The 111361-nt window shown below is 55.3% G+C and carries 122 protein-coding genes, 1 tRNA gene, 5 pseudogenes and 1 riboswitch (1 of these 129 cut by a window edge); of the genes and pseudogenes, 87 read left to right on the top strand and 41 right to left on the bottom strand.

Annotation, left to right across the window (positions count from 1 at the left end; all coding sequences use genetic code 11):
• A protein-coding gene (gene ftsI, locus ABLU96_RS27275; protein WP_014229820.1) for a peptidoglycan glycosyltransferase FtsI crosses the window boundary here: on the top strand, window positions 1-825 show its final stretch. Its footprint begins 921 nt before the window's first position; the window shows 825 of its 1746 coding nt (coding positions 922-1746); its start codon lies off the left edge, out of view; it ends in the stop codon at window positions 823-825.
• 60 nt (window positions 826-885) lie between these two features.
• Window positions 886-1680, top strand: coding sequence for a 23S rRNA (guanine(745)-N(1))-methyltransferase (gene rlmA, locus ABLU96_RS27270; protein ID WP_032750363.1), 795 nt, complete (start codon window positions 886-888; stop codon window positions 1678-1680).
• Between the two features lie 3 nt (window positions 1681-1683).
• Here the strand turns inward: rlmA and mntP are convergent, their stop codons facing one another.
• The 5 genes from mntP to manX all read right to left on the bottom strand — a co-directional run bounded on the left by mntP (window position 1684) and on the right by manX (window position 5880).
• Window positions 1684-2250: a manganese efflux pump MntP gene (gene mntP, locus ABLU96_RS27265; RefSeq protein WP_014229818.1), complete on the bottom strand. Its 567-nt coding sequence runs from the start codon at window positions 2248-2250 to the stop codon at window positions 1684-1686.
• 71 nt (window positions 2251-2321) lie between these two features.
• A riboswitch (yybP-ykoY riboswitch) is annotated at window positions 2322-2476 on the bottom strand.
• A 198-nt stretch (window positions 2477-2674) separates the two neighbouring features.
• Window positions 2675-3133, bottom strand: coding sequence for a DUF986 family protein (locus tag ABLU96_RS27260; RefSeq protein ID WP_004852044.1), 459 nt, complete (start codon window positions 3131-3133; stop codon window positions 2675-2677).
• A 53-nt stretch (window positions 3134-3186) separates the two neighbouring features.
• Entirely contained in the window at window positions 3187-4038 is an 852-nt protein-coding gene (locus ABLU96_RS27255; RefSeq protein WP_004103307.1) for a PTS mannose transporter subunit IID, read from the bottom strand.
• A 12-nt stretch (window positions 4039-4050) separates the two neighbouring features.
• The gene (gene manY, locus ABLU96_RS27250) at window positions 4051-4851 is read right to left on the bottom strand and encodes a PTS mannose transporter subunit IIC (protein ID WP_004103305.1); all 801 of its coding nucleotides are present in this window, start codon (window positions 4849-4851) and stop codon (window positions 4051-4053) included.
• A gap of 60 nt (window positions 4852-4911) precedes the next feature.
• Window positions 4912-5880, bottom strand: a complete 969-nt coding sequence (gene manX, locus ABLU96_RS27245; RefSeq protein WP_004103303.1) for a PTS mannose transporter subunit IIAB — start codon at window positions 5878-5880, stop codon at window positions 4912-4914.
• Window positions 5881-6326: 446 nt separating this feature from the next.
• Between manX and yoaE the strand changes: the two genes are divergently transcribed.
• Window positions 6327-7886 carry a CNNM family cation transport protein YoaE gene (yoaE, locus tag ABLU96_RS27240; RefSeq protein WP_004852040.1) on the top strand — a complete coding sequence of 520 codons (1560 nt, stop codon included), beginning with the start codon at window positions 6327-6329 and terminating at the stop codon, window positions 7884-7886.
• Window positions 7887-7924: 38 nt separating this feature from the next.
• Here yoaE and ABLU96_RS27235 read toward each other — a convergent pair whose 3' ends face one another.
• The 4 genes from ABLU96_RS27235 to pabB form a co-directional block, all read right to left on the bottom strand.
• Window positions 7925-9490, bottom strand: a complete 1566-nt coding sequence (locus ABLU96_RS27235) for an EAL domain-containing protein (RefSeq protein ID WP_064405631.1) — start codon at window positions 9488-9490, stop codon at window positions 7925-7927.
• Between the two features lie 131 nt (window positions 9491-9621).
• Complete coding sequence (gene sdaA, locus ABLU96_RS27230; protein ID WP_048261016.1) at window positions 9622-10986, bottom strand: L-serine ammonia-lyase; 1365 nt, start codon at window positions 10984-10986, stop codon at window positions 9622-9624.
• 162 nt (window positions 10987-11148) lie between these two features.
• Window positions 11149-11727, bottom strand: a complete 579-nt coding sequence (locus ABLU96_RS27225; protein ID WP_004852034.1) for a CoA pyrophosphatase — start codon at window positions 11725-11727, stop codon at window positions 11149-11151.
• Between the two features lie 3 nt (window positions 11728-11730).
• Entirely contained in the window at window positions 11731-13086 is a 1356-nt protein-coding gene (gene pabB / locus ABLU96_RS27220) for an aminodeoxychorismate synthase component 1 (protein ID WP_348863041.1), read from the bottom strand.
• Between the two features lie 90 nt (window positions 13087-13176).
• On the opposite strand from pabB, the gene ABLU96_RS27215 reads away from it, so the two are divergent.
• Window positions 13177-13356 carry a YoaH family protein gene (locus ABLU96_RS27215; RefSeq protein WP_004103292.1) on the top strand — a complete coding sequence of 60 codons (180 nt, stop codon included), beginning with the start codon at window positions 13177-13179 and terminating at the stop codon, window positions 13354-13356.
• Window positions 13357-13370: 14 nt separating this feature from the next.
• Here ABLU96_RS27215 and ABLU96_RS27210 read toward each other — a convergent pair whose 3' ends face one another.
• Both ABLU96_RS27210 and ABLU96_RS27205 read right to left on the bottom strand, forming a co-directional pair.
• Complete coding sequence (locus ABLU96_RS27210; RefSeq protein ID WP_064405628.1) at window positions 13371-15383, bottom strand: heparinase II/III family protein; 2013 nt, start codon at window positions 15381-15383, stop codon at window positions 13371-13373.
• A complete protein-coding gene (locus ABLU96_RS27205) occupies window positions 15383-16621 on the bottom strand; it encodes an alginate lyase family protein (protein WP_064405626.1) in 1239 nt (412 codons plus the stop codon). Before ABLU96_RS27205 ends, ABLU96_RS27210 begins: the two co-directional genes overlap by 1 nt.
• A 525-nt stretch (window positions 16622-17146) precedes the next feature.
• Here ABLU96_RS27205 and ABLU96_RS27200 point away from each other — a divergent pair.
• The 5 genes from ABLU96_RS27200 to ABLU96_RS27180 are packed head-to-tail and all read left to right on the top strand — an operon-like array spanning window position 17147 to window position 22490.
• Window positions 17147-18436 (top strand): sugar ABC transporter substrate-binding protein, encoded by a 1290-nt coding sequence (locus ABLU96_RS27200; RefSeq protein WP_025106146.1) that lies wholly within the window; start codon window positions 17147-17149, stop codon window positions 18434-18436.
• Window positions 18437-18447: 11 nt separating this feature from the next.
• A complete protein-coding gene (locus ABLU96_RS27195) occupies window positions 18448-19389 on the top strand; it encodes a sugar ABC transporter permease (protein WP_025106147.1) in 942 nt (313 codons plus the stop codon).
• A 9-nt stretch (window positions 19390-19398) separates the two neighbouring features.
• Window positions 19399-20238, top strand: coding sequence for a carbohydrate ABC transporter permease (locus ABLU96_RS27190; protein WP_009651976.1), 840 nt, complete (start codon window positions 19399-19401; stop codon window positions 20236-20238).
• Window positions 20239-20248: 10 nt separating this feature from the next.
• Window positions 20249-21343 carry a sn-glycerol-3-phosphate ABC transporter ATP-binding protein UgpC gene (gene ugpC / locus ABLU96_RS27185; RefSeq protein ID WP_064405624.1) on the top strand — a complete coding sequence of 365 codons (1095 nt, stop codon included), beginning with the start codon at window positions 20249-20251 and terminating at the stop codon, window positions 21341-21343.
• Between the two features lie 7 nt (window positions 21344-21350).
• A complete protein-coding gene (locus tag ABLU96_RS27180; RefSeq protein ID WP_014229808.1) occupies window positions 21351-22490 on the top strand; it encodes an alginate lyase family protein in 1140 nt (379 codons plus the stop codon).
• A gap of 170 nt (window positions 22491-22660) precedes the next feature.
• Here ABLU96_RS27180 and ABLU96_RS27175 read toward each other — a convergent pair whose 3' ends face one another.
• Entirely contained in the window at window positions 22661-23005 is a 345-nt protein-coding gene (locus ABLU96_RS27175) for a RidA family protein (RefSeq protein ID WP_004113724.1), read from the bottom strand.
• A 132-nt stretch (window positions 23006-23137) separates the two neighbouring features.
• Here ABLU96_RS27175 and ABLU96_RS27170 point away from each other — a divergent pair, with 132 nt between their 5' ends.
• The 5 genes from ABLU96_RS27170 (at window position 23138) to rnd (ending at window position 29530) form a co-directional block, all read left to right on the top strand.
• The gene (locus ABLU96_RS27170) at window positions 23138-25048 is read left to right on the top strand and encodes an ATP-dependent DNA helicase (protein ID WP_014229807.1); all 1911 of its coding nucleotides are present in this window, start codon (window positions 23138-23140) and stop codon (window positions 25046-25048) included.
• Between the two features lie 67 nt (window positions 25049-25115).
• A complete protein-coding gene (gene tsaB, locus ABLU96_RS27165; RefSeq protein WP_064405622.1) occupies window positions 25116-25811 on the top strand; it encodes a tRNA (adenosine(37)-N6)-threonylcarbamoyltransferase complex dimerization subunit type 1 TsaB in 696 nt (231 codons plus the stop codon).
• A 43-nt stretch (window positions 25812-25854) separates the two neighbouring features.
• Window positions 25855-26439, top strand: coding sequence for a Slp family lipoprotein (locus ABLU96_RS27160; RefSeq protein WP_004852007.1), 585 nt, complete (start codon window positions 25855-25857; stop codon window positions 26437-26439).
• A gap of 208 nt (window positions 26440-26647) precedes the next feature.
• On the top strand, window positions 26648-28333 hold the full coding sequence (gene fadD, locus ABLU96_RS27155) for a long-chain-fatty-acid--CoA ligase FadD (RefSeq protein WP_014229806.1): 1686 nt from the start codon (window positions 26648-26650) through the stop codon (window positions 28331-28333).
• An 81-nt stretch (window positions 28334-28414) separates the two neighbouring features.
• The gene (gene rnd / locus ABLU96_RS27150) at window positions 28415-29530 is read left to right on the top strand and encodes a ribonuclease D (protein ID WP_163520642.1); all 1116 of its coding nucleotides are present in this window, start codon (window positions 28415-28417) and stop codon (window positions 29528-29530) included.
• Window positions 29531-29594: 64 nt separating this feature from the next.
• Here the strand turns inward: rnd and minE are convergent, their stop codons facing one another.
• From minE to minC, 3 genes are read right to left on the bottom strand one after another with little or no spacing between them, the layout of a single operon-like run.
• Window positions 29595-29864, bottom strand: a complete 270-nt coding sequence (gene minE, locus ABLU96_RS27145) for a cell division topological specificity factor MinE (protein ID WP_002910902.1) — start codon at window positions 29862-29864, stop codon at window positions 29595-29597.
• Between the two features lie 3 nt (window positions 29865-29867).
• Window positions 29868-30680, bottom strand: coding sequence for a septum site-determining protein MinD (gene minD, locus ABLU96_RS27140; RefSeq protein ID WP_004103267.1), 813 nt, complete (start codon window positions 30678-30680; stop codon window positions 29868-29870).
• A 23-nt stretch (window positions 30681-30703) separates the two neighbouring features.
• Window positions 30704-31402 carry a septum site-determining protein MinC gene (minC, locus tag ABLU96_RS27135; RefSeq protein ID WP_004852000.1) on the bottom strand — a complete coding sequence of 233 codons (699 nt, stop codon included), beginning with the start codon at window positions 31400-31402 and terminating at the stop codon, window positions 30704-30706.
• Window positions 31403-31528: 126 nt separating this feature from the next.
• On the opposite strand from minC, the gene ABLU96_RS27130 reads away from it, so the two are divergent.
• The 3 genes from ABLU96_RS27130 (at window position 31529) to ABLU96_RS27120 (ending at window position 33028) form a co-directional block, all read left to right on the top strand.
• Window positions 31529-31810: a YcgL domain-containing protein gene (locus ABLU96_RS27130; protein WP_004138522.1), complete on the top strand. Its 282-nt coding sequence runs from the start codon at window positions 31529-31531 to the stop codon at window positions 31808-31810.
• A 17-nt stretch (window positions 31811-31827) separates the two neighbouring features.
• A complete protein-coding gene (locus ABLU96_RS27125) occupies window positions 31828-32487 on the top strand; it encodes a fumarylacetoacetate hydrolase family protein (protein WP_064405621.1) in 660 nt (219 codons plus the stop codon).
• 94 nt (window positions 32488-32581) lie between these two features.
• Entirely contained in the window at window positions 32582-33028 is a 447-nt protein-coding gene (locus ABLU96_RS27120; protein WP_046878451.1) for a YcgN family cysteine cluster protein, read from the top strand.
• Window positions 33029-33054: 26 nt separating this feature from the next.
• Here ABLU96_RS27120 and ABLU96_RS27115 read toward each other — a convergent pair whose 3' ends face one another.
• The 16 genes and pseudogenes from ABLU96_RS27115 to ABLU96_RS27040 all read right to left on the bottom strand — a co-directional run bounded on the left by ABLU96_RS27115 (window position 33055) and on the right by ABLU96_RS27040 (window position 41072).
• Window positions 33055-34338 (bottom strand): site-specific integrase, encoded by a 1284-nt coding sequence (locus ABLU96_RS27115; protein WP_233933165.1) that lies wholly within the window; start codon window positions 34336-34338, stop codon window positions 33055-33057.
• Window positions 34339-34371: 33 nt separating this feature from the next.
• Window positions 34372-34623: an excisionase family protein gene (xisR, locus tag ABLU96_RS27110; protein ID WP_047721168.1), complete on the bottom strand. Its 252-nt coding sequence runs from the start codon at window positions 34621-34623 to the stop codon at window positions 34372-34374.
• Window positions 34624-34667: 44 nt separating this feature from the next.
• Complete coding sequence (locus tag ABLU96_RS27105; RefSeq protein ID WP_348863037.1) at window positions 34668-34889, bottom strand: TraR/DksA family transcriptional regulator; 222 nt, start codon at window positions 34887-34889, stop codon at window positions 34668-34670.
• Window positions 34886-35620: a hypothetical protein gene (locus ABLU96_RS27100; RefSeq protein ID WP_224393367.1), complete on the bottom strand. Its 735-nt coding sequence runs from the start codon at window positions 35618-35620 to the stop codon at window positions 34886-34888. The genes ABLU96_RS27105 and ABLU96_RS27100 overlap by 4 nt, the downstream gene beginning before the upstream one ends.
• Entirely contained in the window at window positions 35617-35865 is a 249-nt protein-coding gene (locus ABLU96_RS27095; RefSeq protein WP_032693597.1) for a hypothetical protein, read from the bottom strand. The genes ABLU96_RS27100 and ABLU96_RS27095 overlap by 4 nt, the downstream gene beginning before the upstream one ends.
• Entirely contained in the window at window positions 35862-36083 is a 222-nt protein-coding gene (locus tag ABLU96_RS27090; RefSeq protein WP_004135656.1) for a hypothetical protein, read from the bottom strand. Before ABLU96_RS27090 ends, ABLU96_RS27095 begins: the two co-directional genes overlap by 4 nt.
• Window positions 36080-36682: a phage N-6-adenine-methyltransferase gene (locus tag ABLU96_RS27085; RefSeq protein WP_348863103.1), complete on the bottom strand. Its 603-nt coding sequence runs from the start codon at window positions 36680-36682 to the stop codon at window positions 36080-36082. The genes ABLU96_RS27090 and ABLU96_RS27085 overlap by 4 nt, the downstream gene beginning before the upstream one ends.
• A pseudogene (dcm, locus tag ABLU96_RS27080) lies at window positions 36671-38011 on the bottom strand (DNA (cytosine-5-)-methyltransferase); the annotation flags it as partial. The pseudogene dcm and the gene ABLU96_RS27085, both read right to left, overlap by 12 nt.
• Window positions 38008-38166, bottom strand: coding sequence for a DUF1317 family protein (locus ABLU96_RS27075; RefSeq protein WP_046878446.1), 159 nt, complete (start codon window positions 38164-38166; stop codon window positions 38008-38010). The gene ABLU96_RS27075 and the pseudogene dcm, both read right to left, overlap by 4 nt.
• Complete coding sequence (locus tag ABLU96_RS27070) at window positions 38163-38786, bottom strand: lambda exonuclease family protein (RefSeq protein ID WP_348863034.1); 624 nt, start codon at window positions 38784-38786, stop codon at window positions 38163-38165. Before ABLU96_RS27070 ends, ABLU96_RS27075 begins: the two co-directional genes overlap by 4 nt.
• Complete coding sequence (locus ABLU96_RS27065; protein ID WP_074181085.1) at window positions 38783-39091, bottom strand: hypothetical protein; 309 nt, start codon at window positions 39089-39091, stop codon at window positions 38783-38785. The genes ABLU96_RS27070 and ABLU96_RS27065 overlap by 4 nt, the downstream gene beginning before the upstream one ends.
• Window positions 39088-39286, bottom strand: a pseudogene (locus ABLU96_RS27060) (hypothetical protein). The gene ABLU96_RS27065 and the pseudogene ABLU96_RS27060 overlap by 4 nt, the downstream one beginning before the upstream one ends.
• Window positions 39287-39297: 11 nt before the next feature.
• Window positions 39298-39582, bottom strand: coding sequence for a host nuclease inhibitor GamL (gene gamL, locus ABLU96_RS27055; protein WP_008807813.1), 285 nt, complete (start codon window positions 39580-39582; stop codon window positions 39298-39300).
• Between the two features lie 81 nt (window positions 39583-39663).
• Complete coding sequence (locus tag ABLU96_RS27050; protein ID WP_064353467.1) at window positions 39664-39870, bottom strand: cell division inhibitor protein; 207 nt, start codon at window positions 39868-39870, stop codon at window positions 39664-39666.
• On the bottom strand, window positions 39863-40051 hold the full coding sequence (locus tag ABLU96_RS27045; RefSeq protein WP_209574028.1) for a hypothetical protein: 189 nt from the start codon (window positions 40049-40051) through the stop codon (window positions 39863-39865). Before ABLU96_RS27045 ends, ABLU96_RS27050 begins: the two co-directional genes overlap by 8 nt.
• Before the next feature lie 268 nt (window positions 40052-40319).
• Window positions 40320-41072 (bottom strand): LexA family transcriptional regulator, encoded by a 753-nt coding sequence (locus ABLU96_RS27040; protein WP_348863031.1) that lies wholly within the window; start codon window positions 41070-41072, stop codon window positions 40320-40322.
• Between the two features lie 40 nt (window positions 41073-41112).
• Here ABLU96_RS27040 and ABLU96_RS27035 point away from each other — a divergent pair, with 40 nt between their 5' ends.
• The 43 genes and pseudogenes from ABLU96_RS27035 (at window position 41113) to ABLU96_RS26825 (ending at window position 64684) form a co-directional block, all read left to right on the top strand.
• The gene (locus ABLU96_RS27035; protein WP_348863029.1) at window positions 41113-41346 is read left to right on the top strand and encodes a transcriptional regulator; all 234 of its coding nucleotides are present in this window, start codon (window positions 41113-41115) and stop codon (window positions 41344-41346) included.
• 18 nt (window positions 41347-41364) lie between these two features.
• Window positions 41365-41685 (top strand): CII family transcriptional regulator, encoded by a 321-nt coding sequence (locus tag ABLU96_RS27030; RefSeq protein WP_004177098.1) that lies wholly within the window; start codon window positions 41365-41367, stop codon window positions 41683-41685.
• An 86-nt stretch (window positions 41686-41771) separates the two neighbouring features.
• Window positions 41772-42608, top strand: a complete 837-nt coding sequence (locus tag ABLU96_RS27025; protein WP_348863027.1) for a replication protein — start codon at window positions 41772-41774, stop codon at window positions 42606-42608.
• Window positions 42590-43384 carry a replication protein P gene (locus ABLU96_RS27020; RefSeq protein WP_348863025.1) on the top strand — a complete coding sequence of 265 codons (795 nt, stop codon included), beginning with the start codon at window positions 42590-42592 and terminating at the stop codon, window positions 43382-43384. The genes ABLU96_RS27025 and ABLU96_RS27020 overlap by 19 nt, the downstream gene beginning before the upstream one ends.
• Window positions 43381-43686, top strand: a complete 306-nt coding sequence (locus tag ABLU96_RS27015) for a helix-turn-helix domain-containing protein (RefSeq protein ID WP_233933168.1) — start codon at window positions 43381-43383, stop codon at window positions 43684-43686. The genes ABLU96_RS27020 and ABLU96_RS27015 overlap by 4 nt, the downstream gene beginning before the upstream one ends.
• Window positions 43683-43958 (top strand): annotated as a pseudogene (locus ABLU96_RS27010) (hypothetical protein); the annotation flags it as partial. The gene ABLU96_RS27015 and the pseudogene ABLU96_RS27010, both read left to right, overlap by 4 nt.
• A 245-nt stretch (window positions 43959-44203) precedes the next feature.
• The gene (locus ABLU96_RS27005; RefSeq protein WP_004177090.1) at window positions 44204-44848 is read left to right on the top strand and encodes a hypothetical protein; all 645 of its coding nucleotides are present in this window, start codon (window positions 44204-44206) and stop codon (window positions 44846-44848) included.
• A complete protein-coding gene (locus tag ABLU96_RS27000) occupies window positions 44845-45105 on the top strand; it encodes a hypothetical protein (protein WP_348863023.1) in 261 nt (86 codons plus the stop codon). Before ABLU96_RS27005 ends, ABLU96_RS27000 begins: the two co-directional genes overlap by 4 nt.
• Window positions 45102-45344, top strand: a complete 243-nt coding sequence (locus tag ABLU96_RS26995) for a hypothetical protein (RefSeq protein WP_348863021.1) — start codon at window positions 45102-45104, stop codon at window positions 45342-45344. The genes ABLU96_RS27000 and ABLU96_RS26995 overlap by 4 nt, the downstream gene beginning before the upstream one ends.
• Before the next feature lie 4 nt (window positions 45345-45348).
• Complete coding sequence (locus ABLU96_RS26990) at window positions 45349-46359, top strand: hypothetical protein (RefSeq protein WP_348863019.1); 1011 nt, start codon at window positions 45349-45351, stop codon at window positions 46357-46359.
• Window positions 46360-46566, top strand: coding sequence for a hypothetical protein (locus ABLU96_RS26985; protein WP_348863017.1), 207 nt, complete (start codon window positions 46360-46362; stop codon window positions 46564-46566).
• Window positions 46567-46570: 4 nt separating this feature from the next.
• A complete protein-coding gene (locus ABLU96_RS26980; protein ID WP_348863016.1) occupies window positions 46571-46753 on the top strand; it encodes a hypothetical protein in 183 nt (60 codons plus the stop codon).
• Window positions 46754-47044: an ASCH domain-containing protein gene (locus tag ABLU96_RS26975; protein WP_348863015.1), complete on the top strand. Its 291-nt coding sequence runs from the start codon at window positions 46754-46756 to the stop codon at window positions 47042-47044.
• Window positions 47041-47334: a hypothetical protein gene (locus ABLU96_RS26970; RefSeq protein WP_348863013.1), complete on the top strand. Its 294-nt coding sequence runs from the start codon at window positions 47041-47043 to the stop codon at window positions 47332-47334. Before ABLU96_RS26975 ends, ABLU96_RS26970 begins: the two co-directional genes overlap by 4 nt.
• Window positions 47335-47709: a hypothetical protein gene (locus ABLU96_RS26965; RefSeq protein ID WP_348863012.1), complete on the top strand. Its 375-nt coding sequence runs from the start codon at window positions 47335-47337 to the stop codon at window positions 47707-47709. It abuts the gene before it with no gap.
• A gap of 442 nt (window positions 47710-48151) precedes the next feature.
• Window positions 48152-48607, top strand: coding sequence for a YbcN family protein (locus ABLU96_RS26960; RefSeq protein WP_348863010.1), 456 nt, complete (start codon window positions 48152-48154; stop codon window positions 48605-48607).
• Complete coding sequence (locus ABLU96_RS26955; RefSeq protein ID WP_348863008.1) at window positions 48607-48777, top strand: NinE family protein; 171 nt, start codon at window positions 48607-48609, stop codon at window positions 48775-48777. Before ABLU96_RS26960 ends, ABLU96_RS26955 begins: the two co-directional genes overlap by 1 nt.
• The gene (locus ABLU96_RS26950) at window positions 48770-49351 is read left to right on the top strand and encodes a recombination protein NinG (protein ID WP_348863007.1); all 582 of its coding nucleotides are present in this window, start codon (window positions 48770-48772) and stop codon (window positions 49349-49351) included. Before ABLU96_RS26955 ends, ABLU96_RS26950 begins: the two co-directional genes overlap by 8 nt.
• Window positions 49348-49578 (top strand): hypothetical protein, encoded by a 231-nt coding sequence (locus tag ABLU96_RS26945; protein WP_348863005.1) that lies wholly within the window; start codon window positions 49348-49350, stop codon window positions 49576-49578. Before ABLU96_RS26950 ends, ABLU96_RS26945 begins: the two co-directional genes overlap by 4 nt.
• Complete coding sequence (locus ABLU96_RS26940) at window positions 49575-49715, top strand: YlcG family protein (protein ID WP_032693618.1); 141 nt, start codon at window positions 49575-49577, stop codon at window positions 49713-49715. The genes ABLU96_RS26945 and ABLU96_RS26940 overlap by 4 nt, the downstream gene beginning before the upstream one ends.
• Window positions 49715-50404 carry a bacteriophage antitermination protein Q gene (locus ABLU96_RS26935; RefSeq protein ID WP_348863101.1) on the top strand — a complete coding sequence of 230 codons (690 nt, stop codon included), beginning with the start codon at window positions 49715-49717 and terminating at the stop codon, window positions 50402-50404. The genes ABLU96_RS26940 and ABLU96_RS26935 overlap by 1 nt, the downstream gene beginning before the upstream one ends.
• Before the next feature lie 415 nt (window positions 50405-50819).
• Window positions 50820-50895, top strand: a tRNA-Thr gene (locus tag ABLU96_RS26930).
• Between the two features lie 193 nt (window positions 50896-51088).
• Complete coding sequence (locus tag ABLU96_RS26925) at window positions 51089-51403, top strand: hypothetical protein (protein WP_326007858.1); 315 nt, start codon at window positions 51089-51091, stop codon at window positions 51401-51403.
• Between the two features lie 2 nt (window positions 51404-51405).
• Window positions 51406-51948, top strand: a complete 543-nt coding sequence (locus ABLU96_RS26920) for a lysozyme (RefSeq protein ID WP_348863003.1) — start codon at window positions 51406-51408, stop codon at window positions 51946-51948.
• 26 nt (window positions 51949-51974) lie between these two features.
• Complete coding sequence (locus tag ABLU96_RS26915; RefSeq protein WP_348863099.1) at window positions 51975-52328, top strand: DUF2570 domain-containing protein; 354 nt, start codon at window positions 51975-51977, stop codon at window positions 52326-52328.
• A complete protein-coding gene (locus tag ABLU96_RS26910; protein WP_125041303.1) occupies window positions 52213-52464 on the top strand; it encodes an Rz1 lytic protein in 252 nt (83 codons plus the stop codon). Before ABLU96_RS26915 ends, ABLU96_RS26910 begins: the two co-directional genes overlap by 116 nt.
• Before the next feature lie 355 nt (window positions 52465-52819).
• Window positions 52820-53455, top strand: a complete 636-nt coding sequence (locus ABLU96_RS26905) for a putative metallopeptidase (RefSeq protein ID WP_348863000.1) — start codon at window positions 52820-52822, stop codon at window positions 53453-53455.
• Between the two features lie 31 nt (window positions 53456-53486).
• Entirely contained in the window at window positions 53487-53975 is a 489-nt protein-coding gene (locus ABLU96_RS26900; protein WP_348862998.1) for a DUF2280 domain-containing protein, read from the top strand.
• On the top strand, window positions 53972-55534 hold the full coding sequence (locus ABLU96_RS26895; RefSeq protein WP_348862997.1) for a terminase: 1563 nt from the start codon (window positions 53972-53974) through the stop codon (window positions 55532-55534). Before ABLU96_RS26900 ends, ABLU96_RS26895 begins: the two co-directional genes overlap by 4 nt.
• A 28-nt stretch (window positions 55535-55562) precedes the next feature.
• On the top strand, window positions 55563-56984 hold the full coding sequence (locus tag ABLU96_RS26890; protein ID WP_237186528.1) for a phage portal protein: 1422 nt from the start codon (window positions 55563-55565) through the stop codon (window positions 56982-56984).
• Window positions 56947-57948 carry a phage minor head protein gene (locus tag ABLU96_RS26885; protein WP_237186508.1) on the top strand — a complete coding sequence of 334 codons (1002 nt, stop codon included), beginning with the start codon at window positions 56947-56949 and terminating at the stop codon, window positions 57946-57948. Before ABLU96_RS26890 ends, ABLU96_RS26885 begins: the two co-directional genes overlap by 38 nt.
• Before the next feature lie 11 nt (window positions 57949-57959).
• A complete protein-coding gene (locus tag ABLU96_RS26880; RefSeq protein WP_113771097.1) occupies window positions 57960-58190 on the top strand; it encodes a hypothetical protein in 231 nt (76 codons plus the stop codon).
• Window positions 58191-58202: 12 nt separating this feature from the next.
• Complete coding sequence (locus ABLU96_RS26875; RefSeq protein ID WP_208384574.1) at window positions 58203-59588, top strand: DUF2213 domain-containing protein; 1386 nt, start codon at window positions 58203-58205, stop codon at window positions 59586-59588.
• Between the two features lie 3 nt (window positions 59589-59591).
• Window positions 59592-60023, top strand: coding sequence for a hypothetical protein (locus tag ABLU96_RS26870; RefSeq protein WP_348862995.1), 432 nt, complete (start codon window positions 59592-59594; stop codon window positions 60021-60023).
• A gap of 11 nt (window positions 60024-60034) precedes the next feature.
• The gene (locus ABLU96_RS26865) at window positions 60035-61132 is read left to right on the top strand and encodes a major capsid protein (RefSeq protein ID WP_348862993.1); all 1098 of its coding nucleotides are present in this window, start codon (window positions 60035-60037) and stop codon (window positions 61130-61132) included.
• A 9-nt stretch (window positions 61133-61141) separates the two neighbouring features.
• Window positions 61142-61417, top strand: coding sequence for a hypothetical protein (locus ABLU96_RS26860; protein WP_065890250.1), 276 nt, complete (start codon window positions 61142-61144; stop codon window positions 61415-61417).
• Window positions 61418-61419: 2 nt separating this feature from the next.
• Entirely contained in the window at window positions 61420-61800 is a 381-nt protein-coding gene (locus ABLU96_RS26855; protein ID WP_058842811.1) for a hypothetical protein, read from the top strand.
• Window positions 61800-61973 (top strand): 50S ribosomal protein L13, encoded by a 174-nt coding sequence (locus ABLU96_RS26850; RefSeq protein ID WP_203259111.1) that lies wholly within the window; start codon window positions 61800-61802, stop codon window positions 61971-61973. Before ABLU96_RS26855 ends, ABLU96_RS26850 begins: the two co-directional genes overlap by 1 nt.
• Window positions 61973-62335, top strand: coding sequence for a hypothetical protein (locus ABLU96_RS26845; RefSeq protein WP_023301678.1), 363 nt, complete (start codon window positions 61973-61975; stop codon window positions 62333-62335). Before ABLU96_RS26850 ends, ABLU96_RS26845 begins: the two co-directional genes overlap by 1 nt.
• A gap of 2 nt (window positions 62336-62337) precedes the next feature.
• A complete protein-coding gene (locus tag ABLU96_RS26840) occupies window positions 62338-62706 on the top strand; it encodes a hypothetical protein (RefSeq protein WP_032431569.1) in 369 nt (122 codons plus the stop codon).
• Window positions 62703-63086, top strand: a complete 384-nt coding sequence (locus ABLU96_RS26835; RefSeq protein WP_099728903.1) for a hypothetical protein — start codon at window positions 62703-62705, stop codon at window positions 63084-63086. Before ABLU96_RS26840 ends, ABLU96_RS26835 begins: the two co-directional genes overlap by 4 nt.
• A gap of 58 nt (window positions 63087-63144) precedes the next feature.
• Window positions 63145-63909 carry an immunoglobulin domain-containing protein gene (locus ABLU96_RS26830; protein ID WP_348862989.1) on the top strand — a complete coding sequence of 255 codons (765 nt, stop codon included), beginning with the start codon at window positions 63145-63147 and terminating at the stop codon, window positions 63907-63909.
• Window positions 63910-63976: 67 nt separating this feature from the next.
• Entirely contained in the window at window positions 63977-64684 is a 708-nt protein-coding gene (locus ABLU96_RS26825) for a DUF6246 family protein (RefSeq protein WP_348862988.1), read from the top strand.
• 182 nt (window positions 64685-64866) lie between these two features.
• Here ABLU96_RS26825 and ABLU96_RS26820 read toward each other — a convergent pair whose 3' ends face one another.
• Window positions 64867-65229 carry an Arc family DNA-binding protein gene (locus tag ABLU96_RS26820; RefSeq protein ID WP_348862986.1) on the bottom strand — a complete coding sequence of 121 codons (363 nt, stop codon included), beginning with the start codon at window positions 65227-65229 and terminating at the stop codon, window positions 64867-64869.
• Window positions 65230-65341: 112 nt separating this feature from the next.
• Between ABLU96_RS26820 and ABLU96_RS26815 the strand changes: the two genes are divergently transcribed.
• The 12 genes and pseudogenes from ABLU96_RS26815 (at window position 65342) to ABLU96_RS26760 (ending at window position 81710) form a co-directional block, all read left to right on the top strand.
• Window positions 65342-65515: an Arc family DNA-binding protein gene (locus tag ABLU96_RS26815; protein WP_004136225.1), complete on the top strand. Its 174-nt coding sequence runs from the start codon at window positions 65342-65344 to the stop codon at window positions 65513-65515.
• Complete coding sequence (locus tag ABLU96_RS26810) at window positions 65505-66224, top strand: P22AR C-terminal domain-containing protein (protein ID WP_348862984.1); 720 nt, start codon at window positions 65505-65507, stop codon at window positions 66222-66224. Before ABLU96_RS26815 ends, ABLU96_RS26810 begins: the two co-directional genes overlap by 11 nt.
• Before the next feature lie 67 nt (window positions 66225-66291).
• Window positions 66292-67038: a hypothetical protein gene (locus ABLU96_RS26805; RefSeq protein WP_348862982.1), complete on the top strand. Its 747-nt coding sequence runs from the start codon at window positions 66292-66294 to the stop codon at window positions 67036-67038.
• Window positions 67039-67162: 124 nt separating this feature from the next.
• Window positions 67163-67489: pseudogene (locus ABLU96_RS26800) on the top strand (hypothetical protein); the annotation flags it as partial.
• Window positions 67490-68256: 767 nt separating this feature from the next.
• A complete protein-coding gene (locus ABLU96_RS26795) occupies window positions 68257-71904 on the top strand; it encodes a tape measure protein (RefSeq protein WP_348862980.1) in 3648 nt (1215 codons plus the stop codon).
• A gap of 41 nt (window positions 71905-71945) precedes the next feature.
• On the top strand, window positions 71946-72422 hold the full coding sequence (locus ABLU96_RS26790) for a hypothetical protein (protein ID WP_049101993.1): 477 nt from the start codon (window positions 71946-71948) through the stop codon (window positions 72420-72422).
• On the top strand, window positions 72422-72892 hold the full coding sequence (locus tag ABLU96_RS26785; RefSeq protein ID WP_032419293.1) for a hypothetical protein: 471 nt from the start codon (window positions 72422-72424) through the stop codon (window positions 72890-72892). The genes ABLU96_RS26790 and ABLU96_RS26785 overlap by 1 nt, the downstream gene beginning before the upstream one ends.
• Window positions 72889-73284 carry an NlpC/P60 family protein gene (locus tag ABLU96_RS26780; protein ID WP_348862978.1) on the top strand — a complete coding sequence of 132 codons (396 nt, stop codon included), beginning with the start codon at window positions 72889-72891 and terminating at the stop codon, window positions 73282-73284. Before ABLU96_RS26785 ends, ABLU96_RS26780 begins: the two co-directional genes overlap by 4 nt.
• Entirely contained in the window at window positions 73271-75748 is a 2478-nt protein-coding gene (locus ABLU96_RS26775; RefSeq protein WP_348862976.1) for a host specificity factor TipJ family phage tail protein, read from the top strand. The genes ABLU96_RS26780 and ABLU96_RS26775 overlap by 14 nt, the downstream gene beginning before the upstream one ends.
• A gap of 167 nt (window positions 75749-75915) precedes the next feature.
• On the top strand, window positions 75916-79884 hold the full coding sequence (locus tag ABLU96_RS26770; protein ID WP_348863097.1) for a hypothetical protein: 3969 nt from the start codon (window positions 75916-75918) through the stop codon (window positions 79882-79884).
• Window positions 79885-80023: 139 nt separating this feature from the next.
• The gene (locus ABLU96_RS26765) at window positions 80024-80443 is read left to right on the top strand and encodes a translesion error-prone DNA polymerase V autoproteolytic subunit (protein WP_032734479.1); all 420 of its coding nucleotides are present in this window, start codon (window positions 80024-80026) and stop codon (window positions 80441-80443) included.
• A 1-nt stretch (window position 80444) separates the two neighbouring features.
• Window positions 80445-81710 carry a Y-family DNA polymerase gene (locus ABLU96_RS26760; protein WP_233933202.1) on the top strand — a complete coding sequence of 422 codons (1266 nt, stop codon included), beginning with the start codon at window positions 80445-80447 and terminating at the stop codon, window positions 81708-81710.
• Here ABLU96_RS26760 and ABLU96_RS26755 read toward each other — a convergent pair.
• From ABLU96_RS26755 to nhaB, 4 genes are all read right to left on the bottom strand, one after another.
• Window positions 81703-82374 (bottom strand): SOS response-associated peptidase, encoded by a 672-nt coding sequence (locus ABLU96_RS26755; protein ID WP_233933203.1) that lies wholly within the window; start codon window positions 82372-82374, stop codon window positions 81703-81705. The genes ABLU96_RS26760 and ABLU96_RS26755 overlap by 8 nt on opposite strands.
• A gap of 369 nt (window positions 82375-82743) precedes the next feature.
• Entirely contained in the window at window positions 82744-83088 is a 345-nt protein-coding gene (locus tag ABLU96_RS26750; protein WP_004103255.1) for a DUF1971 domain-containing protein, read from the bottom strand.
• A gap of 116 nt (window positions 83089-83204) precedes the next feature.
• Window positions 83205-83735, bottom strand: coding sequence for a disulfide bond formation protein DsbB (dsbB, locus tag ABLU96_RS26745; protein WP_014229804.1), 531 nt, complete (start codon window positions 83733-83735; stop codon window positions 83205-83207).
• A gap of 129 nt (window positions 83736-83864) precedes the next feature.
• Entirely contained in the window at window positions 83865-85418 is a 1554-nt protein-coding gene (gene nhaB, locus ABLU96_RS26740) for a sodium/proton antiporter NhaB (RefSeq protein ID WP_025106151.1), read from the bottom strand.
• Window positions 85419-85663: 245 nt separating this feature from the next.
• Between nhaB and fadR the strand changes: the two genes are divergently transcribed.
• The gene (fadR, locus tag ABLU96_RS26735) at window positions 85664-86383 is read left to right on the top strand and encodes a fatty acid metabolism transcriptional regulator FadR (protein WP_004851987.1); all 720 of its coding nucleotides are present in this window, start codon (window positions 85664-85666) and stop codon (window positions 86381-86383) included.
• A 59-nt stretch (window positions 86384-86442) separates the two neighbouring features.
• On the opposite strand, the gene ABLU96_RS26730 is transcribed toward fadR, so the two are convergent.
• Window positions 86443-87975 (bottom strand): SpoVR family protein, encoded by a 1533-nt coding sequence (locus ABLU96_RS26730; protein WP_004138526.1) that lies wholly within the window; start codon window positions 87973-87975, stop codon window positions 86443-86445.
• A 321-nt stretch (window positions 87976-88296) separates the two neighbouring features.
• Here ABLU96_RS26730 and ABLU96_RS26725 point away from each other — a divergent pair, with 321 nt between their 5' ends.
• Window positions 88297-89595: a D-amino acid dehydrogenase gene (locus ABLU96_RS26725; RefSeq protein ID WP_004851984.1), complete on the top strand. Its 1299-nt coding sequence runs from the start codon at window positions 88297-88299 to the stop codon at window positions 89593-89595.
• A gap of 12 nt (window positions 89596-89607) precedes the next feature.
• A complete protein-coding gene (gene dadX, locus ABLU96_RS26720) occupies window positions 89608-90678 on the top strand; it encodes a catabolic alanine racemase DadX (RefSeq protein WP_064405619.1) in 1071 nt (356 codons plus the stop codon).
• A 16-nt stretch (window positions 90679-90694) separates the two neighbouring features.
• Here dadX and ABLU96_RS26715 read toward each other — a convergent pair whose 3' ends face one another.
• Together ABLU96_RS26715 and ldcA are read right to left on the bottom strand one after the other, a co-directional pair.
• Window positions 90695-92428 carry a potassium/proton antiporter gene (locus tag ABLU96_RS26715; protein WP_004851981.1) on the bottom strand — a complete coding sequence of 578 codons (1734 nt, stop codon included), beginning with the start codon at window positions 92426-92428 and terminating at the stop codon, window positions 90695-90697.
• A 92-nt stretch (window positions 92429-92520) separates the two neighbouring features.
• Window positions 92521-93435: a muramoyltetrapeptide carboxypeptidase gene (gene ldcA / locus ABLU96_RS26710; protein ID WP_064405617.1), complete on the bottom strand. Its 915-nt coding sequence runs from the start codon at window positions 93433-93435 to the stop codon at window positions 92521-92523.
• Between the two features lie 95 nt (window positions 93436-93530).
• Between ldcA and emtA the strand changes: the two genes are divergently transcribed.
• Window positions 93531-94142, top strand: a complete 612-nt coding sequence (gene emtA / locus ABLU96_RS26705) for a membrane-bound lytic murein transglycosylase EmtA (protein WP_009651970.1) — start codon at window positions 93531-93533, stop codon at window positions 94140-94142.
• A 104-nt stretch (window positions 94143-94246) separates the two neighbouring features.
• Here emtA and ABLU96_RS26700 read toward each other — a convergent pair whose 3' ends face one another.
• Window positions 94247-95995, bottom strand: a complete 1749-nt coding sequence (locus tag ABLU96_RS26700; RefSeq protein ID WP_025106154.1) for an alpha,alpha-trehalase — start codon at window positions 95993-95995, stop codon at window positions 94247-94249.
• Window positions 95996-96509: 514 nt separating this feature from the next.
• Here ABLU96_RS26700 and ABLU96_RS26695 point away from each other — a divergent pair.
• The 8 genes and pseudogenes from ABLU96_RS26695 to ABLU96_RS26660 all read left to right on the top strand — a co-directional run bounded on the left by ABLU96_RS26695 (window position 96510) and on the right by ABLU96_RS26660 (window position 107288).
• Window positions 96510-97868: a glycoside-pentoside-hexuronide (GPH):cation symporter gene (locus ABLU96_RS26695; protein WP_025106155.1), complete on the top strand. Its 1359-nt coding sequence runs from the start codon at window positions 96510-96512 to the stop codon at window positions 97866-97868.
• 99 nt (window positions 97869-97967) lie between these two features.
• Complete coding sequence (locus tag ABLU96_RS26690; protein WP_025106156.1) at window positions 97968-99359, top strand: carbohydrate porin; 1392 nt, start codon at window positions 97968-97970, stop codon at window positions 99357-99359.
• 83 nt (window positions 99360-99442) lie between these two features.
• Window positions 99443-102223 (top strand): annotated as a pseudogene (locus ABLU96_RS26685) (glycoside hydrolase family 3 N-terminal domain-containing protein).
• Window positions 102224-102244: 21 nt separating this feature from the next.
• Window positions 102245-103135, top strand: coding sequence for an alpha/beta hydrolase (locus ABLU96_RS26680; protein ID WP_064405610.1), 891 nt, complete (start codon window positions 102245-102247; stop codon window positions 103133-103135).
• A gap of 207 nt (window positions 103136-103342) precedes the next feature.
• Window positions 103343-104782 carry a circularly permuted type 2 ATP-grasp protein gene (locus ABLU96_RS26675; protein ID WP_014229793.1) on the top strand — a complete coding sequence of 480 codons (1440 nt, stop codon included), beginning with the start codon at window positions 103343-103345 and terminating at the stop codon, window positions 104780-104782.
• Window positions 104776-105705 carry an alpha-E domain-containing protein gene (locus tag ABLU96_RS26670; RefSeq protein WP_004103215.1) on the top strand — a complete coding sequence of 310 codons (930 nt, stop codon included), beginning with the start codon at window positions 104776-104778 and terminating at the stop codon, window positions 105703-105705. The genes ABLU96_RS26675 and ABLU96_RS26670 overlap by 7 nt, the downstream gene beginning before the upstream one ends.
• Entirely contained in the window at window positions 105702-106517 is an 816-nt protein-coding gene (locus ABLU96_RS26665; RefSeq protein WP_064405606.1) for a transglutaminase family protein, read from the top strand. Before ABLU96_RS26670 ends, ABLU96_RS26665 begins: the two co-directional genes overlap by 4 nt.
• An 18-nt stretch (window positions 106518-106535) precedes the next feature.
• Window positions 106536-107288, top strand: a complete 753-nt coding sequence (locus ABLU96_RS26660) for a proteasome-type protease (protein WP_025106159.1) — start codon at window positions 106536-106538, stop codon at window positions 107286-107288.
• Here ABLU96_RS26660 and ABLU96_RS26655 read toward each other — a convergent pair.
• Window positions 107273-108040, bottom strand: a complete 768-nt coding sequence (locus tag ABLU96_RS26655) for a helix-turn-helix transcriptional regulator (RefSeq protein WP_025106160.1) — start codon at window positions 108038-108040, stop codon at window positions 107273-107275. The genes ABLU96_RS26660 and ABLU96_RS26655 overlap by 16 nt on opposite strands.
• Before the next feature lie 94 nt (window positions 108041-108134).
• Between ABLU96_RS26655 and ABLU96_RS26650 the strand changes: the two genes are divergently transcribed.
• The 3 genes from ABLU96_RS26650 (at window position 108135) to ABLU96_RS26640 (ending at window position 111155) form a co-directional block, all read left to right on the top strand.
• Entirely contained in the window at window positions 108135-109274 is a 1140-nt protein-coding gene (locus ABLU96_RS26650) for an MFS transporter (RefSeq protein ID WP_025106161.1), read from the top strand.
• Window positions 109275-109378: 104 nt separating this feature from the next.
• Window positions 109379-110362 (top strand): fatty acid desaturase, encoded by a 984-nt coding sequence (locus ABLU96_RS26645; protein ID WP_014229788.1) that lies wholly within the window; start codon window positions 109379-109381, stop codon window positions 110360-110362.
• Window positions 110355-111155, top strand: a complete 801-nt coding sequence (locus tag ABLU96_RS26640; protein WP_025106162.1) for a PhnD/SsuA/transferrin family substrate-binding protein — start codon at window positions 110355-110357, stop codon at window positions 111153-111155. The genes ABLU96_RS26645 and ABLU96_RS26640 overlap by 8 nt, the downstream gene beginning before the upstream one ends.
• Window positions 111156-111361 lie beyond the last annotated feature (206 nt).

The raw sequence follows: 111361 nt of genomic DNA, 5'->3' as shown, positions 1-111361 counted from the left end.
ATGACCGCGCTCCAGCAGGGCATTGTTCAGCCGGATAGCGTGGTGGATACCCATCCGTTTACCCTCGACGGTCATCGTATTCGCGACGTCGGTTACTACCCTGAGCTGTCCCTCACCGGCATTCTGCAAAAATCCAGCGATACCGGCGTTTCACATTTGTCGCTGGCCATGCCGATTCAACATCTTATCGATACCTATAAAGCGTTCGGTTTCGGCGACTCTACCGGTCTGGGATTAACCGGTGAAAGCGCCGGGCTGATGCCGCAGCGTCGCTACTGGGGACAGCTGGACCGGGCGACATTCGCCTTCGGCTACGGCCTGATGGTTACGCCGCTCCAGCTGGCGCACGTTTACGCAACTATTGGCAGCTACGGTATTGAGCGTCCGCTATCGATCACGCGTATCGATCCGCCGGTCATGGGCACCCGAGTGATGCCGGAGCAGATTGTGCATGAAGTCGAACATATGATGGAGAGCGTTGCCTTGCCGGGCGGCGGGGGCACAAAAGCGGCGGTGCGCGACTATCGGGTGGCGGTAAAAACCGGTACCGCCAAGAAAATTGGCCCTGACGGGAAATATATCGACAAATACGTGGCCTACACCGCAGGGGTGGCGCCCGCCAGTAACCCAAAATTTGCGCTGGTAGTGGTGATGAACGACCCCAGCAACGGTTCGTATTACGGTGGGGCAGTGTCGGCGCCGGTATTCAGCCAGATCATGGGCGATGTCCTGCGCCTGGAAAACGTGATGCCAGATGGGATGCCGCAGGGTTCTGAAAACCTGATCGTCATGCATCATGACGGCGTGCTGCCGCCTGCGCTGTAACGGTGGCCTGGAGGGGCGAATAGCGCTACACTTTCGCCCTTTCAGCACACCGGAGTTGCCATGTCTTACAGTTGCCCACTTTGCCACGCGCCGCTTGAGCGCCGCGATAATAGCTTTATCTGCCCGCAGCGGCATCAGTTCGATCTGGCGAAGGAAGGGTACGTCAATTTACTGCCGGTGCAGTTTAAGCGCTCCCGCGATCCGGGCGACAGCGCTGAAATGATGCAGGCCCGGCGGGCGTTTCTCGATGCGGGTCATTATCAGCCGCTTCGCGACGCGATCTGCGCTTATCTGCACACTTTCGCTCCGACCGATTTACTGGACATCGGCTGCGGGGAAGGCTACTACACGCACGCTTTTGCCGCCATCGCCAGCCGCAGCTGGGGTCTGGACGTGTCGAAATCCGCTATCCGCGCGGCGGCAAAACGGTACCCGCAGGTCAACTTTTGCGTCGCCTCCAGCCAGCGTTTACCGTTTGAGGATGCAAGCCTGGATGCGATAGTACGTATTTACGCCCCCTGCAATGCCGTTGAGCTGGCGCGCGTTGTCCGCCCCGGCGGCTGGGTCATCACCGCGACGCCGGGGCCTCGTCACCTGATGGAGCTGAAAGGGTTGATATACGACGAAGTGCGTTTGCACGAGCAAAACGCGGAAGAGATGGCAGGGTTTACGCTACGTCACCAGCAGCAGCTGGCCTATCCGATGCAGCTTAACGGCAGCGAGGCGGAAGCTTTACTGCAAATGACGCCGTTTGCGTGGCGGGCTAAGCCGCCGGTTCGGGAAGCGCTGCGTCAACGGGTGGGATTTGACTGCCAGACCGATTTTGCCATTCACTGCTGGCAGCGCGACGCCTGAGGATCAGCCGGCGAAATGGCTCCAGAGGATCTGGGCGCCGATGCCAATCAGCACGATACCGCCGAGGATTTCCGCCCGTTTGCCGAGCAGCGGGCCGATAAAACGTCCCACCATCATACCGAGCGTCGACATTATCAGCGTGGCGCAGCCGATAGCCAGCGCGGTGGCGATAATGTTGACCTGCAGAAACGCCAGGCCAACGCCGACGGCCATGGCGTCAAGGCTGGTAGCGAATGCGGTGGTCACCAGCAGCCAGAAACCGTGGCGTCGCGGAGTTTCGCAGTCGTCGTCGTTGCCGCCGCGAAACCCTTCGATAACCATTCGACCGCCGAGAAACACCAGCAGCACAAAGGCAATCCAGTGGTTCCACTCAAGAACAAACTGGCTGGCAAGCATCCCCATTCCCCAACCGACCAGCGGCGTGAGCGTTTCGATAGCGCCAAAGATAAGACCCGTGCGCAGGGCTTCAGAAAATTTAGGTTTATGGAGAGTGGCGCCTTTGCCAATAGAGGCCGCGAAGGCGTCCATGGACATGCCGAAGGCAAGAAGAATTGTAGCGGATACATTCATGAGAGCGTCCTGACCGGGGATAATCCATATGACACATCGCCGCCCCCAGTAAAAATACGCAGCCCATCCTGAAGATGAGGCGCCGCGTACAGCAGCGATGCGTCTATGGTCTCGCCTGATTGAAGACGTTCTTCTTCAACCCGTACGTGCCACGTTTTGCAACGAGTATGTTGACACGTACATTTTCTGGCAGGCAGAAAATTGGCTACTCCCCAACGACGGGCGCAACCTTAACATAATTTTAGAATATAAAACAATAACAGAGTCAGGTTATTTTGCTAACCAAATGATAACGATTTTCATTTAAATTCAGAAGTGAATAATTCGTTAATAAATATCAGCGAATTAAACGAATGGAATATAGCCGCGGCTATATTCCATTCGCCGGGGAATGACAAAATATAGCGCAGGCTATATTTTTAACTCATTGAGTTGAAATGAGAAGTTTGTATATTTTTTCCAGGTCGTCGATATTTTGTACGCGAATTAGCAGGCGACGCTGCTCTAATTGCATGACCAGCACGCCATCTTCCGATAAATTCATCTCTTTAATACGCTTATATTCGATCCAGATATTGGCGAAAAAAAAGCCTTCTTTTTTGAAGATGATTTTGGGTGAACGGATCCAGAAAAGATATAACCCCATCAAGGCCAGGGCAGATAATAGCCAGGTGGTGATAAGTTCGCCCTGGCTGGCAATATTGTTATAAATCAGGATAGCAATGAGGCCGACGAAGATAATGCCATCGACGCGATTGCGGCGGAGCAGGGGGATAGCCAGCAAAACGGGGCCATTGCGGCGCGGCATGATGAACTGATCGTAAATCGCAAACGCGAGCAGAACGAGAATAAACAGGATTAACACCAGGTCCGTGATTGTCATCCATCCTCCAAATAAAAAAGCCGGGGGCAAGCCCCCGGCGCACAGCGTGTAGATTACTGGCCCAGCAGGCCGACAGCGTAGCCCGCGATACCGATGACGAAGAAGCCAACGATGATCCACAGGGCGTTAACTTTCTTGCGCAGCAGCCACATACAGGCGAAGGTCAGCAGCAGCGGCACCAGGCCCGGCATCAGCTGGTCAAGGATAGTCTGCACGGTGGTCACGCGCGTCTGGCCATCCTGACCGGTGATGGTGGAAACCACCAGCGGGATGTTCACGTGCGTCCACTTGTTAACCAATGCCCCCATGACAAACAGGCCGAGAATTGACGCCCCCTCGGTCAGTTTCTGCAGGAAGCCGCCGCCCATATCTTTAACGATATCGATACCTTTACGGTAACCGTACGCTACGCCGTAATAACGGGTCAGCAGACGCACCGCGTTAAACAGGATAAAGAACAGCAGAGGCCCGAGCAGACTGCCGCTCATGGCGATACCTGCGCCCAGCGCGGCGAACACCGGACGAACGGTACCCCAGAAGATAGGGTCGCCCACGCCGGCCAGCGGGCCCATCAGACCAACTTTGATACCGTTGATAGCACCATCGTCGATCTCTGCGCCGTTAGCACGCTGCTCTTCCATCGCCAGCGTTACGCCGAGAACCGGCGCCGCAACGTAGGGATGGGTGTTAAAGAACTCAAGGTGACGTTTAATCGCCTGTTTACGCGCATCGTTGTTCTCCGGATACAGGCGACGAATAGCCGGCACCATGGAGAAGCAGAAGCCCAGCGCCTGCATACGTTCGAAGTTCCATGAACCCTGGAACAGGTTAGAACGAATGAACACGCCACGAATATCACTCTGAGTCAGTTTTTTCTCGGTGGTATTTTTAGTCATATCAACCATTTCGCTCACCTGTTAGTCCAGTTCGTTGTCGAGATCGTTATTACCAGCAGCCTGCACAGGCGCACCCGCTACGCGGTTGTATTTCGGGCTCAGCTGGATGTAGAGCACCGCCATCACGGTACCAATTACACCCAGAGCAACCAGGTTGAAATCGGTGAACGCGGCGGTCACAAAGCCCAGGTAGAAGAACGGCATCAGGTAGCCTGCGCGCATCATGTTGATGACCATCGCGTAACCGACGACCACGATCATGCCGCCCGCGATGTTCAGACCGCCGGTAACCACTTCTGGAATGGCGTTCAGCATACCCTGTACTTCGCTGGTGCCGACGGAAATCGCCACGATAACGGCAGGGATAGCGATACGCATGGCCTGCAGGAACAGCGATGAAACGTGCAGCCAGGATATGGCCGTCAGGTTTCCATTCTCCGCAGCCTTATCCGCCGCGTGCTGGAAGGCAACGGTGATGGTACGAACGATAATGGTCAGAACCTGGCCTGCCGCGGCCAGCGGGATTGCCAGCGCGATACCGGCACCGATGCTTTGATGGCCGGCGATAACCAGAACGGTAGAGATGATAGAAGCAAGGGCGGCATCCGGCGCAACGGCCGCACCGATGTTCATCCAGCCCAGGGCGATCATTTCCAGGGTACCACCGATAATAATACCGGTTTTCATATCCCCGAGAACGGCGCCAATCAGCGTACAGGCCACCAGAGGACGGTGGAACTGAAATTCATCAAGTACCGACTCCATACCCGCAATACACGCGACGATGAACACCAGCACAATCTGAAGAAAGGTAATCTCCATTGTACTTCTCCTGTTGATTAAGTCTTAAGTTGAAAATTGCGTTGCGATCCGCGGGGTGACTTATTTCACCTTGGCGATCAGATCCATCATTTTCAGTTTCTGGTCGGTGGAAACTTTGCGGGCCTCCAGTTCGATACCGCGGGCATTCAGCTTTTTGAACGCTTCGATATCTTTCTCATCGACCGAAATGGCGTTGTTCACCTGCGTTTTACCCTGGCGGAAAGCCATGCCGCCGATGTTGACGCTGGTGATTTTCACACCGCCTTCAACCACGCGTTCAACGTCCGTTGGGTTAGTGAACAGCAGCATAATGCGCTCGCCTGCGTATTTGGGATTGTTATAGACGCGGATCATTTTCGCGACGTCTACAACGTGGGCGGTAACGCCCGGAGGAGCAACCTGAGTCAGCAGCGTTTTACGTACGGTATCCGCCGCAACTTCGTCGCTGACGACGATAATGCGGGAAACGTTGGTTTCTTTAGTCCAGCGAGTGGCGACCTGGCCGTGGATTAAACGGTCATCGATACGCGCAAGCCCGATAACCATGTAGTCGTTTGGACCCATTGGTTTCAATGGCGCAGCCGCTTTCGGTGCAGCCGCCTGAACCGGAGCAGGGGCGGCCTTTTCCACCGGCTTCGCTTTCAGCGCCTTAACGCCCTCGCGACCGGTTTCTACCGCCAGGGCAACCAGCTCATCGAACGACGGGTTGTCGTCACGCGCCATCAGCGTTTCAACCAGCATCGGAATATTAACGCCCGCGATGACTTCATAGTGTTCTTTATCGACGACAATGCGGCTGGCCGCGTTAAACGGGCTGCCTCCCCATGTATCGACGAGAAATAACACGCCTTTTGCTGTATCCAGCTTTGCCAACTGAGCGTTGTACTTTTCGATTAACGTTTCTGCGTTTTCGCCAGGGACGAAATCAATCCAGCCTACGTTTTCCTGTTCGCCCAGCAGCATTTCTGCCGTTTTTAACAGCTGTTCTGCAGCCCAACCATGTGTGCCTATTACAATAGCAATCGTCACTTGCTACCTCCTTTATAATCGTGAATGCATCATCTGTTCTGATACATCCTGAATCACTCTTGCGAACAAAATCGATTCAGTAAGGGTGTAAGATATAAAGTAATTACTACAGCGAATTATTTTAGACAGTGAAAAAATAATTAATGTGATGAAGCTCCGCTAATTATGCATCTGTTGGTAATTATTTTGCAGCGCAAAAAATAGTCTTAGCTATTGCAAAGACAGGTAAATTTTTTCCAATTATGCTCTATATTTTGCTATGTTTACGTTCCGTTTAATTACTCAGGAGTATAGGGCATAGCCCGCTATATGGACCGTCACCGACGTCTTTTCACCTTCCGGCACGCGTTTGCCGCCGCCACCTGCTACGTCTTATCACCAGCAACAAGTGTCTCGTCTGTGCATGACACAGCGATGACTACGTCTGTCGTTAACTGGAGCTGCTCATGGAATTCTTAATGGATCCCTCTATTTGGGCCGGTTTGCTGACGCTTGTCGTCCTTGAAATCGTACTGGGTATCGACAACCTGGTGTTTATCGCCATCCTTGCCGACAAGCTGCCGCCAAAGCAGCGGGACAAGGCGCGCCTGATCGGCCTCTCGCTTGCGCTGTTTATGCGCCTGGGTCTGCTGTCGGTTATTTCGTGGATGGTGACCCTGACGAAACCGCTTTTCAGCGTTGCCGATTTCTCGTTTTCCGGACGCGACCTGATCATGCTGCTCGGGGGGATATTCCTGCTGTTTAAGGCGACCACCGAACTGCATGAACGGCTGGAGAACCGCCAGCATGACTCCGGTCATGGTAAAGGCTATGCCAGCTTCTGGGTGGTGGTACTACAAATCGTGGTGCTGGACGCCGTGTTCTCGCTGGACGCCGTGATTACCGCGGTCGGGATGGTTAACCACCTGCCGGTGATGATGGCGGCGGTGGTGATCGCGATGGCGGTGATGCTGCTGGCTTCGAAGCCGTTGACTAATTTTGTCAACCAGCATCCGACGGTGGTAGTGCTCTGTCTGAGCTTCCTGCTGATGATCGGCCTGAGCCTGGTGGCTGAAGGTTTTGGTTTCCATATACCGAAAGGTTACCTGTACGCCGCGATTGGCTTCTCGATAACCATCGAGTTCTTTAACCAGATTGCGCGCCGTAACTTTATTCGTCATCAATCGACCCTGCCTCTGCGCGCGCGCACTGCCGATGCGATCCTCCGTCTGATGGGCGGGCGTAAGCAAAGCGCCGCGGCGCATGATAGCGATAGCGCGTCGGTCGTGCCGATCCCCGAAGGCGCGTTTGCGGAAGAAGAGCGCTATATGATTAACGGCGTGCTGACCCTGGCCCAGCGTTCGTTGCGCAGCATTATGACCCCGCGCGGGGAAATTAGCTGGGTAAACGCCGAGCAAAGCGAAGAGGAAATTCGCCGTCAGCTGCTCTCTTCACCGCACAGCCTGTTCCCGGTCTGCCGCGGCGAGCTGGATGAAATCATCGGTATCGTGCGGGCGAAAGAGATGCTGGTGGCGCTGGAAGCGGGTGACAATGTTGCCGCTCTGGCTTCCGCCTCGCCGGCGATTGTGGTCCCGGAAACGCTGGACCCGATCAATCTGCTGGGCGTGCTGCGCCGCGCCCGCGGTAGCTTTGTCATCGTGACTAACGAGTTTGGCGTCGTACAGGGGCTGGTTACGCCGCTGGACGTACTGGAGGCGATTGCCGGCGAGTTCCCGGACGCTGACGAAACGCCGGAAATTGTCATCGACGGCGACGGCTGGCTGGTGAAAGGTTCAACCGACGTGCATGCGTTGCAGCAGGCGTTGGGGGTAGACGATCTGGTTGATGAGGACGAAGATATTGCCACGGTTGCCGGCCTGGTGATTGCCGTCAACGGCCATATTCCGCGTCCGGGCGACGTGCTTGAGCTATCACCTCTGCAGTTCACGATTGTTGAAGCCAACGACTATCGCGTCGATCTGGTACGCGTCGTCAAGCTGCGACAGTATAACGACGAAGAAGAGTAACGGCTGATGCCCGTCGGCCCTCGGGCCGACGGGCATTTTTAAGCGTTCAGCTCCCGACGCTTTTCCGCCGCCAGCCACTGCGGAAAGTCCTCTACCGGCATCGGCCGGGCGTAGTAAAATCCCTGCAATAAATCGACGCCGTTGCCGCGCAGATACTCTTCCTGATCCCGGGTCTCTACCCCTTCCGCGACCGTCACAATCTTCAGCCGATGGGCGAGAGCAATGATCATGTCGGTCACCGTTGCGTTGACGCTATCAATCCCAATTGCGCTGGTGAAGGATTTATCGATCTTCAATACATCAGGACGCAGCTTTTCCAGCCAGGAGAGGGAGCTGTTGCCGGTGCCGAAATCATCGATAGCCAGCTGCACCCCTTTGAAATGCAGATGCTCGGCCATATGGTGGTCGCCATCCTGAAGCACGTCGCGTTCGGTGAGCTCCACCACCAGCTGCTGTACCGGATGGGCGCTGAACCAGTAGTGATGCAGATCGCGCAGCAGTTCGCCGTTGGCGAAATGGCGGGCGGCGACGTTGATGCTGATGTGAAAATGTTTGTCCTGCGGAAAAAGGGCTAATTTGTGGGCCGTCTGGGAGATGACATAGCGGGTGAGGGGAACGATCAGATTATAACCTTCGGCTATGGGGATAAATACCTCCGGCGAAATAGCGCCTCTGCGTGGATTATTCCACCGCAGCAGTATCTCCACGCCGCAGCACTGACGGGTGCGCAAGTCCTGCAGGGGCTGGCACCAAAGCGTGAACTCGTGGGCGGCAATACCGAGATTAATTTCCCGGGAAAAGCTCATTCTTCCCGCGGTCGCCAGCCAGGCGATGCCGGTCATTAACAGGCTGATTATCAGCGCCAGCGGCAGTTCGGCCGGTAGCTCATTGAGGGCGACCGCTGAGGCGCCCGGCCCGCTGACGTTAATGGTGAAGGGAAACTGCGTCGACGACTGGCGGTAGATGATTTGCTCGCCCGGCAAGGATTCCTGTTTAATCAGCCCGGAACCGCTAATAAAGCTTTTATCGCCAATGCTGAGGCCAATGCCGGTAATTAATGGCGATTTTGCGTTAAAAATTAACTCGCCCAGCAGCTCGATATTGATCACCAGCAGCACGCCGTCGGCGCCGCTAAGCGAAGCGGGGTACCACTGGATAAGTACCGGCGTCCCTTTAAGCAGCGATGCGTCGTAGCTGAAGGTGAGCAGGGCGTGATTGGTGGGGAGCGCCGGCTGTAACTGGTGAACCGGAATATTTCGTTGGCCAAAAATACTCGAGCAATAGAGCAGGTCAGACTGGACCAGCGCGATAGAACGTACCGTTTGCAGCGACGCCGCCAGCTTACGTAACGTGAGGTGGACGTCCTGACAGGGATGGTTCACAAGTTGCAGCAGCGTGGCGTGCTGGGCCGCCAGGGGCCGCAGAATATTATCCATCGCGGCCACCATTTTATTGGTGCTGAGCTGGACGCGCTGCTGATTTAAGCTACGCTGCGAAATAAATCGTATCACTAATGTTGTCGTCAGGGTCAGTAGCGCGACCAGCAAGCAAACCAGGATACGTTTCCTGCGGTAGGTTGTGATAACTTTTTGTGCAGTCTGCATGCGCGACGCCCTGTCGGCTAAAAGTGTTAATGAGAGTAACAGCCGTTATAGAGCAAGTGTAGTGGGCGCAGCTAATAATATAGCGTGGAAAAAGAAGAATGCGCCCGGGGGCGCATTCTGTAGGACACGGATTAGTCGCACTGAACTTTAATTGCCAGGCCGCCGCGCGACGTTTCCCGGTATTTGGCGTTCATGTCTTTACCGGTCTCGTACATGGTCTCAATGACTTTATCGAGCGAGACGCGCGGCTCGCTGGTGCGGCGCATGGCCATCCGGCTGGCGTTGATCGCTTTGACGGAGGCAATGGCGTTACGTTCGATGCACGGCACCTGTACCTGGCCGGCCACCGGGTCGCAGGTGAGGCCAAGGTTGTGCTCCATGCCGATTTCCGCCGCCACGCAGACCTGCTCGGGGCTGGCGCCAAGGATTTCCGCCAGGCCCGCAGCGGCCATCGAGCAGGCCACGCCCACTTCGCCCTGACAGCCCACCTCCGCGCCGGAAATGGACGCGTTCATTTTATACAGCGTGCCGATAGCCCCTGACGCCAGGAAGTAACGAATATAGATATCCGGGCTGACGGGCTCGATAAAGTGGTCGTAGTAAGCCAGCACCGCCGGTACGATACCGCAGGCGCCGTTCGTCGGTGCCGTCACCACGCGGCCACCGGCGGCGTTTTCTTCGTTGACCGCCAGCGCGAACATGTTGACCCAGTCCACCACGTTCATCGGATCGTGGGAGAGTTTATCGCTGGCAACCAGCATCCGCCGCAGCGCCGAGGCGCGACGAGGCACGCGCAGCGGGCCGGGCAGAACGCCTTCGGTATTCATTCCGCGATCGATACAGGCGCGCATGGTCTGCCAGATATTGGCAAAATAGTCTTCAATCTCTTTTTTGCTGTGCAGCGCCAGCTCATTCTGCATCACCATGCCGGAGAGAGACATGCCGGTCTCTTTGCAGTAGCCCAGCATTTCCTGAGCGGATTTAAACGGATAGGGTACGGCGAGTTCGCTGGCGCTCTCTTTGCCGAAATGCTCTTCATCGACGATAAAACCGCCGCCGATGGAGTAATAGGTTTTGCTGTAGATTTCTTTCTCGCCAGCCCAGGCATGAATGGTCATACCGTTTTCATGCAGCGGCAGGTTGTCGCTGCGAAAACGCATGCCGTCATTCTGCGGGAAATCGACCTCATGCTGCCCCTGGGCCAGCAGCAGGCGACCGCGCGTTTCAACGTCGCGGATAAATGCCGGTATCGCGTCAATATCGACCGTATCGGGCTGATTGCCCGCCAGTCCCATAATAATGGCGATATCCGTATGGTGGCCTTTGCCGGTTAATGACAGTGAGCCGTAGACGTCAACCGCTACGCGCGTCACTTCATTAAGCAATCCCTTTTCGACCAGGTCATCGACGAACTGTTTACCGGCCTTCATCGGCCCTACAGTATGGGAAGATGAGGGGCCGATCCCCACCTTGAACATGTCGAATATACTAATCACGCTAACACTCCTGACAGGGTTGTCGCGGGTGCGACAACGATGTAATCACTGCGCATAGTGTAAGAGGGAACCGGGTCATCAGCTTATCTATTCACATGAATTAAACTAATGGATAACCGCGGATTTACTAATGCTGAGAACGCCGTCTCAGTTTGAGTATAGCTAAGGACGGGCGCCTATCTGTAGCGCCAGCTCGCGAATAATGCCGGCGGTCATTCCCCAGACAAAATAATGCTGGTACCAGGAGAGCCAGACGCGATGCGAATTGCCGCGGCGATGGATATCCAGCGGATGGTAGCGCCCCAGGCGCAGCGCTTCGGCCAGCGGCATTTCGAAGACCGCGGCCACTTCATCCTGGCTGGCGTGATAGTGCAAATTGGGTGGGATAATCCCTACCACCGGAGTAACCTGAAAGCCGGTCACGCTATCGACCGGCGGCAGAACGCCAATCACCTCAACCGACTCCGGCGGGATCGCCACCTCTTCCTGCGCTTCACGCAGCGCGGCGGCGATTAGCGTTGCATCGCTGTTATCTACCGCGCCGCCGGGGAAGGCCACCTGACCCGCATGCTTGCGCATCAGCGGCGAACGCTGGGTCAGCAGCAGCCCCGGCTGCGGGCGGCGAACTATCGGTACCAGCACCGCGGCCTGGCGCTGGTTGAGCGCGTGGCGCGTGGGCTGCGGACGCAGAAGCTGAAAACGTGAGAGGAAATCGTCAAGTTCGAGGGCGCTGTCCGCCATGTTCTAGCTCTCCAGTTGATGCAGGATACGATTAACTTTATCAAAAGTTTCCTGATATTCCGCTGCCTCTTCGCTATCGGCCACAATTCCGCCGCCGGCGGAGCAGTAGAGGTGTCCCTGCCAGGCCGTCAGCGTACGGATAGTGATACTGGTATCCATGTTGCCGCAGAAGCTGAGATAGCCGATGCTGCCGCACCACGCGTTGCGCCGCTGCGGTTCCAGTTCATCGATGATCTCCATCGCTCTGACCTTCGGCGCGCCGGTGATTGAGCCGCCGGGAAAGGCCGCGCGCAGCAGGTCGGCGGCGTGCAGATGAGCGGGCAGCCTGGCGGTGACGGTGCTCACCAGATGATGCACGGCGGGGAAGGGTTCCACCACAAACAGCTCAGGAACGCGAACGCTACCGGGTACCGCAACCCGGCCAATATCGTTACGCATTAAATCGACGATCATCAGATTTTCGGCGCGGTCTTTTGGTGAGTTCGCCAGCTTTTGCGCCTGCAGCGCGTCCTGCTCAGGGTCGGTCAGCCTGGGTAATGTCCCCTTAATGGGCCGGGTCTGAATTTCGCCTTGCCGGAGCTGAATAAAACGCTCGGGCGACAGGCTTAATACGGCCCCTTCATCCAGGCGAATAAAGGCGCTGAACGGCGCGCGATTGGCGCGGTTAAGCTGACGGAAGGCCTGCCACTCATCCCCGCGATAGCTCGCCGTAAACCGCTGCGCCAGGTTGACCTGATAGCAGTCGCCGCTGTGCAGATAAGCCTGAATCTGGCGGAACTTCTCGCCATACTCCTCGCGGCTCATATTAGCGCGCCACGCTGAGCTCAGGGTAAAGGTTGCAGCGACAGGCGCAGTCTGTGCTTCCAGCCACGCCAGGCGCGCCTGCGGATCGTCATAGCTGAATAACGATACCTCCCGGCGCTGATGATCGACGATTAACGCCCAGTCATAAATACCTACCGCCATATCCGGCAGTTCGATATCCGCGTCGGCCCGCGCCGGCAGATGTTCAAAACGACGACCCAAATCGTAGCCGAACAGTCCCAGCGCGCCGCCGAGAAACGGCAGATGCGGATGAGGCTGCGGCTGCAGGTTACAGTGCGCCAGCTGCTGATGCACCAGCCTAAGCGGATCGGCGGCGGAGGTTGAGACGGTTTCCCCTTCGCGTAGGGTGGTTAGTTGACCGTGAGTCACCAGCGTGGCGCGCGGCTGGGCGACAATGATGTCAAAACGGTTATGCGCATGTTCGGCAAAACCGGAATGCAGCAGCATCGCCCAGGGCTGGGAACTTAACGGGCTAAAATAGTATTCAGCGGCATCCGGACGCCAGGGCAGGGAAATCATAGCGGGGGACAACATCGTCTTCTTCAATCCTGAACGTTACCGTCCGCTGGTATACGCGCGGACGGCGTGAAATAATTACGCCCCACAATGTAGCAGGAGTCAGTCATGTTTGCAGGTTTACCTTCGCTGAGCCACGAGCAGCAGCAAAAAGCAGTGGAACGAATTCAGGAGCTGATGTCGCAGGGCATGAGCAGCGGCCAGGCGATTGCTTTAGTGGCGGATGAACTGCGCGCCTCGCATACCGGGGATCGGATTGTGGCGCGCTTTGAGGATGAAGACGAGTAAATCCCCCGTTGCGATCAGATGCCGCTTTCCGGGAGCGGAAGGATCGCATCAGGTCGTTTCCCGGGATCGTCATACAGCGTCACGTGCGTGACGCGATCGCCGCGCCAGAAGGTAATGTGCGTACCGGCTGGCGTATGGTGCACATTCACCTCCGTCAGCGGCGCGCGGTTAGCGAAATCCCACAGGCAGACGAAACGCGCCTGCGGCAGGTGATTGCGCATCACCAGATAGCTGAGATCGCGAATCGCCGGGTTATCGGGCGCCAGCCCTTGCCAGAGTTCACCATCGCCGGAAAGCCAGAGCGCAACGGTGTCTTTGTCGCGCGCAAAGTGGCGCGGCTGGCAGCCGTTCAGCGGGGTCATGGTGGCATTGGCCATATGCCGCAGCGGTCCGCTGAGCGAAAAAGGCTGCGGCGTACCGCTCTGGTCCAGCGCCCGCGCCGCCAGGTGCAGTGTCCAGTCAAGCTGCTGGCGATGCGGATTTTCCACGGTAGAGAGATCGATCAGTACCTCTTCAAGCCACAGCAGGCGACGGCGAAAGCGCACGCCTCGCCAGGCCGCCGCGTCCCACTCGACGCGGCTATGGCTGTTGAGCTCCGGCGGCGGCTTTCCCCAGTCAACCTCGCTATCCAGCCACAGAGAGTCGCTATCCATATGCCAGCCTAGCACCTGCGGATTGGCCGGAGGCTGGTTGGTCTGATTGACCGAAAGCGTATTGTGGGTGGCGCTGTTTTTATAATAGTCATAGTGCATTTTCGCACCATAGCCGGTGGTGCCCATATCCGTGAGCAGCCAGCCGTCGCGATGCCAGAGCATCAGCCCCAGCCTGTCGTAATGGTCGTGCTCGCCGCCCCAGGGGCTGTGCTTAATCAGCAGCGCCTGCTGCGGTCGCCGCCATAACGTCAGGCCGGCGCCGGGCGCAAACAGCGACTGCTGCGGGATCAGCGGCAGGGGCGTTTCCGGCAGGGGGCGTTCGCGCCACAGTAAGGTTTCACGCTCGTCGGGCGTCGTTTCGGTAAACTGCAGCACCGCGGCGTACTGCGGGTCACGCCAGATAAACCAGGCGAACTCGTAAAGATCCTGATGATTGAGCTTCTCCTGCCCGGCGAGACAGTCATTAAGCCGCGGGAAGGTGCCGTCCGGCAGCAGCAGCGACAGCGGGAACGTCAGCATCGCCTGATACCACGGGCCGTCCAGCAGGCTCCAGCGGGTGCCGCGCGCCAGCTTCTCAAAGGCCAGAAACCCCTGCAGCGCGTAGTAGTGATAGTGAATGGAGCCTTCAAACCATAGCCCCTCCGCCAGCAGGCCATTTTCCAGCTGCCAGCGCAGGCCGTACGGCTGGTTCACGGCAAACTCCAGCAGCGTCTCATCTTCTAGGATGAAACCCAGTACGCCAAGCGCCGCGCTGATTTTAACCTCATGGTTATGGATCTGCGGGCTACGATGGTCGCGCAAAAACGCTGCAGCGCAGCGCAGCAGGTTTTCACTGATGTGCCGCTGCTCGCCGGGCGCCAGGCTGTCGCGAATGAAGTCATAACCCAGCGCCATTTCCAGAATGCAGTTGGCTTCGCACAGCGTCTGGGCGTTCATCTTGCCCGGTCCGTTGTTGGGAATATCGCCGTGGATCTCATAGCCGGGATAGACATCCGCGTAGCCCATCAGCAGCGTGCGAACTTTATCGCGATACGCCGTTTCGCCGGTCAGCCGCCATAACAGGCCAAGCTGCTGACAGGCGCTGGCGTTACGGCCATTCATCTCGCGCCACCATGCGCCATCCCACGGTTCACCGCTAAATATTTCCCCATCGACCGGGCAGGCATGCTGGTGGGGCGTATCCGCCCGCCACGCCAGGCGCACGCCGTGGTGCGGACAAAAGTAGTAGAGATTCCAGCTGGCGATCCCTGACTGCGGAATGCGAACCGCTGTATCTAATATCGGCTGAGCATCCTTCACCAGCCGTTCAAGCAGTCCGCTATTCGCGGCTGCACGTCCGACAATGTCGGGCCAGAGCCCGGAGAATTGTTTCATTAGCGGTTATCCCTGACCTCTGACGATGCGGAAAGCGGGGCGATGAGCGTAGTGATATCGTCGGGGTATTTCGCCCGCAGCCACTGCGCTTTGTCACGGAACAGCGGATCTTCCGGCCAGGCGTGCGCGGCGGTGGCGATATTGCGCAGCGCTTTCTTGTCATCCATTTTATCCAGGTCCTTCCAGGGCCACGGCGTATCGCTGTTAATAAACCCGGCGATGTATTGATAGCCTTTGCGCAGGCTATGGTCGTCGAGGGTGAAGTTCCAGATATCGACGCCCGCCTTCTCGCCGAGCCTTCCCAGGCGGTTGTAGGCTTCAAGGTTAAAATTGCTGTAGTGCCACGGGCGCGTGCGCTCCAGTTCGGCCATCTGGCGGCCTTCAATATCAAATTGCCCCGCAATACGCCGCAGCTGGGTGATGTACAGGCGCTTTTTCGCCTCGTCGGTTTTCCCACTGAACAGGGCGAAGGCGGCGGCCTGCATATCGAAATAGCTGCCGTGATTGTTATGCCAGTTCTCTTCTTCAAAGCCGTTCTGGCTGGTGGTCATCCAGTGATAATAGTCACCAAACCACTGCTTCAATGCGCTAACGTCGTTTTCGCTCAGCGCATCAGAGGATTGCAGCAGGGCGATGGCGTCAACGACGTCAACCAGCGCGCGGCTATCAATAATGCCGATACCGCGTCCGGTATTGATGCCGGGAATGGCCTGGGCATGCTGCAGGTTGGGGGTCATGCGCGTTTTGGGATCGAGGAACCAGGTCTTTAACTGCGCCGCCGCCTTTTGCGCGTAGCGATCGTCGTGAGAGAAGTACCACGCCAGCGCCAGCGTTGACACGTCGTTACTCATCTTCACCAGCCGGTTCTTATCGGTGGCGTCGCTATTGGCGTCAGGGTTGGTTTGCCCATCTTTGCGAATATAAGGAAGCCCGTCTTTGGTATCGGGATTCGGCCACCAGTAAGGCGGAAAGCTGTAGTAGTCGTGCTTATTGCCGCTGGCGGCGACCAGCGTTTTGTCCATCACCGAGAACAGCGGATGATTGAGCGCCAGATCGGCTTTTTTTAGCAGCGCCGCTTGCGCCTGAACAAATAGCGGATCTTTCGCGGCGATCTGCTGCCGGCTAAAAGCTAAATCCTTTCCGTCTAGCGTGTACGGCTCGGCGGCATACGAGGCGGCGGTCAGGCCGGAACAAAACAGCGCAATGCCTAACAAACCTCGGCGAGGTATTGAGTTCATCGTGATAACCCTTCTGCAAATATGAGAAAAGATAACAACAGAATTATACCTGACGCGTATTTAAAGAACGCGTGAAACAGGCGGTGTAATTAAAAACAATATATTTAAATATTCGATGGCGAGCAGTGTAAAAGACAAAGTGATTTTTTTTGTGATGTCCTTCAAGTTTAACGTTTTGGATAAATAATGACGCTTTTAATGCAGTGTACATCACGTTTTTTGCCGTTTTTCTCTATTTTTTGAATCTTTTAACAAAATCAGTAAAAATATAACAAATTGATTTTTATGATTATTTATTTTCTGTCACTTTTTTTGTCACTTCCCTGTGTGATCTGTCTCAATTTTCTTGTTTTTGAAACGTAATTTCTTTTTTATACGGTTGTATTGGGAAATACATTTCTATCTAATGAATGGAAATAATTCTTGCGCCAGCTGTATTAACGCCTGAGCGATATTCAAATTCTTTTTCGTGTATTAATTGAGAATTTAATTACCTTTGTGCCCTACAATAAAGGATATGCCATCATGTCTGCCTGTAAATTACGTTCACTGTTACTTCTCACCGCACTCGGGCTCGGCGTTAGTCAAAGTTACGCCGCCACCACTCTCAACGTCTGGATCCGCGCCAGCAATGACTCGAAGAATATCTACAAACAGGAGGCGGAAAAATTTGAAGAAAAAACCGGTATCAAAATCGCGTATTTCAACGCCACCACCGACTTTGAACAGCGGCTGGCGCGCGCCACGGCGGGCAACGCCTTACCCGATTTGATTTTTAACGATGCGGCGTCGCTAGGGCAGTTCATCCAGCTGGGTATTGCCGAAGAAATTGACCCGCAGGCGATCGCGGGCGGCGACCAGCTATTCCAGACGGCATGGAAGAGTACCCGCTATATCGACGGTAAGTATTACGGCGTGCCGACCTCGGCGCAAACTTTCGCGCTCTTCGTGCGTAAAGACTGGCGTGAAAAACTGGGGCTGCCGCAGCCTAAGAGCTGGGATGATATCCAGACGCTGGCGAAAGCCTTCACCACTCAGGATCCCGATGGTAACGGCAAAAATGATACCTACGGCTTTATCGTTCCCGCTTCCACGACGCGCGGCTACGCCAGCTGGTTTATGAGCAGCTTTATCTGGCAGGCGGGTGGTGATTTCGTTAAAGAAGAGAACGGAAAATTCAGCGCTTCGCTCAATACGCCGGAAGTGGCTCAGGCGATGACCTTTATGCGCACCATGATGTGCGACAAAGTCACCCAGCCGGGCGCGATTAACGCCACCACCGCCGACGTTATTCCCTCCTTCCGCTCCGGGCAAAGCGGCATGTTCTTCAGCGGGCCGTACCATATCGCCCTGTTCGATAAAGACCCCGGTAAAGACAACTTCGAAGTGATCCCGGTGGCGGGGCCGAAAGGCGAAGCCACCCTCGCCGAGGGCACCACGGTCTTTATGATGAAGAGCAGCATACAGAAAGAGGCGGCGCGAAAATTTATCGAATTTATGATCTCTGCGGAAGGTCAGGAGATCGGCATGGGTAAAGGCAGCCAGCATATTCCGGTAGTGCGTCTGCCGGTGAATAAGAACGTCGACGTCAAAGCCGTGTATCAGGACGCGCGCTGGGAAACTTTCGCCAGACTTTACAACGAACAGGGACGCTACGTGCCGCAAATTCCCAACTGGACGCCGGTGCGCCAGGTGGTTGCCGACGGTTTTAACCGGATTTTTGCCGACTGCGGCAGCGATATTCCCGGCGAGCTGAAGACGCTCGACGGCAAGGTGAACGCTGAGCTGAAAAAACAAAATGTGCTGGCTAACTGAGGACATAGGTTATGACGCTGCATGAGACGAAGTCCTCGCCGATAAAGCAGGCCGCTTCGCCTGACTCGACCGGATGGCTGAGCGCAAAGCGTAAGCGGGCGCTGATCCCGTGGCTGTTTTTAGCGCCTGCGCTGATTATTTTTAGCTGGTTTAAGTTTATCCCGATGATTCAGGGTCTGGTGATGAGCTTTTACAAGGTTAACTTTAATCAGCCCAACGAGTGGGTGGGGCTCGATAACTTCACCCGCGCTTTTGCCGACGCAGAGCTGCACGCGGCGGTGGTGAATACCCTGCTTTACGTGGTGGTAACGATGTTCGCCGCGGCTATCCTGGCGTTTTTCCTCGCCATGCTGCTGGAAGGCCCGGCGCGCCATCTGCGCTTTATTCGAACCGCCATCTTTTTACCGGCGGTTACCAGCGCGGCGATCGTCGCCGAAATGTGGCGCATTTTGTTTAACCCGACGCCCAACGGCGTGGTTAACCACATCCTCAGCTGGTTTGGCGTCGCCGACCAGGGCTTTCTTGCCAGCTCCGATCAGGCGCTGGGCGTCATCATGCTGCTGCATATCTGGAAAGCGGTGCCCTACAACATGGTGATCTTTATTGCCGGCCTGGCGGGAATCAGCCGCGATTTATACGATGCGGCGAACGTCGACGGCGCCAGCTGGTGGAACCGCCTGCGCTACGTCACGCTGCCCGGCATGATCCCGGCGCTCTCGGTGGTACTGATGCTCTCCTTCATTCGTGGTTTCCGCGTGTTTGCCGAGGTGTACGCCACCACCGGAGGGGGGCCTTCTAACGCCACGGAAATGGTCATGACCCACATCTACAAGCTGGGCTTTGAGCAGTTTGACTATGGCTACGCTTCGGCGGTGTCGTTCCTGCTGTTCACCTTCACGGTTATCTTAACCCTCTGTCATCTGACGCTGAAAAAACGTATCGCCCGTTACTAAGGAGCCGCGATGTTAAGCAAACGTTGGGATACAGCAGGGCGCTGGTGCATCTACGCGCTGCTGCTGATTGTCTTTGTCGGGCCGTTCTGGGGCATCGTCGCCACGGCATTCAGCGGCGCGCCGGTGAAGCCGGGCGAGCTGCTGGCCTGGCCGCATCAGTTCTCGTTGGAAAACTTCATCTTCGCGTGGATGGATATCGGCGTCTGGCAGTATCTGCTGAACTCCATTCTGGTGGTGTTCTTCGGCACCGTTCTGCAGGTGTCGGTCAGCGCGCTGGCGGCGTACGCCCTGGCGCGGAAGAAGTTTCGCGGCGTAGCGCTGGTGAGCCTGGTGATTTTGTCCACCATGATGCTGCCGGAAGAGGTCATCGCCATTCCGCTGTACATGATTATCAACTGGCGGCTGCCGCTGATCGACGCCTCGCTCTACAACAGCTATCTCGGAATGATTTTACCGGTCGTCGGCTGGGCGTTCTCCATCTTTGTCCTGACCGAATTTATGTCAGCGATACCGAAAGAGCTGGAAGAGGCGGCGCGGATTGACGGCGCCAACGAATGGCAGATTTTCTTCCACGTCATTCTGCCGCTGGTAAAACCGGCGCTCGGCACGGTGGTGACCTTCGGCTTTATTATGATTTGGGACCAGTACCTGCTGCCGCTGATTGTGGTCAACCAGGACAGCCTGAATACCATTCCGGTGATCCTCGGCACGCTGCGTACCGATGAGAGCATCACGCCGAACATTTTTATCGCCATTACGCTGCTGGCGATGCTGCCCAGCATCATCGTCTATCTGGGTCTGCAAAAACATTTCAATCGCGGGATTATGTCCGGCGCGGTCAAAGGATAAGGGGTTAACGATGGGATCGGTTGTATTAAATAGCGTGCGCAAATCATACGGGGATGTCCACGTCATTAAAGATGTGTCGCTGACGATTCCGGACGGCGAGTTCTGCGTCCTCGTTGGCCCCAGCGGCTGCGGCAAATCCACGCTGCTGCGCATGATTGCCGGGCTGGAGGAGATCTCCGGCGGCGAAGTACATATCAACGAGCGTAACGTCACCGAGGTGGAGCCGAAGCTGCGCGACATTGCGATGGTGTTCCAGAGCTATGCGCTCTACCCGCAGATGACGGTGCGTGAAAATATGGGCTTTGCCCTGAAGATGGCTAAGCTGCCGAAAGCGGAAATCAGCCAGAAGGTGAATGAAGCGGCGGCGCTACTGGGGCTGGAGCCGCTGCTGGAGCGCCTGCCCAAAGATCTCTCCGGCGGCCAGCGCCAGCGCGTGGCGATGGGGCGGGCGATCGTGCGTAAGCCGCAGGTGTTCTTGTTCGATGAACCGCTCTCCAACCTTGACGCCAAGCTGCGAACCCAGGTACGCGGTGAGATCCGCGAACTGCATCGTCGGCTGAAAACCACCTCGGTGTACGTCACCCACGATCAGATTGAAGCCATGACCATGGGGCAGATGATTGTGGTGCTGCGCGACGGGCGAATAGAGCAGGCGGGGACCCCGCTGGAACTGTACGACCGGCCGGCGAATCTGTTTGTCGCCGGGTTTATCGGCTCGCCGGAGATTAACCAGCTGCCGGGCGTCGTGGTCTTGAACGGTAGCGCCACCAGCCTGCGTCTGAAAGATGGCTCCCTGCTGGCTTTGCCCGCCGGTTTACGGGTCACCGATGGCCAGCAGGTGGTGTACGCCATTCGCCCCGAACAGGTCAACGTGGTTCATGAAGCGCGGGACGATGCGCTGGCGGCGAAGGTGACGGCGGTGGAGAACACCGGCTCGGATATGCAGCTCTTCTGCGATACCGGCGGCGGGGCGTTTACATCGGTGTTCAAACAGCGTCTGGCCGTAAAAGAGGGCGATAAGATCTGGCTGCAGCCGAAGCTCGCCGGCGTGCACCTGTTCGATGCGCAAAGCGGCCAGCGCATAGCCTGCCGGGAGGGAAATTAAGGTGGCGATGAAGCTGTACACCCTTGACGAAACCTGCCTGGAAAACGCCCGGGCGGGCCTGAAGCAGCCCTTCTCGCCGCTGCAGCTGGCGCTAAGCAAGCTGGTATCGGAGGCGGATATCCTGCGTCGGGAAGCGCCGGAAAGCGTGGTACATAAAAAGCTGCGCCCGGCGAGCGGCGACGCGCACGATTACTACAGCCTGGGGACCTACTGGTGGCCAAACCCGCGGCGGCCCAACGGACTGCCCTATATTCGCCGCGACGGGCATATTAATCCGCAGTGTGAGAACAACGACACGGATACCTCGCGCATTATCCGCATGTGCGAACGGTGCCTGACCCTCGGGCTGGCGTGGTACTTCACCGGTCAGCGCCAGTACGCGCAGGCGGCGGCTGCGCAGATCCGCTGCTGGTTCCTTGATGCGGAAACGCGGATGAACCCGCATCTGAATTATGGCCAGGCGATCCCGGGGATTGTTTCCGGTCGCGGTACCGGGCTTATTGATACCCGCTTAATGTGGATGGTGGTGGACACCATCGGTTTGATTAACGCGGCGAGCGTGCTTGATACCGACGATATCATCGGCCTGCACCAGTGGTTCCGCGACTTTAACCACTGGATGTACTACAGCGACATCGGCCACTCTGAGTACGTCTGGCACAACAACCACGGCACCTGGTACGACGCTCAGCGGACGGTTAACGCGCTATTTTATGGCGATAAAGGGCTGGCGGCGCGGATCATCGAGCAGGGGATCACCCAGCGGATGGCGGCGCAGATTGACCAGGACGGCAGGCAGACGATGGAGCTGGAACGTACCATTCCGTTCCACTACTCGCTGTTTAATCTGGAGGCGCATCTGCTGCTCAACCGCTACGCCGAACACGTTGAGTTCGATCGCTGGAACGCCATCCGCGATGGGCGAGGCGTGAAGCAGGGGATTGATTACCTGGTGCCGTTTATCCGGGAACCGGATCTCTGGCCCTATAGCGACCTGCAGGGAATCGTGTGGGATAGCGCGCTGCGCGTGCTGCTGCAGTCAGTGCGGGGCTATGCAAAACAATCTGCCAGCTATCGTGAAGCGCTGAAATGTGTGCCGCAGGAGACGCTGCAGCTGAAGGAACAGCTGATGTGGTGTCCGGGCTGATAGAACAATACTTCTTGCCTCGCGACGGCGCTGTGCCCGATCGGCCTGGCTGCTATGTAGCCCGGATAAGGCGTTTACGCCGCTATCCGGGGAATGCGCCGGATAACGGCTTTGGCGCGGCTTCTTCCCGGGCGGCGCTACGCTTGCCCGGGCTACGGGGCCACGCTGTCTTACACGGCGGCGATGATTTTAATCTCGACTTTGTACTTCGGATTCATCAGCTTCGCCTGCACCGTACAGCGCACCGGGGCATGACCGGCGACGACCCACGCATCCCAGGCCTGGTTCATCGCCGCAAAGTCTGCGCCGTCGGCAAGAAAAATCGTCGCATCAAGAATACGCGACTTGCTGCTGCCCTGTTTCTCCAGCACGGCGTCAATCTGCGCCAGGGTATCGGCGGTTTGCGCGCAGGCATCGGCATCAAGGTTGGACGGCACGCCGGTGTAGTACAGCGTCTGGTTGTGAATCACCACATCAGACCAGCGGGCTTCGGCATCAATACGCGTAATGGTCATGTTTATTTCCTCTTTGTTCCGGTTCATTAAGCTGCGGCAAGACTGCCATAATGTTTCACCTGCGTCACTACCCGCACTGGCGAAAACGACTCCACCCTGACATAATCACTGTCCAAATAACCAGGGGGTAATGTGATCGACGATTTTGCAGCAGACGGCCAGCTGGCCAGCGCGATTGCGGGATTTAAACCACGCGAGCCGCAGCGTCAGATGGCTTTCGCCGTCGCCAGCGCGATTGAAGAAACCCGTCCGCTGGTGGTTGAGGCGGGGACCGGGACCGGGAAAACCTACGCCTACCTGGCGCCTGCGCTCCGCGCCAATAAGAAAGTCATTATCTCCACCGGCTCGAAAGCGCTACAGGATCAGCTCTACAGTCGGGATTTACCCACTGTCGCCAAAGCGCTGAAGTACACCGGTAAGCTGGCCCTGCTGAAAGGGCGTTCGAACTACCTGTGCCTGGAGCGGCTGGAACAGCAGGCGCTCGCCGGCGGCGACCTGCCGGTGCAAACCCTCAGCGATGTCATTCTGCTGCGTTCGTGGTCTAACCAGACCGTTGATGGCGATATCAGCACCTGCGTTAGCGTGGCCGAAGATTCCCAGGCCTGGCCGCTGGTCACCAGTACCAACGATAACTGCCTCGGCAGCGACTGCCCGTTATATAAAGACTGTTTTGTTGTGAAGGCGCGGAAAAAGGCGATGGATGCTGACGTGGTCGTCGTCAACCACCATCTGTTCCTCGCCGATATGGTGGTCAAAGAGAGCGGATTTGCCGAGCTGATTCCCGAAGCGGAAGTGATGATCTTCGACGAAGCGCATCAGCTACCGGACATCGCCAGCCAGTACTTCGGCCAGTCGCTCTCCAGCCGTCAGCTGCTGGACCTGGCGAAAGATATCACCATTGCTTATCGCACCGAACTCAAAGACACCCAGCAGCTGCAGAAGTGCGCCGACCGCCTGGCCCAGAGCGCGCAGGATTTTCGCCTGCAGCTGGGGGAACCCGGCTATCGCGGCAACCTGCGCGAGCTGCTGGCGGATAACAACATTCAGCGCGCGCTGCTGCTGCTTGATGATGCGCTCGAGCTCTGTTACGACGTGGCAAAGCTGTCGCTGGGCCGCTCGGCGCTGCTCGACGCCGCCTTTGAGCGGGCCACCGTCTACCGCGGCCGCCTGAAGCGGCTCAAAGAGACCAACCAGCCCGGCTTTAGCTACTGGTATGAGTGCACTTCGCGTAATTTTACTCTGGCGCTGACCCCGCTGACGGTGGCGGATAAGTTTAAAGAGGTGATGGCGCAAAAATCGGGGAGCTGGATTTTTACCTCGGCGACGCTCTCGGTCAATGACGATTTGCACCACTTTACCGATCGCCTGGGGATTGGCGAAGCGCAAACCCTGCTGCTGCCCAGCCCCTTTGATTATGCCCATCAGGCGCTGCTGTGCGTACCGCGCAATTTACCTTTGCCGAACCAGCCCGGCGCGGCGCGCCATCTGGCGGCGATGCTCAAACCGCTTATTGAGGCCAACGATGGGCGCTGCTTTATGCTCTGCACCTCGCACGCCATGATGCGCGATCTGGCGGAACAGTTCCGTGCCACCATGACGCTGCCGGTGCTCCTGCAGGGAGAAACCAGCAAAGGTCAGCTTTTGCAGCAGTTCGTCAGCGCCGGGAATGCGCTGCTGGTGGCGACCAGCAGCTTCTGGGAAGGGGTGGACGTGCGCGGCGATGCGCTTTCGTTGGTGATTATCGACAAACTGCCGTTCACCTCGCCGGACGATCCGCTACTCAAAGCGCGGATGGAAGATTGTCGCCTGCGCGGCGGCGATCCTTTTGACGAGGTCCAGCTACCGGACGCGGTGATTACCCTTAAACAGGGGGTGGGGCGCCTGATTCGCGACATCGACGATCGCGGGGTACTGGTTATCTGCGACAACCGTCTGGTGATGCGTCCCTACGGCGCGGTCTTCCTCGCGAGCCTTCCGCCTGCGCCGCGCACGCGCGATATCCGCCGGGCGGTGCGTTTTCTTGCGGTGCCGCCGGCGAGGTAATCCGGCGCAAAATGTGGTAAGCTGCGCGCCATTTTGTCAATCTGCTAGAGCGAGAGCGCGACAACCCATGCGAATTTTAGCTATCGATACCGCCACGGAGGCCTGCTCCGCGGCGCTGTGGAATGATGGCACCCTCAGTGCTCATTTTGAAATCTGCCCCCGTGAACATACCCAACGTATCCTGCCCCTGGTGCAGGATGTCCTCAATGAAAGCGGAACGCTATTGACCGAGCTTGATGCGCTGGCCTTTGGCCGCGGGCCGGGGAGCTTCACCGGCGTGCGTATCGGCATCGGTATCGCGCAGGGGCTGGCGCTGGGGGCCGGGCTGCCGATGATCGGCGTATCTACGCTGGCGACCATGGCGCAGGGCGCGTGGCGGAAAAACGGCGCCACCCGCGTGCTGGCGGCCATCGACGCCAGAATGGGCGAAGTCTACTGGGCGGAATATCAGCGCAATGAGCAGGGCGTCTGGCACGGCGAAGAGAGCGAGGCGGTGCTGAAGCCGGAAGCGGTTCGCGAGCGGCTTCAGCGGCTGGAAGGCGAGTGGGCCACCGTGGGCACCGGCTGGCAGGCGTGGCCGGATATGGCTCGCGACTGCGGTTTAACGCTCGTCGATGGCGACATTCAGCTGCCTGAGGCGCAGGATATGCTGCCGCTGGCCTGCCACCTGTTTACGGCGGGAAAAACCGTGGCCGTCGAACACGCTGAGCCAGTTTATTTACGTAATGAAGTGGCGTGGAAGAAACTTCCTGGCCGCGAGTGAATCTCAGTAACTATATGTCTGAGAAGAAGGAAGGAGTCGCGTCATGGCGGGTCAAAAAAGGGTAGTGCGTTGGTTAGTCGCGGCAGCAGTCGTTGCTGCGCTGAGCGGGTGCGCTTCGGTGCCGGATGCCATTAAGGGCACCACCCCGACGCCGCAGCAGGATTTAGTCCGCGTGATGAACGCGCCGCAGCTGTATGTCGGCCAGGAGGCGCGTTTTGGCGGTAAGGTCGTCAGCGTGCAGAATCAGCAGGGTAAAACTCGCCTGGAAATTGCCACCGTTCAGCTTGACGACGCCGCGCGTCCGGAGCTGGGCGAAGCGTCGCGCGGGCGTATTTTTGCCGACGTGAACGGCTTTATCGACCCGGTGGATTTTCGCGGACAGCTGGTTACCGTGGTTGGCCCGATCGTCGGCGTCGTCGACGGTAAAGTGGGCAATACGCCGTATAAATTCATGCTGATGAACGCCACTGGCTACAAACGCTGGAACGTAGTCCAGCAGGTGGTCATGCCGCCGCAGCCGATGATGGACCCGTGGATGTTCGGCCCGCGCCCGTGGGGCTACGGGTACGGCGGCTGGGGCTGGTATAACCCCGGTCCTGCCGAAGTCAGAAACGTTGTAACCGAATGATTTTGTAGTCTTTGTAAGCAAAAAGAAACAGCGGCTGGTCCGCTGTTTCTTCGTTTTCAGTCAAATAAGAAAAATAAATAGTGACGCGCTTCGCAACCTGTACAACGGCTAATTAATAAACTGGTACGCTGAGTTAATATAATGTTAACAAAATGTTTGTTGATCAGGGGCTGTGATGACGACGAATAACTATTTCAGAGGTGATGCAGTGAAAAAGGTTTGGCTAAACCGTTATCCCGCGGACGTTCCTGCGGAGATAAACCCTGACCGCTATCAATCCCTGGTTGAACTGTTTGAACACGCCGTCCGCCGCTATGCCGATCAGCCGGCCTTTATCAATATGGGCGAGGTGATGACCTACCGTAAGCTGGAGGAGCGCAGTCGGGCGTTCGCCGCTTATCTACAGGAAGGATTAGGCCTGCAAAAAGGCGATCGCGTCGCCCTGATGATGCCTAACCTGCTGCAGTATCCGGTAGCGCTGTTTGGTATTCTGCGCGCCGGCATGATCGTGGTGAACGTTAATCCGCTCTACACCCCGCGCGAACTGGAGCACCAGCTCAACGACAGCGGCGCCGCCGCCATTGTGATCGTTTCCAACTTCGCGCATACCCTGGAAAAGGTGGTTGATAAAACCCAGGTCAAGCACGTGATCTTAACCCGCATGGGCGATCAGCTTTCCACGGCGAAAGGGACGCTGGTTAACTTTGTGGTGAAGTACATCAAACGGCTGGTGCCAAAATATCATCTGCCGGACGCCATCTCGTTTCGCAGCGCGCTGCAGCACGGCTACCGTATGCAGTACATTAAGCCGGAAATCGTCTCCCAGGATCTCGCTTTTCTCCAGTACACCGGCGGGACCACCGGCGTGGCGAAGGGGGCGATGCTGACCCATCGTAATATGCTGGCGAACCTTGAGCAGGTTAACGGTACCTACGGGCCGCTGCTGCACCGCGGTAAAGAGCTGGTTGTTACCGCGCTACCGCTGTACCACATTTTTGCCCTGACCATGAACTGTCTGCTGTTTATAGAGCTGGGCGGGCAGAACCTGCTGATCACCAATCCGCGCGATATTCCAGGCCTGGTCAAAGAGCTGGCGAAATATCCCTTCACCGCGATGACCGGGGTCAACACCCTGTTTAACGCGCTGCTCAATAACAAAGAGTTTCAGCAGCTAGACTTCTCTTCACTGCATCTCTCCGCCGGCGGCGGAATGCCGGTACAGCAGGTGGTGGCGGAGCGCTGGGTTAAGCTGACCGGGCAGTATCTGCTGGAAGGCTATGGCCTGACGGAGTGCGCGCCGCTGGTGAGCGTCAATCCGCACGATATCGATTATCACAGCGGCAGTATCGGCCTGCCGGTGCCCTCCACCGAAGCGAAGCTGGTGGATGATGACGATAATGAAGTCGCGCCGGGAGAACCGGGAGAGCTGTGCGTGAAAGGGCCGCAGGTGATGCTGGGCTACTGGCAGCGTCCGGACGCGACCGCTGAAATTATCAAGGACGGCTGGCTGCATACCGGCGATATCGCGGTGATGGATGAAGAGGGCTTCCTGCGTATCGTCGATCGCAAAAAAGATATGATTCTTGTCTCGGGCTTCAACGTCTATCCGAATGAAATCGAAGATGTGGTGATGCAGCACGCCGGGGTTCAGGAAGTGGCCGCGGTCGGCGTGCCGTCCGGCAGCAGCGGTGAAGCGGTGAAGATTTTCGTGGTCAAGAAAGATCCGGCGCTGACGGAAGAGATGCTGATCGCTTTCTGCCGTCGCCAGCTAACCGGCTACAAGGTGCCGAAGCTGGTGGAGTTTCGCGATGAGCTGCCGAAATCCAACGTCGGGAAAATTTTACGTCGAGAACTGCGTGACGAAGCCCGTGCTAAAGTAGACAATAAAGCCTGAGCTAAGAGTGAATCGCCAGACGCCGGCTAAGCCGGCGTTTTTTATGGGCGCAAGTTAAGAGAGTATGATTTGAACTATCAGATGATCACCACCAACGATGGCCTTCGCGCCGTCTGCGACGCGGCAAGCGCGGTTTCCGCCATCGCGCTGGATACGGAATTTGTCCGTACTCGTACCTACTACCCGCAGCTCGGTCTGCTCCAGCTGTTCGACGGCAGCCAGGTTTCGCTGATTGACCCGCTGGCCATCACCGACTGGGAACCGATGCGTGAACTGCTGCTGAATAAAGATGTGACCAAATTTCTGCACGCCGGCAGTGAAGATCTGGAAGTATTCCTCAATGCTTTTCATTTGATGCCGCAGCCGCTGATCGACACGCAAATTCTCGCCGCTTTTTGCGGCCGCCCGATGTCGTGGGGCTTTGCGTCGATGGTGGAAGAGTTTACCGGCGTGGCGCTGGACAAGAGCGAGTCCCGCACCGACTGGCTGGCGCGCCCGCTGACCGAACGCCAGTGCATTTATGCCGCGGCCGACGTCTGGTACCTGCTGCCGATTGCCGGAAAGCTGATGGCTGAAACAGACAGCGCAGGCTGGCTCTCCGCCGCCCTGGATGAATGTCAGCTGATGCAGCAGCGGCGTCAGGAGATTCAGGATCCCGCAGAGGCGTGGCGCGATATCGGTAATGCCTGGCAGCTGCGTACTCGTCAGCTGGGCTGCCTGCAGCTGCTGGCGGAGTGGCGTCTGCGCAAAGCGCGCGAGCGCGACCTGGCCGTCAACTTTGTGATCCGGGAAGAGCATTTGTGGAACGTGGCGCGCTATATGCCCACCAGCCTCGGGGAGCTTGACAGCCTCGGACTTTCGGGCAGCGAAATTCGTTTCCACGGCAAGACGCTGATTGGCCTCGTCGAGAAAGCGCAGGCGCTGCCGGAAGAGGCGCTGCCAGAGCCGCTGCAGAACCTGATCGACATGCCGGGCTACCGCAAGCTGTTTAAGGATATCAAAGCGCTTGTGCAGACCGTGAGCGCCGAGAAGGGCGTCAGCGCGGAGCTGCTGGCCTCAAGAAGACAGATTAACCAGCTGCTGAACTGGCACTGGGGGCTTAAAAACGGCAACGGGCAGCCTGAACTGGTTTCCGGCTGGCGCGGAGAATTGATGGCCGATCGCCTGAATGCGCTATTGAGCGACTACCCGCGCTAGCGCCGAACGGCATAGTGAAAAACCGGCTTCGCGCAGCGTTGCCGGTTTTTTTATACCTTCAGGCTCAGGACTTCGACTCTTCAGTTTCCGGCAGGGTCACGTTCAGCTCCAGAATCGAAATATCACCGTCCCTCTGCTCCAGCTGTACGCTGACCATTTCCGGGTCGATTTGCACATACTTGCAAATCACTTCGAGAATGTCTTTGCGCAGCTGCGGAAGATAGTGCGGTTCAGCGTCGCCGCGGCGGCGCTCCGCGACGATAATTTGCAGGCGCTCTTTCGCAATGTTGGCCGTGTTCTTTTTCCGCGAGAGAAAAAAGTCGAGTAATGCCATAATTTATCCTCCGAACAGGCGTTTGAGGAAACCTTTCTTCTCTTCTTCTACGAAGCGGAAAGGGCGTTCTTCTCCGAGCAGACGTTCAACGGTATCGGCATAGGCTTTACCCGCATCCGAGGCGTCATCCAGAATAACCGGTTCGCCCTGGTTAGACGCGCGCAGCACGGACTGATCTTCCGGAATCACGCCCACCAGATTGATGCGCAGAATTTCCAGCACGTCTTCCATGCTCAGCATGTCACCTTTGTTCACGCGGCCTGGGTTATAGCGCGTCAGCAGCAGATGCTCTTTAATCGGATCTTCGCCCCTTTCCGCGCGGCGGGATTTGGAGGCCAGGATGCCAAGGATACGGTCGGAGTCGCGAACGGAGGAGACTTCCGGGTTGGTGGTGATGATGGCTTCATCAGCGAAGTACAGCGCCATCAGCGCACCGGTTTCGATGCCTGCAGGGGAGTCACAGACGATAAAATCAAAATCCATTTTTTTCAGTTCTTCGAGAACTTTGTCTACGCCTTCGCGGGTCAGGGCGTCTTTGTCACGCGTCTGGGAGGCCGGAAGGATGTAGAGGTTCTCCGTGCGCTTGTCTTTAATCAGCGCCTGGTTCAACGTGGCATCGCCCTGGATGACGTTGACGAAGTCATAAACGACCCGGCGTTCACAGCCCATGATCAGATCGAGGTTACGCAGGCCGATGTCGAAGTCGATAACGACCGTTTTCTTTCCCTTCTGGGCCAAACCAGTAGCGATGGCCGCGCTGGAGGTGGTCTTGCCAACGCCTCCTTTACCCGAAGTCACAACAATAATGCGTGCCATAGAAATTCCTTGTTAAAAAGGGATTAATTCAACGATTGAATCGTCAAAGCGCTGTCGTCTAAACGTAGACGGGCCGCTTTGCCATAAAATTCGGCCGGAATGTTATCACTCAGCCAGTATTCCCCGGCGATGGAAACCAGTTCCGCCGAGAGGTTGCTGCAAAATATTTGGGCGTCTCTGTCGCCGCCGGCGCCGGCAAGCGCACGTCCCCGCATCATGCCATATACATGGATATTACCATCGGCAATAAGTTCAGCCCCGGCACTCACATGGTTTGTAACAATTAGATCACAGTGTGGCGCATAAATACGCTGACCGGAACGTACCGGCTGATCGATCAAGCGCGTTTTTGTGATCTGATTAACAGCTGGCGGCGGGGCAACGGGTTCTGGCGCGGCCTGACGGGTAATTTTTTCTTTCCCTTCGGTTAATAAAGGGATCCCGGCGCGGTCAATTTCGGTTTTCAGCCGAGGAAGTTTACATCCGCTTACGCCCATAATACGCAGGCCGGTAGCCGCGATAGCCTCATGAAGAGGGCGCCAGTCGACGTCATCTTCAATGCTGCTGATATTCACCACCACGGGGGCATGACGTAAAAAGGCGGGAGCCTGGGCGATTTTGTCTTCTAACGCCTGACGAATAACCTCGGGATTTGCATCGTGCAAATGAATCACAGATAAGGTGAAGCTACTGCCCTTAAGTTCGATTGGCGTATTTGACATCCTGGCCTTACTCAATTTGCTGTTTATCACTCGCTGAAGTGCGGTGATATTCCGAAGACTAAAAGGCATGTTATAGTCACTCATATATAGAGGCAAGTGACCACAGGTCTAATTCCGAGTAAAACTATGTTTTGTGTGATCTATCGAAGTACTAAACGTGAGCAAACCTATTTATATGTCGAAAAAAAGGACGATTTCTCCCGCGTTCCTGACGAATTAATGTATAGCTTCGGTACGCCCAAACTGGCAATGATTTTACCGCTCGATGGGCGAAAAAAACTCATCCACGCCGATTTGGATAAAGTGAAACAGGCGCTGGCCGATCAGGGCTATTACCTTCAGCTCCCTCCTCCGTCTGAAAATTTACTCAAGAAACACCTGGCGGAACAGGGGAATAAATCTGATTAACCCACAGAGGGAAAACAATGTACCAACATCATAACTGGCAGGGTGCGCTACTGGATTATCCGGTAAGCAAAGTGGTGTGCGTGGGCAGCAACTACGCAAAACACATCAAGGAGATGGGCAGTGCGACGCCGGAAGAGCCGGTGCTGTTTATTAAACCTGAGACGGCGCTATGCGATATCCGCCAGCCGTTGGTGCTTCCTGAGGGGCTGGGGTCGGTGCACCACGAGGTTGAGCTGGCGGTGCTGATTGGCGGCACGCTGCGTCAGGCGACGGACGATCATGTGCTCAAAGCCATCGCCGGCTATGGCGTGGCGCTGGACCTCACTCTGCGCGATCTGCAGGGCAAAATGAAAAAAGCCGGGCAGCCGTGGGAAAAGGCGAAAGGCTTTGATAACTCCTGCTCGATTTCGGGGTTTATTCCCGCCGGCGAATTTCACGGCGACGCGCAGAATACGCCGCTGAGCCTGAAGGTAAACGGCGAGGTGCGCCAGCAGGGCACGACGGCCGACATGATTCATAAAATTGTGCCGCTGATCGCCTATATGTCGCGCTTCTTCACCCTGAAAGCCGGTGATGTGGTGCTGACCGGCACCCCGGAAGGCGTGGGGCCGCTCGCCAGCGGCGACGAGCTGGAAGTCGGTTTTAACGGGTTTTCGCTGACCACCCGCGTGCTGTAACGACCGCTTGCCGCCTTCTCCGGGCGGCAAAACTTGCATCGGCGTGCCAGACTGGTTATAAGGTGCACCCTGAACTGCAATGACGGACATCCCAATGAGCGAACAACCTTTCTGGCAACACAAAACACTGGATGAAATGAGCGATGCGGAGTGGGAATCACTTTGCGACGGCTGCGGACAGTGCTGCCTGCATAAGCTGATGGATGAGGATACCGACGAAATCTACTTCACCAACGTCGCCTGCCGTCAGCTTAATATCAAAACCTGCCAGTGCCGTAACTATGAGCGCCGTTTCGAATATGAACCGGACTGCATTAAGCTCACCCGCGACAACCTGCCTACGTTTGAATGGCTGCCGCCGACCTGCGCCTATCGTCTGCTGGCGGAAGGTCAACCGCTGCCGCACTGGCACCCGCTGTTAACCGGTTCGAAGGCGGCGATGCATGGCGAACGCATCTCCGTTCGCCATATTGCTGTGAAAGAATCCACGGTGGTTGACTGGCAGGATCATATCCTGAATAAACCAGACTGGGCGATTTGATATATTGATATATAAACATTTTTTCACTACATAGAAATGGCATGGGGCATGGTTGGGGCATCACTGGCGAAATTTGCGTTCAGAATACTCAACTGATCGACATTGTTATCGCTCATCCATTTACCGTAAACGTTGTATACCATCTGGGCTGAAGTGTGTCCCATCTGTGCAGCGATGAAGTTTGGGTTTGCTCCAGCGCTTAGAGCCCAGCAGGCATAAGTATGCCTTGACTCATAAGCTCGCCGATGTCTTATGCCTGCGCGCTTCAGAATATCGTTCCATGTGGCGCCAAATGAGCCGGGCGCGTACCAGTCTCCGCCTTTCCCGTTTCTGGCCGTCAGCCGCGGCACAAAAACAAACGTACAGGCATCAACACGAACGCGGCCAAACTCGCGAAGATTGACGTCTATCTCATGTTGCTTTCCCATGCGGGTATATGCCAATTGGCTTTTCAGTGCCTGGATTGCGGGTTCTGTTAGGTTAACCACCCGATTTCCGCACTCAGTTTTTGGCGGAGTAAAGTGGCCCTGCATAGCTATGTTCCGGCTAATGGTTATGGTGCCTTCTTTCAGGTCGATATCTTCCCAGGCCAGGGCGGCGATTTCTCCATGTCGCATCCCGGTGTTGATGGCCAGCACCCACAGATTTCGAATCTGCTCAGACGGGCTCGCATTGAGTAATCGCCTGTACTCGCTTTTTGTGAGCGGGTCTGGCTCAGCCTTGCTTTTTCGCAGTGGGTCTACACCGGTGAATGGTGATTTCTCTATATAGCCATTCAGTTCAGCGAATTTGAACATCTGGCCAAGGCAATTTAGGTAGACGTTAACTGTCCGTACAGTACGACCTTTTTTCGCTGCTCTGTTTTTCTGGTGTTTTCCGCAAATCTGATATCCGGTAAGCAATTCCTTGCGCACTAGCAGAACATCTTCATTGGAAACTCCGGAAATTGTCTTTTCTGGCCCGAGAATTTCCGTGCAGATTTTGATGTATGAAAGATACCGCAAATGTGAATTCCCGGTTATCTCCATTCGTTTCAGCTCCAGCCATCGAGCTGACAGATCTTTCAGTTTGATGCCCGACTGTATGAATCCAAACCTGCGCAGGTTAGGGGATTGTGGGAACTGCACAGGGTAATTGAATGTGCCTGTTTTAATCGCATAACAGATCGACGTGCGCAGTTCTCCCGCTACTCTTCTGTTTTTTGGCGTATCTGGCACACCAAGACTTTCCCTTACCCTTACACCCTGATAGATAAACCACAGGCGGAGGGTTCCGCCGTGGTTTTCCACTCCTGTTGGGTATTTGCTCATAACGATTCCTCGTTTGTTGATAGGAGTGGGTATTTAAACAGATTGCTTACGGGGTTTCGCCGGCTTCTGGCGATCAATCCACAGGTCTATTTCATCCAGGTTGTAGAAGCATGGACTGTTATCCCAGGGCTCACAATCGTATGAAACGTGCTTATATTCTTTCCCCTCAAGAAATGTATTTTCTCTGGCCTTCTTCAGTGTCCCTTTTTTGATTCCCTTAAGGGCGATCAACTGATCCTCAGCCACCCACTTTCCTGGGGAGACCATTACAACAACTTCACCCATAACCGCCTCCGTCTTACCTGTGGCCTGCTGGTTTTTCAGAATCATCATCCCCTCCGATGCTTACCGCGTAATTCCTCTTCCTCCTGACAGTCAGCGCAGCGCTGACAGCCAGCCACCGCCTCCCGGCGCTGTTCTGGTATCTCTTCCACGCAATCGCAGCAGTGAGTAGCCGAAACAGCCGCATGGTTGATCCGCATGTTCTGGATGGTCATTTCCAGCCGGCGCTCAGCCAGCTCGTTGGCCTGATCGATGATTTCTGCGCTCATGCTGCACCGCCTTCAACGAGCTTGAACTCGATAACCCAAACCCAGGGGTTCGCCTGCCAGCTTTCGTCGCCATAGATGGATTCCCACAGACGCTGGAATGCAACCTTGCCCGTTGCGAAATCACCCTTCGGAGTTAGGAATGTTCCCGGGTAATCAGTAAGCAAACTTCCTGCAGTCGGTACGCCTTCGGCAGTGGCATCTTCCCCGCTGATAGCGTTCAACCTTTCCACCCGCACGGCGGTGATTTCCAGCAGAATGCGGCTGGCTGCTCTCGGCATATGAATGGAGGGTTTCCAGCACGAACGACCATCTTCATAACCATCGTCATCACCCCAGGTAAAATCACCATCAGCTGCATAAATGGCGTGGCCAGAGTAATAGCCATTGCCAAACGGCATTTCGTGAATGGCTGTAGCGGGCCGATCTGGAGTCCATGATTGGATTCGACCATCCTCATCTAGTTCGTGGCTGACGACTCCCCACGTCTCACGCACCCAGATGCGATCGCCTACAGCACCAAGCGGGCATGAGATAGCACCCAAAACAGGATTCATTCCTGTGTGGTCTTTTTCGCCGAGAACAACGAAAATTTCTTCTCCGTTGATGTCCCATTCCTTGCAGAACTTCACGGCGCCGTCAGCCCCTTTAACAATCCGCCGGGTCTGCGTCTTCCGACCATCCAGCAGCGCCCGCACCATTTCCCCGTTAAAAATCATTCCACGTTCTTTCATGCTGCACCTGCCTTGTCTTTGAGGTCAGCGCGCAGGTGGATTTCCTTGCCGTTTGCCGCAGGGAAAATAAGCACGTCATCGCGGGCAATCATCAGATGGGCTACAGCAAACAGAACATCATCCGTAACATCGAACTTTTCCCCGGTGAATTCGCGCACGCCAGGTGCTAATTTGCTTGGCTTAGAGCGCCCAGCAAAGATACGGTTAGTTAAGCCTGATAGGCCGACAGTAATAGGGTTGCTCATGATTCCACTCCGTAGCGGCCTTGCATGCGGCCAATAACACTGACAAATTTGACTAAGCTGACGCCCATCGGCTTAACCTTCTCGTAGTGCTTGCGAAGGATGGGGGGGCATACAGCGTTCCACTTCGGTTTAGGCTTTACGCTCATCGCTTTGGTTATCTCTTCTGCGCAGCGGCGAGCCTGGGCGCGGAGAGCGTTTTCTTTTTCTTCTGGCGTCATGCTGCCTCCCGTTTAGCAATCAAACGGGCACCGAAATTCATCAGAGCATCCCGCTCGACCGTCGAGAAATGGCAGTGAGTACGAGGGTAGGGATGCCAGATAATCAGCATCGAGCCTTTGTTATTTCCGCTTACCGGCTTACCTGTCACCGGGTTGATAAATGCCAGTCGTCCCGCGGTAATAAAGCGAACCTCGCTAGCGGTCTGGATTGCCTCCTTGAACCAGCCAACCGAAGTGTCAGCAGGTACCAGCATCACCGTGCCGATCTGATTGGTGCTCTCGGTGGCTGCCTTCTTCACGAATGGCGTGATGTCGCTGTATGGCGGATTCAGCCAGACATAGCCGGGAATGCTCAGGTAGTCACCCCATGGAGTTTCCAGCGTGTTCTGCTCGGCTGTTATGAACTTGCGACACAGCGCGTTATGCGCTGCTGCGGCTGCATCAAGCTGGAAGCAGAACTCAGCATTCAGGCATGCGAAGAGGGCGGGCGGAGTGCGCCAGAGGTCGCGCTGATCCGCTGGCGTTTTGCTGCCGCCATAATCACCCGCAGATTTTTTAACTGGCAATGCGGCCGCAATACGCTCGCCGATCCAGCGCATCACCGGCACTGCCATGCTGTTACCGATGGCGCGATAGCGGGGGCCATCCGGGCATTCTGTCGCTTCTTTCCCGCGCCACGAAATCAGTGTGTGGCTATCAGGGAAGCCCTGCAGGCGTTCGCACTCGACTGGCATAAGACGTCGAACAGATACGCCATGCATGACGGCAGGTGTTAAATTTGTACCGCTACTGGCGCTTGTAAGCGTTGGTGATTGCTCTTCAGCGAATCTAATGCCTCTTGCTTTGGCGCCTGCCCCCGGTTTGAATGCATAAGCAATCGCCGGAGGCTGCCCGCCGTTTGCGTTGCTGTTATCTGAATTTCCTGCGCGCAATGTCGGAGACAGGTCTTCTGATGCGTCTGCTCCATGGTCTTTGTAACTGAACGCAATGCATGCATTCTCCTGCCCGTGGTTACGACCAATCGTATGCGCAAGCTCCAGATTTGTGTCAGGGTCTTGAGTGCCATGCACAGCAAAAGTCTCGACTTCGAAATCAATGCGCTGGCCCTTTGCTGTCAGGCAGGCGGCAACATCGATGTTTCCCCCTGTGTTTCCACCACCGAAAGCGAGGAGGTGTCCTGCTTGGGCCTGATTGTCATCTGCGCCACACGTTCCAACGCCTCTCGCAGTAAGGGCGGCAACTGCCGTTTGCGGTTCTCTGCTCGGCGGAGTATCCCGGCGCACGCCTTCGGACTCAAAAAGTACTTGGCCGGGATCGAATCCTTTTCGAGCACTTGCGACAACGAACACACGCTTGCGTCGTTGGGCCACTCCGAAATATTGGGCGTCTTTGACGATCCAAGCGATTGTCCTTTGGGGTCCATACACACAACCAGAGTGCGACCATTTACCCCCTGATGGCTCAAGTTCACAGCTTTCTCCGGCAAGTCCTGCCAGAAAGCAACCAAAAGCGTTGTCGTGGCTTGTGAGGACGCCGGGGACGTTTTCCCAGACGAAGATCGCTTCTTCTTCCCCGCGCTCGATGCGCTTGTCGTCGATTGCATTGGCTAATTCCACATATGAAAGGGTTAATTGACCGCGGGCATCTGCAAGCCCATTACGCAGACCTGCAATGCTGAATGCCTGGCAAGGTGTGCCGCCGACCATCACATCCGGCGCCTGCACTTCTCCAGCGCGAACCGCGACAGCGATTTTTGTCATATCGCCCAGGTTCACGACTTCTGGCCAGCGTTCAGCCAGTACCGCAGACGGGAACGCTTCAATTTCAGAGAACCATGCCGCCTTCCATCCGAGAGGCTCCCAGGCGACGGTCGCGGCCTCAATGCCGCTGCAAATAGATCCGTAAATCAGGGGGGTATTTCCGCTCATGCCACCACCTTCTTACTGTTCATCAGCTCAGCCAGACGCTGAGCCTTTAATGGGTTTTTGATAACGTCGCCGCTTGGGGCGATCCATCCCCGGCGATTGATGGAATAGGGAAGAGTGATACTTCCAACGGTTATTCCGTCGTGGTGAGTTTTCATCCGAGCTCCAGTATCATTCGCTTGGTCTCTGCCACAAGGGAGAGGAACTCACTCCTTCTCGCTCGAAGGCGGGATATTTCTGATTGGCACTCAGCGGCTGTCAGACGGTAAACAATGAGTTGCTTTCCGTCAGGGAAATCAGAGCAGTAGCTGATGAAGTCAACCCAATCCCGGCCAGAGCAATCAAGGTGGCCGATTAGCTGCCATCTGTATGCCGGATCGAAGGCGCCGCGGGTGAGGGTGGCGTAGTGAGTAGCGGCAATTACCGACTTAATCTCAATCAACCCATCCCGGCCTACGAGTCCGTCTGGACTATCCCCATACGTTTCGTGATCAAAGAAACCGCCGTTATCCACGTCTACAAAGTTCATCTCTTCGTACAGCATGCGGGCAATTGGCTCCTGTTCGTGTCCGCGCTCCATGTGCTCGTTTGAGAAGCCAAACTCAGACTTGCACCCTTTAATCTGCTCAAGAGCTAACTGAAGCGCATAACGCTTGGCTGGCTCACCAAACGCCTTTCCATCGTTAGCCATAATCAGGCCGAAGTTTGAAGCGGTAGCCTTCCCAAGGCGAAGAGCATCCCACTCTTCCCCGTTTTGCTCGACGTCATGCCAGATCATGCTGAGCACTCCTGTTCCAGTTGGCGGCGATGCTCTGGAGAAATGTCCATCCTCGCCAGAACTGCATCCAGGTTGCCATCGCGCTTGAAGGCGGCCTTAGCGTTATTCCATGCCTGCGTTTTTTCCGGAGAAAGCACAGGTTTGGTAACGCGCGCTGGGCTTAAGCGGAGACCTTCAACCGATTCCTTTCCGAACCGAACATTTTTATCGACGTAAACTGTGACTTTCACGCCGACCCAATCCTCAAGGAATGGTGATCCGGTAATGCTTTTCAGCATCTTGCTGTTGGTGGCATTCAGAATCATCGGCTTAAGCTTTTCACCCGGGCGCAACTCGCGCTCTTCGAAATAAGCGGTGTTAAAAACGTCTTTGGTTTTTTTGGTTTTGTCGCCTTCTAACGTTGCCCGGGCGATCGTCAGTACCGTTGGTTCAACGATGTCGGCACTGCTCAGGTATGGAGAGTCAAAAGCTTTTCGGTAGTGAGTTTTAGATTCAGACATTTCATGCATCCTTAAAACGGGCAGCCGGTGCGGTGATCCCAGTCGTATTCCGCCTGGGCGTAAGCAACTGCCGAAATGAAATCGTTATATGCCTCTCCGGCGGAATCGCTGCGGAGGCCTTCGTATGGGCTTTTGTCCATCGGCACAGAGAAGCGGAACAGGCCTGACGGCTCTTTCGGCAGCGCGTCGATAATTTCCTGCGCCCGATCGTCAACCCACTTTTGCTTCTCTTCGGTGAGCGTTTGCTCGGCCCACTTACGCTCTTCGATCACGTCGTATGCGCGGTATGCGTTCATAGCTCGCTCCTGAAATTTGGTTGTAAGAATCCCCGGCGCGATAAAAGCCGCCTGATAGCTCAGTTAAATTATTTGGTTAGATTACCGGCGGAGACCTTGCCCCAACCCGTTCAGATAAACTTCAACCAGCAAGTCGGTTGTGTAAGTCCGCTCAATCCCGCGATGCAGGTACAGGCGGCCGCGTTTATTTGCTGATGCTGTCCAGGTACTTTCCCGATGCTTAACGAGCATCCCAGGAAGAACGGCGCCGCGGTTAACGGTCTGTGTTCCGTAATGATGACTAACCATTGAACACCCCCGTAGCATGGAGAATTGAAACAACTATCACCGACCAGAAAACGCCACTCAATGCCAGCACGATAACCAGTGAACGAATGCCATGCTTGCTCATACGCCACCCCAGCACTGAACGCTTACCGATGCGACCGCAATCAAAATCAGAACAACCTTCAACTTGAATCTGTTCCACGCAGGAACCTCATGTTCTCGGATCATCTCTTCACCTTTGCCTTATCGCGGCTAACGGGACGTTTTGACTTCACCCCGGCGTTGCCGGTGTTGTTTGGATGGGTTAAATTTAGCGTGATGCTAAATAGATGGCAATAGCAAAATGCTAAATTATCGCTGTATTATATTTAGCATTTTGATTTAATTAGGATTTAATATTTGAATGAGGTGTAAGAGGAAGTTTTAGGCATAAAAAAACCCGCCGGAGCGGGTTTGATAAAGGGGTATTATCAGGGAATATTCAATATCTTAGCATCGACGACAACCCCTATAATCCTACAGTTTCCGTTAATTTCAATCATCGGGTACTGTGGGTTTAAGGGCTTCAGGAAGCGCCTTCCAGCATCAATTACTAACTTTTTGAAAGTGGCTTCATTATCGCCTTCCAGCTTGGCCACAACCAATTTCCCATTAATAGGCTCTACTTCAGGATCAACCAGGATAGCTGCACCTTCAGGAATGCTAAGGCCGACAGGAGATGTCATAGAATCGCCGTGGACATCTAACCAGAAAGAATCGTCAGAGCATTCGACGGTTGTTTCATACCAGCGGTCAATCGATCTTCGGTGATAAGGCTCCACAGCTTCCATCCACTGCCCGGCACTAACCCAGCTGATCACTGGGTAGCTCCCCTGAGGGGTATTTACTGATCTGAATGTTACGTTCGTGTGGTTCTCTTTGGCATGTAATGTATCCATCCAGCCGAAAGGCAGATTGAGTGCAGATTCAATTTTACGAGCCATTTTATCGCCGATGTTTCTATGAGGTTTATCACCTATCAGCTGACTCAGTGCTGCTGGGCTTGTATCGATAAGCTCTGCAAATTGAGCCTTGTTCAGGCCTGCATCTACACGCTGCTGTTCGACCAAGTTCTCCAGATTCGCTTTTCTAATCTCTTTACTTTCCATCTGCTCATTTTTGTCATTTTTAGCAGAATGATAAATATGCAAATTGCTAAATCTTTCTTGCTTAGTATTTAGCATAACGCTAAACTCCATTTTAAATAAGTCACGGGGAGGTCCCATGAGTAATGAACTTTTACGCTGGCGAAAAGATGCCAGCACAGGCGAGTGGGCTCAGTTGGCAAAACTGGCAAACACAACCGTTGGTTATCTGGATCAAATCGCCTATGGAAATCGTCGGGCATCGCCTGAGAAGGCAGAGGCAATAGAAGAGGCCACCAGAGGGTTTAGCCATTACCAACCCGTATCCAAAGAGAGCCTTGTTTTTTCACGTCCGCGAAGTTCCGCGGCTTAACAACAGGAAATATCACAAATGCAAAGCGCAATAGCCCGCAACTTAGAACCGCCGATCCTCAACCCGATTGAGCTGGAAGGGGTTTTACTCAATCGCCTTTCATCCATCGGGCAGAAGGCTTACGCGGAGATATTGGGTATCAGTGAATCAACAGTCAGTCGCAGAAAGGGGGAAGGGCATTTCGCTGACATAGCAAAAGAGTTGTCCGTGCTTGGTCTGCAGGTTGTACCGCCTGAAGCGGTAGTGGTTTCCCGGCATTACCTGCAGTCGGTAGAAACGCTGGCAGATATCGGATTACGTGCAGAGCGGTGCCGACCAGGACCGTTGGGATGGGACTAATGAAGGGTAGAAAAGGCGAAAGCCGCAGTGCTCGAACACTAACGGCTTTCTACGCGAATTAACTGGATCAATTCACAGGAGTAATTATGGCAAATACTGCCGAAGTAATCAATTTCCCTGTGCCTGTCGTGGCACTACAGGAGCTGCGAGTGGCAGATCTCGACGATGGGTTTACGCGCATCGCCAATGAGCTCCTTGAGGCTGTCATGCATGCAGGTTTGTCGCAGCATCAGCTTTTGGTGTTCATGGCTGTCATGCGCAAAACATACGGCTTCAATAAGAAATCTGACTGGGTCAGTAACGAGCAGATTTCAGAGCTGACCGGCATTCTCCCGCATAAGTGCTCAGCTGCAAAAAGCGCCCTGGTTAAGCGGGGGATATTAACTCAAACCGGTCGTGTTATCGGGATTAATAAAACGGTCAGCGAATGGTCATCTTTACCTGTAAAAGGTACAGAAAAAAAACCTTACCTGAAAAAGGTAAATTTACCTGAATCAGGTAAGAAATGTTTACCCGAATCAGGTAACGGCCATTACCCAAATCAGGTAAACACAAAAGACAAACATACAAAAGACAATAAAGACAATAGTAATAAAACCCCTAAATCCCCCCGGGCGGTTTCGTTCGATGCATCCAGTGTTCAGCTGCCTGACTGGCTGTCCGTAGTCACCTGGTCTTCATGGGTTGAATACCGTCGTGACCTGAAAAAGCCGATCAAGTCTCAGCAGACCGTGACGCAAGCCATCAATCTGCTCGACCGCTGCAGGCTGAACGGATACGCGCCTGAAGAAATCATTAACCGCAGTATTGCGAATGGCTGGCAGGGTCTGTTTGAGCCTGACGGACAGGCGAAGCGCAGCCGAGATGCAGGGCAGGAAGGCCTCCACTGGAACAGCCCGGATGCATGGAGGGATTTCCTGTGAAACCTGAACTCTACCGCGCAATAAACAATCGGGATGGCGAAGCGATGGCGAGCATGGCCGGTGGCAACCCTGAGCATGGCCGGGTTGTGAATTCAGACGCTGAGCGCCTTGTCGATGCGCTGTTCATGCAGCTGAAGCAGATTTTCCCGGCAGCGACGCATACCAACCTCCGGTCAGATGCTGACGAGCGAGTGGCTAAGCAGCAGTGGATAGCGGCGTTTTCGGAAAACGGCATCCGCACCCGCGATCAGTTATCCGCCGGCGTACGCCATGCGAGAGCAAGTGAATCGCCGTTCTGGCCATCGCCGGGCCAGTTCATCAAGTGGTGCAAGGACAGCGGCACAGTCCTTGGTATCAAGCTGGCTGATGTGATGGGTGAATTTCAACGATACAACCGCGAGAAGGGGCTTCACACCGGCGGCGCCGAGCGCTTCCCCTGGTCTCACCCGGTCATGTACTGGATTGTCACCGATACCCGGCGGGCAATGTATCAGCGCCAGCTCAGCGAGGCAGAAACGGAGAAATATGCTGCTAAAAAGCTGGAAGACTGGGCGCTTAAAGTGGCCGCCGGAGAGCAGATACCGTCACCGGTACTGGCGCTGGAGAACAACCAGGAAGTGATCCCCACAAACCACGCCAGCAGGCAGCGCGGTTATCACCCGGAAGGCAAAAGCTTTGGCTGCATGCCAAGTGCCGCATCACTCGGCGCGCTAACCCCGGCTCAGTGGCTGCGGGACGAATACCTGATTGGCAAAGAAAAAGGGCTGATTCAATGAAACGTATATCCGGTACTCAAATCGTCATCAATTTTATCGGCAGCAATCCTGGTTGCACTTTTTCAGAGATACGCACCGGTACAGGACTTGATTCTTCTGTCGTCAACTCAGCCATTTGGGCCACGTTCAACGACGGCCGGGCTTTGCGAGCAGGTGAGCGCAAAGTCTATCGCTACACCCTTGCTGAGCAGACAACCGTAACCGAAAGCACGTCGGCGGATTTTCTGTTTAGCAATCGCCATTGCGGCGCCAACAAGCTGACCAACCTTTTTAACCAGTGCCTGGCGGGAGTAAGAAAATGAACATCGAAACAGTAAACGAGCTCATCGCCTCCCTGGAGAGCGCAGGCGAGCTGTCGATCAGAGAGCAGAAGTTCCTGAAGCTGGCTAAAGCGTACCAGCAGCTGGCTGCGGAGAATGTGGCGCTGAAGACGTTCTGCAAAAACGCTGCATTTGATGCCGACTATGAAGCCGAACTTGGCATGGAAAGGGGCGGGTTTACTGACGCTCTCAACAATATCGAAACCCCCGCCACCGATCGCATCGTAGCCGGGATTAAGGCTGATGGGGTGGAGTGGACTGAGGGAAGTGAGCCCAGCGAGTTTGGGCGCTATTGGGTTCGGTATGAAACCGACATTGGGCCGCAGTATTGCTCGGCGCAATGGATGGAACATAACTTCTGCGCCTCCAGCGATACCAACATCCATAAAATCTGGCTGGCAGACCATTCGCGCTCAATCAACAGACTGAAGGGTGTAACTCATTACACAAAGCTCCCTGCGTCATTAGAAGTCCAGCAACTGCGCGAGGGGGCCGACAAATGAGCAACCGTTTTTACATGCTTTGCACGCGAGAAACTGTGGGGAGCAACGCCTCGTTTCATTGCCATAACGGAAACGGATACAGCTCCAATATCGACCGCGCGCATGTTTATACGCAGGAAGAGGCGCAGAGATGCTGGGACTACGGGAGAGAGATTGACCAGCCGATTTGCGCTGATGCTGTTGATGCCCTGGCTGTATGGCATGTGGATTGCCAGTACATCCCATGCGATAGCGTGGTTGAGCAAGGTTGCAGCGCATACGTTGCGTATAAAAAAGGTGACTGGAACGGGAACGATGTTTACTGGTTACAAAGCGGAGGGTTGCCAACCGATGATTTCAGCAAGGCATTCGTTTTTGTATCCGCCAACACGGATGAGCCAGGCGTTGTGTGGCTGCCCTTCCATATGGCAGATGCAGTAAAGCGCCGCACGTTCAATATCAATGATTTCAACCGCCGAACTATGGTTCAAGGTGCCGGACTGGTGATGCCTGAATGGCTAAAAAAATACAATCGCAGACAGAAGGCAAAAAGTGGAAAGGTTCGCTGGAACTGCCCACATTGTGGCCGCATTACCTGGCAATACAACCCATACGACTTTGATGGATGCAGCAATTATAGCTGCGAAGGATGGCGAGCATGACAACTGATATCACCGAACTGGCGCAGAGAGCCAGAATCAACGCTGAATGTGGTGAGCATCTTTCCCCGGCGGAGACCATGGAGCTGGTAGAGGCGCTGGAGAAGGCGCTGCAGCGCATCGCCGAGCTGGAGTCCCGCAGCGTCACCGTGAAACTGCCAGCAGCATGGTGGGTTAAGCAGGGGGCGCAGTCACTCCTGGCCTACGAAGAACAGATGCTAATCGATGCAGGAATCAAAATTGAAGGAGCCACAAAATGACCAATGCGTTAATTCACATTGAAGCGATCACCATTACTCGCGGTGAAATTATCCGGGTATTTGATGAGGAAGGCGATGAGCGTTTTTCGTTCCCTGCAACTCTTTCTGATGCTGAAGTTAAGGCGATTTTACGCCAGATGAATGCAGCTTATGCGACAGGGTTCGAACGCGGTTCGCACAATCGGGCTCGGTCGATTTGCAATGCTCTGGACCTGAAGCCAGACGCTCTGAGGGATTGATTAAATGACCAGCAAATTAACCAGAGAGTGGTTGCAGGACCGCATCGCCAACATGGAATGTTATGGGGTTGTGGGCGATGAAGCGCTGATATTGCAGGCATACAGAATGGCGCTGGCCGCAATGGACAGCAAGCAGGTGGCGATTAAGCTTCCGCCTAAAATGACGAATGACCGTAAAACTGCGCGTGAATTAAATACAGGCGTGGACGTCTGGAACCGGTGTATTGATGAAGTGGCAAAACTGAACGGCAAAAGCATCCTGTCTGTTCCCCCAGAACTTCATCCGGATACGCAGAAACTGGTGACCGACTTCTGCACTGCCTTGGCTGAAAAGCTGTATAAGGCGCAACTCAAGTACGGACATTCAGATAACTGGTCATATGCAAATTGGGAAATTGAGTGCCAGACAGCTTTCCACGAGCATATCGCTAAAGGTGACCCCCGCGACGTTGCCGCGTACTGTGCATTTATGTGGTATCACGGCTGGAGAACCGAGGTCGAGCGGCGAGAGCAGGTCGTGCCAGATGAGGTCGAGCATGTAGCCGCCGTACTAGAGCTTATCGGTGGTTTTGAGGCTGCTGATATCGATAGCGACACAGTAGATTTACGGTTTGAGATCGACGATGTGGACACTGGCTCTGACGTATCCATTACTGAATATGCCGCACGCGGTTCCGCTATTATCCGTATGCTGGCTGGCAATGCTCCGGTAAATCCAGACAGTTGCATTCTAGAGGCGCTGGAGAACATACAAACCGAGAATGAAGTGGCACGAGACCAGTTAGTCATTCTCCAGCTGACGCTATTAAAGCAGCAGAGAAAGATTGCCGAGCTGGAGTCCCGCACCGTCACCGTGAAGTTTACGCCGATTCCCGTCGAGGAGCTGGGCAATCTTAGCGATGGGAAAAAACATCCTTACATGTTTGGGGCCGGTTATAACAGCGCAGTGATTCACTGTGAAAGCGTTATTCTGCAGGAGTTAGCTGCCAAGGGCATCAAGGTTAGGGTTGAGTAGATGGCTATGACTGAAGGATTCTGCGCGGACCTCTACTGCGACTGTGATGGTTGCCAGTCAGGGAAAATCTACCCGCAGGCGCAGGCTGATTTTATTGGCCGGAATATGACAGACATTTCACAGCAGGCGCGTGAAGCTGGCTGGCGCATCAGCAAAGACCGCCAGCGCTGCTATGCACCGGGCCACAAAATTTCACGGGGAGGCTGAGTAGATGAAAATCAACGTAACTCCCGCCCAGCTTGAGGCCATCAAACAACTTACTGATGATTGTGATTCGATGATTGGCAGCGGAGATAATGAAGTTGATAAGATCTGGTCGCGCCACATAAAACTGATTGACCGAATGCTAGAAAGTAACGGTCACTCCCGTAATTTTAAAGTGGGGGATGAATAGATGGTCAACCTCCAGCTTGCTGTTAACGGTGAGTATTTCGACGCGATGAAGCGAGGCGAGAAAACTGAAGAGTTTCGCCTGGTTAATCCGTATTGGGGCCGTCGCATCTTTGGGCGCGACTATGATCGCCTGATTATTACGCGAGGATACCCCAAAAAGGACGATACCAGCCGCCGCATTGATATCCCGTATGACGGATTCGAAATCAAAACCATCACACACAAACATTTCGGCGACCAGCCTGTGAAGGTATTCGCCATCAAGGTGAATATCGAAGGAGCCAACCAATGACCACAGATGAACTACTGAAACACATTGCCCCGGGCGACTATTACGAAGCGAGCTGCCTGTTGGATGAAAAGTGCCCAACCGCTGAGCGCAGATTTAAACGCCTGACAAAAGGCCTGGCGGAGCTACTGAAGGACGTTCAAAAAGAGTTCCCTGACGCGAATTATTACACCGCCTCCGGTGGTTTTAATTTGTTGCTGGGTAGCGCAAGTGACTGCGGTAGCACCGAGGGCAATCAGCTTATTGCCATTTCTGCCAGTGAATACCTGAGTGTTGGCGACGGAGATTTTTAAATGACCAGCAAATTAACCAGAGCAGAATTGCTCAACATCATCGAGACCGATCACGTTCAATGTGGTGAGGCGTCAGCACTGGCCCGCATGGCGCTGGCCGCAATGGACAGTGAGCCGGTGTGTTTTGTTTCCGAGAGGAATCTTGCCACGTTAACGAAGTACCGAGCAGCGGTAAAGGTAAAAGCTGAGCCGGTGATGGTTAGGCCAGTTGCGCTCTATCGCCACGTGCAGCAGCCGGTAGTGCCGGATGCCGCAGCTGTTTATGCCCAATTGTCAGATCATGAAAAGTGGAGCACAAGCCTTGAGAATGTTAATCACGTTCTTAACGCCTTCCGCGCCGCCATGCTCGCAGCCGCCCCGCAGGAGGTGAAATGATGCCGTACTTCTTCCTGATTTTTCGTCATCAGCAGCCAATCATCGAATATGCAGGTGGTTCCTATGCAGAGCATGGAGCAGTGCAAAGCAGCCGTTAAGGCGATGAAAGTTGCAGATGACAGGAGGGCGTGGAGCGATATTTCACCACACGTAGATAATATTCAATGCGTAGAGGTGAAAGGTGCCTAAATCCCCCGCAGAACGCAAAGCTTCCCGTTGAAATCAAACCCCTCTCCGGAGGGGTTTTTCTCGTATATGCTCATTTTGCTTTTATCCCCATGACGGGCGATAATTACCTCGTCAGTCTGGACAGCTGACAACTTTACCCCGGCGCCAAGTGGGGACACATGGCGCACAAAACCTTACAGCAATCCCTGTCACCGATGGCGAAGGCCACCGGCGATTTTCTGCATTCAGCGTTTAGCCTCCCAGGAGGTGAAGCGTGAACATCCCTCAATGCGGCATAAAGCTGCACAGCGGCAACTTCAGCGCTATAGGCAAGATTCTTCAGGAGCAGCTCTCTGACGGGAAATGCCTGCGCCTGCAGGTCAAAGAGTGGCGCGAAAAACGCAGCCTGAGCCAGAACGCACTTAGTCACATGTGGTACGCGGAAATCAGCGAATACCTGATTAACTCCGGACGTGCCGATGCAACTCCTGAATGGGTTAAACGGAACCTAAAAAAGACCTACCTCGGCTGCGAAGAGGTGACATACACCGACTTCATCACCGGTGAGAAAACCACAACGTGGGAACCCCGGCATACCTCCGATCTTGATACCGGCGAAATGCACATCTTCCTGTGCAAGGTCGAAGCGTGGTGCGCTCAGTTTGGCCTGGCCCTGACTATCCCAAGCGGTTGCGAGTACCAGCAGCTGCGCGATAAGCAGGAGGCCTGATGTCTACTCCACTTTCCCGCATCATCACAAACGAAATATTCCGCGTGCCGGCGCATCGCAAGCGCAAGGTCGAAGTTAAACCGTCTGATATCCCGACACTGAAAGACTACACCGCCCGTCTGGTCGATAAGAAGTGGCTCTGCCTGAGAGCAAGGAGGCAACATGCTTAATCGTACTCAGCGCCGCTGCAAAATCTGTCGGACAAAATTCACCCCAGCATTCGAAAACCATCGTTGGTGCTGCCCTGAGCATGGCGCTGAATTTGCCATGCAGGAACTGGAGAAGAAACGCGAGAAACAGGCCCAGGCAAAAGCGAAGAAAGAGCGCGCAGCCTGGCGCAAACGCAAGGCCGCGGTGAAGCCTCTCCGGCACTGGGAAGATATGACCCAGCGTGTTGTTAACGACTATATCCGTGAGCGTGACCACGATCTGCCGTGCATCAGTTGCGGCACGTTCGAAACGGTTCAGTGGGAGGCCGGCCATTTCAGATCCCGCGGGAAAGCATCTCACCTGCGCTACAACGAGGACAACATTCACAAGCAGTGTCATCACTGCAACGTGCAAATGTCAGGTAACCAGCAGCAGTACCGCATCGCTCTGGTAGAGAAAATCGGCGCTGAGCGCGTCGAGGCGCTCGAAAACAACAACACCCCTCACCGATACACCATCGAAGAACTGGAAGGCATCAGGCGCCATTACAGCGCGCTACGCCGTGCGCTCATAAAACAACGGGAGGCCGCATGAAGATCACCTATAGCGACGAAGGGGCTTACGCCCGCATCTGGCTGACCGGTCCATTTTGGCAACTGGCTAAGGCCAGGCGTATTGCGGATGCAGGTCTGGACGAGTCCCTGGTCAATACCTGGGAGTCTCGCGGCATTACCTTCCAGATCACCCTGTACGGAAAGAGCACGTATATGCTCAGGGCATATAAGGCGATGGCTAAGGCCATGGCGAGGGCATCCAAATGAGCCGTGACGTTATCGAACGCATCCGCGACCGCTGGATAAAGCTTCGCCTTTTACGCAGCAGCGGCACCGTGCTGGTTGACTACCGCATTTTGAAGAATTTCGTTCGCATCTATCAGACCCTGGGAGAGACAGCATGATTAACACTCAATACCTCCAGTATGTTCGCCAGCAGCTGATAGTGGCCACCGCCGATCTGAGCGGCGCGACGAAAGGGCAACTGGTAGCATTTGCTGAGAATGCTCAATTCGCAGCGACGGCGCGCAGCCGGGGAAGGAAGAAAGTAGCCGATCCGGTCACCGGGCGCATGGTAAACCCATCAAACCCGCCAATCCCCGGACAGCAGTCCCGCGCGAAAGGTTCCGCAATCGCCCTCGTTATGCCCGTCGAGTATTCTACGGCCAGCTGGCGCCGCGCGCTGCTGTCGCTGGAAGATCATCAGAAAGCCTGGTTGCTCTGGAACTACAGCGACAATATCCGCTGGGAGCACCAGGAGACGATCACCCGGTGGGCGTGGGAGCAGTTCAGCCAGCAACTGGCCGGCGTGCGCATTGCAAAGAAAACGGTCGAGCGTCTGCGTCAGCTTATCTGGCTGGCGGCTCAGGATGCGAAAGCGGGGCTGGCAGGGCGTGAGCAGTATCAGTACGCGGACCTTGCGGCTATGGTGGGCGTAGAGGTGAAAAACTGGTCCAAGACGTTTACAGCACACTGGGAGGTCATGCTCGCGGTTTTTGGTCAGCTTGATCGTGATGCGTTGCTTTCTTTAACGAAAACACGTTCGGAACAAAAATCGACATTTTCGCAGCAGAGTATTGCAAAAGTAGATTAAATACGTCATATTTGAGTCTACTTTGATATGCTGCCTTAACTTTAAGTGGCGGCATGAAGAATAAAAAGAGCCCTGGCGGAAACGTCGGGGCTTTTGCGTTTCAGGAGGTAGGAAATGTGAATGGGAACGGGTCGACCGCGGCCTAATGGCCATGCTGCAGTAGTGATGCTGCCCCGAGTCGCGTAATGGCGAGCCTATGTGGTGATGGGTAAGGGTTCATAAATAACATAAGCCCCGGTAAAGCAGCGCGATCGCCAGACACGCACCGGTTATAAGCGGCGATGACGCGACAGGTACCCAAGGGCATGGGCGCGGACCACTGCGAGAGTGTGGTTGTGCAATCCGGTCAGGGCTCTTGGGTAGAGACGTGCTGCACGACACGTTAAAGCCCATGCGCGAGAGCCCTGAACAGATTGCTGGTTTAGCTCTGCAGGTAGAGCGCCTTCCTTGTAAGCAGGATGTCGGCGGTTCGATTCCGTCAATCAGCACCAGACCCAGCCAGGGTATCTTCGGCCCAAAGAGCCGACATTGTTCGACCCTCGTTATCTTTTGCCAGCCTTAGTGCTGGCTTTTCTATTTCAGGCTCACGGGAATCATCCTCGACGCGTGTTGTTGTTAATCCAGCCCGTGAAGCCTGACCCCTTCCATAAACACAGCACCCCGAACCCTAATCGGAGGTGAGAGATGCAACGTATGAACCCAACTGACGGTCACAACCTGCCTTACTGGTGGTCAGGGTTGCTTGGTTTATTTTCAATCCTGAGTCTGCAGGATTATGTCTTTATCATTGGTGCCCTGATATCGGCCTTCTTCACGATCAAGACGTATTACGCAAAGCGCAAGGAAGAGCGCGAGCGGCTTGATGAAGAAAAAAAACGAACTCAACTGCTGGCAAGTTACCTGGCTGATGTTTCCACAAAGCCAGGTAGTGACCGTCCGGCATCTGCTGAGGTTGTTACTGAAGCACTGAAACGCATAGCAAGCGATGCTCAGGGGTAGTAATGGCGATAACGACGAGAGCGAAACTCAGTGCGGCCATGCTGGCCCTGATTGCGGCGGGCGCATCAGCACCAACGCTGATGGATCAGTTCCTGAATGAGAAAGAGGGTAACAGCATGACGGCTTACCGTGATGGTTCTGGCGTCTGGACGATATGCCGGGGAGCAACCCGGGTTGATGGCAAGCCTGTAACGCAGGGCATGAAGTTAACGCAGGCCAAGTGCGATCAGGTTAACGCCATTGAGCGCGACAAGGCGCTGGCTTGGGTAGACCGGAATATCAAGGTTCCTCTGACGGCACCGCAAAAGGTCGGTATCGCGTCATTCTGTCCGTACAACATTGGACCTGCCAAGTGCTTCCCCTCAACGTTCTACAAACGAATTAATGCCGGTGACCGAAAAGGTGCGTGCGAAGCGATCCGTTGGTGGATTAAAGACGGTGGTCGCGATTGCCGCCTGACCAAAGGCCAGAAGAACGGTTGCTACGGACAGGTTGATCGCCGGGATCAGGAAAGTGCTTTAACGTGCTGGGGGATAGACCAGTGAAAATATCTTCCGTCGTGATTCTGGTGTTGGCCGAGCTTCTGATTTCGGCGCTGATTATCTTTCTTCTCCTTCATGAGGTGGGGAAAGAGAAACAACGCGCGGATGGTGCAGAAGAGCAGGTGAATAGCGCTCAGACCATCACTGCAAACGTCCTGACCACCATGACCATCTTCAACTCCATCGCAGAGGCCAATCAGCATGCAAAAGAGCAGATCGCACTGGACGCATCGGGAGCCTCGGCTGACATCCGGGTTGCTGTTGCGAATGATGATTGTACTAATCGCCCTGTGCCTGCTGGCGCAGTTAAGCGGCTGCAACAATTCGCGAACGGTCTACGTCAAAGTGCCGGTGGTGTCGTTACCGGCCAGCCTGACAGCTGAGACCCCTCAACCGGCGATCCCCGACAATCTGACCTGGGGCCAAAGCCTGGATTTAAACGTCAGCCTGCTATCAGCGCTCGGGCAATGCAACCGGGATAAGGCTGATATCAGGCAGGCTGACTCTAAGCGTCAATAGCAGGACTACATCCGCACGCAGTGCCAGAAGTAGGGCATTACAGAGCCACTTCCAGAGGTGGCTCGATAATGTCACAGCGAGGTAAGCCATATGCGCACCACTGGAATCCTAATGGCGGAAATTACGCTTCGCCCATACATGAAGCCGCTGCTCATCCTTTCAGTGCTTTTGCGCTGGAGCTGGCTCACTAAGAAATGCATCCGGATTAGCCCTGTAATTGGCAATCAGGTGTAATTATAAAGTTCTGCAAATGGTGTCTGAAAAGCGCCATTGACAGAGTTTTATATAAGTTTGTTGATGCATCTGTGTCGAAATTACCGAGCAAGTATCTTCGGTTGCCAGAGGATTATTCTGCATGACTGAAAATGACAATCGCAGACCATACCCTCCCGTCAACTTCACTGGCGAAAACTGGCTGCCGTATACCCGGCTGATCCCTGCTGCCGAAATCGGCGAATGGGTAAATCAGAACATCCTCTCCGAAGAGGGCCAAATCCATAACCCTGACCATGCGCACTTGGTCGACGCTGATGTGGCGTTCATGTGGGCTTCTGGCTCATTCGCCAAAAGCGGCCGCATTGTGCTTGGTCAGTGTGAGCAGGTAATGATGCGCGCTGGAGGCTGGCAGAAATCCCGCATGGAGCAGCAGATGCATGAATGGTTCGGTCGCATACCGAAGTTCATCATCACCCTGGCTGCCGACTATTGCGAGCAATGCAACGATCTGGAGTTCTGCGCACTGGTAGAGCATGAGCTTTACCACATAGCCCAGGCTACCGATGACTATGGCGCGCCGAAGTTCAACAAAGAGACCGGGATGCCGGTGCTTAAACTTCGCGGCCATGACGTCGAGGAATTCGTTGGAGTGGTCCGGCGTTACGGCGCGAGCAAAGACGTGCAGGAAATGGTTGATGCGGCGAACAGGCCGGCGGAGGTTGCTCATATTGATGTTGCCAGAGCATGCGGGACGTGCATGCTGAGGCTGGCTTAATAACTGGACTGTACTGGACGGATGGTGAAACATGGCTGCACTAAAACCAGAGGTGAAAGCCGCCATCGTTCAAATGCTTGCGTGCTATGACACCCCCTCTCAGGTGGTCGAGGCTGTCCAGAAAGATTTCGGTATCACCATCACCCGTCAGCAGGTTGAAACTCACGATCCGACAAAGGTCAGCGGTAAGACGCTGGCGAAAAAATGGGTCGACATGTTCAATGCCACGCGCGACCGCTTCCTCAATGAAATCTCCGACATCCCGATCGCCAATAAAGCTTATCGCCTGCGCGTCCTGCAGCGAATGTCGACGACTGCCGAGAACATGAAGAACTACGGCATGACCGCACAACTGCTTGAGCAAGCCGCTAAGGATGTTGGCGACGTCTACACGAACAAGCAGAAAGTAGAGCAAAGCGTGGTTGCGACTCATAACGTTATGCCGGTCCCGTCCTGCGATAACGTTGATGACTGGGAAAAGGCGGCACAAAAACAGCAGGGCGAGGTATTGGGTGGATGAATTACAAAGCAGTATGGAAGCCTCTACCTGGCTCGCAATCGCTCTCACTTAGCTGTCCATGTAATGAGATCCTCTACGAGGGAACGCGCGGCCCCGGAAAAACAGCGGCGCAGTTGGCTCGCTTTCGCCGGCTGGTAGGTCTGGGCTATGGCTCATTCTGGCGTGGGGTGATTTTCGATACCGAGTATAAAAACCTCACCGACATCATCACGCAGTCGAAGCGTATGTATCGCCTGTTCAACGACGGGGCACGCTATCTCGCGTCTGCGTCAGAGCTGCGCTGGGTATGGCCTACGGGCGAAGAGCTGCTCTTCCGCTTCGGGAAAGAAGAGAGCGACTACTGGGACTATCACGGGCAGGAATTCCCGTTCATCGGGTTCAACGAACTGACAAAGCAACAATCAGCCGAGTTCTACGAAATGATGTTCTCCTGCAGGCGCTCATCGTTCAGGCCTGAGAATTATCCGCTTGCTAACGGCTCTCTGCTTAGGCCGATCCCGCTTGAAACGTTTAGCACGACTAATCCCTTTGGCATCGGCCATACGTGGGTGAAGAAACGCTTCATTGAGCCTGCGCCGCGCGGAACCGTCATTCGCGAAACGCAAAAGGTGTTTAACCCGCAGACTGAGCGTGAAGAGGACGTGACGCTTACACGCGTTGCTATCCACGGTTCGTTCAAAGAGAACCCGTATCTTGATCCGCAGTACATCGCGACCCTGATGGCTATCAAAGACCCGAACCGGCGTAAAGCGTGGGTAGAAGGTTCATGGGACGTCACCAGCGGCGGCCGTTTCGACCATCTGTGGAATGAATCGCTGCACGTAATAAAGCCGTTTCGCATACCGGATAGCTGGACCGTTGACCGGTCCCATGACTGGGGCGAGTCAAAGCCGTTCTCCAACCTGTGGTGGGCGCAAGCAGATGGCACCGTCGCCGAGCTGCCTGATGGCCGCCAGTTCTGCCCGCCGGCCGGCTCGCTGATCTTGATTGGTGAGTGGTACGGCTGCCCGCCGGATGAGCTGAACAAGGGCCTGAATATGTCGTCCACGAACGTCGCTAAAGGCGTGGCGTGGATAGACAAGCGGTTAGTGGGCGAAGACGTCGACGAACCGGAAGAGATTCAACTCGACGGGGTTACGCAGGGCCAGTTGCACATTATGCCTGGCATCTGCAGCGAGGTTATTCCTGGGCCGGCTGACGGCTCGATATTCAACACCGGGGATAACGAGTTATCGATCGCTCAGAAGATGGAGAGTCAAGGCGTTGAATGGCTTGCAGCCGACAAAAAGCCCGGTTCTCGCATCAATGGCGCGTCGATATTCGCTGACATGCTGGAAGCTGTAATCGAAGGTAAGAGGTTGGAAGCAGGCGTGCCTGAGAAGCCAGCCTTCTACGTTTTCGACTACTGCCGAGGCTGGATTAGCCGTATCCCTGTGCTTGTCCGCGACGATAAAAACCCTGACGACGTAGACACCCAGCAGGAAGATCATGACTGGGATGGCACACGTTACCGCGTACTGCACTCACCTCGCAAAACTGGCGCAATCTTCTTCACATAAGGACAACTCAGTGAGTAACACTACAGAAATGCAAGTCCTCGCTGGGCTCATTGTGAACAGCCTTAACGAGGTTGGCCGTGCGCGCCAGCTATATGCATCAGGGATCGGTAAATCCGGTAACACGAAGCGTCACCACCTGTGGTGCGAATTCGGCTACCCAGAGCGACTCGACTTTGACCACTTCTACAACATGTATGAGCGTAACGGCGCAGCGTTCGGCGCGGTGCATAAGCTGCTCGATGCATGCTGGACAGATACCCCGGTAATCGTCGACGGCGATGAGACGAAGAAGTCCAAGAAGTCGACGCCGTGGGAAAAGAAAGTCACCAAACTCATGAAGAAGCATTGGGCGAAAGTGAAGGATGCGGATCGGCGAAATCTTGTCGGTCACTATTCAGCGCTCATTCTTCAGTTTGCGGACAGTAAGGAGTGGTGGGAGCCAGTTGATCGCAGCGTGATGCGAAATTCTCGCGAGCGTGGCCTGGTCAAGATGATCCCCGCATGGGAAGCGCAGGTTAAACCTGGTGAGCTTGAGCAGGACCAAAAGTCGCCAGACTACGGCATGCCGAAGTTCTACTATTTCCAGGAGCAGCAGGTCGGCGATAACGGAAACATTTCCGGTCCGATGCGGTCGATTAAGATCCACCCTGAGCGCATCATCATGTTTTGCGAGGGGTCAGAAGACGAGACTTCGCTGGCGGGCATTCCTTTCCTGCGAGCTGGTTACAACGACCTGCTCGATATGGCAAAGACCTCCGGTGGTAGCGCAGAGGGCTTTCTGAAGAATGCCAGCAGGCAGCTCGGCATCAACATGTCGAAGGAGACAAACCTCAAGACCATCGTCGATGAGGCGAAGAAAGCCGGATATGCAGGGCTGGCTGAGGCGCTCAATGCCGCTATCCAGAAACTTAACTCAGGCACAGACTCCGCTCTGGTTACGCAGGATGGCGAGGCTAAGGTGCTTTCTGTGGCCGCTGCTGACCCGAGTCCTACCTGGACAGTCTCGGCGAACCAATTCTCTTCATCTGTGCAGATACCGTTCACCATCACTTTTGGTCAACAGACCGGACGATTGGCCTCTGACCAGGATAAAAATGACTTTGCCAAACGCTGCAACGGTCGCCGGTCAGGATTCCAGACTGGACGTGTAACCGCTGTAATTGAACGCCTGTGGACTGTTGAGGTAATCGAGCCACCTAAGTCAGGTGAAATTACCCTGACTTGGTCTGATCTTCTTGCGCCAAGCGAGAAAGAGAAGATTGCCAACATGAAAGAAATGGCGGCAGTGGCTAGGGATACGCAGCAAGCCTATGGTACGCCAGCTGTTGATGAGAACGAGGTGCGAGAGGTCGGTGAGCTTGAACCGCGCAAAGAGGTCACTCCGCCCAACCCCGACGACAAGGTGACAACCGATGATCCTCTTTCCGATGACCCAGGAGCAAAAGAGTAAAGTCGGCACGCCGATAATCCCGCGCAGCAAAGTCGACCCAACGCAATCAGCCAGGCCAGTCAGCAAGATGTTTCAGGATATCGAAGGTCGGTATCTGGATATCAAGCGTCGTTTGAAAGTGCTGTTTGACCAGAGGCTTACTGGCCAGCAGCGGGAAGTTAACGGCGAGCGGTCATGGCTGCTGTGCAATAACGAAGGTGCTGAGCCGTCGCTGTACCAGGTTAACGCCGGCACCTACATTTACGACATGACAGCGGCGCAGTTAGCCGACCTTCTCCAGATCGTGCAAACGATTCTGGACGATGCTCTGCTGGACGGTGGCAGCCAGAACCTCTGGGCGCTGGATTATGTCGCTGCAGAGTATGAACGAGGAACGCAGCAGGCCTACACCAACTTATCGGTGCAGTCGCCGGTCTATGCCAGCCAGACTACGCTGCAGCAACTACTGTCCAGTCCGGCGTATCAGAACCAGATCGCCAGCGCCTACATCAGCACATACAGCGACTGGAAGGGGATAAGCGACACCGCTCGTGCCGATCTTGCCAACGTCATTGCCGACGCGATAGGCCGGGGCATTAACCCCCGAGAAACAGCCAGCATCGTCAGCAAGCGCCTTGATGTCTCGATGTCGCGGGCGAAAAACATCGCCCAGACTGAGCAGGTCGGCGCGCTGCGCCAGGCTCAATGGAACGAAACGGACTGGGCTGCTGACAGGCTGGGACTGAAGACCGGCCTGCTATGGCTGTCAGCGCTCAAGCCTACTACCAGGTGGTGGCATGCAGCCGAACACGGAAAGGTCAAAACGACTGAGTGGGTCAGAGAATTTTATTCTCGCGATGGCAACAAATATCACTGCTATTGCGGCCAGATTCCGGTGCTGCTCAATGACGACGGCAGCATATTCAACAAAGGGCTGGCCGAGAAGTTGGCGGCGGAACGCAAACAATGGCCCAAGGCAGCATAGAGGGAAATTGCATGATAAATAAGGCACCAGACTTAGATAACGGCTTAAGGCTGTTTGAGAAAAACGGCAGTATCGGTGTTTGCACAATGGACGGCAGGCCGATTAACGGCCTCATTTCGGTTATCGCGCACTCCGAATGTGGGGAAATTACCCGCGCCACGATTGAGGTGGAAGTCTTCAACGAAGAAAAGAGTCGCGCTATCCATACCGCCAACCGGCATAGCCACAAGAAAATTTCATAACGAGGACCCAGCATGAAACGCAACCGCGTTAACGTGCTGACCGTCGTCAACTCCGCTTCAAACATCACCACTGAAACCATCGACGGCAAGCCACATATCGTGGTTCGCGGCATCACGCCTGTCGTGGACGATATTGTGATGAACCGGAAGTTGTACCCGGCAGCAGAAATCGAAAAGGCCTACAACACGCTTGAGCGTAACCCGATGCCGCTGGGCCACCCGAAGGTTGACGGCAAGCATGTGTCTGCTCGCGATGTCCGGGCGGTGAATGAATATCACGTAGGCGCTTGGCTGCAGAACGTCAGCCACGAAGGTGGGAAGGTGACGGGTGATATGTACGTTAACCGCCAGTACGCCGAGTCAAGCGAGAAGGGCAAGCGCCTGATAAACCGCCTTGATGAGATGATCGCCGGTACCAACTCAGAACCCATCCATATATCTACCGGACTCCTGTATTCCGGCATTGCCGCTAATGGCGAGTCAAAGGGCAAGAAGTACAACGAGATCGCCACCAACATGATGTTTGACCATGTGGCGGTGCTGCTCGATGAGCCTGGCGCCGGAACTCCGGAAGAAGGCGTGGGCATCTTCGTCAACTCAGAAGGTCATGAGCAGCAGATCGAAGTTGCTCGCCTTGCTGATGGTATCGACTGCACCCGCGAAGGTCTGCTCAACAAGACCAAATTCTTCTTCACCAACGCCTCCAACTTCTCTTTTGACGACATTTCACACGCTATCAGCGACAAGCTGCGTGAGGGTGACACAGAAGATAAGTGGCTATGGCCAGAAACGGTGTGGCCAGACAGCTTCATCTACCGCGATGAAGCCAAGTATTTCAAACAGAAGTACCTCATCGATGACGACGGCAAAGCCGTGTTTGTCGGCGAACCTGTAGAAGTCGTGCGCAAACCCATTGAGTACGAGATTAAAACCAACGGAGAGAACGATCCGATGAAAGAACTGATTATCAATGCGCTGCAAGCCGCGGGTAAGCCGACTGAAGGCAAGTCCGATGCCGAACTGATGGACGCTTACAACCAGCTAGCGGCAGAGAAGGCGGCAGCCAAGAAAGATGGCGGCGACGAAATCGATCCCGCCACCGGCAAGCCTAAGAAAAAAGAGCAGGCCAGCAACAGCGAAGAAGCGCCGGCATGGTTTAAGCCATTTGCTGATGATTTGGCAGCCGTTAAGTCAGGCCTTGCCGTGAACGCTGACAAAGAGAAAGGCGAAAAACGCGCTGCCGTAAAAGCGAAATTCGGGCTGGATGACCTGGCGGTGAATGCGCTTGACGGCGCCGCCCTTGATGGCCTGTTTGCTCAGTGCCAGACCTCTACCGGCCTGAATGGTGCATTCCGTCCGGTCAACAACAACGATTCTTTCAGCGAAATGCCGGAGTAAAAAATGGCTAAAGACGGGAAACACGTAATTCACGCGGGCGGGATTTTCCCCAACCCGCAACTTAATCGTGAAGGTTCTGCGGCCGCAGCGTTTCTGCCGGGTACCGTTATCTTTTTCAGTGCAGCCAAGCCTACACCGTCTGTTGATGGCGCTGAAGACGCGATTCTTTACGTTGCTAACTACGACTATTTGCGCTGCAAAACGGTTGACGATGCCTATGCGATCGGTGACTGGGTGGTAAACATCCAGCCAACGCCGGGCGTTTTCCTCAACGTTCGCGCTGCCGCTGGTACCTACACCAAGGGCCAGCCGGTTTCTGTGGCCAATGGCCAAATTAAAGTACTGGCAGAGGGTGAAACCATCTTTGCCTATGTCGAAGAAGACAAGTCCCTGACCGCCACAGCAGGCGATCTGGTTCGCGTCGTGTTCAAGTAAGGAGAGACTGAATGTTTGTATTTTCCACCCGACGCGCGACTGAGACGGGCAACCTCGAAGCGAACCAGGCGCAGTTCAATGAGCTGCAACTGGCGCGCAATATGAGTGCTCAGGCCGTTGCTGATTTCGTATCCCGCACCCGCTGGCGTGGTGATGCGGCAAACACTCCGGCACTGGACGCGACGAACGCTGTCGACGATATCCGCCGCCTGTATCGCGCTTATGATCAGACTGTGCTGGCTGAATTCGAACCAAATACTGAATTCACTCTGCTTAACGACCTGATCCCGTTGTCCCGCTCTGTCCGTCTTGAAGAGTCCGTGTACGAGTATGCTCGCACCGGTGGCCGCGGCTGGGCGCATACCTCCATGTCCGGCCAGATTGGTGCGGCGCTTGATGCGCGCGCGTACACCTTCGACGGTACGATGGTTCCGATCCACGACTCTGGCTTCAAATTCCAGTGGCGTGACCCTATTTTCAACAAAGGATCCTCTCTGGCTTCTCTGGCCGACGCTCAGCGCGGCTCTGTTGATGATGTTCGTCGTCAGTACGTGGATTACGTCTTCAACGGTTTCCGTGACTCTGCTGGCAACTATATCGCTTTTGATGGCAAGACCTGGAAGGGGGTAAAAGCCGATGAGCGGGTGCAGATTGTCGATCTCAGTGCTTCCGGCCTAAATATCGACTTCACCAGCTCAAGCGCAACGGCTGAGCAAATCCGCAATGCATCCATTGCTCTGCGCGACGTGATGAAGCTGACCAACCTGCAGTATGCACAGCAGAACTGGTATGTTTCAGGCGAGATCACCTCAAATCTGGAACGCTACTTCAGCGACAACTACCAGTCTGACACCATCCTGCAGGAGCTGCTGAAGCTTTCTGGCATTGCAGCCATCAAAGAAGATGCGCAGTTGTCTGGTAACCAGATCCTGATTGTTCCGCTTACCGCCGGCGTTATCGCTCCGATTGTCGGCCAGGCGGTCGGCACCGTTGCTGACCCTCGCCAGTTCTATAACAGTGACTACGTCTGGCGCACCTGGGGTGCGATGGGCTTGATGGTTAAGACCGACATCAACAATCGCAAATCTGTTATTTACGCGCACAGCTAAGGGGTAACTATGGCACTGGTAAAAGTGGTTCGCGATAACCTGCTTTCCGGTGCCAATCTCCAGAAGCTGGAGGTTGGTGCTCAGGTTTCGGTAAGCGGTGATGTCGCTAAGCGTTGGGTAGCTGCTGGTCTGGTTGAAATCATTAGTGATGACGAGCAGACGCTGGAAGTGGCTACACCGGGCAATGATGCTGCAGAGCAGGCAGAGCAGGCAGAGCAGGCAGAGCAGGCAGAGCAGGCAGAGCAGCAGGAAGAATCTGCCAGCAAATCGAAGAAGGCGAAATAACCATGGCTGACCCAATCACAGCGGCAGACGTGCAGGCGTTCCTCGGTGAATTGGGTTACTCCATCCCGGCCGCTCTGCTCGATCCGATTCTCTGCGTGGTGAACAAGATTATCCCGTGCCTCGATGGTGCGGGATACGACGAATGCACGGCAAAGCTCATCCTGATGTATGCCGCTGCGCTCATGGCGACGTCATCCGGTGCCAGGCGAATAAAATCGCAGGGGGCGCCATCAGGAGCGTCGCGCTCGTTCGATTATGGAGACGATGGCATCACCTGGCTGCGCGACTCGCTGGCGAAACTGGATACCAGCGGCTGCACCGGTGAGTTGCCAATCAGCGCCGGCAACAGTGTGGGCCTGTTTATGGTGGTCGGGGGCTGCTAATGGCGTGGGTTTCAGTTCAGCAACGACTGCCGCGGACATTTACCCGGGTGTGGGTGATTACCGATACCGGTGAGCAAACGACAGCGTACGTGAAAAGCGACGGCGAGTGGTACATCAACTGCGACCGCATACGCGCCACAGGCGCTGTTGTGCTGCGATGGAGGGATGCCTGATGTCCTCAGTAGCTAATTGGTCATACACCGCGACGGCGACAATCTGGCGGCGCATACGCGATGCTGACGGTAGTGATACCGACGGCGGAGGTCAGCCGTACGGGTGGGAAGCGCCGATCGCTATCCTCTGCGACTACCAGGGTGGCCTCTCTGCAAAAATCGGTGACCTCGGCCGGGAGATCGTGGTTAAAAACACGATATGGACCGAGTACGCAACGGCGCGGGAGGGAGATTACATCCTGATTGGCGCTTCGACCGATGCTGCACCGCCGGATGAGGCAGATGAGATTCGGCAGATCGTCCAGTTTGCAGATACGTTCGAGCGACTGGCGGACGATTTCGCACTGATTACGGGAGTCTGATTATGGGCGCTAAAGTTCGCGGCATCCGCCAGGCCAAGGCCAACCTCGATCGCATCATCAAAGACGTCCAGGGGCGTAAAGTCGTGCGGGCAATCCAGTCTGCGATGCTTATCGGCAGCGCGCAGGCAGCACTTTACACCCCGATCGATACGTCGACGCTCATCAACAGCCAGTTCCGCGAAATCATGGCTAACGGCACCAGGGTAACCGGGCGCGTTGGTTACTCCGCCAACTATGCGGTGTATGTCCACGACCCGGCAGTGAAGCAGAACTTCCGGCGAGCTACTGCCCGCAAGGAGTTCTTAACGAAGGGCTTCGAAGATACCCGCAGCCAGATTGACGCGGTGGTGAAGAAGGAGCTTTCGCTATGACACCCCCCATGTATATGCGCCTCAAAGACCTCTTTGTGGCTGAGGGGCTTACCGCGGGGTTTAAGGTCCAGTGGCGGCAATGGCGCGACACCGGGAAAGATACCGATCAGTTCATCGTATTCCGGCCTTCAGGCGGCACCGATATCACCTTTGACCTTGGCGGCGACTGGTATGTGATGGTTGATGTGATCTCCTCGAAGGCCAATCCAGATGCTGCTGACGCCGCGGTAAACGCCATTGTCGAGTATATCAGCGCGCAAGCCGGCGCCGATGATTGCGTTGGCGCGCTGCGGCTTGTCGGCAATGTCCCGGCGCCGATCCCTACCGAAGAAGGCCGGTTGGTAACCCGGCTACTCGTCTCCTGCACATACGGCGAATAATCGTCAGAATCACCCATCAGGCTGCCATATGGCGGCCTTTTTTAATTGAGAGGCATACATGCAAGGCTGCGCTAATGACACCGGCAAGCTGATTGGTAAGGTGGCCGTGCTCCGCATGGCTTTTGGCTGTGCTGATACGGTCCCTGCGCTTTCCGAATGGAAGCGACTCGGCGCCATGACCACCAAGGGCTTCGACTACTCCATGAATACCGTCACCTCTGAGGCTGACGATACGAAGGGGCTGGTTGAGAATCTGGTCAACAATATGGACTTTACCATCTCAGGAGAAGGTGAGTTCCGCAAAAAAGACAAGACGACTGAAGTTGGCGCTATTGCCATCTCGAAATATATTTTCGATGAGGTACAGGCCGGCCGTCAGCCGACAGTCTGGGTCCGCTTCGACTTCACTGGTGAAGACGCTGGCACTTATATCATGGGCTACTTCAACACCACCTCCTGGTCTGGTGATTTCGGCACCTCGGATATTTCCACCTTCTCCGGAGAGTGGAAAGTAGCTGATGCAGACACCGTGGTATTTGAGGTCGCCCCGTCGGCGCTGGCGTTCACCACCAACCTGCCGACGACCAAGAGCGTGACGGCCGGATCGGCTCTGACTATGTCTGTAGTGGTTGAGGGTGGTGCAGCGCCTTACACCTACGTCTGGAAGAAAGACGGCACGGTTGTCAGCGGGCAAACAACGGCGACCTTCAACAAGGCCAGCGCTGCTTCTGGTGATGCCGGGATTTATACCTGTGAAGTCACCGACTCTTCCGCGACACCAGTCAAGATCACGTCTGCATCCTGTGCGGTCACTATCAGTTAACCGCCAGGCCATTTCGTGAATAGTACAAAGGGCGTTCTGCGCCCTTGATACTGTTTATGGAGCGACTATGACCCCGATTAAAGAATTAGGCGAATGCGTTATCGGTACCGGTGACCGGGAATTCTTTTTCCGGCCGTCGTTTCGAAACATGGCACGCATTGGAGAGCCGGAGGAAATTGTCCAGGCGTTCTATGACCTGTGCAATGACGAGGCGACGCCATTCGCGCAGCGCGCAGCCGAGGCTTATATTCGCGATGAGTACAGCCGCCTTCCTGATTGCGTCCTGCGGTTTATGCAAAGCGGGCTCCTGTCACGCAAAGCGATCATGGCGGCTCACACGGTACTGACAGCCTGCTGTGACGACGATATCGGCGATCTGGTTGGCTGGATGAAACCGGGGAAATCACGTAAGCGTGGCTTTGTCTGGCGCCCGGGCAGCATGCCGCCGGAAAGCATGGTCATCGTCGCGCAAAACCTGATGATGCACGGCATCATCGGCAAAGCGAAGGTGCGCAAGCTGCAGCGTTATGAAACGAACGAGACAACCGCAGAATTCCGCGCCGCCGACTACATCATGGCGGCCCGCAACCATTTCGGCATAAGCCGGGAAGAGGCTGAGAACCTCACGATGACAGAGTTCGCCATGATGATTAACGCCAAATACCCCAATCAGAACGGCTTCACGCGCGAAGAGTACGACACGGTCATGGACGAAGACGAGCGCCGCTGGCAGACGATGATGGAAAGACAGGCAAATAATCAAGCAAGAAATTAGCAATTCGTGCTATTGAAAAATTTTTTTTCATTCATCCAGGTTCACCATAGTTAATCACATCTCATCATATTTAATGATAGATAACTTAGCGTAAATGGATGAAATTTATGACCTATTTACATGAGCGACGGCAGGCGCTTTAATGGCTCCAGCAGCCGCTCTTTAACAATTAGTTGGGGATTTTACTTTTCTTCATCCAGGTATCCCATACGCCTACCAAGTATTGCTGCAAGTCTTCTTGCGTGCTCTTCACCTTCGCGCAGGATTTCTGCTGTGAACGGATCTTTTTTCGCAAGAGCGTTTAAGAATACTTCTTTTTCTTCAGGCGTAGAGGTTGCATTAAAAGCAGCCTGAGTTGAGTCGAAGTCAACCAGATCGCTTTCAGAAATAGCCTTATTGGTATCAAGCGCTTCTTGAAGTATCTGAACGATCTCTGAGTTCATTGACCTGCCGTTGGCCTTGGCGCGTTCAGCTATTGCTTCACGCATTCCTGAGGGCAGCCTTACGTTAAACCTGTCCATTTCTTGGCTAGGGAATCTGCTCATAAGTCCTCAAATTTGCAATTTTGACGACAAACAATAGCACCAACTTGACATCGTTTTAAATGGTGATAAATTGGTTGTAGAACCAAGTTGACACCATAGAAGGAGATAGTAGATGCAAGACGTACTCTATACCGGCCGTAAAAATGATAGCTTCCAGCTACGCCTGCCAGAGCGAATGAAGGAGGATATCCGGCGCTTAGCTGAGATGGACGGGATTTCGATTAATTCGGCGATTGTGCAGCGCTTAGCAAAAAGCCTGCGTGAGGAACGCGTGAATGGTCAGTAAAAACAGCGAAGCCCGGAAGTGCGCTAACACTAACCGGGCTTCTATCGAAAATAACCGCGAAGGAAATATCGACATGAACAGTGTACAGAACAAAGAGCTAAGTTTCCACAATGTCACATTGGTACCAGTGCCTGTTGCGAATGGTATTTGGCTGACATCTGCAGATGTCGCTAAGGCACTGGGATATGCTTCAAGCAAAAGCGTTTCGACCATTTACTCACGTAATTCCGACGAGTTCACGAGCAGCATGTCAATGGTCATCAAAATGATGACCAACGGAATAAACAATAACTTACGTGAAAAGTCGGTCCGTGTGTTCTCTCTTCGTGGTTGTCATCTAATCGCGATGTTTGCCACTACCGATAAGGCGAAAGAGTTCCGCCGCTGGGTGCTGGATATTCTGGATCGGGAAGTGGCGCATTCGCCGATTGCGAAGCAGTTTACTGACGATGAACTTTCATCACTTGCCTGGTTGTGGCGGGCGAGTGACATCATGTTGACCGCCTGTGAGAGCGTTACTCCATTACTGAAGGTAGCCGAGCATCGACAGGCCGGGCACTTTCACACTATCGGACAGGAGTTGCCACGGACAATCAACAAGGCCAGAGAGATCATTAAGCGTGAGACGGCGCATATCGAATTTCACCCATGGAAGGATGATAACTGGAGCAGGGTATTGCCTCACCTGCGTCGGGAAATGTTGCAATGATGCACAAAGAAAAGCCGATAGTTACGAGCTACCGGCTATCCATAAATCTGTCATAAGGGTCCAACCAATGACTTCATTAAATTTAGCACCAAAAAGCCGTGTTGTCACCGATAAAACCATTGACTCTCAGTCGTTATTACTGATGGTAAATGATGCTCGCAAACAGTGTGGAGAGAAAGAAGTCCGCAATAATGACTTTGTTGGCCGCATTAAGGACGAGCTGGAAGGTGAGCACTACGAAATTTTCGTAGTGCAAAAAGCGAACGGGACCACCTCTGAAAAAGTAGTAATGTCCATCAAGCAAGCACTGCGCGTCGCCGCGCGCGAGTCCAAGGCAGTTCGCCGCTCTTTGGTTGATAAGCTGGAAGACATGCAGGCTATCCAGGTGCCGACCAAAAGCACCTCAGGGCTTACTGAATATCGGCTTGCCAAAGCTGAACAACTCAAAGCTCAGGCGCTGGAGAAAAACATCGCATCGGCCCGCGAGCTGATGTCAATGTTCCCGCGGCTTGGTGAATCGGCTAACCAGGTGATCGTTGCCACCCTTGTTAACCCGCTTCTCGGTCACGAAGTTGTGCCACTGCCGGCGATTGAGGAGCATTACTCAACGGCGGGTGAAGTGGCGGAACAGCTTGGGTGCACGGCGAACAAGGTCGGTCGCGTAGCTAATAAGCACAATCTAAAAACTGAGCAGTACGGCAAATTCTTCCTGGATAAGTCGAGACACTCAGATAAGCAGGTTGAAGCCTTCCGTTACAACACGGAAGGGGTTCAGGCACTTCGTCACCTGATCCATGGCGCTGATGTTGCCTAACTATCTGATAATAAATCTAAGCACTAATTAGTGCTTTGGCCCCAAACCCGCTTAACTGCGGGTTTTGTCGTATCGCTTCCCCTCTGCTACGATTGCCGCATCATTTACTGATGGGGATAGGGATATGCGAATTTTTATTGCACTTAGCCTTTTAATGGTCTCAGGCGCAGCCGTGGCTAGTGAAAAGTTAGTATGTGAGTATGCAGTGGGGGCGTTGTCTACACCTCCAAATCTGCTCACTAAAGGTAATGCGAATGTGATATTCGATGGAAAATCCTTTACGGCATATAGGCTGGATGGTTCTTTTGTTGTAACCCCACCATTGACTGAAAAGAAGGATGGGATGATTTTTGTTGATGATAAAACAAAGGTCTTTGCTGCCAGTCTGGACAGATCTAACTTTGCAGTGTCTGACAGAATAAAAAAAACCACAGAGCAGTGGGCTAAATGTTCGGGCGGGAGTTCTTACAGCAATGAAAGAGATCAAATATCAGGCTCACCGGTAAGCACGTCTGAAATTGAAAAGATAAAAAGATTGCCCGGCATTGCTGAATTACATTGTTCTAACTTTATTGATAAAAGATACTCTCAATCCAAAAATATATTCTATAAAATAAAACCCAGTATATTCGCTAAAATGCCGTTAGTTTCTGGTGGGGATATTACCTGTGAGGTGTCAAGTAATATATGGAACTGGAATGAAACAAATGTAATGGCAGTAGAGCATGGTCTTATTGATCGCATACCTTATACATTATATCACTCAGACGGTTCAGGGAATGTTGGCGTGGCAGATCAGGCGTGGTCGTTCGGGTGCGTAAAAGATTCAATGACGGATAAAAAACAATGCGAGATAACCAATGAAAGCATTAGGATAATTAAAAAGGCAAAAGGATACTCAGCTATTGTAGGTAATGAGCATTTCCCAGGGCGAAGTGCATATATAAGAGTTGGGCAAGGTAAGCCCATTGCCTCCGGCGATAATGGCTACTTTCCGAATGTCACAGGAATTGTCGGCAGCATCAATGGCGGTACAAAGTTGCTCACAAGGTATACCAAATGGCCTTATGATTATGTTGTTGATACTGAGGTTAATACAATTGGATTTGAGCAAGCAAATTTTCTTTTAGGTAAGACATTGTCAGTATACTAAGAGCTAATATGTAATTAACTTAGAACCTCGCTCCGGCGGGGTTTTTTTATTGTCCGGAGAAAGATATGGCAGAGAACGCTGGCGGCATTTATTACGACATTGAGATGGACATACAGGGCCTTCTTGTAGCCCAGCAGCGCGTTAACCAGCGCCTTGATCTGATGGAACGGGGATTTGATAAAACATCACGCTCCATTGATACCACAGAGCGTTCGATGTCGAGCTTGTCACGTGTTGCGGTTGCACTTACCGCAGCTCTTTCTGTCCAGCAGGTGGCTGAATATGCTGACGCATGGGCCACGGTTAATAACAAGTTATCCAACTCTCTTCGCCCGTCTGAACAACTTGCTGATGTAACTGAGCGCGTATTCAACATTACTCAGCAAACTCGCAGTAGTTTAGATGCAACGGCATCCCTCTACGCAAGACTGGAAAGGGCAACCAGGCAGTATGGGACCAGCGCAGATGATCTGGCGAAGTTAACCACAATTATAAACCAAGGGTTCGTTGTATCAGGTGCCACGGCGCAAGAGGCCGAGAACGCGATTATTCAGTTGTCGCAGGGCCTTGCTTCTGGAGCTTTACGCGGTGAGGAATTCAACTCTGTAAACGAACAGGGAAACCGCCTGATTGTTGCTCTCGCTGACTCCATGGGTGTTAGCATCGGCCAGATGCGCAACATGGCGGCACAGGGCAAGTTAACAACCGACGTGGTCGTTAATGGGCTTTTATCCCAGGGAGCGGTAATCGGGAAAGAGTTCGCCAACACTACGACGACGATCAGCCAGGCACTGCAGGTTGCTGGTAACAACATAACTAAATTCTTTGGTGAAAACTCAACCGTAAAAACCAGCGCTGGAATTTTTAATGACGCAGTCGTGACAGCCAGTGAAAATATCGGCTTACTCAGCGGGGCGTTAACTGCCGTGGCTGCAATTATGGGAAGCCGCTATGTTGGCGCACTTACGATGGCAACGGCGGCAAAAGTTCAGGATACGGCTGCATCTATTGCACAAAGCAAAGCTGCGTCGGTAGCAGCAAAAGACGCCGAAATAGAAGCGGCGGCAAAATTAAGATTGGCTGAGGTTGAAAAGGCAGCGGCAATATCGGCCCTTAACCTTGCAGAAGGTCGCTTGGCTACCCTCAAAACAACGAACGCCTCAGTAGCTGCTGAGGTGCAGCTTGCGGAGGCTCAAACGGCGGAAATACGCACGCAGCTTGCGCAGATTCAATCTGAAAAAGCGCTTGAGGCGCAGCGGCTGAAGGCGCAAATCTCAGATCAGGGGAGAATTGCGACAGCGACAAGGATGGCAGAGCTTCGCCAGGCCGAGGCGGCCTTGACAACTCAGTTAGCAAGAGCCGAGTCCGCAACTCAGAACGCAAGAGCAACAGCTATTGTGCAGGCAGAGGCGCAAGTAAGTGCTTCCCGTTTAGCGACAGCTGACGCAACGGCAACCGCTACAGCCGCAAACGCACGCTACATAGCATCCCAGGAAGCCGCGACTATAGCTTCCAGATCGGCATCTGTAGCCGGGGGGGTGTTGAGAGGGGCGCTAGGGTTAATTGGTGGGCCTGCAGGTGTCGCCATGCTTGCGGCGGCGGCTATTTTCTATTTTTGGCAGAAAGCCCAGCAAGCCAGAGAAGAAGCCCTTCGTTTTGCCGATAGCTTGGATCGCGTGAACGCCTCAATGAAGGCGATGAATAATACACAATTACGTGGAACCATCGCCGATGCGAATAAATCTATACGTGCACAGAAGGATGAAATATCTGATCTCCAATCCGAAGTCGATTCCTTAAGGTCACGCTATCAAAACTTCACCCCAGCGGCCCAGGCTGCTGCAGAATCTATGGGGCAAGGCGCTGATTTTGCTCGCCAGCAGGCTGAGATTTCAGATCAGCTAGCTCAGAAATCTCGCGACCTTGCAAATGCTCAGGAAAAACTGGCAAGAACTCAGGACACCGCAGCGGAAGCTAACAGGACCCTAACAAACAACATGCTCACTTCAATGGGTGTGCATGATGGGCTGATCCAAAAGGGTTGGTCACTTGAGCAGGTGCAGAGCGCGGTTGCGAAGGCTTTCGGCAACACTGCTGATGAAATAAACCGAGCAAATCAGGCTGGACAAAACTTCAACCCCAAAGCGCTGCAGGTTTCTCCTCCTACCGCTGATGGCGACAAAGTAATTCTTAACCTCGAAGAGCAGAACGAGTTACTGAAAATTCAGGATGAACGCCAAAGAGCAGTGACAAAAGCCAGAATGCAGGCAGCTAAGGTCACTGATAACCCAAACCAGATATCAAGGGCTGGCGATCTGGCCGGAGAAAACTACGACCTTCAGAAAGCAGAAGAAGCTCGCCAGGAGGCTCAGAGAAAGGGAGAGCAGCAAGACAAGCGTTCAGCATCAGCCGCAGAATCAGTTTCCCAAAAACTTGAAAACCTTCGCCAGCAGTCTGAACTTGCAGCCAGTTCAACTCAAGAATTGAGCCGAGACAGCGCGATATTGCGTGCGCAGCAGTCACTCGGCAGCGCCGCAACTCAGGCGCAGATTCAGGAGGCTGGGCAATACGCCGCTAAAGCGTGGGATGCGGCCGCAGCAGCGAGAGGCGTAACCGAAGCGCTCAAAGCCATGCCGGAGCAGGCGGAGAATAAATCCTACGCCGAATCCATGCAGAACCTGAAAGCGGCCCTGAATGCCGGGAAGATTGACCTTCAGGAGTACAACGCCGCTACCGAGCAGATGGAGCAACAACACCAGGCTAATCTGGCTAAGATACGCGCTCAGCAAGTTGTTAACCCGACACAGCAGGCCGCCGCCGAGGTTGACCCGGTTCAGCAACTGGCTAATCAGCACGCTCAGGAACTGGCCCTCATCCAGCAGTTTGAGCAGCAGGGGGTTTTGGCCCATCAGAACGCGCTGGCCCTCAAAAACGCAGCAGACACGCAGTACGAACAGCAGAGGACCGCAGCTCAATGGGAAATACTCAGCCAGCAAAGCCTCGGCTATAACATGCTGACGAGTGCGGTTGACGCCTTTAGCGGGAATGCATCCAATGCAATTACCGGACTGCTAACCGGCACAATGTCAGCTCAGGAGGCGATGCGGTCACTTGGGAATACCATCCTGAACAGTGTGATCAACAGCATCGTGCAGGTTGGCGTCGAAGCGCTGAAAAACTACATCCTCGGCCAAACTCTCGGCGCGGCTTCTGTCGCTTCATCGGTTGGAATGGCGGCAACGACGGCTTCAGCATGGGCGCCTGCTGCTGCACTGGCATCACTCGCAACGTTGGGTACAAACGCCGCGCCGGCATCAGCAGGCATCACATCAACTGTAGGACTTGCGAGCGGTCTTGCTCTGTCTGGCGCGCGCTATAATGGCGGGCCGGTATCGGCCGGCAGCATGTATCAGGTAGGTGAGAAAGGTAAGCCGGAGATTTACCAGGCCAGCACTGGCAAGCAGTACATGATACCTGGCGATAATGGAAAGGTTATCAGCAATAAGGATATGCAGGGCAATGGCGGCAATATGCGCGTCACCCACAACGTTTACAACTATGCGAGCGGGGTACAGGTTGATACGCAGAGCAGCCAGAATAACGGTGAACTACTGGTAGAAACATTCATTACCGACCTGCAGAACGGCGGCCCAATGTCATCTCAGATGCAGCAGAGTTTTGGCCTACGCCGACAAGCGACAGGCGCTTACTAAACCAACCCGCTTCGGCGGGTTTTTTAATGCCAGGAGGACACGTGGCTACAGTTCAATACCCTCCGTTCCTGCCACTTCCCCAGCGCGCCGATCAGAATATGACGCAAGATACGGCATGGCAGACGACGCAGACTGCTGTCGGCCCTGCGATATTTACACCAATCACTACCGACCTGAAAGCGACCTGGACGCTGCAGTGGATATTCACGCTGGCGCAGGCCGAGCGGTTTAAGTCATGGCTGCGGTCACCGACCTATTGCGACCGTGGGCGCAACTGGTTCCAGATGCCGATCGACCTTGGGGATACACAAGGCGTGCAGCAACAGACGCTTCACTTCGTCAGTATGCCAGTGCAGACCAGCAAAAATGGAAGCGTTGTAACCTGGACGGCGACGGTTATCAGCAACGGTATCGAGGATATGACCGAGGACTACGACGACTGGATTGTCGAAGCGCAGCCGGGTTATGGCTACTGGCTGGATTATCTGGTGACCGAAGTTATGCCGAGGGCCGACTGATGCCGACATTGAGAGAATGGAAGGAGCGGCGGCCGGCCAGTGATATCAAGCAGACTGTGGAGTTTTACCATCCTGCGTTTGGTTATTACCGGGTGGTCAATAACCTGTTCCGCCCGGCGACGTTCGGTGGAAACTCCTTCGAGCCAGCGCGATTCAGTGTGACCGAGCCAGCGCAGGACGGAACGGCAGTTATATCAATGACCATAACGTTTGTCGCCGCGACGGAGCACGTCAGACAGACGCTTAAAAGCTGGCGTGGGGCTGCGCGCATGACGCCGATAAAATGCCTGTATCAGCAGTGGAATGCGATCGGTGACGCATCATCGCTGAAAGACTGGACGCTGTATGTGAACGACATTTCCGCCGACGCTAGCAACGTCACCGTGACCGCCGGAAAAACTAACCCGCTAACGCTGGCCAACTCCATCATTTACACCACGAAAGACTATCCCGGGCTGATCACTGTATGACACAGAGTGAATTTATCGGGCTTGTTAACGGCAAGCCCTGGGCTAACCGCGCCTGCAGTTTTGAGCAGATTGATTGCTGGGGCCTGGTGGTTCTCTATTACCGGCATGTGCTGGGGCTAGAGCTGCACCACATCGCCGGGTACGAATCTGGCGCGGAGTTCATCACCTGCTACGAAGAGGAACGCGCCCACTGGCGGCGAGTGCCGGTGGCGACCACCGGATGCATCGCCGTTTTTTACCGCGGCGAATTACCAGCGCATATCGGTGTGATGATCAGCCCGGTGAAATGCCTGCATGCCCGCGGTGAATTTGGTTTCGTACGCTGCGACAGCCCGCTGGCATTACTGAAGGTTTACAGCAAAGTGGAGTACATGGTGCATGGTTCGATATGAATTGCAGCGACTGCCCGGCGCTCCGCTGCAGCGAGGAACGGTAGAACCCGGAACCGCACTGATTAATCTCCTGGATTCTCTGCAACTGCACCGTGATGTGGTCGTTAAACTTAATGGTCGCGCGCTGTCGGACGACTACGATATCAGTCGTCCATTGAGTACCGGTGACGTCGTGGCGGTGTTCGATCAGCCGGAGGGCGGGGTCGGAAAGTTGGTCACCACAATATTGCGTCCAGTATCAAAAATCCTCTCCGGCGCGCTGAAAGTATTCGGCCTGTCAAACAAGCCCAGCGCTTCGGTATCGGTGGCGACCGGCGAATCCCCAAATAATGACTTAACCGGCCAGACGAACCGCGCGCGACTCTACAAGGGGCGCCCGAACATTTACGGCCAGTGCCGCGTCTTTCCTGACCTGATTCAGGAGGCGCTGTTCGAGTTTGTCGACAATAACAAACAGCTTACGGAATGGTTCGAGGTCGGTTACGGCCGGTACACCATCTCCTCGATCCGCTACTCCGAATCGAACCTCGGCAGCCTGGCGGGCGCCAGTTCTGCGATTTATAACCCGGGTGACGTGATCGGCACGATTGAAGTCGGCTATCAGTTCGATGACGTCGATAACGAAACTGTACCGGGCCTGAACGAAAGCGAGGATTTCCCGGCTCAGACCGCCACAACGACTGCGCCGACCTCAGTAGCTATAGAGAGTAATCAGCTCAAGGCTGTTGTGCTGTCAAACGATGACAACTTCGCCTACTTCGCGGCGCTGGCGGTACCGCACCCGGTTACGTTCGTCATCAACGCCACATGGAACGACGGCGGCACAAGCGTTACTCGAAACGTCACCGGCGCCGGGAACATCATCTCCTCAGAGAGCGCTATCGGCGACGACACGCTGTCGTACACGACGTTTTATATCGGCGAGCTCTCAGGTGAAATTACGTCGCTTCCGGGCAATGCTGTTATCAACTCGACGCTGTTCACACTGAATGATCAGACGCCGCTTGTTATCGGTCCGTCAGTGTCGCCGATTGTCTCGACGCAGGTCTGGGTGCATGTGCTGGTTCAACTTGGCGCGACCGCTGGCACAACGCAATACAGGATTAAGTTCTGGAAGGTTGATGATGACAACAATCAGGTGCCGGGGACGTCTGAACAGTATGATTATTTCTTCGATAACGACTTCCAGGTGACGACCCGGTATTTCCGCACAACGCATAAATTCACTCCGGCTGCCGGGGCGGGGCGTTATGCGGTGACAATCGAGCGACTCGACAACAGCAACGATGCCAACGTCGTAACGCTGATGGCAATCCACGCGGTGAACGTGCGCGAAAACGTCGTGTATCAGGAAGACACGATTGCCCGCATCACGATTAAGGGGGCGAACGATAGCAACAGCAATCGCGAGCAGAAGTACAACATGCTGGCGCAGCGGCATACCATCAGCTACGACAGGACCACCGGCGCGGTCGATTACACGCTGCGGCCGAGTCGTTCGTTTGCCGACGCCATCCTTCACGAATGGGTGGTTGTCGGTAAACAGGACGTTGCCAGTATTGACGTCGTCGCTCTGTATGCCATTGCTGACTCACTGCCGGATGCCCAGCTTGGATATTTCGATTACACCTTCTCGGATGAGAAACAGCCTCTTGGTGAGCGCATAGCGACGATCGCCAATGTGGCCCGCGTTGACGGCAATAACATCGGCGATGTGCTGACGTTCTGGCGTGATGAGAAAGTGACAAATCCCGATGCGGTTTTTGCGCGCTCAAACATGTTCTGGGACGAGTACAAAGTAGCCTGGCAAATGTCTCTCCCTGGTGGTTACGACGGCGTGGCGCTGGATTACGTTGACCCGCTGACGAACAAGAAGGCGTACATCTACCTGCAGATCGACAGCAGCGGCATCACTGAGGTTGAGGATGCCACTGTTAACGCGATGCAGATCAGCCTGGATGGCTGCCGCAACGCCACTCAGGCAACCGATCGGGCCTGGCTTGAGGCGAGAAAAATCCTTTACTCACGCCTGACCATGACGGTGAAAGTGCTGGAAGAAACGCAGGTCGTGCGCGGCACGGTGGTTCAGTGTCCGGACATGTACGACAACGCGCAGCAAACCGGATACATCACTGGGCGCTCCGGAGACGAGTTTGCGACCTCAGAGCGTATCGACTTCTCACTCGGCGATATGTGGGTGGTTATGACCGACAGCCTCGGAAATTACCGCGGGCGCTGGCGGGCCTATCCGGTAAGCGGCAAGCCCAAAGTATTTCAGGCTGCAGCCGACACCTTCGATCTGAACATTTATGACCGCGAAAATGTGCAAAACCCCAGCCGTTATTTCATTGCTACCGACTCGGAACTGAACTCCACAATCTGGCGCGTCGATAGCGCTAAACCCAACGGTGACGATACTCAAACCCTCTCACTCACTGAGTATTCAGACTCGATTTATCCGTAACACACAGCAGTAATTACCAACCTTCGCGCACACCATCAGGTTAATTTCTGAGGGCTTCGTGCGCCTTTTATAGGGCGACATGCACAATGGCAGAAGTACCGTTACCAGCTCCAACCGACAATCAGGTGCCAAGCACTGATATCCGGGATGCAGTTTATGCCGGCGCCATGCTGGATAAGGTTGTCACCAGTACAGAGCTGACATACACCGATCGCCTCGGCGGTGAACATTACACCGTTGACGGCATCAAGGCAGAAGGGGATAAAGTCGTTGAGGAAACGCGGCAGAACCTGATCCCTCTCAGCCGCCAGTATATGACCCTGGCTGCAGCGCAGGCGGATATAGCGAACATCCCAGTGGGGTCGACCACATATTACCGAAGCCCGGATGACAGCGCTCTTGCGGTTGAGGTAATTAATAACGCAGGAACGTTGATCGAAACCGGTCGTAAAATGCCTTCTCAGGCTGCTTTATTCCCTTTGCGCCTGTCTAATATGTTTGACGATGGTGGTTTCCGATCAGGAATTCCGCCGAAAATGAAAAATGCATCGTCAACGTACGTTACCGGAAAACTTGTATCGATAACCGATTCTTACCTTATGGGGATAGGCTGTAAATATGGAGCTCGCCTGCCTGATGGTGATACATATACCAGCGTTCTGGCCTCACCGGTAAAAATTCCTGAGCCGCAGTATGGTAAATACGTGCTGATGTCAGCACTTGTTTATGCTGCTGATGGCAACTTTGGTTCTGATTCAACGTGCTCATATCTGGCAGATGCTGGTCTGAACAACATCACCAGTCCAACTGTGCCATATGTAAATTATCGCCGTGATATTTCCTCTACGGTTCGTTGCTATGCCACTCTGGCATTTGTTCCTGCTGATGGCAGCGCGCGCTATCTCCACATAGGCAAGGGTGGGCTTGGGGCACCTTCAGATACGCGGCTCATTACCGGCCTGTGCTATGTATTCAGCGAATCGGTAATGAATCTGGACAGTATTAAATGGGACGCTCCGTACCCGGCCAGCGACTTTGCAATCAACCATCGCGAACTGGATAAAAAGTTTAATTATCACGGCAACATCATCCCGTTCGGCGATATGGATGGCGGGGCATTTAACCCGCTTATTCGTTCCGGCTCATCCGTAGTTGCTCTCACCACGCAGCAAACCCTTATTGAGCGCGGGTATAAAAACGCCGTGCAGGCACGCACTGGCGGGACTGAGTTTATCCGTAGTACAGGAAATGCCGACCTCCGTGGAAAAACTGTCTGCGGGTATTTTCTGATCTACGCAGAAAATCAGAGCGACGTCGACAATCTGGATTACGCCAACATTTTCCAGAGCAATGACGGAGCTCTTGCGCAGATCACCTACAGCAACGATATCGGTAAGAAAAAAGTCGGCGATTACCTGTGGCTGTTGTGGGCGAAAGGCACCGTTAACGCGTATACCAACCCGGTTACCGAACTTTGTCTGGGCTGGGCGACGGCGCCTGTCACCGCGAACCGGTTTGCCACCGCCTTTTATCTTTCTGTCGGAGCAACGGACTACGATATTCAGCCGCTGCTCTGGCGTCTGACAGAGCGCAACGTTGCCAAGCGTGTAGTCAACGAACTGGACACATTGAACCAGGTCCGCTTCACGAACCAGGATGTGCTGCAGTTTAATTTCGAGCGCAACCTGCTGACGTATGGTGACATGGATGGGGGAAGCCTGAATCCTCCGGTTCGTGGTGGGTCGACTGTTGTATCCCTGACCACTCAGCAGTCATTGCTGGATCGCGGATATACCAGGGCAATTAAGTGGCGCACCGACGGGTCAGCGACGGAGTTTGTTGGCTATACCAGCACTGCCGATCTGCGCGGTAAATACGTCGGTGCCTATTTCCTGATTTATGCCGAAAATCCCGCTGATGTCGCAGGTATCGCCCGGGCGCAGATTTTCCAGGTTAATGGTGCATCTCTGGTTGAGATCACCTACACCACTGAGCGCGGTATCAAAACCGTAGGGCCGAACTTGTATCTTGTGTGGCAGGCCGGCCAGGTTAGCACCTACACCTCAGCTGTTTACACTCTTTGGGTGGGGTCAGGCGTTGCACCTGCCACGTCTGAGCGCTATGCCACAGGGTTCTTCCTGATGGCTGCGGATACCGCAATAACAATGGACCCTGTGCTGCGCCGCCTGACAGAGCGTAATATGGCAAAGCTCGTTAATGAGCAATACACCAGTGCATCTGCAGAGTTCATCAGCGAGAAAATCACCGTCAAAAACAGCAGTAAAATTGTCATTCTGGGTGACAGTTACACTGAGTCAATGCACGCTCTGAAAGACAAGTCGTATGCGGCGATGATCTCCATGCTTACCGACTGGCGAATCGAGCCGTATGGCGTCTCCGGAAATGACTGTGTGATGATGAACCAGCGCATCATCAGTAACAGCCCGACATTTGGGTGGGGTATTCGCGATATGGGGGCTTCTCATGTTGTGATTATCAGTCAGACAAATGATGCGGCAAAACGCAGCATATCCTACCGGTACTGGCAGGAGGACATGCAGCGGGTTATTCAGTCAGTCAGGGCTCTTGGCGCGAAGCCCATTTTCAGCACTGAGCATCCGCAAATTGATAACTGGGCGTATGCGCAGACCCGTCAGGTTGCCGAGAAATTTGGCGCTGAATTCTGGGATATTACTACTGAAGCTCGAAACTTTGAGTTCAATAGCGATGGTCGTTTATGGGTAGGTTCTCACCCAGGGACCAGAACGAACACGCAGTTGTGGTCAGGTATGCTGAAGGGCGTTAACGGAATGCCGCGACCCAGAAGCGGGCTTAAAATCTTCCGTGTCCGTCCTGGGTATACCGTCGGTACTGTTGCCGATCTGGTCTATGACGATGTAACTGACCGCGCGCAACGATTTAAAGAAATAACGCTGGGGCATACCGCCATTCCGACGGCAGACCAGAGTTATTTCGATAATCTGAGCGTGTATAACGCGATCAACACTACCCGTACCCGCTATAACTCTGAGTATGGGCAACTTGCTCAGGGCACGGCGCTGGCATTCACAAATTATGCTCTGGTGGAAGCCATTCTTCCGTCGTCTGCTGATGGGGTGCAGTCTGTACGCCTGGTCACTGCGGGTAGCACTGTAACTGTGTACGCATTAAACCGCCTGACACAGCCAGCGTTCACCACAGCTATCTATAAGGCATTCACGGGGGTTACGGCGACACCAACTGTTGGTGATGTTTACAGTGATGGGACCACCTCATTTACTGTTGTTGGGCAGTATCAGGATAAATTGATTTGCAATCCGAATGCGGCCACAGCAAGCAGCGGGACGCTAACGAAAGTCAGTGGTTCCGGGCCATCATCAATTACCTATACAGGCGCAGAGCAGGGCTTCGACCCGGCGTATTACACGCACTACGCGGATAAAAAAGGAACCTGGGAAGCTATAACTGGTGCGATCACGTCACCAAATATAGTGAAGTACATGCAGGGGGACAAAATATCGTTCCTGATCGCCGCGTCAGGTAGTTTTAGCCTGTCAGATATTCATGTCGAATATACAGGACGTGACAGCAAAGGCCTGGATAACTGGCAGCCGGTGGAGCGTCGGGCGAGGGGAGCGGAGCTTCTTACTCAGGGCAAGTTTGGTGATGATGAAATCTCCGGATGGACCCGGATCGGAAGCGTACCTCGTTATGTTCCATCTGGCGGAAATCCGCCGGCAGGATGCACAAAGGTGGTGGTCGTTGACGACACCAATTATATCACCCAGGACTTTACGGCACCGACTGAAGCAGATGCCGTGGAGCTGGAGATAAAAGTATGGTGCCGTCGATGGGTATCGCTGTTCGATTCCTCGTCCAGTTTTTCTACTTCAACTATTACCCCTGACTCATATGACCTGTCAAAGCTTCGCGTTCTGATAGGTCAGCAAGCCACTGGTAAAGAAGTTGTTGCCACTGAATTCTCTTCATCTGCAGCTCTGGGATGGAGAGAGATAAAATTCAGATACTGGCATACCGGTAACAATGCGTCTCCGACCAAAAACCTGCGACTGACCGTAATGGGTGAGGCAGGGAAGCAGACCGAGATAGCGTGGGTTTCCATCAGGGAAGTTTAATTCTTTGCCACGGACGGCAATTCAATAACAAACAGAGCATTGCGGCTGTCATTGATATTGATAGCCGCTTCCTTTCTTGATCTTCTCGCTCAATGAAATTACTGTATATATAAACAGTATTTATATGAGCGAGTCTATTATGCAGTTCTACACGCCCGTTGAGTTACGTAAGATCATCCTGATCCCATTGTACAGCGACCTTGTGCAGTGTGGTTTTCCGAGTCCCGCGCAGGATTATGTTGAGCAGCGCATCGATCTGAACGAACTATTAGTCAATCACCCCAGCGCGACGTATTTTGTCAAAGCTGCCGGCGATAGCATGAAGGATGCTGGGATCGGGGAGGGGGATTTACTGGTTGTGGATAGCTCAAGAACCGCAGTACATGGTGATATCGTGATTGCAGCTGTGGATGGGGAATTCACTGTAAAGAAACTGCAGCTGCATCCGCGGGTTCAGCTTAACCCAATGAACCCTGCATATTCGCCGATAGTTGTGGGTAGCGAGGACACTCTCGACGTGTTCGGGGTCGTCACTTACATCATTAAATCAGCGGGCTAAGATGTTTGCGCTTTGCGATGTGAATTCATTTTACGCATCGTGCGAGACGGTGTTTCGTCCTGACCTGAAAGGGCGGCCAGTGGTCGTCCTTTCCAATAATGATGGTTGTGTGATTGCACGTAGCGCAGAAGCCAAGCCGTTTGTCAAAATGGGTGAGCCGTACTTCAAGCAAAGGGATCTGTTTCTCCGGCACGGCATTATCGCGTTTAGTAGCAACTATGAGCTCTATGCCGATATGTCCAATCGTGTGATGACCACGCTGGAAGAACTGTCTCCGCGCTGCGAAATTTACAGTATAGATGAGGCATTTTGCGACCTGACAGGGGTTCGTAACTGTCGAGATCTTACCGACTTTGGCCGGGAAATTCGTGAGACAGTTCTACGCAGGACGCATCTCACGGTCGGCGTTGGTATTGCTCAGACCAAGACGCTGGCAAAGCTTGCCAATCACGCCGCGAAACAGTGGCAGCGCCAGACCGGAGGTGTGGTTGATTTGTCGAACCTGGAGCGGCAGAGAAAGCTAATGGCGATCTTGCCAGTTGATGAAGTGTGGGGCGTTGGCCGCCGTATCAGTAAAAAACTGGAGTCTATGGGGATAGACACAGTGTTAAAACTTGCCGACACGGATATCCGTTTCATCAGGAAGCACTTTAATGTTGTGTTGGAAAGAACGGTGCGGGAGCTGCGCGGCGAGGCATGCCTTGGTCTTGAGGAATTCGCGCCGGTAAAGCAGGAAATCGTGTGCAGCCGTTCGTTCGGCGGCCGCATCACTGAATATCATGAAATGCGCCAGGCGATATGCAGCTACGCATCGCGCGCAGCCGAGAAACTTCGCGGCGAGCATCAGTATTGCCGGTTTATCTCAGCGTTCGTTAAAACCAGTCCCTTTGCGCTTAATGAGCCATATTACGGAAACAGCGCATCGGTAAAGCTGCTTACGCCAACCCAGGACAGCAGAGACATAATCACCGCGGCGGCGAAATGCCTCGATGCAATCTGGCGAGACGGACATCGTTATCAGAAAGCAGGGGTAATGCTGGGTGATTTTTACAGCCAGGGTGTGGCACAGCTGAATCTATTCGACGACAACGCACCGCGGCAGAACAGTGAGAAATTGATGGAAGTCCTCGACCACCTCAACGCGAAGGATGGCAGAGGGACGCTCTATTTTGCAGGGCAGGGAATCCAGGCCGCATGGCAGATGAAGCGAGAAATGCTATCACCCCGCTATACAACGAGATACAGCGACCTGTTGAAAGTTAAGTGATCGGCTCTATTAATTCCGGCCCCTGATTCTTAACGTTACCCACCGCGCGGGATACAGGGTGCCAGGTGAAATGGTCCGCTGACACAGCGCCATCAGCAATTATTTCCTCCGCCTCTTTCCCTCCGATATCCTGCCTCATCCATTCGCGCGCTGCTTCCGGCACTAACACTAACGGCCGGCGGTCGTGAATATCGACCAGCCCCTGGTCGGCAGCTGCAGTCACAATCAAAAATCCCTCAGCTTCATCTCCGCGTTCGAAGGGGACGCTTCCAATCGCCGCCATAAAAATCGGCTGACCATCCTTACGATGGATGAAATAGGGCTGCTTCTTGTCACCTTCACGCTTCCACTCAAACCAGCCATCCGCAAAGCAGATAGCCCGGCCATGTTGCCACAGTGGTTTAAACATTCTGCTTGTTGCCGCGGTTTCTACGCGAGCGTTAATAAGCGCTGGCTTATCCCACCACCCTGGTGCGTAACCCCAGTGAACTGGATCGAGGTGCAGCTGTTCGTTACGTTCGCTCAGCAATAGAACTTTGGTACCGGGGGCGACGTTGAAGCGTCCTATTGGCTCTGGATCAAAGGCGATATCCCGCTCGACCTCTTCAGCCAGATAAGCCAAGTATTCTTCACGGGTTTGTGATTGGGCAAAGCGTCCGCACATAGCTACCTCCAGTCGGTAAGACTAAAGTATAGACGTCACGGTTGAGTACAGATCGAGGGATAAAGCTTAGATATAGAGTGTCATCATGAAAGAGTGGTGCGCACCGAAATTTACATGATTAACGCAGAAAAGGATGCCACGGGATTGCGTTGCAGTAAACAGTCTCGTTTCCATTCTGGAAAGCCGCTTCCAGTTTGGGGCATGAGTGGGACAGAAAAGTACCGCAGATGATTCACAGAAGAACATAGAGAGTGAAATCCTCTGCGGTAACTTATTAAGATTTACCCAGATACTGCCGAAGATAACGCAGGACTAAAAAATACTCCTGCCTATCCTGAACAAACCAGACTGGGCGCAGTAGGCGCTCAGTTAGCCTTTCTTCGCGTGGAATAGCCCGCTTTCACCGTCGGCGTCATCTGCAACCCAAAAATTAATATTGAACTGCGCGTCGTCGCTAAGCTCAATGCGGTGCCAGTACTGCGGCGGGCTGGTCGCGAACTGTCCGGCGTTGATAACGACCTTTGCTTCAGGCTCTGTCGCCTGTTCGTCGGCGAAACCATAATAGGTTACCGTACCTTCCATCACGCAAAGCTGGCCGAAAACACCCGCAGCGGTGTTGTGGTGCGTCAGCAGAGCGGCAGGGACGTTCTGTTTGGTAAAGAATGGGGTGGAGCGTTTTACCTTCCAGCTAGCGGGAATACGCAAATGAGACATCATGTGCTCCTTAGTTAACATCGATAAGTTGCATTTAATATGCAACTTTATGTGACCGACGTCAACGTGCAGGCAAAAAAAACGCTCCCGGAGGAGCGCTTTATCAGCAATTGTTCTTAGCGGCCAAACAGATCGCGCTTTTTAGGTTTAAACGGCTGTGCGATAAGCACCAGCGCGCCGACAACCAGATAGGCGGCGAAGATCCCGACCAGCCACTGCGGCATTTCCAGCGTCAGGAATTCCCACTGGCGTACGGAGCAGTCACCGGTTGCGACAAATACCTGAGGCAGCCATTTATCCAGCGGCAGCCACGTGGGGAAACGAGCGGCGAAATCGCAGGTCTGGAAGGGGGAAGGGTGAAGCTGAATCATGGTGTGTTCCCATGCCAGCTGCAGCCCGCGCAGGGCGCTGTAGAGCCAGATAATAATCGCCACATAGCGCAGAGGCGATTTTGGCGCGATGGCGCCGACAATACCTGCACCCATAATGCCAAAAAGCGCGCAGCGTTCGTAAATACAGAGTACGCAGGGTTGCAGCAGCATGACGTGCTGGAACCACAAAGCAACCAATTCAAGAACAAACGCGGTAAGCGCCATCAGGAGCCAGGCACCGCGTCCCCTTGAGCACTGGTTTAAATATCGCAACATAATCATTTCCCTGGAACATGCTAAATCATGGCAGTGTAAACGAAAACCGAAGCGACGCCAGCAGCTAGTCTGAAAATATTACGTAAGCGAATATGGAATACCCGGATTTTTGATCCGGGTATTGCTTTTTTATTTCAGCAGCTGAGGCGTCACCAGCCAACCCTGCTCCAGCATCCACTGGGTCGCCGGCATCAAGGTAAACTCGACGCACGCCAGGCCCACCAGGGTCAGGACGAGAGTATACGGCAGCGCCATCCACACCATACGGCCATAGGAGAGGCGAATCAGCGGGGCCAGCGCGGAGGTGAGCAGGAACAGAAACGCGGCCTGACCGTTCGGCGTGGCGACGGATGGCAGGTTAGTACCGGTATTAATGGCCACCGCCAGCAGCTCAAACTGCGGCAGGCCGATCGTCCCATGCTCCAGGGCCGTCTTCACTTCGTTGATGTACACGGTGCCGACGAAGACGTTATCCGAAATCGACGATAGCAGGCCGTTAAACAGATAGAACAGCGATAGCTGGGCGTGCGGCGAGGCCTGGAGAACAAATTCGATCACCGGGGCAAACAGGTGCTGATCGATGATCACCGCCACGACGGCAAAAAAGACCGTCAGCAGCGCGGTAAACGGCAGCGCTTCGGTAAACGCTTTGCCGATGGCGTGTTCATCGGTGACGCCGGAAAAAGTCGTTGCCAGAATGATGACCGACAGGCCAATCAGGCCGACTTCCGCCAGATGCAGCGCCAGCGCGACGATCAGCCAGACGCCAATAACCCCCTGGGCGATAAGACGCAGGCGATCCTGACGGCTGCGGCTCTGACGGCTACGATCGTCGAAATCCTGCAGCACTTTGCGCACCGTAGGCGGCAGCGGTTCGCCGTAGCCAAACAGGCGGAATTTCTCCAGCAGCAGGCAGGTGAGCAGGCCGCATACCAGCACCGGTAAGCTTACCGGCAGCATGCGTATGAAGAATTCACCGAAGTGCCAGCCCGCGGCTTTGGCGATAATCAGGTTCTGCGGCTCGCCGACCATCGTCATTACGCCGCCGAGCGCGGTGCCGACCCCGGCGTGCATCATCAGGCTGCGCAAGAAGCCGCGAAACTGCTCCAGAACATCGCGATAGTGCTGCTCGATATGGCTGTCGTCGAGCATGTTGTCATCGTCCGGCCGCGCCGAAGCGGCTTTGTGATAAATACCGTAGAAGCCAACGGCCACGCTGATCACGACGGCGACAACGGTCAACGCGTCGAGAAAGGCGGAGAGGAAAGCGGACGCGACGCAAAACGCCAGCGACAGCAGCATCTTGCTGCGAATGCCGAGCAGCAAACGGGTGAAGATGAACAGCAGCAGCTGCTTCATGAAGTAGATACCCGCCACCATAAACATCAGCAGCAGCAGGACTTCAAGATTACTGGCCACTTCTTCGCGAATATGCCCGGGCGTGGTCATACCGATAAATACCGCTTCAATAGCCAGCAGGCCGCCCGGCAGCAGCGGATAACATTTAAGCGCCATCGCCAGGGTGAAGATAAATTCGATAACCAGCAGCCATCCGGCAATAAACGGATGAAGATAAAAGACCAGCGGATTAACGATCAGGAAAATGATGAGAGTGAGTTTGTACCAGTCCGGGGACTGACCAAGAAAGTTGCGCCACAGGGCGCGGCCATACGACATTTCCACGACAGACATCCTTTCTCCGTCAAATTCTGAAACATGATTTTATGCGTAACTATACGCAAGATTACCAGTTGCGCAAAACGAGACGCAACTTTCTTCGCATCACGTTCTTTAGCCACAGAAAGTGTGAAATGAAAAGTTGAAAATGAAACGGCGATCCCTTTTTAATTACTTTCTGGCGCTATCTGCCTTATGGCCGCTCTGGTATGATGAGTCGAATAGCAACGCTGTGTAATGGAAATCTTATTATGGTCATTAAGGCGCAAAGCCCTGCGGGTTTCGCTGAAGAGTACATCATTGAAAGTATCTGGAATAACCGCTTCCCTCCTGGTTCAATTCTTCCCGCTGAACGTGAACTTTCTGAACTGATTGGTGTTACCCGTACAACCTTACGTGAAGTGTTGCAGCGTCTGGCCCGCGATGGCTGGTTAACCATTCAGCACGGTAAGCCTACCAAAGTGAACAACTTCTGGGAAACGTCAGGTCTGAATATTCTCGAAACCCTCGCGCGTCTCGATCACGACAGCGTTCCGCAGCTGATTGATAATCTGCTGTCCGTGCGTACCAATATTTCGACTATTTTTATCCGCACCGCTTTCCGTCAGCACCCGGATAAGGCGCTGGAGGTTCTGGCGAGCGCGCGTGAAATTGAAGACCACGCCGATGCGTTTGCCGAGCTGGATTATAATATCTTCCGCGGTCTGGCCTTTGCTTCAGGTAACCCTATCTACGGCCTGATCCTCAACGGGATGAAAGGTCTGTACACCCGCATAGGTCGTCACTATTTTGCCAACCCGGAAGCGCGTAGCCTGGCGCTCGGCTTCTATCATCAGCTGGCGAAAGTATGTGAAGAAGGGCTTCATGAACAGGTTTATGAAATCGTTCGCCGCTACGGGCATGACAGCGGGGAGATTTGGCATCGTATGCAGAAGAATTTGCCGGGTGACCTGGCGATTAATATGCGCTAGACCCCGCCCACGAATAAACAACGCCCGGTGCTGTCACCGGGCGTTTTGCTGTTTACGCGCTACAGCGGATTGGGCCGCGGCGGCGTACGTTCCAGCAGCTCAACGCTACCATCGGCGTTTTGCTGCTCCAGAAGAACGTCAAATCCCCACAGGCGGTGGACGTGCTTCAGCACCTCGCGGCGTCCTTTATCCAGCGGCACGCGGTTGTGCGGCACGTAGCGCAGGGTGAGCGAACGGTCGCCGCGCAGATCCACATTCCATACCTGAATGTTCGGCTCGAGGTTGCTCAGGTTGTACTGCGCTGAAAGCTTCGAACGAATCTCACGATATCCCTCTTCATTATGAATGGCGGATATTTCCAGATAGTTGTTGTGATCGTCATCGAGCACGGTAAAGAAGCGGAAATCGCGCATGATTTTCGGCGACAGGAACTGGCTGATAAAGCTTTCATCCTTGAAATCGCGCATGGCGAAGTGCAGGGTTTCGAGCCAGTCGGATCCGGCAATATCCGGGAACCAGTACCTGTCCTCTTCCGTCGGCGACTGACAAATACGTTTGATATCCTGGAACATGGCGAAACCCAGCGCATAGGGGTTAATGCCGCTATACCACTGGCTGTTATAGGGCGGCTGGAACACCACGTTGGTGTGGCTGTGCAGAAACTCCAGCATAAAGCGCTCGGTGACTTTTCCTTCATCATAAAGATGATTCAGGATGGTGTAGTGCCAGAAGGTCGCCCAGCCTTCGTTCATCACCTGAGTCTGCTTCTGTGGATAAAAATACTGGCTGACCTTACGCACGATACGCAGGATCTCACGCTGCCATGGCTCCAGCAGGGGCGCGTTTTTCTCCATAAAGTAGAGCAGGTTTTCCTGCGGCTCAGAGGGATAGCGGCGTGCCGCTTCAATGGTCTTTTCCTCTTCGCGCTTCGGCAGGGTGCGCCACAGCATATTCACCTGGCTTTGCAGATACTCTTCCCGGCTTTTTTGCCGCGCCTTTTCCTCCTGCAGCGAGATTTTCTGCGGGCGTTTATAGCGGTCAACGCCGTAGTTCATCAAGGCGTGGCAGGAGTCGAGCAGCTTCTCGACTTCATCAACGCCGTAGCGCTCTTCACATTCGGTGATGTATTTACGCGCGAAGATGAGATAGTCGATGATGGAGCTGGCGTCGGTCCAGCTGCGAAAGAGGTAGTTATTTTTGAAAAACGAGTTGTGCCCATAGCAGGCGTGCGCCATCACCAGCGCCTGCATGGTGATGGTGTTCTCTTCCATCAAATAGGCGATACAGGGGTTGGAGTTAATGACGATTTCATAGGCCAGCCCCTGTTGCCCGTGCTTATAGGCCTGTTCGGTCTCAATGAATTTTTTACCAAACGACCAGTGCGGATAGTTAATCGGCATCCCGACGCTGGAGTAGGCATCCATCATCTGTTCGGAAGTAATGACTTCGATTTGGTGCGGATAGGTGTCAAGACGATACAGCTTCGCCACCCGATCGACTTCTGCCAGATAGGTCTCCAGCAGCTCAAAAGTCCAGTCGGGTCCATCGCTTAAACGGGTTGTGTCCTTGTTCATGGAATCAATCGTAGCCATTAGCGCGCCCTCGTTGTTGATGGTTCTCTCTGTACGGAAAACCTCTTAACAAGCATAGAACACGGCGTCGCAAACTGCGTGCATCCACATTTTCTTTTCTTCGCGATTTCACAATCTTAAAGGCGTTGTTTTACGGTTTAAACAGGATTTTATTCTGTAGAAAAATGAGGCGCAGCAGGAGATGGTAAACCGACGGGGGCAGTGCTGGCGCAGAACCCTGTGAGATAAGTCACCATAAATAAAGCGTATGTTGAATAATATTTTCATCTGAGTTATCAATTTGTAATCAGATGATTGTTCTTTAACGATTACGGAGCCGCTATGCGCGTCGTCATACTGGGAAGTGGGGTAGTTGGAGTGGCTAGCGCCTGGTACTTAAGCCAGGCAGGACATGAAGTGACGGTTATCGATCGTCAGCCGGGGCCGGCCGAAGAGACCAGCGCCGCTAACGCCGGGCAGATCTCTCCCGGCTACGCTGCGCCGTGGGCGGCGCCGGGCGTACCGTTGAAGGCGATTAAGTGGATGTTCCAGCGCCACGCGCCGCTGGCTATTGGGCTGGATGGCACGCCGTTCCAGCTGAAATGGATGTGGCAGATGCTGCGCAACTGCGACACTCGCCACTATATGGAAAACAAAGGACGTATGGTGCGCCTGGCGGAGTACAGCCGCGACTGCCTGAAGGCGCTGCGCGAGAGCACCGGTATCCAGTATGAAGGCCGGCAGGGCGGCACGCTGCAGCTTTTCCGCACCGACAAGCAGTTCGAAAACGCGACCCGCGATATCGCGGTACTGCAGGAGGCGGGCGTGCCTTACCAGCTGCTGGAGGCAAACCGCCTGCTGGACGTTGAACCGGCGCTGGCGGAAGTGAGCCATAAACTGACGGGCGGTTTACGTTTACCTAATGATGAAACCGGCGACTGCCAGCTTTTCACCACGCGTCTGGCCCTGATGGCGGAACAGGCGGGCGTGACTTTCCGTTTTAATACACCGGTGGATGAACTGCTCTATGAAGGGGATCTCATCTCCGGCGTGAAGTGCGGCGCTGAAATCATCAAAGCCGACGCTTACGTGATGGCATTCGGTTCATATTCGACGGCCATGCTGAAAGGGCTGGTGGATATTCCGGTCTACCCGCTGAAAGGCTATTCGCTAACGATTCCGATCGCGGAAGAAGACGGCGCGCCGGTTTCGACTATCCTTGATGAAACCTACAAAATCGCCATCACCCGTTTCGACAGGCGTATTCGCGTTGGCGGAATGGCTGAAATTGTGGGATTTAATAAAGAACTGCTGCAGCCGCGGCGTGAAACCCTGGAGATGGTGGTGCGCGATCTGTTCCCGCGCGGCGGCCACGTTGAACAGGCAACCTTCTGGACCGGACTGCGTCCGATGACCCCGGACGGTACGCCGGTGGTGGGCCGCACGGCGTATAAAAATCTGTGGCTCAACACCGGCCACGGCACGCTGGGATGGACCATGGCCTGCGGTTCAGGCCAGCTGATCAGCGATCTGATCTCCGGGCGTACGCCGGCGATCCCGTATGACGATCTTGCCGTCGCCCGCTACGGCCGCGGCTTTACGCCGGCCCGCGCTCAGCATCTGCATGGCGTTCACAATTAACAAGGAGCTTTCATGTCTCGTCCTGTAAAGGCCAGCATTGATATGTCAGCCTTACGCCAGAATCAACAAATTGTTCGCCGCGCGGCGCCCGGCTCGCGCCTGTGGGCGGTGGTCAAAGCCAATGCTTATGGCCACGGCCTGGCAAGGGTCTGGAACGCGCTTAGCGCCGCGGACGGTTTCGCGATGCTCAATCTTGAAGAGGCGATCCTGCTGCGCGAGCTCGGCTGGAAAGGGCCGATACTGATGCTGGAAGGTTTCTTCAATGCCGATGAGCTGGCGCTGTTTGATAAATACCGATTGACTACCAGCGTGCACAGTAACTGGCAAATCAAGGCGCTGCAGCAGGCGAAGCTGCACGCGCCCCTCGATATTTACGTCAAGGTGAATAGCGGGATGAATCGGCTGGGTTTTATGCCGGACCGTTTGCACATCGTCTGGCAGCAGCTGCGAGCGCTCGGTAACGTCAGCGAAATGACGTTAATGTCGCATTTCGCCGAAGCGGAAAACCCGGACGGCATTGTCGAGCCGATGCGGCGCATTGAGCAGGCGGCGGAAGGGCTGGATTGCCCGCGCTCGCTGGCGAACTCGGCGGCAACCTTGTGGCATCCGGAGTCGCATTTTAACTGGGTGAGGCCGGGGATCGTGCTGTACGGCGCCTCGCCTTCCGGCCTGTGGCAGGACGTGGCCAACACCGGGCTGAAACCGGTGATGACGCTAAGCAGCGAAATTATTGCCGTACAGAACCTGAAAGCCGGTGAAGCGGTCGGCTACGGCGCAACCTGGCGCGCGGCGGAGGAGCGGCGTATCGGCATCGTTGCCTGCGGCTATGCTGATGGTTACCCGCGGCTGGCGCCGAGCGGTACGCCGGTGCTGGTTGACGGCGTACGCACCGTGACGGTCGGGCGCATCTCAATGGATATGCTGGCCGTGGATTTAACCCCATGCCCGCAGGCAGGGATCGGCGCGCCGGTTGAGCTGTGGGGCAAAGAGATCAAAATTGACGATGTCGCGGCCTCCTGCGGCACCGTCGGATATGAATTAATGTGCGCGCTCGCGCCGCGCGTACCGGTTGTGACGGTGTAACTTAGCCTGAGGCGGATCACTCCGCCTCATCTTCCGCCATCCGTACGCCAACCCGCAGTACGTGATCCTCTTCTTTTTCCGCCACCGTCCACACCATCCCAGCAAATTCCACCTGGTCGCCGACCACCGGGGCGGCGCCTAACAGGTGCTGTATGACGTCACCCAGAGACTGCTGGCGATCGCGAAACTCTTCTCCCCCGTCAATGCCGTAAATCTGCGCGACGTCGGCAAATCTGGCACTGGCATCGAGAATAAAATCACCGAAGAAGCGCTGATCCAGCGCCACCGGCGGCGACTGGCTGAACAGTTTACCCAGCGCGGGCAGGTCGCGCTCGCGGCCAATCACGCAGAGAATATCGCCTTCCAGCAGCCGGGTACTGCCGGTAGGGTGCAGGAGTACGTTGTCGCGAAACAGCGCGGCAATCCGCGTCTCCGGCGGCATATGCAGGTCGCGCAGCGCCGCGCCGACGCACCATTTTTCGGCGCTAAGCTGGTACACGAACTGCTCCCACGGGTTTTCCGGATGGATATCCAGCCCGACGCGGGAGATGGGCGAGCCGACCGGCGGCACCACCACTTTGGCTTTCTTCGCCGCCCAGGAGAGCGAGGTCCCCTGTAACAGCAGCGAGACCAGCACCACGAAGAAGGCCACGTTAAAGAACAACCGCGCATTCTCCAGGCCCGCCATCATCGGGAAGACGGCGAGAATAATCGGCACCGCGCCGCGCAGGCCCACCCAACTGATAAATATCCGCTCGCGCAGGTTGAAGCCGCGAAACGGCAGCAGACCGGCAAACACCGACAGCGGACGGGCGATAAAGATCATCCACATCGACAGAATGAGCGCCGGGATGGCGATAGGCCACAGGTCGGACGGGGTGACCAGCAGGCCGAGCACCAGGAACATGGCGATCTGCGCCAGCCACGCCAGGCCGTCGAAGTTTTGCAGGATACCGTGGCGGTTGCGAATCGGCCGGTTGCCGAGCAGGAATCCGCACAGGTAGACCGCGAGGATGCCGCTGCCGTCCAGCGAGGTGGTGGCGGCGAAAATCATGATCCCGCCGCTCAGCGCCAGCAGAGGATAAAGCCCGGCCGGCAGCACAATGCGATTAATCATCTGCAGCAGCAGATAGCCGCCGCCGAGGCCGATAGCGATACCCAACCCGAATTGCTGCACGATATGCACCGCGAACATCCAGCTCAGGCCGGTCTCGTGCTGCTGAATCATCTCGATAAGGGTAATGGTCAGGAACACCGCCATCGGGTCGTTGCTGCCGGATTCAATTTCCAGCGTCGAGCCGACGCGTTCGTTCAGCCCTTTACCGCCGAGGAGTGAGAATACCGCCGCGGCATCGGTTGAGCCGACGATAGCGCCGATCAGCAGCCCTTCAATCAGGTTGAGATGAAACAGCCAGGCCGCCATCAGTCCGGTCAGAGCCGAGGTGATCAGCACCCCGACCGTGGCGAGCGAGAGGGCGGGCCACAGCGCCACGCGAAAAGAGCTGGCCTGAGTGCGCATCCCGCCGTCAAGCAGGATAACCGCCAGCGCCAGGTTGCTCACCATGTAGGCGAAAGGGTAGTTGTCAAACGGAATGCCGCCGATACCGTCAATGCCCGCCAGCATCCCAATCGCCAGGAAGATAACCAGAATCGGGATGCCGAGGCGTGAGGAAAAGGAACTTAATAAAATACTACAGGTTACTAAAACAGAACCCAGGATAAACAGACTGATGACCGCAGCGGCGTCCAATGTTGACGTACTCCTTACCGGCGTGAAGATAAATTAAAAACTACACCATTTTAACAATCTGACGCCGATCGGGATATGCGTTAGAGGAATTTTTATTCCGCCAGAACCGGGTGGCCGCTGATGCTTAACGTGGTGATGGATGCGTTGTTGACCAGCAATGCTCTGGCGCCAAGCGGCAGGGTGACCGTACGCTGCTCGTGACCGAAATCCAGGCCGCTGATGACCGGAATGTTAAGCTGCTGGCGAAGGTAGTCGTATACCATCGGCAGATCGTATCCGGCATCGTAGTCGTTGGCGTTTGCGCCGGTAAAACTGCCGAGGATAATCGCCCGCTGGCGCGCGAGAATACCGCTGTTGAGCAGCTGTAATAGCATGCGTTCGACGCGGAACGGGTGTTCGTTAATATCTTCCACCACCAGAATTCCGTCGCTAATCTGCGGCATCCACGGGGTGCCGATAAGCGAGGTCAGCATCGCCAGGTTGCCGCCCCACAGCGTGCCGTCGGCGCGACAGTCCGGGCCTTCGCCGTGCCATTCAAGCGTAAACGCCGGGTTGCGCAGCGCCTGCCAGAAATGGTGCTCGGTAAATTCGTTCAGCGTTTCAGCGCCGAAGTTTCCCGCCAGCATCGGCCCGCTAAAAGTGATTATGCTACCCTTTGCCAGCAGCCCCAGCTGGATGGCGGTGAAATCGCTGTGGCCGCAAATAAGCAGCGGAACCTGCTGCTGGCGGGCGATCAGCGCCTGCCAGTCAATCTGCGGCAGCAGGCGAGTCGCGCCGTAGCCGCCGCGTACCGCCAGCACGATGCGGTTTTTACCGGCGAGGGCGGCGAGCTGGTTGATATCGGCAAGGCGTTCATTCTCAGTTCCGGCAAAGCGCAGCGCCCGGCGGGGAATGACTTCCTGGTGCGCGACCTGGTGCCCGGCCTCCTGCAGACGCTGCACGCCGCGATACGCCGCCTCCTGGTTGATGCAGTAACCGGAAGGGGCGACGAGATAAAACTGAGACATGACAATTCCTTGCTAAGAATGAAAGGGTTATCATGCCGCCTGGAGCGTTTATTGTCATCTCCGTGCGGCAAACTTCAGCCAATAAGGATAGATGTGTGAAATTGAGATGGTGTGTTTTTTTATGTGTATTGTTGGCCGGTTGTAGTTCAAAACACGATTATCGTAACCCGCCGTGGAACCCGGAAGTCCCGGTTAAGCGGGCGATGCAGTGGATGCCAATCAGCGAAAAAGCCGGTGCGGCGTGGGGCGTCGATCCCCAGCTGATTACCGCCATCATCGCCATTGAATCCGGCGGTAACCCGACGGTGGTCAGCAAATCCGGCGCGGTTGGCCTGATGCAGCTGAAGCCCTCGACCTCCGGTCGCGATGTTTACCGGCGGATGGGCTGGAGCGGGGATCCTTCGGTGAGCGAGCTGAAGAATCCCGAGCGCAATATTTCGATGGGGGCGGCCTACCTCAGCATCCTCGAAAACGGTCCGCTGGCGGGGATTAAAGACCCGCAGGTGATGCGCTATGCGGTGGTGGTGTCCTATGCCAACGGCGCGGGCGCGCTGCTGCGGACGTTCTCGTCCAATCGCCAGGATGCGATTGAAGAGATTAACGATATGGACGCCGATGATTTCTTTGAGCACGTGGTGAAAAAGCACCCGGCACCGCAGGCGCCGCGCTATATCTGGAAGCTGCAGAAGGCGCTGGACGCCATGTAAAGGGCGCTCCCCGCAGGCTCAGCTTGCCGGGGAGCCATCGGCCCGGCCGATTCTGGAACTGCAAATTGATAAAGACGCGCGGCGGGCCCCCGCCGCGCGGAGGTTTACGGCGCGACTTTTTTCTCCTCTACCGCAGCCGGCTGCTGAGCGGCAGGCTGCGCCGAGACGTCCGCCGCTTTGCCGTTGTCGTCATTCGCCGCCGGGCGCGCGGTGGGGACGGAGTCACACGGCTTCTCTTTCGGACACACCAGGTCCAGCATCTTCAGGGTGACGCCGTTGGTCCAGCCAAAGCCGTCCTGTAGCGGATACTCTCCGCCACCGCCGCCGGTTCCGGTCGAGCTGACATCATATTTTTCCACCAGCTTCTGTTCGCTGTTGTAGGTGTGCTGAACGTTGCTGAGGAACCGCCAGCTCACCTCCATTGCGATTTTCTGCTGGCCATACTTTTGCAGGCCTTCAGCGGCGACCCACTGCAGCGGCGCCCAGCCGTTCGGCGCATCCCACTGCTGGCCGCTATTGACGGTCGTGGTGGTCAGGCCGCCGGGCTTGAGCAGTCGCGCTTCGGTGGCGGCGGCGACCTTCGCGGCGCGTTCGCTGGAGGCGGCGTTGACGTACAGCGGGAACAGCGCCGCGGCGGTCAGCTGATTGCGCACCTTATGACTTTTCAGATCGTAATCGGCGTACCAGCCCTCTTTATCGTTCCACAGATATTTCTCCAGCGCTTTCTGACGGGCGTTGGCTAATGCGTCATACTGCGCGGATTTAGCGCTATCCCCTGCCGCTTTACTGGCGCGGGCGATGGTTTTTTCCATGTGGAACATCAGCGAGTTCAGATCGACCGGAACAATCGAGGTGGTGCGGATGGTGCCGAGCTGCTGCGGGTTATCCATCCAGCGGGAGCTGAAGTCCCAGCCGGATGCCGCGGCGGAGCGCAGATCTCGGTAGATTTCAGTCGCCGGGCGGTTGGGATTGTTTTTGGCGGTCGTGACGTCGTCCAGCCAGGATTCCGGACGCGGCGTGTCGTTATCGTCCCAGTAGCGGTTGAGCAGGGCGCCGTCGGCCATCCGCACCACGCGCTTACTGGCGCTGCCGGGCTCAAGCGCCTCAGCGCCATCCATCCAGTACTGGTACTCTTTCTCCATCTGCGGCAGCCATTTTTTGAGCGCCTCATCGCCCTCGTGCGTGGCCAGCAGTTCAACCATAAACGGGAAGAACGGCGGCTGCGAGCGGCTCAGATAGTAGGTGCGGTTGCCGTTGGGAATATGGCCCCAGGCGTCGATCTCCGCGGCGAAGTTGGTCACCATATCTTCAATTTTATCCCAGTGACCGCTCTCAGCCAGGCCGAGCATGGTGAAGTAGCTGTCCCAGTAATAGACTTCGCGAAAGCGTCCGCCGGGCACCACGTAGGGCTTTGGCAGCGGCAGCAGCGAATCCCATTTTTCGACGTCGACGGTACTGCGGGTCAGTACGGGCCATAATCCGTTGATATGCTGGCGCAGCGTTTGTCCTTTTGGCGGAACGTACTGGTCGTTTTCGCGAGGCAGGGTAAAGTTGAGTTCTACGAAGTGCCGCAAATCAAAGCTGGTCTGGCTTTTCTGCATACGATAATCGGCAAGGATCATCAGCGGGTCGCCGTTCGGAATGGCGTCAGCAAACGTTTTCTGGTCAGAAAAAAGTTTCGCGCTTTGCACATCGTTAAATAGCGGACCGAGCAGGATATCGGGTGATTGCGGGGTGGGACGGGTTTCTTCAGCCTGAGCCGTCAACGTCGCCAGGGCGACAAACGCGCCCCCTAGCGCCAGACGAAGAGCAAAAGGCAGGGTAGCGGGGCGACGGGAAACGGGACTCGTCATAGATTGTTCTCCTTATCATTGCAGACTATGTGCCACTGCATTCGGCCATCAGAAAACCTTAGACGAATATCCGCCGCTGCGCGTGTCCGAGGTAACATTTTAAGTGAAAACAGAGTATTTACCGGGCACTGCTCTGTTCCGCACCGACAAAATATTGGCGGTTAAAACAGCGCTGTCTTGTAGGGTTCTTCGGGGGATATTTTCGCTGAATATCTGGCAATTGATAAAAAACATAATCCGCGAATAAGAAAAATAAATAGACAAGCGGCATGGTATTCCTATATGGCATTTTTATCTGCTCATCCCTGTCGCCTGAAAAAAGTTAGCGAAGTATTAAAACATGTGATCTGCCAAACAAAAAAACGGGTTCTAATACCATTGAAGGCTGACAGGATCACATAAATAAAAAAACATAAATAATTAATAAAAAAACATAATGGCATCTGTAGGAGAGAAAAGTAAAAAATGCAGACATTACAGAAACCGGTTTCATTTTTTCGTAAAGGAGTGATGTATGTCTGCTGGCGACAAAATTTCTGTCAGAGAAAAAGTAGGTTACAGCCTGGGGGACGCAGCGAGCCATATTGTATTTGACTCCTCCGTTGCCATCTTAGCCTACTTCTATACCGATATTTATGGTCTACCGCCCGCCGTGATGGGGACGATGTTTTTGCTGGTTCGTCTGCTGGATGCGATTACCGATCCGATTATGGGGGCGATTGCGGATGCCACCTCAACCCGCTGGGGGCGCTTCCGTCCGTGGCTGCTGGCTATCTGCGTACCTTTTGCCGTGAGCTGCGTGCTGGTTTACTCCATACCGTCTTTCTCCGACTCGGGGAAAGTGGTTTATGCGGTTGCGGCATATATATTTATGACGTTGATGTACACCGCCATTAATATTCCTTACTGCTCGCTGGGTGCGGCGCTGACTTCCGATCCGCGTGAAAGCCTCTCTCTGCAATCCTGGCGTTTTGCCATCACGCCGATTGGCGGCGCGCTGGGTACCGCGTTTATTTTACCGCTGGCCGATCTTCTTTATCCTGGCGATCGGGCGACGGGTATTCAGGTCTCCATGGCGATATTTGGCGTTATCGGCTGCCTGATGTTTGTCGTCTGTTTCGCGACCACTAAAGAGCGCGTCCAGCCGATCAAAGAAGAAAATCTGAATATTGCCCGCGATGTGAAAATTCTTTTCCGCAACGATCAGTGGCGTATTCTCTCCGTTTACAACTTTATGATGCTGGTTGCCGTGGTGATTCGCGGCGGGGCGGTGGTATATTACGTCAATAGCGTGCTGAATAAAGGTGCGGACGTTATTACAATATTCATGCTCGGCGGGATGTTTGCCTCCATGCTGGGTTCGGTGCTGGCAAAACCGTTTGGTACGCGTTTCTGTAAGGTCAGACTCTCTTTCTGGATTAATCTCGTCACCGCTGCGCTGGGCGTCGTATGCTTTATGGTGCCGGTACAATATTGGGTGCTGGTGCTCGGCGTGCATATTCTGATCTCCATTATTCAGGGCGGCAACGGCGCGCTACAGTGGTCAATGATAACCGACGTTAATAACTATGGTGAATGGAAAACCCAGCGTCGTATCACTGGAATGAACGTCGCGGCGAATATTTTTGTGATTAAGCTCGGTGTAGCCGTTGGTGGTGCGATTCTTGGATGGGTGCTGGCTTACTACCATTACGCGGCTAACACCACGGTGCAACCAGCCTCTGCGGTACATGGCGTAGTGCTATTGTTCACCCTGGTACCGTCAATTTTCTATGTTCTTACCGCAGTCTCTATTAAATTCTATGGCTTAACAGAAAATAGAATGAATGGCATTGTTGATGATTTGAAAAAAGGAACTTTTGCCGAGTCCTGAAAATAACAGAATAACACTTGTGGCGTTGTGAATTCATCTTCACATAGCCACAGGTGTATCCTGAATGAAATAAACAATAATTAATTTAGGGATATTCAAATGAAAATAAAATATATGGCTTTGGCTATTGGCGCCATTATGTCCTCTAATGTGATAGCAGCAAAAAATAATACCTCTGCCGATATTGACCAGCGCCTTGCGCAACTGGAGCAAAGATTAATTAACGCTGAACAGCGCGCCGCGGACGCTGAAGCGCAGATACAAACGCTTAAACAACAGCAAACAACGCCAGCAAAAACCGCGCCGGCGGTGAAAGTCGATGCCGCTGAGCCGGTCGCTCCCGGCGCGACTCCTACGAAACTTACGCTCTCTGGCTATGGCGACCTGAAGTTTTATGGTGATGTGGAATTCAATATGGATGGTGCCAGCGGTAGCGGTAGCCTGACGTCGGTAAAAACCTCTTCGAATAAAAACTGGGCGCCGGGTACTAAAGAACGTTGGGATATTAACGGCCGTATTCTGCTGGGCTTCGATGGTATGCGCAAAATGGATAACGGCAATTTTGCCGGTTTCTCCGCCCAGCCGCTGGCTGATATGACCGGTAAAATGAACCTTGACGATGCGGTATTCTTCTTTGGCAGGGAAGATGACTGGAAGGTGAAAGTTGGTCGTTTCGAGGCCTACGATATGTTCCCGCTGAATCAGGATACGTTTATCGAATATTCCGGCAATACGGCTAACGACCTCTATAGCGATGGCTACGGCTATATTTACATGATGAAAGAGGGCCGCGGCCGTAGCAGCAGCGGCGGCAACTTCCTGCTCAGTAAAACGATAGATAACTGGTATTTCGAACTTAATAACCTGGTGGAAAACGGCAGTACGCTGTTCCAGGACTCCAGCTATCACGGCAATACCCTGGAAAATGAGAAAAACGTCGCCTATTTACGTCCGGTGATTGCGTGGAATAGCGGTCGCTTCTCTACCGCAGTAGCGATGGAAAAGAACGTCGTGAAGAATGCTTACGGTTATTACGACAATCGCGGCAGTTGGGTCGACCAGTCGGACCGTACCGGCTATGGCTTGACGATGTCATGGAATGGACAAAAAACCGATCCGGAAGATGGGGTCACCACTAACCTGAACGTGGCCTATATGGATGCCTCCGATGAGAAGGATTTCACCGCAGCTATTAACTCCCTCTGGCATCGTTTTGAACTGGGTTACATCTACGCCCACAACAAAATCGACAAGTTTAACTCGGCTAATTATGTCTCTACCTGCGACGATGGCTGCTGGATCTCCAACGTGGGTGACTACGATATCCACACCATTCACGCATCGTACCTGTTCCCCAATGTCATGGATATGAAGAACTTCAACATCTACCTTGGCGCTTACGCCTCGTGGATTGAAGCGAAACCAACGGATGGCGACAAACATGAAGACTCCCGCTACGGCGGCCGTCTACGTTTCAAATATTTCTTCTGATCAAAGCAGAGCCCGCATTGTGCGGGCTCTGTTCATTATGCCATTACGCCTCCTGCGGAGGCTCGAGTTAACAGGACTACACCATGTTTGACAGTAAAGCGGGCACTCCGCTGGAAGGGTTTGCCGAATTTGCCACTGCCGCTGCCGCCGAAGGCGCGGTATTGCTGAGAAACGATCGCGGAATGCTCCCACTTAATCCTCAGCAGCCAGTTTCGTTATTTGGCCGTACGCAGATTGACTACTATCGCAGCGGTACCGGTTCCGGTGGGGCTGTTAACGTGGTGAGTCGTACAACTTTGTTGCAGGCAATGCGGGAGCGAAGCGGGGGCAGGCTCAATGAGCAACTGGCCGCGCTTTACGAAAGCTGGATTGAACAACACCCCTTCGACAACGGTGGAGGGGGCTGGGCAGCGGAACCCTGGTATCAGCAGGAGATGCCGCTGGGCGATGAGCAGATTCGTCAGGCCCGCGCCGTCTCGACCCAGGCGGTTATTGTCCTTGGTCGTACGGCGGGCGAAGATCAGGATAATGCCGATGTTGAAGGCGGGTACCGGCTCACGGCCGATGAGAAGCACATGCTACACCAGGTATGCCGAGAGTTTGATGAAGTGGCAGTCGTGTTGAATACCGCCGGGCTTATCGATCTCTCATGGGCTGACGATCCGCTGCTGCGTCAACGCATTCGCGCGCTTCTGTATGTCTGGCACGGTGGCGCGCACGGCGCACAGGCCGCAGCCTCGTTGCTATACGGTGATGTGACCCCTTCAGGTAAGCTGGTTGGCAGCATTGTGATATCGCTGGACGATCATCCGGCATCCCCCTGCTGGGGTGCGGAAGAAAAAAATCTCTACCAGGAAGATATCTACGTTGGCTATCGCTATTTCGAAACCTTCTCTGCGCAGAGCCTGCAGTTCCCCTTTGGCTTTGGTCTCTCATACACCTCTTTCACCCTGCAATCGGCGCGGGCGGAGACCTTTGGCGACCTGATCAAGGCGACCGTCACCGTGACCAATCGCGGGGAGCGCTTCGCGGGAAAAGAAGTGGTGCAAATCTACCTCCAGGCGCCGCAGGGGGCGCTCGGCAAACCGGCCAAAGCGCTGGTGGCTTTTGCCAAAACTCGCCTGCTGCAACCGGGGGAAAGCGAGACCTTAACGTTATCAATTCCGCTGTAACGCTTTGCTTCTCTGGACGATAGCGGGGCGACCGGGCATCCACACTGTTATGTAATGGAGCCAGGGCTTTATCGCTTGCTGCTTGGTAACAGCGTGCGCGATCTACAGCCGCTGCCGGTTGACGGCGAGGCGGGGTACGCGCAGAAAACGCTGCGAATCCTCTCCTGCCATCAGCAGGTGCTGGCGCCGACGGTGCCTTTCGTACGTATAAAACCGGTCGCGGACGGCGATGATGGGCGCTATCAGATCGAGTGGGAGGACGTGCCGCGGCGGGAGATTAATCTGCGCGCGCGCATTGAGGAGCGTTTGCCAGAGGCTATCACCCTTACCGGCAACCAGGGACTGACCCTCAACGACGTGGCTGAAGGGCGTACCACGATGAATGCCTTTGTTGCTCAGCTGTCTGTTGAGGAGCTGGCCTGCCTGGTGCGCGGAGAAGGCATGTGTAGCCACAAAGTGACGCCCGGCGTCGCGTCGGCTTTTGGCGGCGTAGCCGACAGCCTGCTGGAAAAAGGTATTCCTCTGGCATCGACCGCCGACGGCCCATCCGGGATTCGCATGGATAACGGCGCGAAGGCCACTTTGCTTCCCAGCGGTACATTATTGGCCTCCAGCTGGGACCCGATCCTCGTGGAACGCTTATACGTGATGGAAGGCAAAGAGCTGCTGCGCAACGGTATCGACCTGCTTTTAGGGCCGGGGATGAACATCCAGCGCCATCCGCTGAACGGGCGTAATTTTGAGTACTTTTCCGAAGATCCGCTGCTCACCGGGATGATGGCGGCGGCGGTGGTTCGCGGCATTCGCAGCGGCGGCGGGATTGCCACCCTCAAGCACTTTGCCTGCAACAATCAGGAGTTCGCCAGAGCCAAAGCGGATTCGGTGGTGTCAGAGCGCGCGCTGCGTGAAATCTATCTCAAAGGTTTTGAGTATGCGGTGAAATCCGGCGGCGCAAATGCGGTAATGACCGCTTATAACCCGGTCAACGGCCACCATGCCGCATCCAACTACGATCTCACCACCACCGTACTGCGCGAGGAGTGGGGCTTTCGCGGGATCGTGATGACCGACTGGTGGGCAACGATGAACGATCCCATCGATGGCGGCGCGGCGAGCACTCACAACACCGCGGCGATGATCCGCGCGCAGAACGACCTTTATATGGTGGTCAATAATAACGGCGCGGAAGTTAATGCGGGGGGAGATAATACCCTGGCGGCGCTGGCGACAGGCGAGCTAACGCTCGGTGAGCTTCAGCGCTGCGCGATAAACATCCTCGACTTTATGCTGCAGACGCAGGTCTTTAAGCGCGGGGAGATGCCGCGGGCGGGGATTATTCGCCTGGCGGCGGATCCTGCGTGCGATGGGGCCTGTCCTGGCGCAATTAAAATCGCCGAGCAGTCGCGGCTGCGCTACGACGAGGAGCTGGTGCTGAGCGTTGAGCGAACAGCGGTTTATGACGTGCTGGTGAGCGTTCACGCTAACGGTGCGCCGCTCGCACAAACCGCCTGCAACCTGCTGCTTAATGAACAATTTGTGGCGACGATCCAGACCAACGGTACGCTCGGTCGTGAGATTGTGCAGAAGCTGTGTCGGATTGAGCTACAGTCGGGGAAATATCGTGTAGGCTTTGATTTTATCAAGCCGGGTCTGGTGGTGGACTGGCTGGAACTCAAGCTCGTTAATGACTAATTTCCGTCTCAGGAGCCGCCGATGAACCGACGCCATTTTTTGTTTTTAAGCGCCGCCGCGCTGCTGGCGGACGGTCGTCTTCGCGCCGCTGAAAGCCAGCAAACGATCCGCCTGTGGCCCGGCGTGCCTCCCGGCGGCGGCGGACCGGACGGCCCCGTTCGCTTATCGGCACGCGGCGCGCTAAGCCATATCGCCCAGCCTGAACTGACGGTATGGCGTCCCGCAGCGCCACGCGGTCACGGCGTATTAATTGCTGCCGGCGGCGGCTATCGACGCATTGAAATGGCGAAGGAGGCCTGGCCCGCTGCGCGCTGGCTAACGATGCGCGGCTATACCGCGTACGTGCTGACCTATCGTCTTCCCGGGGAGGGGTGGCAAGCGGGCGGCCTTGCTCCGCTGCAGGACGCTCAGCGGGCGCTGCGCCTGATTCGTCAGCGGGAAGCCAAAGTCAGCCTTCTGGGGTTTTCCGCCGGCGGACATTTGTCGGGAATGGCTGCCTGTCGCGCTGATTTTGCCTCTTACTCGCCGATCGACGGCGTGGACGACACCCCGCCCCGGGCCGACGGCGCCGCGCTGATTTATCCGGTGATTTCTCTCGAACCTCCGTACACCCATACCGCCACCCATCGGCTCCTCGCCGGGCCTCACGCCGCGGAGGAGGTGGATCGCGCCTGGTCGGTACAAACCTGGGTCAGCGGGCGGACGCCGCCCTGTTTTCTGGTTCAGGCGGAGGACGATAATGTCTCCGATCCGCACAATACGTTGATAATGGCCGCCGCCTGCCGTCAGCATCAGGTCCCGGTCACCCTGTATCGTTACGCCAGCGGCGGTCACGGTTTTGCGCTGGGCCGGGCCGGTACGCCCAGCGTCGAGTGGCCCGAGCGCTACGCAGCGTGGCTGGCGGCGCGTTAGTATCGCGTGAATCGACTTGCCCCAAATTGGTGCGCTTTAAGCGAAAAACAGGCCATAAATAAGCAAAGCGTCTGATTGTTTTTTATTCAATTCAGCGTCATGGCATAACAGCGTAACGCCGCGCCGCCGCGCTGCGTTACCTGGCATAATTAATGCTTATCTCTTACCGGGATTACCTCAAAGTGAGTACAACCGGAGGAGACGGCCATGATAAAAATAACGCTTCCTGACGGGCATTATTATGATGAGATGCTTACCGCACAGGGAGAGCAGCGTCAGCACTATAACGCCTGGTGGCAATGGTTTCGCAGTACCGATCAATTCTCTATCCGGCAGAAGAAAGAGCAGGCGGAGCTGCTCTTTCACCGCATCGGCATCACCTTTAACGTCTACGGCGAGGATGAGGGCACCGAACGACTGATCCCTTTCGACAGCGTGCCGCGTATTATTCCTGCCGGCGAGTGGCAGCGGATTGACCGCGGCATCCGCCAGCGGGTGAAAGCGCTCAACGCTTTTCTTTACGATATCTACCACGATCAAAATATCCTTCGCGCGGGGCTGATCCCGGCCGAACAGGTGCTGGCGAACGAACAGTATCAACCCTGTATGCAGGGGATAAATTTACCCAATAACACCTACGCCCATATCACCGGAGTCGATATGGTGCGCAACAGCGACGGCCAGTATTACGTGCTGGAGGATAATCTGCGCACCCCCTCCGGCGTCTCCTACATGCTGGAAAACCGCAAAATGATGATGCGGCTGTATCCCGAAATGTTCGAACAGCACCATATTGCGCCGGTAGAACGCTACCCCAGCTATCTGCTGCAAACGCTGCGCGAAAGCTCGCCGGTGGACGATCCGTGCGTGGTGGTGATGACCCCGGGGCGGTTTAACAGCGCCTATTTTGAACACAGCTTTTTGGCCCAGCAGATGGGCGTTGAGCTGGTGGAAAGCGCGGATCTGTTTATTAAAACCGGGGCGGTGTACATGCGCACCACCGAAGGACCGCGGCGCGTGGACGTCATTTACCGGCGTATCGACGACGCATACCTTGACCCGCTGGCCTTCCGCGCCGACTCCATGCTAGGCGTTCCGGGGCTGCTGTCGGTGTATCGCGCCGGGGGCGTGGTGCTGGCCAACGCTATCGGTACCGGCGTCGCCGACGATAAATCGATCTACCCCTTCGTACCGGAGATGATCCGCTTCTATCTGGGCGAGCAGCCGATCCTGAGCAATATTCCCACCTGGCAGTGCCGTAAGGCGGAAGATCTCAGCTACGTGCTGAGCAATCTTGAACTGATGGTCGTGAAAGAGGTTCACGGCGCGGGCGGCTACGGCATGCTGGTTGGCCCGCGCTCGACCAAAGAGGAGCGCGACGCGTTTCGCCAGCGCCTGCTGGCGAATCCGGCCAACTATATCGCCCAGGACACCCTGGCGCTGTCGACCTGCCCAACCTTTGTCGATGAGGGGCTGGCGCCGCGCCATATCGATTTACGTCCCTTCGTCCTTTCCGGCCAGGAGATCCGCCTGGTTCCCGGCGGGCTGACGCGGGTGGCGCTAACCGAAGGTTCGCTGGTGGTGAACTCGTCGCAGGGCGGCGGCACCAAGGATACCTGGGTGATGGAGGATGATGAATCATGTTAAGCCGCACAGCGAGTGAACTCTTCTGGATGGCGCGCTACCTTGAGCGCGCAGAAAGCTATGCCCGGGTGCTGGACGTGACCTGGAAGCTGTCGATGATCCCCCGTCACAGCCAGCAGTCGCGGGATTTAGCCCTGCCGCTGAATCTGTCGCTGACCCATGAGCTGTTTCAGGCGCGGCACGCGCGTTTCACTATGAGCAACCTGCTTAATTTTTTCGCGCTCGACGGCAACAACCCGTACAGCATTTTCAGCTGCGTCGAGATGGCGTGGAACAACGCCCATGCGGTGCGCGGCAGCCTGTCGGCGGAGGTGTGGGAAAGCATCAACGCCACGCGCATTGAGCTGCGAAAGCTGCGCCAGCAGGGGATCGGCGAGCTGGGCAACGACGCTTTCTTTGAGTGGGTAAAAGAGCGGGTACATCTGTTTCGCGGGGCGATCCTCGGCACGCTGCTGCGTAACGACGCCCTGAGCTTTATCGGGATCGGGACGCTGATCGAGCGGGCATCCGCCACCGCGCAGCTGCTGTTGATTAAGGATCAGCAGCTGAACAGCGATCCCGATCCGGTACGCGAGTACTACCGGCTGGATACGCTACTTAATGCGGTCAGCGCCCGCGAGGCCTACAACAGCATTTACCGCCAGCCGGTCAGCCGCGAAACGGTGATGGAGCTGCTGATCCTGCGCAACGATGTGCCGAGATCGCTGAGAGCGAGTATTTCCGACCTCGTCGGGCAGCTGGAACAGATTGCCAACGACCGCTCGCACTTGCCGCTGCGGCTGGCGCACCAGCTCAACGTCGACCTGCGTTTCAGCACCCGCGACGATCTGGCGCAGGCCGATTTACAGGTCACCCTTAATGCACTGCTGGCGCGGATTAACGCGCTTTCCGACAGCATCAGACAAACCTATCTGGAGGCGTTATGAAACTGGTTATCGATCACCTGACCCGCTACGGCTACGATGAAGAAGTAAAGTTTTCGACCCAGTATCTGCGCCTGACGCCGCGCAGCAGCGGTCGGCAGAAGATCACCGCCTGGACGTTAACCCTGCCGGACGGTTCCGCCGTCGCCACCACCGACGCCTGGGGCAACGTGCTGCACGTGCTGACGCTGGATAATCCGCATAAAGAGATTACCATCCGCGCCAGCGGGATCGTCGATATCGCCGAAGAGGGGGACGACATCTGCGCGGAGCCGCAGGAGCTGCTGTCGCCGCTGGTTTTCTTGCGCTGTACGCCGCTCACCCGCGCTGACGGCCCGATCCGCGAATTCGCTCAGCGCTGGTATCAGCCGGAGGCGCAGGAGGAGAGCCTGAACCGGTTAATGGCCGAGCTGCTGCTGAGAATGCCCTATTCGCCGGGCGCCACCCAGGTGCAGGACTCCGCCGCCGATGCCTTTGCGCGCGCGAAAGGGGTTTGCCAGGATCACACCCACGTGTTTCTCGCCTGCTGCCGGGCGCTGGAGATCCCGGCGCGCTACGTCAGCGGCTACGTTTACAGCGATAACGCCGAGCACGTCGCCATGCACGCCTGGGCCGAAGTGTGGCTCAACGAGCGCTGGCAGTCGTTTGATATCACCAATAACACGCGCAGCCTGAATCAACATTTGCGGCTGGCGACCGGGCTGGACTATCTTGATGCGTGCCCGGTACGCGGCACCCGCCTCGGCGGCGGGGGGGAAATCATGTTAACTAACGCTGAAGTGCGCGAGCATTCGCAGCAGGCGCAGCAGCAATAACGGCAGGAACAAAAAACGATGACCTACTGTGTGGCCATGTGTTTGTCAGATGGACTGGTATTTGCCTCAGACTCCCGCACCAACGCGGGAGTGGACCATATTGCAACGTTTAAAAAACTGCACGTTTTCCATCAGGATGGCGAACGGGTCATGGTCCTGCAGTCGGCGGGCAACCTGGCCACCACTCAGAGCGTGATTAGCCTGCTCAGCGCCCGCATTCGCACCCAGCAGGAGCCTAACCTGATGCAGGTGACCTCGCTATACGACGCGGCGATGCTGATCGGTAAAACCTTACAGGAGGTGATTCAGCGCGACAGCAGCAATCAGCAGAACTGCGGCAATACCAACTTCAACTGCAACCTGCTGCTCGGCGGGCAGATCGCCGGCGAAACGCACCGGCTGTTTCATATCTATCCGGAAGGCAACTTTATTGAAGCCACGCGCGACACGCCCTATTTCCAGATTGGCGAGAGCAAATACGGCAAGCCGATTATCGACCGGGTTCTGACCATCGATACTCCCCTGGAGCAGGCGATGTGCTGCGCGCTGATTTCGATCGACTCCACCCTGCGCAGCAATCTTTCGGTGGGCCTGCCGCTGGACACCCTGCTGTACCGCAGCGGTAGCCTGAGCAGCGCCGAACAGCATCGGATCACCGAAAACGATCCCTATTTCAATACCATTCGCAAAGCGTGGTCCGAAGGGCTGCAGAGCACCTTTCTGAAGCTGCCGCCGTTCACGCCGGGCGGCCACCATCAGGCGGAAAAATAACGCCCCGGCGTCATGCCGGTCATGGTGCGGAAGAAGTAGATAAAGGCGCTATCGCTGGCGAAGTCGAGCGCCTGCGCCGTATCGGTAATCCGCTCCCCGGTTGCCAACATCTCGACCGCTTTCATTAATCGCCACTGTTGACGCCACTGCTGGTAGGACATCCCGGTATCGCGGCGAAACAGTCGGCTGATGGTTTTTTCGCTGGCGCCGCAGCGGGCAGCGAGCGTCCCAAGCGGCGGCGGCAGCGCGTCGCCGCAAACCATCGCCAGCCGTTTATCCTGCGGCAGCGCGAGCATCATCGGCTCCCGCGCGGCGGCGCGAATTTCCGCCTGGCACAGGGCGGCGAGATGCCGTGCCGGCTCGGCCTCCCAGTCGGTATCCCAGGGGCTGGCGCTGATGCGCTCTAATAGTTCGCGCAGCAGCGGTACCACGTTGAGTATCGCCGACTGCGTTGGCAACTGAGGGTAACGCTGCGGCTGAAACCAGACGGAACGATAGTCGACAATGTTTTTCATCTCCGCGCGATGGCTGACTTCAGCGGGGATCCACGCCGCGCGCCCCGGCGGCAGCAGGCACAGCAGGGCGCCATCGTCGAGCGTTAAACGCACGCATCCCTGACGGGTAAACAGGATCTGCGCCATCTTATGCCGGTGGCTGCCGGAGTCGTGGTTACCGAGCGCCGACTGCACGCCAATCAGGCTACTTTTCAACGCATCCGGATCGAATGCCGCGTCAGCGTCAAGCCAGGCCATAATGTCTGATTTCCGATATTTAAAGTCATTATGTTTATAATGTTCGATAAACGGCTTCCCTACAATAGCGCCTCTTGTTAATCAGGAGGTGGATATGTTGGGACGTGCCGCGCTGGTGCTGGTGACCGCGCTACTGATGTTTCCGCAAATAGCGGAAACGATTTATAGCCCGGCGCTGACCGATATCAGCGCCCGTTTTTCCGTGAGCGCGCCGCAGGCGGCGCTAACCCTTTCCGTGTACTTTATCGGTTTTGCCGTCGGCGTTTTGCTGTGGGGCGGATTCAGCGATCGCTACGGCCGGCGTCCGGCCCTGCTGGCGGGGTTAGGGGTTTACGCATTGGGGTGCCTGATGGCGCTGTGGGCGACGGATTTTTCGCTGCTGCTGGCGGCACGGATCGTCACGGCCGCTGGCGCGGCAACCGGTTCAGTGGTGACGCAGACGGTCCTGCGGGACTGCTATCGCGGGCGGCAGCTGGCGGGAATTTTTTCGTTTATCGGCCTGGCGCTGGCGGTGAGCCCGGCCGTCGGGGTCTATATCGGCGGCGGGTTGACCGCCCTCTGGGGGATGCGCGGCGTATTCAGCGCGCTGGCGCTTTTGGCCGCCGCGCTTCTGCTGGGCTGCCTGGCATTGATGCCGGAAACGCGTCCGCAAAACCTCAGGAGAGGGCCGTTTCTTCACGTGCTGCGGCGGATGGTGGGCGATACGCGTATCGCCCTGGCGGCAATCCTGGTGGCGGCATTTAACGTCAGCCTGTTCAGCTACTACAGCCTGGCCCCGTTTCTGTTCGCCCGATTCGATCTTGATGCCCTGACGTTTGGCTACAGCGGCATGGCGCTTGCCGCGGGTTCGCTGCTCGGCGCGCTGCTTAACCACCGGCTGCTGCGTCGGAATGTCTCGCTGGGGCGGATTCTCGCCATCGCCTGCATTCTGCACTTAGCCGGCGGCGTCGCGGTGTACGTGCTGCGGGAATCAATCTGGTTTGTGGCGCCGGTTGCGCTGGTCACCCTTGCCTGGGCCATGGCGATCCCGCTGGTGCTGGGGTCGGCGCTGAGCGCCTACGGCGACTGTCGGGGCACCGCCGGCGCCTTTTTCGGCCTGTTTTATTATGTCCTGATTGGCGCCGGTCTGCTGGCGGCCGGGTGGGGGCAATCGCTGGGGGCGTCGCTGCTGGCGTGCGCGGGCGTGAGCATGCTCGCCGGGTGGCGATATATCATCGTGCTCAACGAGGGCTAAGGTGATTTTCTGGCAAAGCTAAGCGATTTAAATTCTTTGTTATTTAACGCGTTATCTCACATCTTCGGAGGATCAAACGATAACGCGAAAAGGCAGTGGCAGGAATGGCAAAAAGCAGGTCGGTCTATCTGCATCCGCAGCAGCGCGAGCGGATTCATCAGTTTTCCCGTAGCTGGCTGTGGCGCAGCGAGCTGCCCACCTGGCTACTGATCGTTGCCGTCTACGGCGGCTGGTTTGCCTCGCTGGCCTGGTGGCGCGAGCTGGGCATTTTCCCCGCCACGCTGCTGCTCATCTGGTTCACCGCCTGGTATATGTCATTGCAGCATGAGCTTATTCACGGTCACCCCACGTCGCGACCATGGTTTAACCAGCTGCTGGGGACCCTGCCGCTGGCGGTCTGGTATCCCTACGGGCTGTACCGCGACTCGCACCTGGCGCACCATCATCATCATTTGCTGACGCAGCCGGTTGACGATCCGGAATCCTACTATTTTACGCCGCAGAGCTGGCAGCGTTTTGCCCCCTGGCAGCGTAGCCTTATTCATCTGCGCAATACGTTTATCGGCAGGCTGCTGGTGGCGCCGCTGCTGGATATTGCCCAGACGCTCGGCAGCGCGCTGGCGGCATTTCGACACCGGCGGGTGAACACAATAGCGATGTGGCTGGTTCACGGCCTGCTGCTGGCGGCGCTGTTCGCGTGGATGAATCACCTCGGCTTTTCGCCGCTTTACTTCGTGCTGGCTATCAGCTACCCGGCGCTGGCGTTGACCAAAGTGCGCTCTTTCCTTGAACACCGCGCCGCGGACGATCCGCTGGCCCGTTCGGTGATTAACGAGGCGGGGCTGGTCTGGCGGGTGCTGTTCCTCAATCTCAACTACCATTCAGTGCATCACGATTTGCCGGGGGTACCGTGGTACGGGCTGCGAAAAATCTATCTGCATAATCAGGCGGAGTATCAGCGGCGCAACGCCGGGTTTGTGGTGCGCGGCTACGGTGAATGGCTGCGGCATTTTTTTGCCAGGCCGGTGGCGGTGAATGCCCATCCCGGGTTCAACCAGCAGGGTAAGGCGGATGAAGAGCATGAGTGAAAGGCTGGCGTTTCCGATGTACGCGGTGAATGACGAGGATACTCAGGCGCTCTGGCGGGCGGTGTGGCAGCTGCTGGCGGCCCGCGGCGTGGTGGAGGAGGATACGCTGTCGTATCAGGTACCTGAGGATCTGCTGACGCACTGGCGCCATCCGGCGCTGCTGTTGAGCCAGACCTGCGGTTATCCGCTGATGACGCGGCTGCCGGCAGTGCAAACGGTCGGCTGTTTCCACTATTCGGCGCCCGGATGCGAAGGGCGGAATTACCGCAGCCTGCTGGCGGTACGTGAGGCGGACGGTGGTCAGACGCTGGCGGATTTTCGCGGGCGCCGGGTAGCGTGCAATTCGCCGGATTCCCAGTCCGGCTATAACGTGCTGTTAAAAATGGTCGCGCCGCTGTTGCGCGATGGGCGTTTCTTCTCGGCGGTCGCGTTTAGCGGCAGCCATCGCCAGTCGCTGCGTGAACTTCAGCAGGGGACGGCGGATATTGCCGCTATTGATTGCGTGACCTGGGCGCTGCTGCAGCGTCATCAGCCGGAGGCGCTGGCGGGGCTGGCGGTGATTGCGCGCAGCCCGCTCGCCCCGGGTCTGCCGCTGATTACGTCGGCGACGACGTCCGCGGCGACGCTGGGGCTGCTGAGAGAGGCATTGCAGCAGCTGGTGAGCGATGAACGCTACCGGCCGCTTTGCGAAGCGCTATTTATCTGCGGCTACAGCGATATGCGGCGCGCGGACTATCAGCCGCTGCTGGCGTGGCGTGATGAGGCGGCGGCCAGGGGCGTTGTGCGGCTGTAGGCGGCAATTTCCCCGGGCCGCGGCGCAAGCGCCTTGCCCGGGCTACCGGCCCGCAGGCGGTTGTGAACCCGTAGCCCGGCTAAGCGCAGCGCCACCGGGAAGAAAACCGCAGCAAAGCATCCGGCAGCGCACCTTTCCCGGAGGCGGCGCGTTGCGCCTGTCCGGGCTACCGATCCGCAGACGGTTGTGAACCTGTAGCCCGGCTA

This window comes from Klebsiella sp. CN_Kp106 (assembly GCF_040064575.1).
Taxonomy (GTDB): Bacteria; Pseudomonadota; Gammaproteobacteria; order Enterobacterales; family Enterobacteriaceae; genus Klebsiella; species Klebsiella michiganensis.
Note: the sequence above shows the minus strand (reverse complement) of the source record. Positions and strands in the feature narration are given on the sequence as shown.

Bases quoted from the DNA above. Each gene is read 5' to 3' on its own strand.
- rlmA (WP_032750363.1), top strand. From the start codon at position 886: ATGTCTTACAGTTGCCCACTTTGCCACGCGCCGCTTGAGCGCCGCGAT.
- mntP (WP_014229818.1), bottom strand. From the start codon at position 2,250: ATGAATGTATCCGCTACAATTCTTCTTGCCTTCGGCATGTCCATGGAC.
- ABLU96_RS27260 (WP_004852044.1), bottom strand. From the start codon at position 3,133: ATGACAATCACGGACCTGGTGTTAATCCTGTTTATTCTCGTTCTGCTC.
- ABLU96_RS27255 (WP_004103307.1), bottom strand. From the start codon at position 4,038: ATGGTTGATATGACTAAAAATACCACCGAGAAAAAACTGACTCAGAGT.
- manY (WP_004103305.1), bottom strand. From the start codon at position 4,851: ATGGAGATTACCTTTCTTCAGATTGTGCTGGTGTTCATCGTCGCGTGT.
- yoaE (WP_004852040.1), top strand. From the start codon at position 6,327: ATGGAATTCTTAATGGATCCCTCTATTTGGGCCGGTTTGCTGACGCTT.
- ABLU96_RS27235 (WP_064405631.1), bottom strand. From the start codon at position 9,490: ATGCAGACTGCACAAAAAGTTATCACAACCTACCGCAGGAAACGTATC.
- ABLU96_RS27225 (WP_004852034.1), bottom strand. From the start codon at position 11,727: ATGGCGGACAGCGCCCTCGAACTTGACGATTTCCTCTCACGTTTTCAG.
- pabB (WP_348863041.1), bottom strand. From the start codon at position 13,086: ATGTTGTCCCCCGCTATGATTTCCCTGCCCTGGCGTCCGGATGCCGCT.
- ABLU96_RS27215 (WP_004103292.1), top strand. From the start codon at position 13,177: ATGTTTGCAGGTTTACCTTCGCTGAGCCACGAGCAGCAGCAAAAAGCA.
- ABLU96_RS27210 (WP_064405628.1), bottom strand. From the start codon at position 15,383: ATGAAACAATTCTCCGGGCTCTGGCCCGACATTGTCGGACGTGCAGCC.
- ABLU96_RS27205 (WP_064405626.1), bottom strand. From the start codon at position 16,621: ATGAACTCAATACCTCGCCGAGGTTTGTTAGGCATTGCGCTGTTTTGT.
- ABLU96_RS27200 (WP_025106146.1), top strand. From the start codon at position 17,147: ATGTCTGCCTGTAAATTACGTTCACTGTTACTTCTCACCGCACTCGGG.
- ABLU96_RS27195 (WP_025106147.1), top strand. From the start codon at position 18,448: ATGACGCTGCATGAGACGAAGTCCTCGCCGATAAAGCAGGCCGCTTCG.
- ABLU96_RS27190 (WP_009651976.1), top strand. From the start codon at position 19,399: ATGTTAAGCAAACGTTGGGATACAGCAGGGCGCTGGTGCATCTACGCG.
- ugpC (WP_064405624.1), top strand. From the start codon at position 20,249: ATGGGATCGGTTGTATTAAATAGCGTGCGCAAATCATACGGGGATGTC.
- ABLU96_RS27180 (WP_014229808.1), top strand. From the start codon at position 21,351: ATGAAGCTGTACACCCTTGACGAAACCTGCCTGGAAAACGCCCGGGCG.
- ABLU96_RS27175 (WP_004113724.1), bottom strand. From the start codon at position 23,005: ATGACCATTACGCGTATTGATGCCGAAGCCCGCTGGTCTGATGTGGTG.
- tsaB (WP_064405622.1), top strand. From the start codon at position 25,116: ATGCGAATTTTAGCTATCGATACCGCCACGGAGGCCTGCTCCGCGGCG.
- ABLU96_RS27160 (WP_004852007.1), top strand. From the start codon at position 25,855: ATGGCGGGTCAAAAAAGGGTAGTGCGTTGGTTAGTCGCGGCAGCAGTC.
- rnd (WP_163520642.1), top strand. From the start codon at position 28,415: ATGATCACCACCAACGATGGCCTTCGCGCCGTCTGCGACGCGGCAAGC.
- minE (WP_002910902.1), bottom strand. From the start codon at position 29,864: ATGGCATTACTCGACTTTTTTCTCTCGCGGAAAAAGAACACGGCCAAC.
- minD (WP_004103267.1), bottom strand. From the start codon at position 30,680: ATGGCACGCATTATTGTTGTGACTTCGGGTAAAGGAGGCGTTGGCAAG.
- minC (WP_004852000.1), bottom strand. From the start codon at position 31,402: ATGTCAAATACGCCAATCGAACTTAAGGGCAGTAGCTTCACCTTATCT.
- ABLU96_RS27130 (WP_004138522.1), top strand. From the start codon at position 31,529: ATGTTTTGTGTGATCTATCGAAGTACTAAACGTGAGCAAACCTATTTA.
- ABLU96_RS27125 (WP_064405621.1), top strand. From the start codon at position 31,828: ATGTACCAACATCATAACTGGCAGGGTGCGCTACTGGATTATCCGGTA.
- ABLU96_RS27120 (WP_046878451.1), top strand. From the start codon at position 32,582: ATGAGCGAACAACCTTTCTGGCAACACAAAACACTGGATGAAATGAGC.
- ABLU96_RS27115 (WP_233933165.1), bottom strand. From the start codon at position 34,338: ATGAGCAAATACCCAACAGGAGTGGAAAACCACGGCGGAACCCTCCGC.
- xisR (WP_047721168.1), bottom strand. From the start codon at position 34,623: ATGGGTGAAGTTGTTGTAATGGTCTCCCCAGGAAAGTGGGTGGCTGAG.
- ABLU96_RS27105 (WP_348863037.1), bottom strand. From the start codon at position 34,889: ATGAGCGCAGAAATCATCGATCAGGCCAACGAGCTGGCTGAGCGCCGG.
- ABLU96_RS27100 (WP_224393367.1), bottom strand. From the start codon at position 35,620: ATGAAAGAACGTGGAATGATTTTTAACGGGGAAATGGTGCGGGCGCTG.
- ABLU96_RS27095 (WP_032693597.1), bottom strand. From the start codon at position 35,865: ATGAGCAACCCTATTACTGTCGGCCTATCAGGCTTAACTAACCGTATC.
- ABLU96_RS27090 (WP_004135656.1), bottom strand. From the start codon at position 36,083: ATGACGCCAGAAGAAAAAGAAAACGCTCTCCGCGCCCAGGCTCGCCGC.
- ABLU96_RS27085 (WP_348863103.1), bottom strand. From the start codon at position 36,682: ATGCGCTGGATCGGCGAGCGTATTGCGGCCGCATTGCCAGTTAAAAAA.
- ABLU96_RS27075 (WP_046878446.1), bottom strand. From the start codon at position 38,166: ATGAAAACTCACCACGACGGAATAACCGTTGGAAGTATCACTCTTCCC.
- ABLU96_RS27070 (WP_348863034.1), bottom strand. From the start codon at position 38,786: ATGATCTGGCATGACGTCGAGCAAAACGGGGAAGAGTGGGATGCTCTT.
- ABLU96_RS27065 (WP_074181085.1), bottom strand. From the start codon at position 39,091: ATGATTCTGAATGCCACCAACAGCAAGATGCTGAAAAGCATTACCGGA.
- gamL (WP_008807813.1), bottom strand. From the start codon at position 39,582: ATGAACGCATACCGCGCATACGACGTGATCGAAGAGCGTAAGTGGGCC.
- ABLU96_RS27050 (WP_064353467.1), bottom strand. From the start codon at position 39,870: ATGGTTAGTCATCATTACGGAACACAGACCGTTAACCGCGGCGCCGTT.
- ABLU96_RS27040 (WP_348863031.1), bottom strand. From the start codon at position 41,072: ATGCTAAATACTAAGCAAGAAAGATTTAGCAATTTGCATATTTATCAT.
- ABLU96_RS27035 (WP_348863029.1), top strand. From the start codon at position 41,113: ATGAGTAATGAACTTTTACGCTGGCGAAAAGATGCCAGCACAGGCGAG.
- ABLU96_RS27030 (WP_004177098.1), top strand. From the start codon at position 41,365: ATGCAAAGCGCAATAGCCCGCAACTTAGAACCGCCGATCCTCAACCCG.
- ABLU96_RS27025 (WP_348863027.1), top strand. From the start codon at position 41,772: ATGGCAAATACTGCCGAAGTAATCAATTTCCCTGTGCCTGTCGTGGCA.
- ABLU96_RS27020 (WP_348863025.1), top strand. From the start codon at position 42,590: ATGGAGGGATTTCCTGTGAAACCTGAACTCTACCGCGCAATAAACAAT.
- ABLU96_RS27015 (WP_233933168.1), top strand. From the start codon at position 43,381: ATGAAACGTATATCCGGTACTCAAATCGTCATCAATTTTATCGGCAGC.
- ABLU96_RS27005 (WP_004177090.1), top strand. From the start codon at position 44,204: ATGAGCAACCGTTTTTACATGCTTTGCACGCGAGAAACTGTGGGGAGC.
- ABLU96_RS27000 (WP_348863023.1), top strand. From the start codon at position 44,845: ATGACAACTGATATCACCGAACTGGCGCAGAGAGCCAGAATCAACGCT.
- ABLU96_RS26995 (WP_348863021.1), top strand. From the start codon at position 45,102: ATGACCAATGCGTTAATTCACATTGAAGCGATCACCATTACTCGCGGT.
- ABLU96_RS26990 (WP_348863019.1), top strand. From the start codon at position 45,349: ATGACCAGCAAATTAACCAGAGAGTGGTTGCAGGACCGCATCGCCAAC.
- ABLU96_RS26985 (WP_348863017.1), top strand. From the start codon at position 46,360: ATGGCTATGACTGAAGGATTCTGCGCGGACCTCTACTGCGACTGTGAT.
- ABLU96_RS26980 (WP_348863016.1), top strand. From the start codon at position 46,571: ATGAAAATCAACGTAACTCCCGCCCAGCTTGAGGCCATCAAACAACTT.
- ABLU96_RS26975 (WP_348863015.1), top strand. From the start codon at position 46,754: ATGGTCAACCTCCAGCTTGCTGTTAACGGTGAGTATTTCGACGCGATG.
- ABLU96_RS26970 (WP_348863013.1), top strand. From the start codon at position 47,041: ATGACCACAGATGAACTACTGAAACACATTGCCCCGGGCGACTATTAC.
- ABLU96_RS26965 (WP_348863012.1), top strand. From the start codon at position 47,335: ATGACCAGCAAATTAACCAGAGCAGAATTGCTCAACATCATCGAGACC.
- ABLU96_RS26955 (WP_348863008.1), top strand. From the start codon at position 48,607: ATGTCTACTCCACTTTCCCGCATCATCACAAACGAAATATTCCGCGTG.
- ABLU96_RS26950 (WP_348863007.1), top strand. From the start codon at position 48,770: ATGCTTAATCGTACTCAGCGCCGCTGCAAAATCTGTCGGACAAAATTC.
- ABLU96_RS26945 (WP_348863005.1), top strand. From the start codon at position 49,348: ATGAAGATCACCTATAGCGACGAAGGGGCTTACGCCCGCATCTGGCTG.
- ABLU96_RS26940 (WP_032693618.1), top strand. From the start codon at position 49,575: ATGAGCCGTGACGTTATCGAACGCATCCGCGACCGCTGGATAAAGCTT.
- ABLU96_RS26925 (WP_326007858.1), top strand. From the start codon at position 51,089: ATGCAACGTATGAACCCAACTGACGGTCACAACCTGCCTTACTGGTGG.
- ABLU96_RS26920 (WP_348863003.1), top strand. From the start codon at position 51,406: ATGGCGATAACGACGAGAGCGAAACTCAGTGCGGCCATGCTGGCCCTG.
- ABLU96_RS26910 (WP_125041303.1), top strand. From the start codon at position 52,213: ATGATGATTGTACTAATCGCCCTGTGCCTGCTGGCGCAGTTAAGCGGC.
- ABLU96_RS26905 (WP_348863000.1), top strand. From the start codon at position 52,820: ATGACTGAAAATGACAATCGCAGACCATACCCTCCCGTCAACTTCACT.
- ABLU96_RS26900 (WP_348862998.1), top strand. From the start codon at position 53,487: ATGGCTGCACTAAAACCAGAGGTGAAAGCCGCCATCGTTCAAATGCTT.
- ABLU96_RS26895 (WP_348862997.1), top strand. From the start codon at position 53,972: ATGAATTACAAAGCAGTATGGAAGCCTCTACCTGGCTCGCAATCGCTC.
- ABLU96_RS26890 (WP_237186528.1), top strand. From the start codon at position 55,563: ATGCAAGTCCTCGCTGGGCTCATTGTGAACAGCCTTAACGAGGTTGGC.
- ABLU96_RS26885 (WP_237186508.1), top strand. From the start codon at position 56,947: ATGATCCTCTTTCCGATGACCCAGGAGCAAAAGAGTAAAGTCGGCACG.
- ABLU96_RS26880 (WP_113771097.1), top strand. From the start codon at position 57,960: ATGATAAATAAGGCACCAGACTTAGATAACGGCTTAAGGCTGTTTGAG.
- ABLU96_RS26875 (WP_208384574.1), top strand. From the start codon at position 58,203: ATGAAACGCAACCGCGTTAACGTGCTGACCGTCGTCAACTCCGCTTCA.
- ABLU96_RS26870 (WP_348862995.1), top strand. From the start codon at position 59,592: ATGGCTAAAGACGGGAAACACGTAATTCACGCGGGCGGGATTTTCCCC.
- ABLU96_RS26865 (WP_348862993.1), top strand. From the start codon at position 60,035: ATGTTTGTATTTTCCACCCGACGCGCGACTGAGACGGGCAACCTCGAA.
- ABLU96_RS26860 (WP_065890250.1), top strand. From the start codon at position 61,142: ATGGCACTGGTAAAAGTGGTTCGCGATAACCTGCTTTCCGGTGCCAAT.
- ABLU96_RS26855 (WP_058842811.1), top strand. From the start codon at position 61,420: ATGGCTGACCCAATCACAGCGGCAGACGTGCAGGCGTTCCTCGGTGAA.
- ABLU96_RS26850 (WP_203259111.1), top strand. From the start codon at position 61,800: ATGGCGTGGGTTTCAGTTCAGCAACGACTGCCGCGGACATTTACCCGG.
- ABLU96_RS26845 (WP_023301678.1), top strand. From the start codon at position 61,973: ATGTCCTCAGTAGCTAATTGGTCATACACCGCGACGGCGACAATCTGG.
- ABLU96_RS26840 (WP_032431569.1), top strand. From the start codon at position 62,338: ATGGGCGCTAAAGTTCGCGGCATCCGCCAGGCCAAGGCCAACCTCGAT.
- ABLU96_RS26835 (WP_099728903.1), top strand. From the start codon at position 62,703: ATGACACCCCCCATGTATATGCGCCTCAAAGACCTCTTTGTGGCTGAG.
- ABLU96_RS26830 (WP_348862989.1), top strand. From the start codon at position 63,145: ATGCAAGGCTGCGCTAATGACACCGGCAAGCTGATTGGTAAGGTGGCC.
- ABLU96_RS26825 (WP_348862988.1), top strand. From the start codon at position 63,977: ATGACCCCGATTAAAGAATTAGGCGAATGCGTTATCGGTACCGGTGAC.
- ABLU96_RS26820 (WP_348862986.1), bottom strand. From the start codon at position 65,229: ATGAGCAGATTCCCTAGCCAAGAAATGGACAGGTTTAACGTAAGGCTG.
- ABLU96_RS26815 (WP_004136225.1), top strand. From the start codon at position 65,342: ATGCAAGACGTACTCTATACCGGCCGTAAAAATGATAGCTTCCAGCTA.
- ABLU96_RS26810 (WP_348862984.1), top strand. From the start codon at position 65,505: ATGGTCAGTAAAAACAGCGAAGCCCGGAAGTGCGCTAACACTAACCGG.
- ABLU96_RS26805 (WP_348862982.1), top strand. From the start codon at position 66,292: ATGACTTCATTAAATTTAGCACCAAAAAGCCGTGTTGTCACCGATAAA.
- ABLU96_RS26795 (WP_348862980.1), top strand. From the start codon at position 68,257: ATGGCAGAGAACGCTGGCGGCATTTATTACGACATTGAGATGGACATA.
- ABLU96_RS26785 (WP_032419293.1), top strand. From the start codon at position 72,422: ATGCCGACATTGAGAGAATGGAAGGAGCGGCGGCCGGCCAGTGATATC.
- ABLU96_RS26780 (WP_348862978.1), top strand. From the start codon at position 72,889: ATGACACAGAGTGAATTTATCGGGCTTGTTAACGGCAAGCCCTGGGCT.
- ABLU96_RS26775 (WP_348862976.1), top strand. From the start codon at position 73,271: ATGGTTCGATATGAATTGCAGCGACTGCCCGGCGCTCCGCTGCAGCGA.
- ABLU96_RS26770 (WP_348863097.1), top strand. From the start codon at position 75,916: ATGCTGGATAAGGTTGTCACCAGTACAGAGCTGACATACACCGATCGC.
- ABLU96_RS26765 (WP_032734479.1), top strand. From the start codon at position 80,024: ATGCAGTTCTACACGCCCGTTGAGTTACGTAAGATCATCCTGATCCCA.
- ABLU96_RS26760 (WP_233933202.1), top strand. From the start codon at position 80,445: ATGTTTGCGCTTTGCGATGTGAATTCATTTTACGCATCGTGCGAGACG.
- ABLU96_RS26755 (WP_233933203.1), bottom strand. From the start codon at position 82,374: ATGTGCGGACGCTTTGCCCAATCACAAACCCGTGAAGAATACTTGGCT.
- ABLU96_RS26750 (WP_004103255.1), bottom strand. From the start codon at position 83,088: ATGTCTCATTTGCGTATTCCCGCTAGCTGGAAGGTAAAACGCTCCACC.
- dsbB (WP_014229804.1), bottom strand. From the start codon at position 83,735: ATGTTGCGATATTTAAACCAGTGCTCAAGGGGACGCGGTGCCTGGCTC.
- fadR (WP_004851987.1), top strand. From the start codon at position 85,664: ATGGTCATTAAGGCGCAAAGCCCTGCGGGTTTCGCTGAAGAGTACATC.
- ABLU96_RS26730 (WP_004138526.1), bottom strand. From the start codon at position 87,975: ATGGCTACGATTGATTCCATGAACAAGGACACAACCCGTTTAAGCGAT.
- ABLU96_RS26725 (WP_004851984.1), top strand. From the start codon at position 88,297: ATGCGCGTCGTCATACTGGGAAGTGGGGTAGTTGGAGTGGCTAGCGCC.
- dadX (WP_064405619.1), top strand. From the start codon at position 89,608: ATGTCTCGTCCTGTAAAGGCCAGCATTGATATGTCAGCCTTACGCCAG.
- ldcA (WP_064405617.1), bottom strand. From the start codon at position 93,435: ATGTCTCAGTTTTATCTCGTCGCCCCTTCCGGTTACTGCATCAACCAG.
- ABLU96_RS26700 (WP_025106154.1), bottom strand. From the start codon at position 95,995: ATGACGAGTCCCGTTTCCCGTCGCCCCGCTACCCTGCCTTTTGCTCTT.
- ABLU96_RS26695 (WP_025106155.1), top strand. From the start codon at position 96,510: ATGTCTGCTGGCGACAAAATTTCTGTCAGAGAAAAAGTAGGTTACAGC.
- ABLU96_RS26690 (WP_025106156.1), top strand. From the start codon at position 97,968: ATGAAAATAAAATATATGGCTTTGGCTATTGGCGCCATTATGTCCTCT.
- ABLU96_RS26680 (WP_064405610.1), top strand. From the start codon at position 102,245: ATGAACCGACGCCATTTTTTGTTTTTAAGCGCCGCCGCGCTGCTGGCG.
- ABLU96_RS26675 (WP_014229793.1), top strand. From the start codon at position 103,343: ATGATAAAAATAACGCTTCCTGACGGGCATTATTATGATGAGATGCTT.
- ABLU96_RS26670 (WP_004103215.1), top strand. From the start codon at position 104,776: ATGTTAAGCCGCACAGCGAGTGAACTCTTCTGGATGGCGCGCTACCTT.
- ABLU96_RS26665 (WP_064405606.1), top strand. From the start codon at position 105,702: ATGAAACTGGTTATCGATCACCTGACCCGCTACGGCTACGATGAAGAA.
- ABLU96_RS26660 (WP_025106159.1), top strand. From the start codon at position 106,536: ATGACCTACTGTGTGGCCATGTGTTTGTCAGATGGACTGGTATTTGCC.
- ABLU96_RS26655 (WP_025106160.1), bottom strand. From the start codon at position 108,040: ATGGCCTGGCTTGACGCTGACGCGGCATTCGATCCGGATGCGTTGAAA.
- ABLU96_RS26650 (WP_025106161.1), top strand. From the start codon at position 108,135: ATGTTGGGACGTGCCGCGCTGGTGCTGGTGACCGCGCTACTGATGTTT.
- ABLU96_RS26645 (WP_014229788.1), top strand. From the start codon at position 109,379: ATGGCAAAAAGCAGGTCGGTCTATCTGCATCCGCAGCAGCGCGAGCGG.
- ABLU96_RS26640 (WP_025106162.1), top strand. From the start codon at position 110,355: ATGAGTGAAAGGCTGGCGTTTCCGATGTACGCGGTGAATGACGAGGAT.